This is a genomic window from Tetragenococcus solitarius NBRC 100494, assembly GCF_001544195.1.
Classification (GTDB): domain Bacteria; phylum Bacillota; class Bacilli; order Lactobacillales; family Enterococcaceae; genus Tetragenococcus; species Tetragenococcus solitarius.
In genome coordinates this window covers 1-91,498 of sequence record NZ_BCPY01000005.1, presented here as the reverse complement: position 1 = coordinate 91,498, position 91,498 = coordinate 1, and the positions used below count along the sequence as shown (strand labels likewise).

Genomic DNA, 91,498 nt, shown 5'->3' with positions numbered 1-91,498 from the left:
GTGACGTTCCAATAGTAAAGTATAAGGCATTAAAAAACGTCGACTAAGTGAAATATAACCATAAAAATACACATTGTTTAATATTTTTTAATAATAAAATACAGAATAAAGTAAATTGCGGAAAGATTATTTTTTCTGATGTTTTTTGAAAGGGCTTTGTGATGAAATTTTTTGAGTGGAGAAGTTGGCTGTTCCTTTTATTGGCCTTTGTCTTCCTAGTTTTTATATTTCAAGACTGGCCAGACTTATGGAGCGTGGCCAAAGACATTATAGGTGTAGTTTTAAACCTGTTTGTTTTTATAGGGATGAGAAATGATAAGAAAACGCCAGTTAATGAACATCAGAGTATTGGAGAAGAAAAAACAGATGAAAAGATTGTAATGAAATCAGATCAAAAAACATTAAAATGGCTGTATCGTTTGCTAATATTCATATTTCTGACATTTATTATCCTGTATTATGTATATGACAAAAATACTATTTTAGCAGCGATTTCTTTAGTATCGCTTTTCTACTGGAGCATCTCCAACCTAATAAATATTATTTTTGGGTATATATATACAAAAAAGTATAAGTAATGACTTCTTAAATTAAAATTGCGTTAACCTATTTTTTAAGTTTTATGAATACATTATATTGCGTGATTTAAAAAAGTAGTGTCACACAAATACGTTATGTATTGCTTTCGGCATTTTTACTGAAACACAATCACATCTTTGCGTATAATGACTCACTAGTTTTGTAATTATTTTTAATCATTATTTATGATTTTTTATGTAGGAGCGATTGTAGGGCAATGTTTTTATCTTAATTTAAGACTTTTGCCGTTTGAATAAATTGTAAACGCTAGTAATTAAATTATTTTAGTCTTATTTCGTCTGTTTGCTTGTTGTGATTACTACTGCTAATAATTTCGAACGGAAGGTTGTTTTATAATGAACAACTGGTTATCAAAGTTTGCAGCCAAATTTACAGATAACTGGATATTGAAAAACTTAATTGAGTGTATCATTATATTTCCGATATTTTTTGTGGCTTCTTTATTAGCTAATTTTTCAGAACCTCATATTTTTATTCACTCATTATTTTTGTCGTTAATTTGTTGTACAGTAGCATTTTTAGTCACAACAGTTTATTCATTGATTCGGAAGAAATAAGTTTTTAACAGTGTCTCTCTTAAGATGGCGGTACTGATAGCGAGCAGTTTTTCCTTTTTACCGATAGTAGAATTGTAATGTGTATTCCTATTGAATTGTTACGCACATAGTATAAGGTTTCTTCAAGAAAAAGAATAAATAGAAGGCCTTGGATTTATTCTTTTTTATCTGTTGAAAAATCCATGTTTTGCGGATAAAGAGAGATTTGTATAGTTACTTAAGTCGGTAAAGTTGTTATTAGATTTTTCAGGACGGTTACTTTTAATTTATTTTGCAATTACAAACGAAGGAAGAACAGTTAATAAGGATGATCGCTTTGTTAAAAAAATTACGTAAATTAGAAAATGAACATCCGTATTTAATGATTATAATAGGAGCTATCATTGGAAGCATTATAGGGATAGTGTTGGAATATATAATCAATCGCGACTTTCAAATAAATGGAATATGGGGAATACTCTCAGTAGTAGCTACTATGTGTTTAATAGAAAGACACAGGCGTAAATAACATAGCCATCGTTCAACAGAGATTCTTACATTTGTTGCAAACTTTATATCAATAGGATGATATCAACATGCAGAACTTATTAAGAAAATATCAAAGGTTTGAAAAAAACCGTCCTTACCTTTCAGCAATAGTGGAAACATCTATAGTTATCATGATTGGTTTCATAGGTTGGTACTTTGCTACAGGGAAATTTAAGTTACCAGGTTTATTTATTATTTTAGGTGCTCTACTTGCCGAGTTATCTGAGATCCATCGAAGAAAAAAATAGTAGAAAAAGAAAATCTAAGCAGTGTATATAATAAAGCGCCCCCCGAAGAGTTAGACAAAAAATCTAACATTTGGGGACCGCTATTTTTATGGCAAATTATCGTTTAGAATTGAAAGTAAGAACATAAACCTAACAATTAAGAAGCTGATTACCAAATTAAATTTTAGTTTTATTGGATTTTTTTGTTCTCTGTAGATGAAATTTCTTGTTGGAAGATTTTTATTTTAAGTATCGCATAAGATGCCTTCTATGTGTAAGTGGTCATCGGTTTAAAGATTAAATAATGAAAAATAGAAATCATAATAAATCTAAATCGCTATTCTTCTTTTCCTAAAGGTGAAAATTTTGCTCCTATCCCGGCTAAAGTACGGATTATTCCTGCTAAAAGAATAACAACGAGCATTGATTGACCATGATTTAATAATAGTCCACCAAACCACGAGCCTACTGGAATAGATGCGTAAGACACCATACGTGTTACAGATACTACACGCCCTAACATTTCTTTAGGTACAGTTCTTTGACGCAACGTAAAATAAGTAATTACATTAATATTTCCAAAAAAGCTTATAAGTCCTAATACAATACCGATATAAACGTAATTTGTGCTAAGTAATAATAACAGTGTGCTAATACCAGCCAAAACAGTACTTGACGATAGTAAGAAACCTGCTCTAAATTGATTGACAACTTTCCCGCCAATAATACCGGCAAATAATGCTCCAACTCCCCCAATAGACATAGCGATCGTTGCGTCAATCACCGGATAATGAAGAGATTGTGTCATATAGAAAATGAAATTCGCTTCAAACATGTTAAGTGCAAAATTGGTAAATAAAAACATCATAGAACCACTAAAAATCACTCGTTGCTGAAAGCTATACTGTGCACCTTCTACAATATCTTTACATAACTTTTTTAACATTTGGGCCATAGGTTGTTGTTTTGTACTACTCTTTGGAAGACCCAATAGAATAACTGCCGCAAGAAAATACGACCCTACATCAAGCCACAAGGCATTGCTACCGCCTAACAAGGTAACAATAGACCCTCCCATAAGTGGACCCAAAATTGATAATGTATTATCAATCGTTTGAATCGTTGCATTTGCATTGGCAAATCGATCAGATGTTATAACCTCAGGAATAACGCTTTGAAAGCTAGGGTGAATTAATGGGTCAACGGACGCTAAGACAAATACAGCAACATATAATAAACTAAAATTTATCGTTCCATTCATGACAATAAAAATTAAAAATAAGCCTGCTAATGAGGCAAAGAGGTTCCCTATGATTAAAATTCTTTTCTTCGCGTAATTATCTGCCAAACTCCCCCCAAGTAGTGAAAAAAGAACCCAAGGAATAAAGAACACGCCAAAAGTTGTAGCTGCATGATAAGCCGATCCAGTTTTTTCAAGGATAATAATAGGTATGGCTAATTTATATAGCCAATCGCCAATTGACGAGACTAAAAAACTGAGCCAAAGATATCTAAACTTTGAATGATTAATGTGCAAATTCTTTCCCTCCTAAATATGAGTTGGACTCATTTAATAGCTTTTATATTAGAACAGATGTAAAATAAAAGATAAAAAATTTGCATATAGGTGAAAAAAATGGAAATAGGTTATATATTTAAAGAATTTAGAACCAGTAAACGCATTACGCTACAAGAGGCAAGCCAAGGGATTGTTTCTGTTCCTTTTTTGTCTTGTTTTGAACGAGGACTAACAGACATTTCATTTACTCATTTGTTGGAATTGCTGAGTCGAATTAATGTCCAACTATCTGAGTTCGAATTTTTGTATCAAATGAGAAATGATGATGATAACGATCTGTTGCCCAACTTTCAACGTGCTTATCAGAATGGAGATATTAAGCAACTTCAAAATTATCTAACGATTTGGGAAAACAAATCAGGAAAATTTGCCACATTACAAACGATTCAATTAAAAATGATGTTGACTACTTTAGGAGCCGCTACGATTACAAATGAAGAACGAACCATACTTGAAGATTATTTTCAAAAAATTGAAAATTGGACTTTTTTTTGAATTATATTTATTTGGTCATGCGATTCAGTTTTTAGACAAAACTTTTATGGCTAACTTGTTTAAAGAATTACAAAAAAAGCAAATTCTTTATGATACTTTCAGAAATGATAATTTTTCTATGCTTTTTTATATCTACAACAATATTATTTTGTTTTTACTTGATGAATATTACCTTGATGAGGCTAAACAATTGATCAATCAATTAGAAAGCTATTTTAATGACCGAGATAAAGATTATTATCATCGTGCTAGGATTTTTAATTTGAAAGGTTTATTTCTTTATCTAAGTGGAGAAAAAGAAGAAGGTTTGGTATTGATTAAAAAAGCGAATCTTATGGCTTTTTTAACAAAACAAAATTCTAATTTTCTGATGAATGAAAAAAATTATCTTTCAAAATACTTAACTCCTCAAGAATTAAACTTCAGTTTCGATTTTCATTCAATTGATGATTCTTTATTTTCTTTTTCCTTATGAAACAAACTAAAACGATAAAAAAGGAGCTGGGCGAAACTTTAGCAAAAAGAAGAAACCTTATGAAATATGTTTTAAAAACATTAATTTCATAAGGTTTTTCAACTTTGATTATAGGATAAAATGATGGCTTTTTGTCTAGCTTCTTTACAGTATCTTTCCTAGGGGGATTATTTTTTGGCACTATACAATTTATATTAGAATTTACTTTTTCTCTTCTAAGTGGCTATTGGGCCAAGCATGTTCTTTGATAAATAATTTGTCTTTTTTAACTGCTTTTAACAAGCTTGGAAATATGAATAAGCCAAAAATAATACATAAGAGTCCGTTTCCTATAAAAATGTAGGAGCCAAACTGTATATTATCAAATAAAAAAGTATAAGCTAAAGAACCGACGGGCAAAAGCGCTCTATTTGCTGTGGTAAGAATGGACATTACACGACCAAGAATTGCTGTTGCAATTGTTTTTTGTAAATAAACCATGTTATTCACTTCTATGATTGCTAATGAGAAACCTATAAAAAAGGAAGTTGCACTTCCATATAAGGTAATTAGAAAAGACTTATCAATGTTTTGAAAAAGAGCTCCTAGTAAAGATATTTCTACTCCCAAAGAAAATACTGGAAGGATTATTTTTAAAAAGGTGCCTCTTTTTGCCGGTAAAAAATTCATAAATAGACTTCCTAATAACAAACCAATAGCATCAGATGTGTTCAAATATCCAATGGGGCTCGTACCAATATTTAATTCAGCTTCAATCATATAAGGAATGCCAATATTCATAGACGAAAAAATAAAGTTGAGAAACATGGATATAAGGATAATATCTGTAATTAGCTTACGCTTTTTTATATAATTTATACCTTCTTTAAAGCTCTGTAATTGAGAAAAACTCTCTTCTTTTACGTCATTTGAGTTTTCTTCTGTTTGATAATGGAATTTTAGAGATAATATTAACAAAAAAGCCAGAGAGGAGCTGATAATTCCAATAAAAATAAAAATATCAAAACCGAATAGAGCATATAAACTAACACCAAGGACCGGAGCAAAAATATTAGAAAATGAATTGGCTGCACTGGTTAGTGAACTGAGACGTTGTATCTTTTTTGAATGAACGAGTTCATGAACGGATGCAGAATAGGTAACGGTTGAAATATTAGAACACAGAGCACTCACTGCAACAAAAGGAACCACGGGAATCATTTTGTATAACCCATTAAAATGGTCAATCGATAGGATGAAGAATATTAGAAATAAGATTTTTATTAGTGAGCTGCCGATGAGCAAGCTTTTGTGTTTATATTTATCCACAAGATTGCCAATAGGAATGACAAAAAGAACACCAACTACAGGAGCAATGATCATTTCTATACCAAAACTAATAGCAGAATTTGTTTGTCTTAAAAGCATTAAGCCCAGGCCATAGGAAAGCATATTGTTACTTAAAGAGTTGATGATATTGCTCAGAGTACTTTTAACAATTTGAATGTTTGATTCTTTGGTTTTTATAATAATTCTTCACCTCTTGTTTCTATTACCCTTGTTTTATAGAACTTTAACAAAATAATCGTTACGTAAATTTTTAATATGTTGCATAAATGCTACATACTTACTTTTCTTTGTTTTAATGAAAGATTATTATAAAGTTAATAATGAATCATTTTGGTAAAAGATAAGAGAAATTATTTTTAATTGCTTAAGAAGTTGCATAAATAAATGATTGTGAAAAAGGAGAAGTTTTCTATGGAACAAGTAGGGGTTACAATACGAAAAATTCGTCGGATTAAAGGGATTTCACAAAAACAGGTTTACAGTGGCATTGTCTCGCGTTCTTTTGCTACTCGATTTGAACGAGGAGATAGTGATATTCAATCAGGAAAATTATTTAAGATTTTAAATAACTTGGCAGTAACCCCTAACGAGTTTCAGTTTATAAATAATAATTACCAATCTCCTCTGATGGATTCTTTATTAGCTGAGATATATGAAATGTATGATAATCATTCTTTTAGTAAGTTGTCTCAATGGATAAAAGACCATAAGGGGAGGAACCGCTCAGAAGAAAAGTATGCGGTCGCCTATGCTGAAATTCTGATGTTTACTTTTGACCATTCGTCAATGCCTGTTACGGACAATACATATGCTTTATTCATTCATTTAATAGAAGAAAAAACATGGACACTTCAGGAATTAAAAATAGTAAAAATTATTTTACCTTTGGTTGTAAAAAATTCGAATATTTCTGTTAACATTGAAGACTTAACACTTAAATTTGAAAAAAACTGTCAAAATTACTTGGTAAAAGAAGACCCTTACTATGTTTTAAATGAATTAATTTCGTTTTATTCCATTGTATTTCAAATTTATTTAAATATTCGAAATTACACGCTCGCTGAGAATATGAAATCTAAGTTTTTAGAAATAAATGAAGGTCAACTTAACTTAGAGGGAAAAATTACGCTTAAATTTTGGTTAGCTATCTATGAGCTTTATTTTGGCGATTTTGCAAACGGAGAAAAAATGATCGAACAATTAGAATTTGTACAAGACTTATTTTCTGATAAGGGAAGATTAAATATAAGAACTATTTATGGAATTCGTAGAAAAGATGCATTAAATTATAGAACTATAAGTGATTAGGGAGTAGAAGTTTCATTTATACAATATACAAAAACAACTTAGACAAATTGTTTGAACTAGGTTTTGACAATAAAGGGCAGATATCTTAAGGGAGAAGGAAAAAAGTAATTTTCAGCTTTTTGATCATGCAGCGATGCTTTAACTTTAATCAACTCTTAAAATAAAAAACATCAGCTTTTTTTAAATAATTCATAGAAAAACAACTTGCATTTTTTATATCAGGGTGGTAGGATAATAAAGTGTTAAATGAACACCTGATAACTATTATTTCGGGCTGTTAGCTCAGTTGGCAGAGCAACTGACTCTTAATCAGTGGGTCGAGGGTTCGAGCCCCCCACAGCCCATTAGATGTCAAAACCATGAGGAGAAGAATGTTGGTGCAAAAGCACTTCAAAAACATTTCTTGCTCCTTTTTTTGTTTAAAATGATTTAGCTAAAAACTAGAGAATCATCCTATTGCCGGTGCTGTACTTTTTTATATTTTAATTGAATGAGGAATGGTTTTAGAATTTATTCCCCAATTGTTGCTGAACGAACACTACTTGAGCATTGGAATGTTCATTCAGAGGTTGAGCGAATACTACTTGAGCGTTGGAATGTTCATTCAGAGGTTGAGCGAACACTATTTAAGCGTCATAATGTTCATTCAATAACCGAATGAACATTATTTTCTTGCACTTTTGTTCATTCTATTGTTATAACTATAGAATCAAAAAAGAAAAATTCCCTTAGTAAAAACCGTTTCGACTATGTTAAAATTATAAAGAAAAAACGGAGGTGCTTTTTATGCATACTGGAGTAGAAATTGACATTGTCGTAAGTGATGCACTAAAAGCTTTTGCAACTTATCAAGAAATCTTTGAGACAGAATTAATCGAGAAAACAGACTTCCCCAAGGGACAAAATGAAGTAGTATTTACTATTTACGGAACACGCATTCATTTACTTGATGAAAATCCTGAAGCGGGGATGCAAGCGCCACAAGAAACAATTGTGCCTATTTGGTTAAATATCATGGTTCCTGATATTAAAGCGATTTTTCAACGAGCGAAGGATCACAGTTGGCAAGAACTAATGCCCTTAACGGACATGGCTGATTTCGGTGTAACCAATGCTGTAGTAGCGGACACATTTGGATATCAATGGATGCTGCATCAAATTCATAAAGAAGTTTCTTTTGAAGAACGCAAAGCGATGTTTGAACAACAAATGGATGATTAATTTTTCAGTCAAAAAAGAAGTCACTTTTTTAATTGAGATTAATTTCACAATAGAAAAATTTTTAAACTCTCTTCCTCGTTTTTATCGTAAAAAAGAGTGCGCAAACTCCTCATTTAGCAGTAAAAGACTTTTAAAAAATTGTGGATGAAACACAACAATTAGTGCTTTGACCATTCACAAACACAAGATATGGTATTTTATTGTTGACTTTTGCTGATCACTCATTATATGATAGACACAGTTAAAAAAACACGACATCGAGGAGGAAACTAGTATGAATATCACACTATTTTCTAAAAATAATTGTATGCAATGTAAAATGACAAAACGCTTTTTAGCTGAAAATAATATTAACTTTGAAGAAATTAATATCGATAATGAACCCGATGCACTTGGCTGGTTAAAAGAACAAGGATTTCAAAGTGTTCCGGTTATCACTTCGGATGCAACGACAGTTGTTGGCTTCCGTCCCGATCAATTACGTCAATTAGCAAGTTAATTCGTTCTTTGAACAAATTAAAAAAAGGCTTGGATTTGTCCGTCTCTTTTGACTTACAAGTCCTTCTTTTTTGTTTAACCCCATTATTTTTATAGATAGGTTGTGTACGCATGAGTTTAAAAACATTAAAAGACGTGAGCTACTTTAAACTAAATAATGAAATTAATCGCCCAGTCAATGGACAAATTCCATTAAATAAGGATAAGGAAGCATTGGATGCTTTCTTTAAAGAAAATGTTGAACCGAATACAATGAAGTTTGATTCTGCTATGGATAAGCTCAATTATCTAGTAGACAATGAATTTTTAGATGAAACATTTATTAAAAAGTATACACCAGAATTTTTAGAGAGGTTTTATGTCTTTTTAAAAGAACAAAATTTTCATTTTGATTCATTTATGGCTGCTTATAAATTTTATTCGCAATATGCTTTAAAAACCAATGATGGTAGTCAGTATTTGGAAAATTACGAAGATCGTGTAGCGATTAATGCACTGTATTTTGCGGATGGGAATGAAGAGCTGGCTCTTGATTTGGCGGATGAAATGATTCATCGCCGCTACCAACCTGCAACACCTTCGTTTTTAAATGCTGGAAGAAAACGGGGCGGAGAACTTGTTTCTTGCTTTTTGGTACAGTTGACTGATGATATGAACTCCATCGGACGAGGAATTAATTCAGCTTTACAACTTTCGCGTATTGGCGGCGGTGTAGGGATTACCTTGTCAAACCTGCGTGAAGCTGGAGCTCCTATTAAAGGTTATGAAGGGGCTGCTAGTGGTGTAGTACCTGTGATGAAGTTGTTTGAAGATAGCTTTAGCTATTCCAATCAATTAGGTCAACGCCAAGGTGCTGGGGTGGTTTATTTAAATGTGTTCCATCCAGATATTATCAGTTTTTTATCGGCTAAAAAAGAAAATGCGGATGAGAAAGTTCGTGTTAAAACACTCTCCTTAGGTGCGCTGGTACCAGATAAATTTTACGAACTAGCAAGAAATAATGAAGATATGTATCTATTTAGCCCTTACAGCGTAGAAAAAGAATACGGCGTGCCATTTTCTTATGTAGATATTACAGAAGAATACGATCGTTTGGTGCATAACCCTAATATTCGCAAGACGAAGATTCGGGCACGTGAATTGGAAAATGAAATTTCTAAGTTGCAGCAAGAATCAGGTTACCCTTATATTATCAACATTGATACAGCTAATCGTGCCAATCCGATTGATGGAAAGATTATTATGAGTAATTTATGCTCAGAAATTTTACAAGTACAAAAACCCTCTGTTATTAACGGCAAGCAGGATTATGAAGTACTTGGTACAGATATCAGCTGTAACTTAGGCTCAACGAATATTGGCAACTTAATGGATAGTCCTAACTTTGGCAAATCGGTTCAAACAATGACTCGTGCACTCACTTTTGTGACGGATTCATCTGATATTGATGTTGTACCAACCATTCAAAATGGGAATAAACTAAACCATACGATCGGATTAGGCGCAATGGGACTTCACAGTTATTTTGCTAAGAACCATATGGAGTACGGTTCGCCAGAATCTATTGAGTTTACAGATCTTTATTTTATGTTGTTAAACTATTGGACTTTAGTTGAAAGTAACAATATTGCTAAAGAGCGAGGGGTTACTTTCCATAACTTTGAAAACTCTGATTATGCAGATGGTAGCTATTTTGCTTCATATATTGCAGATGCACCGCAACCTCAGTCGGATAAAGTGAAATCTTTATTTGAAGATGTGTTTATTCCAAGTGCAGAAGACTGGCAAGAGCTTCGCGACGAAGTACAAAAATATGGATTGTATCATCAAAATCGTCTAGCAGTTGCGCCAACGGGTTCAATTTCTTATATTAATGATACAAGTGCTAGTATTCATCCAATTACTCGTTTAATTGAAGAACGACAAGAAAAGAAAATTGGGAAAATTTATTACCCAGCTGCTCATTTAGATAATGATACAATTGGTTATTACACTTCAGCTTATGATACAGATATGCGTAAAGTGATCGATATTTATGCGGCAGCGCAAAAACATGTAGATCAAGGCATGAGTCTGACACTGTTCTTACGTTCGGAAATTCCAGAAGGACTTTACGAATGGAAGACAGATACGAATAAACAAACCACACGTGATTTGAATATTTTAAGAAACTATGCTTTTCATAAGGGCATTAAATCCATTTATTATGTACGTACATTTACTGAAGATGAAGAAGAAATCGGCAGCAACCAATGCGAAAGCTGTGTCATCTAAACGTTGTAGTCAAGGAGGCGTAAAAAATGGCAAATACTTATTACGAAGCCATTAATTGGAATGAAATCGAAGATGTTATCGATAAATCAACATGGGAAAAATTAACCGAGCAATTTTGGCTGGATACGCGGATTCCTCTGTCAAACGACTTAGACGACTGGCGTAGCTTGAGCGAAGAAGAAAAACAACTGGTAGGATATGTATTCGGCGGATTGACTCTTTTAGATACTGTCCAATCAGAAAGCGGGATGGAGCGTCTTAGAGAAGACGCTCGTACGCCCCATGAAGAAGCAGTTTTAAATAATATTCAATTTATGGAATCTGTTCATGCGAAGAGTTATTCTTCCATTTTTAGTACGTTAAATACCAAAGCGGAGATTGACGATATTTTTGAATGGACCAATACAAACGTGTATTTACAAAAAAAAGCGGAACGCATCAATGAAATCTATAAAAATGGAACACCTTTAGAGAAAAAGGTAGCCAGTGTCTTCTTAGAAACTTTCTTATTTTATTCAGGTTTTTATACACCTTTGTATTATTTGGGAAATAACAAATTGGCAAATGTGGCTGAAATCATTAAGCTGATTATCCGCGATGAATCTGTTCATGGTACTTATATTGGTTATAAGTTCCAATTAGGATTTAACGAACTTTCAGAAGAAGAACAAGAAAAAATGAAGAATTGGATGTATGATCTTCTTTATGAACTATATGAAAATGAAGAACGTTATACGGAGCAACTTTATGATGAGATTGGCTGGACTGAAGAAGTCAAAATTTTCTTACGTTATAATGCCAATAAAGCTTTGATGAATATGGGACAAGATCCGCTATTTCCGGATGGCGCTAACGATGTAAATCCAATTGTGATGAATGGTATTTCTACAGGTACTAGTAATCACGATTTCTTCTCACAAGTCGGAAATGGCTATCTGTTAGGTAATGTTGAAGCAATGAGCGACGACGATTACTTGATTGGTTTAGAATAAATGTTTAAGAGACTTCCTAATATCGGAAGCCTCTTTTTTTATATTAGAGATAGGCTTCTTAATAAGGGCGTGTTAAAATAAAGAAGTGTTTTTATAGTCATATTGCAAAGGTCAGCCAAAAGTTTTTAATTTTTAGCTATGGGCAAAAGAACAGAATACTAATGTCCAGTTTTAGAATACTGGACAGAAGTCTAACTTTTTTATGTCCTACTTAGCAAGATCGGACAAAAGTAATGGGAATGAATGTCCTATAAGAGCAGATATTAAAGCGAAAGTTTTTAAGGAGAAGATATGCTAAACAACAGAACGGCGATTAAACAAGATGAGCAACAAATTATTGAATTATGGGATCGTAGCGTGACTGCGACGCATGATTTTTTATTACAGGAAGATAAGCAGGCAATGCGAGGGGAGATTCCTAGTTTTCTCCCATTTGTAGATGTTCAACTTTGGCATGATGAAGATAAGCTAGTTGGTTTTAGCGGGCGAAAAGAAAACTCCTTGGAGATGCTTTTTATTGAACCTAAGTATATGGGGCAAGGCTATGGAACAGCTATTTTGCAAGAATTGGTTTTAAACCATGGTGTTACACTATTGGACGTAAATGAACAAAACGCAGCAGCTAAAAAGTTTTATTTTAAAAACGGTTTTCGTATATATAGTCATTCCAAGCTAGATGGTCAAAATAGGCCTTATCCTATATTACACCTATCCAATCAATCAATCAGCCAATAGCTTCTTTTAGCTTAGATTTTATCGATCAAAATTTTGCTAAAAGAACAACCTTTTTTTACGATGGGCCAGGCTTAAGGCAAATCAAAGGGAAAAGCAGGCGATGATCTATTGCTAGCTAAGTGCAATCGTTTTTCAATATTTCTTTTAAGTGGCGTTTCAAAAAGCAAAAAAAATCCTTCGTTATGAATAAAAGCGAAGGATTTTTTATTTGATGATAGGTTAACTGAAATATTGGTTGTGTTTTTTTATAGATACGCCATTGACAGATACCGTAGATGACTAGTAGTCCGATTGTTAGCATGTTTTGTTGGAAGTAGAGACCCAATTTAAAGAAAGTATTCAATTCTGGGAAAAAGGAAGCACGTGAGACCATGTAAAGAGAATACGCGAAAGAAACCAAAGGTAATAATAATCCTAACCACCATTGTTTTCTTGTAGAAAGCCATATCTGAAGGCCAACGCCTCCGACAACTGTAATAAAGACCAGCGCTAATTCTGTCATTGTTAAAGGCATGATTTTTCCACTCCTTTCGTTATTTAACGATTTTATAGTAAGTTCTAGCAGTAACACGATAAATACCTAGATAGACGACGAAAAAAATCAGAAAGGCAATTAAAAGACTGATAGGAAACAAGTGAACTTGGTTTAGCATAACCAAAACCATCGCTTTTCTCATTAATGGCAGCATCACAATAACATGCATGCCCGTTATAAAAACGGGTAGGAAAAAGACACTTAAAATTTGTGAACGAATGGCTTGTTTAATTTCAGTATCGCTTAGCCCGACATTTTGCATGATTTTAAACCCTTTTTTATCATCATAAGCTTCAGAAATTTGTTTGTAATAAATGATCAATACTGTCATCATTAACAATAATAAAGCTAGATTAAGAACAAGAAATAACACACCGCCTCTAAGAGCGACAAATTTCCCTTGAGCTTCAACTTTTGTATCAACATTACGAATTTTTAAATTGTTATTGTCTAACTGATTTCTATAACTGTCTGAAAATGTCATTATTTCTTGGCTAGAAGCATTTTCTAAATCAAATTGCGTAAAAATACTAATTTCAGCTGCTAAATTTTTGAGTATATCTTGTTGCTTTTGTTCAATTTGGTTAAGAATTTCTGGAGAACTAACGATAATATAATAACTATCATTGACTGCACTGGTTGTTTCATCTCCGATAGCAAACTCATCAATAGGCTGTTGCGATTGTACTGAAAAATTTTCGCCTAAAATCGATAGTGTATTTTTAGTATATTCTTTGACTGTCCCATGAACGGCTACTTGGTTCTCCGCTAAATCAAGTTTATCACCAGAAATTGCTTGGTAGTTTTCTTGATCAATTAAATAAAGATTTGCGGGTCTTTGATTAGATTGGGAAGCATATACATCTTTTGTGACTTGAAATTCTTCACCATTTAATAAAGCGGGAAAATTTAAATAAGCATAAGATAGGGACTTGTTTACCGTGACATTTGTTTGTGCAGCCGCTTGTTGAATCGACTGGTTTATTTTCTCTTTGGTTGTTCTTTCGTTTTGGCGATTGCTATTTTCTATAGGAATCTCTGAAATGACATCACTTGGATATTGTGCAGCTGCGGAATTATCGGTTGTCAGATACAAAGAAGTTGCAATCGATAGTAATAAAATAACACCCACGGACAAAATTGAAATATTAGCCAGACCTACAGCATTTTTCTTCATACGATAAAGCATTCCCGATACTGGGATAAAATGTTTTGTTTGGTAATAGTAATTTTTGTTATTTTTTAATAGTTTTAAAAAAGTAATAGTGCCGGTCGTAAATAATAAATAGGTGGCAGCAATTACAATTAAAATAGCCAAAAAGACAAGGCTCATGCCCATAATAGGCGACTGAATTGTCAAAGCAAGATAATAGCCAATCCCCAGAAGAATTAAGCCAAAAAGGCTCCATATGATTTTTGCTTTGGGTTCTTTTTCGCCCGTATCACTTGCTTTTAATAATTCGATCGGATTCGCTAGGCGGATTTGGTAAATATTGGCAAATAAAATGGCTAGGAAAATAAAGAAAAAGAAACATAAAGTCCATAAAATAGCTGAACTTGAAAGCTCGAAACCAAAAGAGATTGAAGCTCCCAACATTCGCCGAACTAAAAGAGTAGAAAGTTTATTTAATAAAATACCAGCAACTAAACCAATAAATAGACTCACACAACAAATAACTGTCATTTCATAAGCTAGTATTTTGGTAATATGTTTTTTATCCATTCCTAAGATATTGTAAATTCCAAATTCTCGCTTTCGATTTTTCATAAGAAAGCTATTCATATAAAAAAGAAAAATAGTTGAAAACAAAAGCAATACAATATAGCCTAAACCTAGGATCGTTTGTAAGTTACTTCCTCCGGGAATTTGCGCAAGCCCACTATTGGTAGATAAAGCTAGAATGACAAAGGTCATCATGATGGTTGTTATGCTTGATATGATGAACGGATAATAAAGTTGGCGATTTTTCTGGATACTTTGTACAGCCAGTTTGAAATAAAACCCTCTATGCATAATGATCCTCTCCCGAACTCAATACGGTGAGCGTATGAGAAATTTTTTGAAACATCTGCTCGTTACTTTCGTCTCCTTTATAGAGCTCGTGGAACACATTACCATCTTTAATAAATAAAACTCGTTTGGCATGGCTAGCAGCTTGGATACTATGAGTAACCATCAGAACAGTCTGTCCTTCTTTATTTATCTGATCAAATAAAGTGAGCAATTCACTGGTTGATTTTGAATCAAGTGCCCCAGTTGGCTCGTCGGCTAAAATAAGTGCCGGATGCGTTATTAAGGCTCTTGCAACAGCTGCTCGTTGTTTTTGCCCGCCTGAAACTTCATAAGGAAACTTATCTAAGAGCGAAGCGATGCCTAATTTTTTAGCAATTGGTTTTAACTTGCTTTCCATTTCAGGATATTTTTTGCCTGATAATACTAAAGGAAGAAAAATATTGTCTTTGAGCGAAAAAGTGTCTAACAAATTAAATTCTTGGAAAACAAAACCTAAGTGTTCGCGACGAAACTTAGCAATATTTTTTTCACTTATTTGTCCAATATCTTGGTCATTTAATAACACTTTGCCATTTGTGGGCTGGTCAATGGCCGCAAGAATGTTTAGCAGTGTCGTTTTTCCTGAACCAGATTCGCCCATAATCGCAATATAATCCCCTGATTCTACGGAAAAAGAAATTTTAGATAAGGCTTCTGCTTTATTTCCTCCAAAACGGTTGGTGTACACTTTTTTTAATTGCTGTACTTGTAAAAGTGGCATGGTCATTTCTCCTTCCTAACTTATTATCTATAGCTTAGCAAAAAAGAGAAATGCCTTTCTACAGTTTTATCTGGCATTTCTCTTTGATATCTAACAATTTTGTTAGATTGATTTATTTAGTTAAAATTTCCTCTTCGTCAAAATGAATAAAAACCTGCGTCCCTTTTTTCGGTTCAGAGGACAGTGTGATATGATGGCCTAACTTTTGTAAAATTTGTTTGGAAAGGTAAAAGCCAATGCCCGTCGCACTTTTATGTTGACGGCCAGTAAAGCCGGTGAAATTACGCTCGCCGATGCGCGGCAGGTCTTCAGCTAAAATCCCGATCCCTGTATCTTCAATCACTAGCGCTTGATTTTTTAAATAAATAGAGATGCTTCCCTGATCCGTGTATTTTAAAGCATTAGACAGCAGCTGCTCAATGACAAAACTAAGCCATTTTGGGTCGCTCACAATATGAAAATTTATAGGATCGTATTGTAGTGCCAAATTTTTTCGTATAAAAGAAGGAGCATACTTTTTAATATTTTCTCGTATCAAGTCATCTAAATTAACTTCTTGAAAATGATAGTCAGTTGAAGAACTTCCTAAGCGTACATACTGTAAGATAAGATTCACATACTGATCAATTTTAAATAATTGTTCATCCAATTCATCAGAAATTTCCTCCTTTTGATCTTGCAAGATAAGATGTAGTGCTGAAATAGGCACTTTGATTTGATGAACCCAGGTTGTGAAGTAATCCAGTATTTCTTGTTCTGATTGTAAGGAATTATTTTCTAACTGCTGCAAGTGGTCGTACATTTTTTGTATAATTTTTTGATAGTCTTTTTCAATCAAACCTCTATTTTTTGGCAAAGCGCTGGGCTCAAAATTTTCTTGTTTAAAAAGTAGTTTTAGTTTTGTATGTGTTTGATAAAAATGATAAAAATCAAAAATACTGACAATAATTGTGACAAAACCACTCATCGCAATGGTCAATAGTGCTCTTTCTAGAGGCAGTTGGTAGACATAGCCAACAATGATATCGACAATTGTAAAAAAACTACCAAGCAGTAAAAGGATTCTTCGACGATACAGATATTGAATCAATATATGATTTTTAAGTTTCAATAAGATAACCTTCTCCTTTTTTCGTTTTAATTAAATCTTGTAATTTTATTTGTTCCAGTTTGTTTCTTAAACGATTAATATTGGTATAAAGGGCACTGTCGTCAACATAACTATCAGATTCCCATAAAGAAAGCATCAATTTTTTACGCGTAACAATTTTTCCTTTATTTTCCATTAACTTTTGCAAGATTTTTGCTTCATTTTTTGTTAATTCGATTGTCTGGTCTTGATAAAAAATGGTGAAATTATCATTATTAAAAATTAAACCATGATGTTCAAATAAGTGATTATCATCGCTAAAATCATAAGTTCGACGAAGAATGGCTTGAATTTTTGCGATAAGGATTTCTAAGTCAAAGGGCTTAGTAATATAATCATCTGCCCCTAATTCAATTGCTCGCAAAATATTCATATTCTCCATAGCAGAGGAAATAAAAATAATGGGAACGTTGGTTAACTTGCGGATTTCACGACACCAATAGTAACCATCAAAAAAAGGTAGGGTAATATCAATTAAGACAAGTTGTGGGTCAGCAGCAATTACTTCTGTTAGTACATTCTGAAAATCTTTTACAGTGATACCCTCGTAATTCCACTGATTCAAATGCTGTTTGATTTTATCTGCAATTACCTGATCATCTTCAATAATAAATATCTTCATTCATAAACACCACCTGTGGGAAATAACTTGCTTTTAGTATGCCTTAATAAGGGAGTTCTGTCTAATGATTGTCAGTAGGTTTCAATTGTCTTTCCGAAGTTTAAAAATTGTCAGTTGATAGTTTGGTAACATAATAAGCGATGTGCCACCAATAAATAAAATATCGGGGGCACAATGAAGGAGTTGCCACCAATAAATAAAATATTGGGGGCACATTAAAGAAATTGCCACCGATAACTGCAATAACGGCAAAGGGTAGGAATCAAAGAGAGTAGTAGTGTACGAACTTCATGGGATAATTGGAAACATTTTAACTGACTTTTTGTTAGTCATTAGCTATACTTAAATCAAATAAACAATTAAATGAATGAAGGGATGTTTTTTATGAAAGCAATCCAAGTTGTAAATTACGGTGGTCCAGAAGTGGCAAAAGTTCAAACTGCGGATGTGCCAAGTCGCAATCCAAAAGAAGTATTGGTCCGAGTCGTTGCTTCTTCTATCAACCCTGTAGATATCAAACATATGACACCTAATACGATTCAAAAGATTGATCATTTCCCTAAAGTGTTAGGTTGGGATGTCACAGGAGTTGTCATGGAAGCTGACCAAGATTCTGATTTTAAAGCCGGAGACCGGGTTACAGCTATGCATCCGCAAGGTAGTTGGCAACAGATTCTTGCCATCGCGGAAAATGAATTAGTAAAATTACCTGATGCAATAAATTTTGCCGCTGGTGCAAGTATTCCATTAGCAGCTGTCACTGCTTTGCAGGCTTTAGAAAAATTACAGTTAAAACAAGATGAAACATTACTCGTCACAGGTGCTACAGGTTCTGTAGGCGGATATGCAGTTCAGATTGCCAAACAAAAAGGCTTTTCTGTAGCTGGACTTGTCCGAAGCACAGCTCAGAAAGAAATTGTACAACAGTGGTCAGTAGATGAAGTTTATACCAACGAAGAAAAGATACCAGTTTTTGATGCTGTATTTGATACTGCAGGCTTTTTAGAACGGACCGATTTTATCAAGCAAGGGGGAAAATTGATCACTGTAAGCGATGATGCGATTAGCCGTAAGTTAGAAAAACATAGTTTGTTTGCTGAACATAATTATGTCTCTATTAATCAAAGTGATTTACAACAGGCGGTTGACTTCACTTTAGCAGGAAAATTACAAACAAGAGTTACAGCGATTTATTCGATGAATGAAATCCAAACAGCTTTGAAACATGCTAGTTAAAGCGGTAATAATGGAAAGATCGTGATTGTCTTTTGAGTAAAATAACCCCAGCTTTTGTCATTGAGTTCTCACAAAAGCTGGGGATTTTCCTAGCTAAAAATATTTCTCGGCTAAACGATTAATCTACGCGGTTTATTGGTTCTCCCTTAGCAAAGGCTTGGATATTATCTCGGATTAAAGAAACTAAACGTTTTCTAGTTTCCAAACCGCGCCAACCCATATGTGGGGTAATAATGACTTCATCCATATCATATAATGGGCTATCGTCAGCTAACGGTTCTTTTTCTTGGACGTCTAAACCAGCGCCGACAATCGCGCCATCTTGAATCGCTTGAATGAGTGCTTTTTCATCCACTAAACCGCCACGAGCAGTATTAATTAAATAAGCGGTGGGTTTCATCATGGCAAGTGTTTCTTTATTTACGGTATGTTTGGTTTCTTCATTTAAAGGACAGTTTAAGGAAACGAAGTCGCTTTGTTTAAAGAGATCTTCTTTGGTAGTAAAATGAATGCCGTTTTGATCTTTTCGAGGCGTGCGAGTAGATACTAAAATTTTCATCCCTAAAGCTTGCGCAATTTTAATAATTTCTTGCCCGACATTCCCGTAACCAATCACGCCTAATGTTTTGCCATTGACTTCCATGTGGTTTACCATTAAATGCTTTTGGAAGTTATCATGGTTTCCTTCTTCTAACATACGAATTTGTTTTTGCATGGAGCTGGCTAAATTTAAAATGAACATGACCGCAGTATGAGCGACTCTTTGTGTGCTATAAGCCGGAATGTTGCATAAAGCAATTCCTTTTTCATGTACTGCGTCCATATCTATATTATTGTAGCCAGTACCCGCTTCACAAATCATTTTCACACTATCAGGAAATTGGCGAATAATATCACCGGATACAGGCATTTCTTTAGTGACGACAATATTAAATCCATCCACACGTTCTAAAATTTTGTCTTCAGGTGTTTGGTCATAGACCACAACATCAGATGCAATACTTGAGTAATCAACGTTCCCATCGTAATTTACGACGCTACCATTTAGTACCACTGTTTTGTCATTCATCATTTGACCTCCATTAGAATATAATTATTTTCTACACTTTTATTCTATTCGTTTCAATGAATAATTACAAACAAAGCCCCTGTTCGAAGAAGTACTTGACTTGCTTTTTTATACAAGCTTATAATATATTTTCATATAAGAATAAAGAAGGTGCCTATGGTTGTTAATAAAAGAAATATCGTATGGTTCAAAAAACTATCAGCAAACAATAAAATTGCGAGATAAAGTGATGAAAGTTCCTTTAAACCGGAGTATTTACGATGAAGAACTTTTTAAAGAAAAAGAGGCCTATATCCTTGGTGCTTTTGCTAATGAGCAATTACTAGCTACGGCTGTTTTGTCTCAAACAGAACGAGAAGATCTACTTAAATTAGATTATTTATGTGTTGATACAGATATTCAAAACAAGCATGTTGGAACAAAATTATTACAGACTATTGAAGAATATACTTTATCTATTGGGAAAAATTCTATTGTACTCGAAGCAAGAATGACAGCAATGCCTTTTTATAAAAAGCAAAATTACATCCCTTTTGGCGAGACTTTTACGAAAGTAAATGCACCAGTTGAACATATATTAATGAATAAACAATTAATTGGAGAAGCTGGGAACCTATTTTGAAGATAAACAATGCTATGGTAAGATGAAAAGTGAATAACATCACTAGTATCAGCATACGTTAAAATGGCTATGAAGAATGTTTTTTTGTTGATTTTTCCTTGAAAGGAGGAGAAGTCAATGGGTGAGGAAGATTTTACTTTATTGAAACTTGTAATCATGGGAATATTGGTAAGTGTTCAGTACACTTTGGGCTATTTAATAAAAAAATGGGGAAATTTCTTAACATTGCTTACATTTATTGGCATAATTGTTTTATTTATTACTCACACTTTTGAATTTTTTTCTAAAAATTTCCCAATTCTTTTCTTAGGACCAGCAGTAATAGAAATAGTTTGGGAAAGTGGCGAAAAATCTAGACGTAAATTAGAAAAGGCAAGTAAAACAAAGTTAAATGGAAGAAAGCTATTATTTTATACAGGGGGATGCAGATGATTAAAGCCATTGCAGTTGATATGGACGGTACATTCTTAAATTCTGATAACGACTATAACAGAGAGCGTTTTGCTAAAATTTACTCGAAAATGCAAAGTCGTAATATAAAATTTATTGTCGCTAGTGGAAATCAATATGCTCAATTGCGTTCATTTTTTCCCGATCAAGAACAAGAGGTAACCTTTGTATCTGAAAATGGAGCCTTAGCTTTCATAAACAACCAACTTGTTCATAAAGCAGTATTTGACCAAACCACGGTACAAACTGTTTTAGATTTGTTAACGAACTTCCCCTTTAAAGTGGGCACGATTTTATGTGGTGTTTCGAAAGCTTATCTATTACAAAATGAAACAAAAGAATTTAAAAATATTGCGCAAAAATATTATTATCAATTAGCTGAAGTAGCATCGTTTTCTTTCTTACCAGAAGATGAATTTGTCAAGTTTGCTTTAGAAGTACCTAATGAACAAGTATCCGAAGTGGTTGACTTTATTAATCAACAATATGCTAGCAAAGTTGTGGCAGTTTCGAGCGGTCATAGCAGCGTGGATTTGATTATTCCGAATATGCACAAAGGAAAGGCGCTGCAATTGTTATTAGAGAACTGGGGGATTGCTCCTAGTGAATTACTAGCTTTTGGTGATGGGAACAATGACTTAGAGATGCTTACTTTAGCAGGATACAGTTATGCTATGAAAAATGGCAGCAAAGATGCTATTGAAACGGCGCATTACATTGCACCTTCAAGTGATGAAGATGGGGTATTAACTGTTATTGAGTCTTTACTCGCAAAAGATGAAATCAAAACAAGGTCTAAGGAATTGTGAACGTTCATTTATTCAATTAAACAAATCATCTTTTAATTGAAGGACTCATCTGCTTATGTTACTATGATAGCTACCTTAAGAAAAGGAGAGTGTCGGTAATGAAAAAGAAAATGTTAGTATTTCTAGCTTTCGGTTACGGATACTCGACTGCTGTTTTTTTCTAGAATTTAATTTTAGGTGGAGAAGTGTGTCCAAAAATAACTAGAATAAAACAAGAGAGGTTCTTTCAATGAATAAAATAACTCGAAGTAATCCAAAAAATATGCCGTCTCCGGTGGGAAATTATAGCCATGTGACTAAAGTGCCTAGGAACGCGGAGCTGATTGTCTTTTCTGGACAGGTTGGTGTGGATTCTTTAGGCGCGATTCCGGAGAATTTTAATAAACAAGTGAAAAACACTTTTGAAAATATCAAAAAAGCACTTTTTTCAGAAGATTTAGAAGCAAGTAATATTATAAAAGTAAATATTTGGTCCGTTGAACCCATTGATTGGGATTATTTTTATGAAGTATGGGAAAGCTTATTTGTAAATAAAGATTATCCTTCTATGACAATTGGCTACATTCAAGCATTAGGATTGCCTGAGATTAAAATAGAAATCGAAATATGGGCAGCAAAATAAAAAGTAATGATAAACAAATAGAGGGCGTTTCTTATCGCTCTCTATTTATTTATCAATTTTTTGCTTAGGGACCTCAATGAAGAAAATAACAATCTAGGAGAACAAAGTAATGAATAAAAAAGAGGACTTACAAAAGAGGTGGAAAAATTATGAACAAGAAACGTCTTTTAACTCTTCGGTTTTTGCTGATTTTTTAACACTTCATGGACAAAAAATAAAGTGTAAGCCAGGCGATATTTTGGTAGAAGGAGGAGATTTTCCTTCGAATATTTATTTTATTACAGAAGGAATCGGCATAGGAAAGAGATCTTATGAAGATGGAGATGAGTATGTTTATTTTCAAGTGGATCAAACGAATGGCAATATTGGATTGTTAGAAGTATTGGCACGCAAAGAATCCTACATTTCCACTGTAACTTGTTTAACAGATGTTGTTGCTATAAAAATTCCGTCTCATCTAATTTATGAAAAAATTATGAGGAGTCAGTCATTGCTACGTAGGTGTTCGGTTTTATTAGCACAAGACTTGTACCGAAGATCTGGTAGTGAGGGTCTTTTGTACAGATTCAAAGGTGTAGATCGAATGCGATATTTCCTCATTAAGTATTACGAGGAAAACTGCGATAGTCATTCAATTGTTAAGCTTCAAAAAAAATATCAAGATATTTCATTTGAATTGGGAATTAGTCTTCGAACCGTTGGAAGGAGTATAAAGAAATTAAAAGAACAGGGCGAAATTATAAGTAATAATAGAAAAATATTTATAGATAAATCACATTATCAAATATTGATGCACCAATTAAATAGTCATTAGAAAAAATCTCGCATTTCGATAGATATTTCTTTTTGAACGGACAGATGACCTTTCATTTTGAAATAAATCAATATAGTTTAAAGATGTAAAACGAATTTGTAAAAAAATGATAACGTTTTCTATTTGCCTGGATTTTTATAAAAACTTTAGGAGGTAGGCGAAATGAAAAGAGGTTTGAGATATGATTTTTCACTTTTAGCTCTTTTGTTAATTCCAGTTGGCGTCTCTTTGAACGTAGTTGGCTATCAATTGTCAACAATTTTGAAGCTACCTGTAATCATCGACCAGATCGGAACTATGCTAGTATCAATGATTGCCGGTCCGTGGGTTGGAATGCTTACTGGCTTACTAGGAAATGTAGTGAGCGGAATGATTAACCCTATCGCGATTGCTTATGGCTTTGTTTCTATGAGTATAGGCTTTGTGTCTGGCTTTTTCTCCAGATGGAAAATGTACAATAATATTATTGGAATACTTGTTGCAATTTTCCTACTAACGATTGTTTCCGCTTTTACAGCAGCGATTGTAACTGTTTTCTTGTTTGGTGGGGTAACAGGTGCCGGAACCGACCTGGTTACAGCAGCATTTTTAGCAACGGGACGAGAATTATGGAACTCAGTTATATCAACGAATCTTATTTCTGGAACCATTAATACGGTGATAAATTTAGTTGTTGGAGTATTAATTGTACGTAGAATTCCAGATCGCTTCTTAGTGAAACTAAACTATGGAGAGCAATATATCAAGAAAGGGGCTTTAGCGAAATGAATCATTTTATCGGCAAGCTGTACCCTTCAACAAAATTTGTCATAGTGCTTTTGGTTATTATTCTTAGTATGTTCACATCTAGTCCCACTTTTCAATTAGGTCTATTTACGGGTGTTTTAATATTGAATCTCTTGTCTAAGTTTTTTTTGAATTTTTTAAAAACGTTTTTTAAATCTATTTTTGTATTGGTTTTGTTCATATTTGTTATTCAAGTATTTATTATTAACAACCCAGATTCTCAACAAATTTGGGGATTTATCAGTTTTTCTCAAATGGGTTTAACTACGAGTATCGATATGTCTTCACGGATAATTGCAGTTAGTTCTGTTATTATTTGGTTTTTCCAAGTGACAAGTGTGAAAGACATTATTCATGCTTTAGAGTTAGCGAAAGTTTCAAAAAAAGTTACCTTTGTCATTGCTTCGACTATTCAATTAATTCCCCAAATGTTTAAACTATCGCAAACAATTACGGATGCTCAAAAGTCGCGAGGAATTGAAACTGAAGGTAATTTATTGGTTCGCGTAAAGGCCTTTATGCCGATGCTAGGTCCACTTGTTTTATCATCCATTCAACAGATAGAAGAAAGAGTGCTGTCTTTAGAGTCAAGAGGTTTTTCTTCTACAATTAGGAAAACTTCTGTGTATACCATCAAAAAAAGTAAATTAGACTATCTGATTTCGCTCGGATGTCTGGTTATTTTTATCTTATATATTATTTGGAGGAACAGAATATGAGTATTTTATCGCTTAAAAATATTAATTATTGTTATCCTTTAGAAAACGAACCAGTGATTCAAGATGTTTCTTTTGCTTTAGAAAAAGGTAAGGTATACGGAGTCATTGGAGAAAATGAATCGGGCAAAACAACTTTATGTAATATTATGCGGGGATTCATACCCAACCTCTATAAAGGAACATTAAGAGGTGAAGTGACATTCAAAGACAAAAGTATCTCTGAATACAACATTGGTGAGTTGGCTGCCCATATTGGATATTCATTTCAAAATCCTTTTACACAAATTTCAGGTGTGAAAGATACTGTTTATGAAGAAATTGCTTACGGAATGGAAAATTTAGGAATACCAAGAGATAAAATGACTCAGCGAGTGGATGAGTTAATTGTTCTGTTTCAATTAGAGAAGTTAAAAGATCAGAACCCGTTCGAATTATCAGGAGGACAAAAACAATTAGTTGCCTTAGCGTCTGTTGTAGCATTAGATCCAGAAATAATTATTTTAGACGAACCAACTTCTCAGCTAGATCCTAAAAGTACAGAGGACATTTTTCAAATTGTAGAATATTTAAAAAAAGCGGGAAAGACCATATTTTTGGTGGAACACAAAGTAGATTTGTTAGCCGAATATTGTGATGAGATTTTCTTATTATATGATGGAAGACTAGTAATGCAAGGTAAAACTGCGGAAGTTTTATCTGATGAATCAATTTTACAATATAGAGTCCAACTACCACAGGTTACTTTATTTTATCTAAAGTTAGTAGGTAAAAAGGGGAAAGTACCTTTAACCGTGGCTGAGACTTTTAAGGCTTTGAAGGGAAGTGGAGAATAATGCCATATTTATCATTGAAAAACGTTGATTACACTTATCCAAACGGTCATGAAGCGGTACACAATGTAAATTTGGATTTTGATACGGGTGAATCAGTTGCTATTATTGGACAAAACGGTGCAGGGAAAACGACAACTGTAAAGTTATTGAATGGTTTACTAAGACCTACCAATGGGCAAGTTTTACTAAACGGAAGCAAGACGGAAAAATTGACTACGGCAGAAATTTCCCAATACGTAGGCTATGTTTTCCAGAATCCCGATGAACAAATCTTCCAGGCTAGTATTTATAATGAAATTGCTTTTGGACCGAAAAATCAAAAATTAAGTAAGGAAAAAGTGGATCAGCGTGTTCAGAATGCAGCAGAACTTTGTGGATTACAAGATTCATTGCAAGAGCATCCATATAATCTGCCATATTCTAAGCGAAAATTCATAACAATTGCTGCAGTCATCGCGATGGATCCTCAAGTAATTATTTTAGATGAACCAACTGCCGGACAAGACCGAAAGTCAATAGAATTATTGGGAAAAATAATTCTTCAGTTAACTCAAGAGAATAAAACAATAATAACAATTACTCATGATATGGAATTTGTTGCTTCTCAATTTAAACGTGTTATTGTTTTTGCCGAAAAAGAGCAACGTAAAGGTGGAACACCAAAAGAAATTTTTTGGGATGAAGAATTATTATCTTTTAGCCATTTAAAACAGCCGTATATTTGTCAGCTAGCAAAACTGCTAGGTTATACCGGGGTTCTAACTATTGAGGATTTATTGGAGGCGACACAAAATGAAACAATTATGGATTGATTGTGATCCCGGCCATGATGATGCTATGGCCTTGTTAACTACGATTGCACATTTTGAACAAGCGAATATTCTGGGAATTTCAACAATTGGAGGAAATCAAACTCTAGAAAAAGTGACAAAAAATGCGCAAAATATCCTCTCATTTGTTAACTCGGAAATTCCTCTAGTAAAAGGAAAAGAAGGACCTTTAATAAAATCATTGCATACCGCGCCGGAAGCTCACGGTAATACTGGGATGGATGGCTCTTTTTTTAAGGAGAATCATTATCCATTAGTATCAGAAAACTTTCTCCAATATATCTATCAAACGATTACTTCAGTTGAAGATAAGGTTATAATCGTAGGTTTAGGGCCGCTGACCAATATTGCATTGTTACTAGAAGTTTTTCCCGATGTGAAAGAAAAAATAGAATATATTAGTATCATGGGAGGTGGCATTTCTCATGGAAATGTGACACCTTTAGCCGAATTTAATATATACGTGGATCCTGAAGCTGCCCAAATAATATTTCAATCAGGTGTATCTGTTGTCATGGCTGGATTAGATGTGACAGAAAATGCAGAAATCACGGTTCAGGAAATACAAAATTTAGAAGGAAAAGGGAAAGCTTCTCACTTAGCATATGAATTATTAAATTTTTATAATCAGTCAGGACGTCAATTTGGTTTTTTGAATAGCCCAATTCATGATTTATGCGCAGTGGCCTATGTCTTGAATCCTACTATTTTCGAAGGTGAGTATCATCATGTAGAAGTAGTTACTGATAGCGGTACTGCTAGAGGTTTGACATTTATCGATAAAAGAAAAAATTCAAAAGTTCCTGAAAATACCTTCGTTTTAAAAGAAGTAAATAGAAACAAATTTGTCGGGCTGCTTGTCCACTCGTTAGAAAAATTAGATTTGTATTTTGAAAAGAACAGCTTATAGTGTTGGGCAATAGAAATTAGAGGATTAAATAGGCAACTCAGCTTCTTCAACTGAAATGTGAGTTGTCTTCTCCAAAACTCACACATTTTGGTAATCAGCTTTGTTTGGACAGGTTTGTTTGTTGTACATATTATTGGTTAACACTTCTTAGAGTTTACCTTTTCCTAATTTTTGTATTGTGCTTTCAATTTTTATTACTTGAATTAAGTAGTCTTTTTCTAAAATCTGACAATAACAATTTTAGATTGTTTTCAATTTATTTGTAGAACTTATTTTTTAAGAATGGTCGTAAAAAAACATCATTTTTATTCGTCACACTTATAGTACTATAGTAAGTGTGTAGTTGATTACTTTTATTAGTAATTGAGTTTACAACGACTTTCATGTCTATTTCTGATATTTTCATAATATCTTGTAATTTCTTTTCTATCTCTTCTCAAAATATTTTTCGGTTATTGTTTACGCACAGGAAGTATGTAAGATACTTCAGAACTTTGACTACAGTATAACGTTTTATAATAATAAGTTAAAAAAGAAGGAGATAGATAGCAGTTTTAATTAGTACTTTTTCCCATTAAAAAGTTCAATTTAACCTTGAAAATCAAATATTATGTGATTATTTGCTCATGTGTTAGTTTAAATATAGATGGATTTATATTGCTTTATATTTATTTTTATGAGAGAAGGAAGATCGTATGCCTAAAAATGAAGTTGAACAATTTTTAGATGAAGAAAACATCAATTATCAGTCTTATAAATTTTCTTCGGAAAAAATTGATACAGAGGAAACGCCGATTTTTAAGACATTAGTACTTAAAGGAAACAAAACCGGTCCAACGATTGCTTTAGTGCCTTTAAACTCTCGGCTTGATTATAAAAAAGCTGCTTCCATATCCAAAAATCGAAAAGTCGGTTTGCCCCCTATGGACTATGTGATGAAAACCACCGGCTATCCGCACGGTGCCAATACGCCTATTGGTATTTATCTTCATCATCCAGAATACCCCATGTTTTTTGATCAGAAAATAAATAATTATCAAAAGGTTGTCGTTTCAGCAGGCGAGTTAGATAAGAGTGTAATTATTGCGATCAATGATTTAATTGCGTTAATCCAGCCAACTGTAGCTGATTTATTGGTTGATAAAAGTTAGTCGATGATACATATCTTCTATTGTGTCTTTCTTATGACAATGATTTCGGAAAAACTGAATATTTCAGCTCCATCTAATCTTTAATCTTTTTTTATTCGTAGAAAGTTATATAAGATTAGCACTGAGAATTAAGTCTCCAATGGCAGATAGTAATACTGCAACAGCTTATTGATCATTTTAAGCTGATAATCAGCTGTCCATTATTATTTTAGTTAATAAATGGAGATAAAAACTTTTACAAGCCTTCAAAGCATGGCCCCTTGCATAAAAAGTAATGGTTATATCTAATAAAAAGCTGTAACATGAACTTATAGAATAAGTCAGTTACAGCTTTTTTGAGGTGAAGAGATTGTCTAAAATGGTCTATTTTTCTAGAAAACATGAGAATTTGGTGCATGAGAAAATTGTTGAATTATCTCCAGATAAAAAATATCCTAGACGTTACTTAGAGATGGTTGAGAAAGAGCATGAGATGCAAAATAGACCGACATTTAATACTCTTTTTCAAGAGATAGAAAAAAGAACCTGTGCTTTTTTTCGGTTTTCTTAATTGGCATGGGGGATGCCGAGGTCGTCATCCATTTTTTGGAACTTATGATGTGACGGAAAAAAATCATGGTTGCTTTAGCTGTACACAACTCTAAAGTCTATAAAACAGATGAAGCTATTAATCATTGGCTTATTCAATATGGAAACATGGAGGGAAAACCAAATGGTAAAAAATGAAGAAGTAAAAGATGGGATTATCTTTTCAAGCGGAGAAAAAAATGATGCATTTGCTCAATATTTTATCGGGCAAAGTTATATGAATACACTAGTAGCTGATCCAGATGTAAATGTAGGCGTGGGAAATGTTACTTTTGAACCAGGTTGTCGTAATAACTGGCATATTCACCATGACGGTTACCAAATTTTACTTGTCACAGGCGGTGAAGGCTGGTATCAAGAAGATGGTGAGAAAGCTCAATTCTTACAAGCTGGTGATGTTGTGGTGACTCATGATGGAATCAAACATTGGCATGGCGCAACCAAAGATAGCTGGTTTGAACATATTGCGATTACAGCAGGAACGCCAGAATGGCTAGAACCAGTTAGCGAGGATATTTATGACCAATTAGGAAAATAAATAAGGAGAGATTTATTATGGCAAAACAAACAGCAGGACGCGACAGCCTAGGTGATTTTGCCCCACAATTTGCAGCATTAAATGATGATGTTCTATTTGGTGAAGTGTGGGATAGAGAAAAACAGTTGTCACCACGGGATCGTAGCTTAATTACTGTGGCAAGTTTATTAACGCAAGGTGTCCCGCAGTTAGAAGCACATTTAAATATGGCCAAACAAAATGGCGTGACCAAAGAAGAAATTGTTGAAGTCATTACTCATTTAGCATTTTATACGGGATGGCCTAAAGCGTGGTCGGCATTTAATTTGGCTAAAGAAATTTTTGATGAAGATGAATAATTTTGTAGAAAATTATTTTACCAGCAAGACCTAGTAAAAATAAGGTTAAGGATATGTATCTGAGACTTCGTTTCTTTTCAAAATCCTAGATAAAAGAAAGCATTCAAGAAGCCATAAGGTTGGTGTTACACCGGACACAGTTGCAAGAGCTGTATTATTTATCATTTCAGAAATACAGAATGTTGGGATGAACGAAATAGCAGTTATCTCGATGACACAAGCGCAATAAAAATTATGCTTTCATGTATTTGGATATTAGTAAAATGAATTCTTTAATAGTCGCAATATAAACTTATAATCTAAAGCAGTAATTTCATAAAGCCTTTAAGTGGCAGTGAAATTACTGTTTTTTTAATAACTATATTGTAAATAGAACAAAAATATTTTATTTTAGTATTGACAATTGTAAACGTAAAGTGTAGGTTATAGATAGTTAGTTGATTACACATGTAAACAAAAAATTAGAAATTAAGAAATGAGTTATCTATCATAATAGACGGAGTGAATAGTTTTACTAACCTATGTAGCTACAGTGGAATATGAGGTAGGCTCGTTTAAAATTAAAAATTTTTGGAGGAATCTTTTATGAATACAAATATTTACTTAGTACCTGATATGTCTTGTGCACATTGCAAAGCAAAAATTGAAACTGAGGTTAATAAATTAACTGGTGTTCAAGAGGCTAAGGCTAATGTGGAAGATAAACATTTATCTGTTATATTTGATCCAGATGTGGTTGAGAATACAGCAATTGTAAATGCAGTGAGCAAAGCAGGTTATACTGCAGAACAAGCGTAAAACAGTGAATAATGAAGGATGATTTTTTCTCCTTCAATCGTGTATTTTTTAGGAGGAGAGGCAATTTGATAAAAGATACCTATAACATCGAAGGGATGACTTGTGCCTCCTGTGTGCAAGCCGTCGAAAAAAGTGTGGGAAAATTAGCTGGTGTGGATGATGTTTCAGTGAATTTAGCCACAGAAAAGATGGAAGTTTCCTATGATTCATCAACTGTTGCTGGGGATGACATCGAAAGTGCAGTGGAGAGCGCAGGTTATAAAGCACTCAAAAATATCGCTACACAGACCTTTGCAATTGAAGGGATGACCTGTGCTTCTTGTGTGCAAGCCATTGAAAAGAGTGTAGGAAAAGTAGACGGTGTCCAAGAAGTTACAGTGAATTTAGCGACAGAAAAAATGAATGTCAGCTATGATGAGGATGCAGTAACGACCGGGAATATTATTCAAGCGGTCCAAGATGCAGGTTATAAAGCAACCGTTGAAGCTCCAACAAATGATGCTGCTGATGATAATGATAAGAAACAAAAACAAATGAAAAATCTCTGGATTCGCTTTATTTGGTCAGCCATTTTTACTTTGCCGCTTCTATATATTGCAATGGGTCCCATGCTTCCATTTGGCGGACTGCCGCTGCCAGAGTTTCTTGACCCGATGCAGCATATGATCGCCTTTGCAGCTACCCAATTAGCACTAACTTTGCCTGTCATTTATTTAGGCCGTTCTTTTTATACGGTCGGTTTCAAATCGCTTTTTAAAGGACATCCGAATATGGACTCTTTAATTGCGATTGGGACAACAGCTGCCCTTTTACAAGGAATCGTTATGACTGCTCTTTTGGCCATGGGTCGTGTTGAAGTTCATCATGGCCATCCAGATCTATACTTTGAATCCGCAGCGGTTATTTTGACCTTAATTACGTTAGGTAAATACTTAGAAGCTGTTTCCAAAGGAAAAACTTCTGATGCGATTAAAAAACTAATGGGGTTAGCGCCTAAAACTGCACGTGTTATCCGTAATAATGAAGAGGTCGAAATTTCGATTGATGAAGTCACCACAGACGATATCGTGGTGGTGCGTCCCGGAGACAAAATTCCAGTCGATGGTGTATTAGTTGAAGGAAGCTCTGCGGTGGATGAATCGATGATTACCGGAGAAAGTATTCCAATTGAAAAGAAAACCGGCGACAATGTCGTTGGCGCAAGTATCAACAAAAATGGCTCTTTCCGTTTTAAAGCCACAAAAGTCGGCAAAGATACGACCTTATCGCAAATTATCAAACTAGTGGAAGATGCCCAAGGATCAAAAGCACCGATTGCCAAATTAGCTGATAAAGTTTCCGGCGTTTTTGTTCCAATTGTCATTGGTTTGGCTGTTCTTTCTGGACTTGCTTGGTTCTTCTTAGGTCAAGAATCTTGGGTCTTTGCTTTAACTATCACCATCTCAGTCTTAGTGATTGCTTGTCCTTGTGCGCTAGGTTTGGCAACACCGACTGCCATTATGGTAGGGACCGGAAAGGGTGCTGAAAATGGCGTGTTGATTAAAAGCGGCGACGCCTTGGAAGAAATGCAAAAAGTGCAAACCATTGTCTTTGATAAAACCGGAACAATTACCGAAGGCAAACCAGTTGTGACTGACATTGTTAATTATGGCGGGTATGAAAAAGATACTGTCCTTGCACTTGCGGCTGCCGCTGAAACAGGCTCTGAACACCCATTGGGTGAAGCAATTGTGGAAAGTGCTAAAAATCGCGATTTAGCTTTGCAAACCGTAAATGATTTTCAATCGATTCCCGGCCAAGGAATCCAAGTAATCGTAGATGAAAAAACGATTTTATTAGGTAACAAGAAGTTAATCATAGAAAATAACATTGCGATGTTAGATGCTCAAGAAGTTTCTGATCGTTTAGCCAATGAAGGAAAAACGCCGATGTTTATGGCCGCAGACCATCGTTTAATTGGGATTATCGCTGTTGCAGATACGGTCAAAGAAAATAGTATTGCCGCCATTGATAAATTACACAGTATGGGCTTGCAAGTAGCTATGATTACAGGAGATAATGCCAAAACAGCCCAAGCTATTGCCAAACAGGTGGGCATTGACCGCGTCTTTAGTGAGGTCTTACCAGAAGATAAAGCCAATGAAGTGCAAAAATTACAAAATGAAGGCTTGCAGGTAGCCATGGTTGGTGATGGTATCAACGATGCACCAGCCTTAGCCCAAGCCAACGTAGGAGTGGCCATTGGTTCGGGTACTGATGTAGCAATCGAATCAGCCGATGTTGTATTGATGCGTAGCGACTTGATGGATGTACCCACAGCGGTTGAATTAAGTCGAGCTACGATTAAAAATATTAAACAAAATCTATTCTGGGCCTTTGCTTATAATACGATTGGCATTCCAATTGCGATGGGAATCTTACATCTATTTGGCGGTCCACTACTCAATCCGATGTTTGCCGGTGCTGCGATGAGTTTGAGTTCGGTTTCTGTACTGTTAAATGCGTTACGTTTGAAAGGATTTAAACCAGTTAAAATGAAAGAAACAAAGACACAAACAAGTGAAGTGAAAAAAGCAGTCGCTTAACTGAAAAGTTTGATGAAGCTATTCTATCAAGAAAGTACAAAAATTATCTTGGTGGAATAGCTTTATTTTGTTTAGGTTAAACGTATCTCTTATCAATAGTGTATTGGCAAAAATTTGACGTATTTATGAAAAAAGACTAGGATTTAGTTATAAAAAAACGGAAGGGAAGGATCACGTGTCTAAAGAGGTTTTACTAAATGATCAAGAATCGACAATAGTCGTTCAAGCAATTAACAAGCTTTATCCAAAATTAGGAACAGATTTAAAGCACGAAACAAACTTTCAATTGTTATGTGCCGTTCTTTTAAGTGCGCAAACAACAGATGTGTCTGTTAACAAAGTGACTCCTAAATTATTTGAAAAATTTCCAACACCTGAAGCAATGGCATCCGCCTCTTTAGAGGAAATTGAAGAAAATATTCGAAGTATTGGACTTTATAAGAATAAATCAAAGTACTTAAAAAATATGAGTGCGATGTTACTTGAAAAATTTGATGGGCAAGTTCCAGATAACCGGGAAGATTTAACTACCTTACCTGGTGTTGGTAGAAAGACGGCAAATGTTGTTTTGACCAATGGTTTTGAGATTCCCGCTTTTGCTGTAGACACTCATATTAAACGCGTGACAAGGAAATTGCATTTTGTTCCACAAGATGCTTCTGTCCAAAAAGTAGAGCAAATGATGTCGGATAAACTTCCTGAAGAAATGTGGTACCCAGCTCATCATTCGATACTGCTATTTGGTCGTCATCAGTGTGTTGCACGTAAACATGACCATAGGCAATGTTTAGAGCGTATAAAAGAAAAGTTGCCAGAAAATGAAATCGCTAAGAGTGCTTTAAAAAAAATGGCTGCACAAGAAAATACTTGAGATTTCATGCTAAACTTATAATAAGGTTAAACTAAGAAGGAACGGACATTTCTCCTTAGTTTTTTATTTTAACAAGTTAACTTTTTTCATCGTCATTACAAAATAGTATTATTTTCTTTAAAAAAATCGACCGGCTATCCACTAGGTTTCTTTTAACTTAAAACAAGAAAATGAATGAACCAAAGCTTGACTGTAAAAACCCAGAGTGGATTGCTAGGAAACGACTTTAGTGGCGTTATTTTTTTGCTTGTTTCATTATTTAATTAAATAGAAACTTATAGGATAGGTTGGAAGACAAGAACAGTTGGAGGAAAACCAATGGAAATAAGAGTACTCAGATATTTTTTGGCTGTTGCTGAAGAACAAAGTATCGCCAAAGCAGCGCAGACATTACATATTACTCAGCCAACATTAAGTAGACAAATCAAAGGTCTGGAAGAGGACTTGGATACGGACCTTTTTACAAGAACCCATCGTAAAATGTTTTTAACTGAATCCGGCTTGTTTTTGAAAAAAAGAGCGGAGGATATTTTATATCTTAATGATAAAACTGAAAAAGAATTTGATGATCGCAAACAGGAATTGCTCAGCGGACATATCAGTATAGGTTGTGTAGAGGCAGATAATTCTGATACGCTAGCGTTAATCTTAGAGGAGTTTGTGGGTGAACACCCGCAAGTTACTTTTTCTATTTTTAGTGGCACAAGTGATGATATCGTCGATAGGTTAGATAAAGGACTGTTAGACCTGGCTATTTTGCTTGAACCCATCTCAACTCAGAAATATCATAAATTAGTTTTACCAAGACAAGAAAAGTGGGGCTTGATGGTTTCTAGCCAATCTTATTTAGCAGGTAAAGAGAAGATTCAAATAGAAGAATTATCTGGGATTCCTTTACTTTGTTCTCCTCGAGAAGAAATTCAGCAAATGATTAAATCCTGGGATTCTTTGCAAAATAAAGAATTAAATATTGTTGGAACATATAATTTAATCTTTAATGTTTTTTCATTAGTGGAAAATCACGTAGGTTCAGCTTTAACGATTAAAGGGGCAATGGCTAATAAAGACACTTCAAAGGTCAAATTTTTACCCATTGTTCCTGAAATAACGACTCATTGTGTGTTAGTTTGGAAGAAGAATATCTTATTATCTCCTTCTGCTAATAAGTTAGTAGAAAAATTTGTGCAAACTTTTTAGGTGTAAACGCCCTTATAAAAAGTAATGACAATGTATAGTAACTCGCTGTAATAGACCTACAAAAAGAGTCCATTACAGTTTTTATGAGAGTAGTAGCTTGTGAAAGGCGCTAAATAGAGATATAGTTATTGTAATATTGAAAATTTTCTGTTTTTGATGGGATAAAAGAAGGTGTTTACTTATGAAAGTGCGGCAGATCACGTTTCTTATGACTTCACTTGTTGTATTTTTAATAGGCTTACTCGGAAAATATGCACGAAAAAAACCGAATAAGGTAGAAAGCTCCCAACGAGTTCTTATGCCTAAATTCTTTTTAATCTTAGCGAATATTTTCATTTCTGTTGGCTTACTTTTACTTTTTTTGGTTGGCAGCCTTTTTATGACGGGACAGACTGCTAGTTCGGCAGGGGTGGGTTTGGGTTTAATTGCAATAGGGATTATGCTTTTTGGCTGGCTTCTTCGTCATATTTATCAAAGCTTTTATATCGAATTTCAGGAAAACTATGTTAAACAACGTACAGCTTTTTTGAGAAAAGAAAAAATCATTCGTTATGCTGATATCACCTATTACGAATACTATGAAGAAAGTGGACACCAATACATTCATATTGTGGATAAGAAAAATAAGAAAATGGATATTGATACTACATTTTTTACTATTGATCGTTTACTTGAAAAAATTGCACTAATCGAAGAGAAATCGCCTAGACACAGGATCTCTTGATCGGTAAGAGTGCTTATTTATTTGCTGAAAACGGACTTCTTTTTTTACAAGTGAGCAAATTGTAAGTGTGGTAAAATAGAATAAATCTACTGAAAGGTTCTGAAAGAAGGAAAAAAATGAACAATCCTTACGATAAACCAGAATTTTTTGAGGCTTATGCAAATATGGATCGCTCAAAATATGGTCTGGATGCAGCAGGAGAGTGGCATGAATTAAAAGCCATTTTACCCAATTTTACTCAAAAAAAGGTATTAGATTTAGGCTGTGGTTATGGCTGGCATTGTCGCTATGCAGCAAACCATGGAGCACAGCAAGTTATTGGTATTGACCGTTCACAAAAGATGATTGAACAAGCCCAATTAATGACAGAAGAGGAAAATATAGAATATAAAATTATGGACATGACTGATTTGTCCCAGCTTGCTATGAAATTTGATGTAATTATTAGTTCATTGGCAATTCATTATATTGAGGATTACGCAAGTTTGATTAAAAAGATTTATGCGCAGTTGTCACACGGTGGCAGCTTTATTATGAGCGTGGAGCACCCTATTTTTACTGCTTACGGTTCTGAACAATGGATAACAGATAGCAAGGGAAAAATTAGTCATTGGCCAGTGGATCGTTATTTTTCAGAAGGAGCAAGAGAGACTGAATTTTTAGAGTTTACTGTAACCAAATATCATCGGACAATGACAACCTATATTCAAACGCTGTTACAACAAGATTTTGTTCTTGATCAAGTGATTGAACCAACGCCAACGCAAGAAATGCTTGATACAAACAAAGAGATGCAAGATGAATTACGACGTCCCATGATGTTATTAGTATCTGCACATAAAAAAGGATGAAATCTGATAAGGAAAAGTTCGCCTATTGAAATAATTCTTCTCAATAGGCGAACTTTTTTTGCTAGACTTTGATTTTAGTGACCACTAGTTATTTTAATCCCAACGATACCGATTAAAAGCAAAATAATAAAAACCCAAGTAATCGGTGGAATATAATCTTTAAATAAAAAAACACCTACTAAAATGGAACCAACAGCACCAATCCCTGTCCATATTGGATAGGCAATACTTAAAGGCAATTGCTTGGTGGCTAAGGAAAGAAAGTAAAAACTTAATATCATACCTACTATAGTTAAAATAGAAAAAGAGACTTTACTGAATCCCTCGCTTAACTTTAAAGTTGTTGCCCAAAAAACTTCAAATAAGGCGGCAATAATTAATTGCGTCCAAGTCATAAACATTCCTCCTCACAAAAAAATAACCACTCCTCTCGCAAAGGCCTAAGAGAGTGAGTGCTTATTTTGTATCCGGCGATACATTAATTTTATTTATCTAAAGAAATTCTAGCACTAATTACTTGAAACTGCAAATCAGGATATTGGAGGCAAGTTTTCAGATGAGCCTCCAATCCTAAAAATATTGGAGGGAACTTTTCAGATGAGTCTCCGATCCTAAAAATATTGGAGGGAACTTTTCAAATGAGCCTCCAATCTCAAAAATATTGGAGGCAACTTCTTTAAGGTGCCTCCAATAACTATAGATGAAACAACTTTAATCGAAGTCTTCTAACACAATTTTGCCAATTGTGGTATCCGATTCTAATTGTTTGTGTGCTTTTCTTAAATTTTCAGCATTAATGGAACCGTAATGATAATTAGCCGTGGCGTGGATTTCGTTATTATCAACCATCTGAGCAATTGTGTCTAGATATTCGTGCTGCGTAATCATATTCGTCGTTTGATAAGAAGATTTGGTAAACATGAATTCCCAGCTGAAAGTTGCACTTTTATTTTTCAATAGTCCTAAATCAACAGCTTTATCGGTTTCTACAATAGAACAGATTTTTCCTAAAGGAGCGATTACTTCTGCCATCGCTGACCAATGCATTTGGGTAGAATGCAAACAAAGGATATAATCAACATTTGTAATGTTTTCTTCTTGTAATTGAGAAGAAAAATCATGGTGATGATTAATGACAATATCTGCCCCTTGTTTTTTTACCCAATTATAGGTTTCTTGACGAGAAGCAGTAGCGATAACTGTTAAACCAACGTTTTTCGCCAGTTGAATAGCGACAGAGCCGACACCGCCAGCACCGTTAATAATCAGTATTTTTTTGCCAACATTACTACTTTTATTATGGCTGACAGTTAAATGCTCAAATAATGCTTCATAAGCTGTTAAAGAAGTTAAAGGCAAAGAAGCAGCTGAAGCAAAATCTAAGGAATTTGGTTTTTTCCCGACAATTCGTTCATCCACTAAGTGAAACTGACTATTTGCACCTTGGCGAGTCGAATCGCCTGCATAAAAAACTTCATCTCCAACTTGAAACAACGTACAATCTTCCCCCGTTTGTTCAACAACTCCTGCTACATCCCAACCTAAAATTTTTGGTTTTTCTTCGATTTGTTCTTTAGGCGCACGTATTTTCGTATCAACCGGGTTAACCGAAATAGCTTTAACACGAACAAGTAAATCTCGTCCTTTCGCTTGGGGTGTGGGCACATCTAAGTCCAATAAACTATTAGGATCATCAATGGGCAAGTAACGATAAAGACCTACAGCTTTCATAGTGTTTTCCATAGAGAAATCCTCCTTATTTTTTAACTTTTTTAAACATAGAGAAGAGTTTTAAGATTTGTTATCCATTTTTAGAAATTTGAATAACAAATCGCCTAACCATCATTCAATTTTTCAATTATAGATAGTTGATTTACAGAACAGTATTCATTTTTGAACTTTCTTAGTTATCACTTCATTTTTTTAAAGGATTGTTTTCTACATTATAACATTTTTAGCTCATACAAAAGAAATCCTCTGCTTTTACTGATTTATTGCAAAATCTTTACACGAAAACAGTCTTTTTTTCATAATTTGTTCATAATTAAAGGTTACTATACAGTCATACCAACAAAATGTCTTTTATAAGACAACCCTAACACTTTTTCATTTTTACTCCTTGCCTGTCGATGACTTATCGGCAGGCCTCTTTTTGTTTATTATACCTTTTTTCTAAACGCAATGGCTAAAGCTAAATGAATCTATTTTTAAATAGGTTTGACCCTGTTATAAAAGAGCTACTTGTGTTTTAATGAAACTAAAGACAAAATCATGTATAATAGAAACGACTCGAAAAAAAACAAGTTTAATTGAGGTGAACTTTTTTGAAAAAAATATTAGTTGTTGATGATGAAAAGCCGATCACTGATATTGTTAAATTTAATTTAACAAAAGAAGGCTATGAAGTTTATACAGCTTCTGACGGCGAAGAAGCACTTACACAAGTAGAAGAAGTACAACCTGATTTAGTTCTACTTGATCTAATGCTGCCTAAAGTGGATGGTTTAGAAGTGGCTCGTGAGATTCGTAAGACACATGAAATGCCGATTATTATGGTAACTGCCAAAGACGCAGAAATTGATAAAGTTCTTGGATTAGAATTAGGCGCCGATGATTATGTTACTAAGCCATTTTCTAATCGAGAATTAGTTGCTCGTGTGAAAGCCAATTTACGCCGTGGCTCTGTTAGTGGTAAGGGCGCTGATCAACCAGCAAATGTAGAAATTACGATTAACGATATTACGATTCATCCAGATGCTTACATGGTAACAAAAAACGATGAAGAGATTGAATTGACGCATCGCGAGTTTGAACTGCTTCATTATTTGGCTCAACATATTGGACAAGTGATGACGCGTGAACATTTGTTACAAACCGTATGGGGTTATGATTATTTTGGCGACGTACGGACAGTGGATGTGACAGTGCGACGTTTACGCGAAAAGATTGAAGACAACGCCAGTCATCCCGGCTATTTAGTTACCCGCCGGGGTGTAGGTTATTATTTACGTAATCCAGAACAGGAGTAACGATATATGAAAAAGAAGGTTCGCTTTTTTCGATCAGTGAACTTTAAGTTCGCCCTGACGTTTATCTTGATTTTACTTATTTCAATCGAGATTATCGGGGCGTATTTTATTCGCGGGTTGGAACGTTCAACAATCGAAAATTTTAAAACGAGCATGGATACACAGGCTGAAACTTTGACGAGCACGCTGGGGAACCACTTAGGAAACCAAGATGACGAGGTCAACAGTCAGCAAGCAAATGAAATTCAACGTGTACTTGATAATAATGATTCACCTGATGTTTTAGAGATGAAAGTAGTAGACGAAAAAAATAATATTCGGGCTACAACCAGTGTTTCAGAGCGTAATATGGTCGGTAAAAAAAATGATGATCCTTATATTGATGACTTTTCCACAAAAAGCTTAGTAGCCATTGATGAAGCGACTTCTGATCGTGTCCAAATTAATGTCCAGCCGATTCAATCAGCTGGAGATACTGTCGTAGGCGCTTTATATGTCAAAAGTGACTTAGAAGAACAGTATCGTGAGATTAATAAAATTGCTTTAATTTTTATTACTGCTTCTATTATTGCGGTCTTTATTTCGATGATTGTGGCAGTTTTAGTCGCACGTTCGATCACGCAGCCGATTGGAGAAATGCGGGAACAAGCTTTACGGATTGCTAAAGGAGACTATAGCCGGAAGGTTCAAGTGAAAGGAAAAGATGAACTAGGGGAGCTGGCGAATACATTTAACCAATTAGGAGAACGAATTGCAGAGACACAAGAGGCAATGGAGTCAGAACGTAACCGGTTAAATAGTGTGCTCTCTCATATGACAGATGGCGTTGTAGCAACAGATCGTCGTGGTAAAGTAATCATCATTAACGAAATGGCTTTATCTTTACTTAATGTTGAAAAAGAAAATGCGGTAGGTCGTTCGATATTGGCATTGTTTGATATAGAAGAAGAGTATACCTTACGCAAGCTTTTGGAAAATCCAGATGAAATCTTGATTGAACGGCCTTCTGCGGATAAAAATCTGGATAATGTTCTTTTACGAATTGATTTTTCCATGATTCGACGGGAGTCTGGTTTTATTTCTGGTCTAGTTGCGGTGTTACATGATGTCACCGAGCAAGAAAAAACAGAACAAGAGCGTCGTGAATTTGTTTCTAATGTTTCTCATGAGTTACGTACACCTTTAACAAGTACTCGTAGCTATATTGAAGCTTTAGCTGAAGGTGCTTGGCAAGATAAAGAAATTGCGCCGAAGTTCTTAGAGGTGACATTAAATGAAACAGACCGAATGATTCGCATGATTAACGACCTATTAAACCTGTCTCGGATGGATAGCGGAAATTATCAACTGCAATTAGAATATATTAATTTTAAGGAAATGGTTAATTTTGTGTTGGATCGTTTTGATATGATGGTGGATGAACACGAAAAAAAATACCGCATCCAACGAGAGTTTACTAAGCGAGAATTATGGGTTGAAGTAGATACAGACCGAATGATTCAAGTGATCGATAATTTGATGAATAATGCAGTTAAATATTCTCCAGATGGCGGTGTCATCAAAGTTCGTTTAATGGAAACTCATAATAATATAATATTAAGCATTACCGATCAAGGCTTAGGCATACCACCTAACGATCTTAACAAGATTTTTGATCGTTTTTATCGAGTAGATAAGGCGCGAGCACGTAAGCAAGGAGGTACAGGCTTAGGGCTTGCCATCTCTAAAGAAGTACTAAAAGCACACGGTGGTAATATCTGGGTTGAAAGCCGCGAACATGTTGGCTCAACCTTTTTCGTTAGTTTGCCTTACGAACCTTATGAGGAGGATTGGTGGGAATGAAATTTTCAAAATACTTTCTTTGGGTTGGCTTGGTTTTGATGATTGCCTTAAGTTTCTACCTTTCTTATCTAATATGGGCGAGCCCGGCAAGCGAAGATCAAACCTTAGTGGAAGAAACAGAAGATACTGAAGCAACACAAGAGCAAGGAGACTATGTAGACGCTGATGAGATTTTTCTGCCAACCAAGGTAGTACATGTAACAGATAGTGGCGCTAAGGCCAGTAATACTGAGCCTTTGTTAGAAGATCTGCAAAAAGATATCTCGCAAGCTTCTTTTAATTCTTTAACGATTCAATCCTATGATTCATCTGCACAATTAGCTCAACATACAGCGTTAACAGATGGGATTGAGATGGACTATGCTTCTTTGTTTCCTTTAAAAAATTATATTGACTTTTTTGATATAGATTTGCCTTTTGAAGAAGACGGCGAAGAGGGCTCGTTTAAGTTTCAAATCGTTCAAATTGATTTTTCAGAGAAAAAAATCTGTTTTATCAATAAAGAAGAGCAGCTTTCAGCAGAAGCCAAGCTCACAAGTTCCCTAAGTAACATCAATGATACTCTACAAAAAGAATCAATTGACTGGTACGATGTCGTTAAAGATGAAGCTCTAGATTTTTTTGAGTATTTTAATGAAGAACCAGTTAAGTTGAAAAAATTTAGTTATATTGCTTCTTCACGTCCTTATACCATTTTCCGTGATGCATTTTTTACAGATCCTAAAAATTTGCGGAGTAATGAGGATACGGAAGATTTAAATATTTATGATGGCTCAGAATCGATGGTCATCGAGCCTGATGATCAGCGCGTTGATTTCCAAGGGGTTGCTTCTGGAGAAGACTTCGACCAATATAAAGATAGCTATCAATATGTACGTGAACTGGGGACAAGTTACGGTTCAGTTCGCTTTTTAGACAACATAAAAAATAGATTGGACTATCATATCTTTGTAGAAGGATTCCCAGTCTTTAGTGATGACGACGAAGGTAAATTTTCTGTTGCATTTTCTAATTCTGGACAAGAAGGTCAGCGCAGTGTGGAAGTTCGGGCCAATTTAAATACAATTCAAGTGCCAATCCCATCTGACAGCGAAGTAGAAGTTCCTTCGGGAAAAGTCGTTTTAGAAAACTTGTATTATGCAGGAGCAGATCCTGAAAAAATGCACAGCTTAGTCGTTGGTTACAATTGGAAAAATATTGAAGATACGGGCGTTGTTGATTTAGAACCAGGATGGTATGTACAATATGACGATAAATGGTACAATTCAGAAGATTTAATGCAGCAGTTGCAAGAAAGCGAGGAATAAATAAATGGATTTTAAAAAAATCGGTTGGATTTTTTTCTTTGCCTTTCTATGTTTAAATGTGTTTTTGTTTAGCATTTATAAAGAAGCAGATGGTCAAGATGATGTAGTGTATCGCACGGATCAAAAAGTGCCAATTGAAGATCGTTTGTCCTCAGAAAATATTTCCTATAGTGGAAAATTTTCCAAAAAACATCCACAAGGCTATTATCTTAGCGGAAAACCTACGGATATGAATGATGCGCTTGAAACAGAGCGCGATCGTCTTGATAATCCTAACCTTTTGAGTGAACAAACGTCAACAGACGGTCAGACACTTACTCATAACGTTGAAGGAGAAAATGCCATTACCGATACTTCTAAGACAGCTAAAGTGTTAAAACATTTTCTGCAACAAGAAGACCAAGTATTATTTGGTAAAGAATACGAGTACCTTGAAAATATTTCAACGCTCCATGGCGAATATCCCACATTGGTTGCAGCGCAAAGTTATGAGGGGATTCCAATTGATGATAGTTCTAGTCGTATAGAAATTGAACTATCTGATGAAGACGATAAGTGGGTTTTTAATAATTATACACAAACGCATATGTCTGATTTAATTCCTTTGCGCGAAGCTTTTTCATTATATTCAGAAGAGGAAATTATTAACACTTTATACGTGAATAATAAAATTCCTAATGATTCTAAAATTAAATGGCGTCATTTAGCCTATACTTTAACATTGAAAGTAAGAGGACAAAATGTGTATGTGCCTGCATGGTTTGTGGCTATAGAAGATGAAGATGGTCAAACGCAGATTGAAAGAGTCAATGCCTTAACTAATCGAGTGATTACAAATAGCACAGTTCAAACGGTAGAAAATTCCTAAAAAGGCATGTATAATAGAATCAGCTTTTATGTTAGAGAGGAAGTCACACGCAGTGGAGAAAGAAAATGCATTTCAAATTAGTGTCTTAGCCAGTGGAAGTACCGGAAACTCGTTATATATCGAAACACCTAAAAAGAAAATTTTGGTAGATGCTGGACTAAGTGGGAAAAAAATTACTTCGTTACTTAATGAAGTGGATCGAAAACCAGACGATTTAGATGCGATTTTTGTCACGCATGAGCATCGTGATCATGTCCATGGCGTTGGTGTATTGTCTCGCAAATATAATTTGGATATCTATGCTAATAATAAAACATGGCAAGCAATGTCTCCTTTAATTGGGAATATTGCACTTGATCATAAACATACTTTTGAGATGGGAAAAGTGTTAACTTTTGGTGATTTAGATATTGAAAGTTTTGGTGTCTCTCATGATGCAGCGGCTCCACAATTCTATCGCTTTCACAAAGATGGCAAGTCTTTTGTTGTGTTAACAGATACTGGCTATTGCAGCGATCATTTGCGAGGGATTGTGCGGGGAGCAGATGCTTATTTGATTGAAAATAACCATGACTTAGAGATGTTGCGCTCAGGTAAGTACCCTTGGAGCTTAAAACAACGGATTTTAGGTGATCGTGGACATTTGTCTAATGAAGATGGTGCACTTATGATGAGTGATGTCTTAACTGACCAAACAAAACGTATTTATTTGGGACATTTAAGTAAAGAAAATAATTTAAAAGAGTTAGCTCATTTAACAATGGAAAATACCTTAAAAGAGTATGACCTGGGCCCAGGCGAAGCTTTTCAGATTTGTGATACAGATCCAGAACAAGCAACGAGTCTATTTGCCTTATAAATAAAAAAGTATCCGAAATCAAATCGGATACTTTTTTTGCGTACAAATCATTACGATTTAGCGGTCAGAGGGAGCTAAGAGCAGGTCCTTCAAGAGCTTAGCGGGCTATGCCGCTTAGCACTTGCTGAGAACAAAGCGCAAGCGAAGAAACGAACAGTGCGAGGAAGATGTAAGAAAACGAGAATTCAATGTTTTTAATTACTTGCAGCTAAAATTAAATTAACAATAATCACTAGACTGTTCATACCGACATGGCTGATCATTGATGTCCATATTTTGCCAGTCTTTTTATAAAGTAGGCAAAAGAAAAATCCAAGCATAAAATATAAAAGAAGATGTCCGTCTTGATGAACAAGGGCAAATACCAAAGAACTAAAGATAATACCAAACCAAGTGTAAGAATAAGAGTCAAAGAAGCCGATGAAAGCCCGGCGAAAAACAAATTCTTCCATAATGGGTCCGCCAATCATGGCTGCCAGTGCAAATAAAGGATGACGTAAAACAAGATGAATAATGTTTTGCGTATTTTGCGATTCAATCGGTTGCCCTAAGAATTGTTCAATCTGCATCATAATTGTTTGCAAAAAGATGGCTAGGAAAATTCCTATAATTCCCCAAAATAAAGTTAGAAAAAAAGCACTCTCTTTTCTTTCAAAAGTGAGTTTATTGGTTTGCCTCAGATATAAAAGAATCATCAAGCATGCGCCTAAAAGATAAGTAACGGTCGTTGTAGTGGTACTTGCTTGACGAGTGGGCGCAAAGACTGGAGCAAAAAAAGCAACGATATAAATTAAAATGGTAACCAAGCTATATTTTCTAAGAGACATTAGAAACTCCTTTTTTCTGCACAATTTTTATTAATTCATTTATTATACAAAAACAAGTGCAAGTTGACAATTGCCAACTTGCACTTGAAATTTTAACTAGTAAATAAGACTGACTTTTTTTGACTTTTATAAAAAAATTTAGTCTAACTACTTGCAATATTAGATAAAAATGATAATATTGAAATTGTGAGTTAGCACTCTATATTCCAGAGTGCTAACGACAGAAAGTTAAATGAAAAATTTTATTTGGAGGGATTTCTCGTGTTAAAACCATTAGGTGATCGCGTAATGATCGAAGTTTCGCAAGAAGAAGAAAAAACAGTCGGAGGGATTGTTTTAGCGTCCACTGCTCAAAAAAAACCACAAACAGGTAAGGTTGTAGCTGTTGGTGACGGACGTACCCTGGATAACGGCGAGGTAGTAAAAGTTCCCGTAAATGTCGGAGATACGGTTTTATTTGAAAAATACGCCGGCTCTGAAGTGAAATACGAAGGTAAAGAGTACATGATCTTTTCAGCAAAAGACATTGTAGCAATTGTAGAATAAAAAAACTTTATTTTTGAGGTGAAAAATTATGGCAAAAGATATTAAATTTTCAGAAGACGCACGTCGTTCAATGCTTAATGGTGTAAGCAAATTAGCAGATACAGTCAAAGTAACATTAGGCCCTAAAGGACGTAATGTGGTATTAGAAAAATCTTATGGTTCTCCTTTAATTACGAATGATGGTGTAACCATTGCAAAAGAAATCGAATTAGACGACCATTTTGAAAATATGGGCGCTCAATTAGTTTCAGAAGTGGCTTCTAAAACGAATGATATTGCTGGTGACGGTACCACAACTGCCACAGTTTTAGCGCAATCCATTGTAAGTGAAGGCTTAAAAAACGTTACTTCCGGTGCTAATCCTTTAGGCATTCGTCGTGGTATTGAACAAGCAACTCAAAAAGCTGTAGAAGAATTAAAAAATATCTCTACTCCAGTTGCATCAAAAGAAGCGATTGTACAAGTTGGTGAAGTTTCTTCTGGAAGCAAAAAAGTTGGTGACTACATTGCAGATGCAATGGATAAAGTTGGTAACGACGGTGTTATTACCATTGAAGATTCTCAAGGAATTGATACAGAATTAGATGTTGTTGAAGGAATGCAATTTGACCGTGGTTACTTATCACAATACATGGTTACTGATAACGAAAAAATGGAAGCAGATTTAGATAATCCATATATCTTGATTACCGATAAGAAAATTTCTAACATTCAAGATATCCTTCCATTGTTAGAACAAGTGGTACAACAATCAAAACCATTATTGATTATTGCAGACGATATTGACGGAGAAGCACTACCAACACTTGTTTTGAATAAAATCCGTGGAACCTTTAATGTAGTGGCTGTAAAAGCTCCTGGCTTTGGTGATCGTCGTAAAGCGATGTTAGAAGATATCGCAGTTTTAACAGGCGCTACTGTTCTTACTGAAGATTTAGGACTTGATCTAAAGGATGCTACAATGGATTCTCTTGGTAAAGCAAATAAAGTTACCGTTGATAAAGATAATACAACCATTGTAGAAGGTGCGGGTGACTCAACAGCTATCGAAGAACGTGTTCAATTACTTAAAAATCAAGTAAATGAAACAACTTCTGATTTTGATCGCGAAAAATTGCAAGAACGTCTTGCTAAATTAGCTGGCGGTGTTGCAGTCATTAAAGTAGGGGCACCAACTGAAACGGAACAAAAAGAATTAAAACTACGTATTGAAGATGCCTTGAATGCCACTCGCGCAGCCGTTGAAGAAGGAATGGTACCTGGTGGTGGAACGGCACTTGTAAATGTAATAAACAAAGTAGCGGAATTAGATGCTCCTGATGACGCAAAAACAGGAATTAATATTGTTGTTCGTGCATTAGAAGAACCAGTCCGCCAAATTGCTAAAAATGCTGGTTTTGAACCTTCAGTTATTATCGAAAAATTAAAAGGTGAAGAATTAGGCACTGGGTTCAACGCAGCAACTGGCGAATGGGTAAATATGGTTGATGCAGGAATTGTTGACCCAACAAAAGTTGTTCGTTCTGCTTTACAAAATGCAGCTTCAATTTCCGCTTTACTGTTATCTACAGAAGCAGTCGTTGCTGATCATCCAGAACCAGAATCAAATAGTGGTGCTGGCGCCGGCGCTCAAGGAATGGATCCATCAATGATGGGCGGTATGATGTAATATTATTCAAAAAAGCCTTGGACAGAAGATCAATGTCCAAGGCTTTTTTTGTGGTTTGAGATGGTGTCTCAACTACAAAAATGAATGTTTTATGAGAGGGAAATCGGTCAAAAGGTACATTAGAACGTTGGTTTTTTAATGAAATCTTTGAAATTTATGATTTAGAAAAGCTTCGGTATGTTAATTTCAATTATTGAGCTGTATTTTAAGTGGTTATTTTCATGGAAAGTGCAATATTTTTTCTTTTTTAAGTGATATTGTTACATGGACTTTATTATCTTTGTTATAATGGAAGGGAGAAAATTTGAGGGGGCTTGAATGTGATGAATAAAACGTATAAAGACGATAGTTTAGCACTGCATACAGATCTTTACCAAATTAATATGATGAAAACTTACTGGGAACTTGGTCGTGCAGACTTGCATGCTGTTTTCGAATGTTTTTTTCGTGAAATGCCGTTTAAAAATGGTTACGCGGTATTTGCCGGCTTAGAGCGTTTAGTTGATTATTTAAAACATTTGGAATTCACCGAAACAGATATCGAATACTTACGTTCAGTGGAAAACTATCCAGAGGAATTTTTGAATTATTTAAGAGATTTTACTTTTACTTGTACCGTACGTTCTGCTAAAGAGGGGGATTTAGTTTTTGCTAATGAACCAATCATTCAGGTAGAAGGCCCTTTAGCTCAGGCACAATTAGTGGAAACGGCGATTTTAAATATGGTCAACTTTCAAACTCTAATTGCAACTAAAGCCGCACGTATCAAAACGGTAATTGGTGAAGATCCGTTACTAGAATTTGGCTCCCGACGCGCACAAGAGTTGGACGCAGCTGTATGGGGTGCTCGAGCGGCTTATGTAGGCGGAGCGGACGCTACTAGTAATGTACGAGCAGGCAAAATATTTGGCATTCCAGATGCTGGCACACATGCACATTCGCTTATTCAGTCTTACGGTAACGATTATGATGGTTTTATGGCTTATGCCAAAACACATAAGGACTGTGTTTTTTTAGTTGACACTTATGATACCTTAAAACTAGGTGTACCTAACGCCATTCGAGTAGCCAAAGAATTAGGAGATAAAATTAACTTTTTAGGTGTGCGTATTGACAGTGGAGATATGGCATATATTTCTAAAAAAGTGAGAGCTCAACTAGATGAAGCAGGTTTTCCTAATGCTAAAATTTATGCGTCTAACGACCTTGATGAAAATACGATTCTAAATTTGAAAATGCAAAAAGCTAAAATCGATGTTTGGGGTGTAGGCACTAACTTGATTACAGCTTACGATCAGCCTGCTTTAGGTGCGGTATATAAGCTAGTTTCGATTGAAAATGAAAAAGGCGAAATGGTTGATACGATCAAACTTTCTAGTAATGCTGAGAAAGTAACGACACCTGGCAAAAAACAGGTATGGCGTATCACACGTAACTCTGATGAAAAATCACAAGGAGATTACGTCACTTTATGGGATGAAAAACCTAACGAACAAGACAGTATCTATATGTTTCATCCGGTGCATACTTATATCAATAAAACAGTAACTGATTTTACCGCTCGTATTCTTTTGCATGACATTTTCGTAAGCGGTAAGCTAGTATATGATATGCCTAGTCTAGAAGATATTAAAACATACTCTAAAGAATGTTTAGCTTCTTTATGGGAAGAATATAAACGTGAATTAAATCCACAGCCTTATCCTGTTGATTTATCAACAGACTGTTATGATCATAAGATGAGACTTTTGAATAAGGTAAGACAAGAAGTAGAAGAGTTAAGCAGTTAACTACTATAGAGGTAGGAGGAATTACTTTGAGTTTACAAACAAAAATTATTGCTGAAACAGGAGTACAGCCCGTTATTGACCCTGAAGAAGAAATACGAAAAAGTATTGATTTTTTGAAGGAATATTTGTATAAAAATACTTTTTTAAAGACATTTGTATTAGGTATTAGCGGAGGACAAGATTCTTCTTTAGCTGGACGACTTACACAGATGGCTATGGAAGAAATGCGTCAGGAAACTAAAAATTCAGATTATCATTTTATTGCTGTTCGGCTACCTTATGGGACACAGGCAGATGAAGAAGATGCCAAACGTGCGATCGAATTTATCCAACCAGATACTCAAATTGAAGTAGACATTAAACCGGCAGTAGACGCGCAAGTTGCTGCATTAAGAGCCGTAGGTATGTCTATTTCGGATTTTAATAAGGGAAATATTAAAGCACGTCAACGTATGGTTGCACAGTATGCCATTGCTGGCGAATTCTCTGGCGCAGTTATTGGAACAGACCATGCAGCTGAAAATATCACAGGCTTTTTTACAAAATACGGTGATGGGGCTGCGGATATTTTACCGATCTTTCGTTTAAATAAGCGTCAAGGGAAATTATTATTACAAGCTTTAGGAGCACCAGAAGAGCTCTATGTTAAGGTACCTACCGCAGACTTAGAAGAAGATAAGCCACTTATAAGCGATGAGGCTGCTTTAGGGATCACCTATCAAGAGATTGATGATTATCTTGAAGGAAAATCTATTTCTAGCAAGGCTCAGACAATTATTGAAAATTTATGGAAGAAAACACAACATAAGCGTCATCAGCCGATCACTTTATTTGATGATTATTGGAAGTAAATTATTATACGTTTGGTCGTTTGAAAATGTTAGAAGAAAATGAGTGAACAATAGGAAAGGGGAAACATCTGTGTTCCTCTTTTTTAATTGAGTAAGGTGTTTGAAAAATGTTTAAAAAACTACGATATGTAACCATAGGATTATTGGTGGTCTGTGGCATTCTTTTTAGTAACCTTTTTTTACAATGGTGTCAAAACGATTTGTCCGTTGATTTAGCCGTTAAATTTGCATTTTTTTGGCATACGGAAAAGTTCTTTTTAGCCAGTGTTGTTTTACTCGTACTGTTCTTATTTTTAGTCAGCCTAGCTGGTTCTTTGCTAGTGGGAACTAGTATTTATAGTCTTTTTATTGCAGTAATTGGTTTTGCTACATATATGAAGATGTCATTTCGACAAGAACCGATTTATCCTGACGATTTGAAAATGGCCACGCAATTCGGTTTTTTTAAAGAAGTATTAGGTACAGGTCCTTTTCTACTGCTTTTTGCATTAATCATTGGCGTTACGGGTTTGTTTGTCTATCAATTCTATCGAAGTTTCTTTTTATCGAAAAATAAACAAATTCTACGAATTGTCATGCTTTGCATTAGTACCTTAGGCTTGCTGTATATTAGCCATTTTAACGATGAAACAAATTTGTTGAGAAGAGCGTATAATAAAACGGCGCTATGGATTCCTTATTCACAGCAAATGAATTATTATAATACAGGCTTTGTCGGAGGCTTTTTATACAATTTACGTGTTGATGCTATGGACGAACCTTCTGGCTATTCTAAAAAAGCCATTGAAGAAATTACTAAGAAGTATCAGAAAAAAACACAAGCTGCTAAAAGCCAAGAGCAGCCTAATATTGTCTATGTTATGAGCGAAAGTTTTTCAAATCCAGACCATTTACAAGGGCTGTCGGTGACCGGCAATCCGTTAAAAGAATATAATGAAGTGGCCAATCAAACATATAGCGGTAAAATGCTTTCGCAAAACTATGGAGGCGGTACGGCAAATATTGAATTTGAAGCTTTAACGGGTTTTTCAATGGAATTATTAAACCCGCAGATGACCACTCCTTATACTATGCTGGTGCCTAAAATAGACCAGTTGCCTTCTCTAGTTTCATTAACAAAACAACGAGGATATGATGCAAGGGCTATCCATCCTTATGATACTTCGATGTATAAGCGTCAGGATGTTTATTCTACTTTAGGGTTTGATCAATTTATTGATCAAGATAGCATCGATCATACTCAGACAATTGAAAATAATCCTTATATATCTGATAAGGCTGCTTACCAGCAAGTACTTGATTTACTGAAAGAGGAACAAAATCCTCAGTTTATCCACCTAGTTACTATGCAGACCCATATGCCTTATGAAGGAAAATACAATGATATAAATTATCAAGTGACAGGTGACGAAAATAAAGCAAGTGTTGAAAATTATTTACAGGATATCAACTATAGTAGCCAAGCTTTGCAAGATTTTACGCAAGAACTCGCTGACTTGCCAGAACGAACTTTAGTTGTTTTTTGGGGAGATCATTTACCGGGAATTTACTCTGATCAGCTACAAGAAAAAAATACGGCAGCCGATTTGCACCAAACAGAATTTTTAATGGCCGATTCAAAAGGGAAGATAAAGGCTGAAAAGAAGCCGGTAACGAGTCCGTTTTATTTTGCGCCAGACTTATTTCAGCGGGCAGGGCTAAAAACCACGCCTTTTTACGAATTGTTGTTAGACTTAGAAAAAATAGTACCCGCGTTTGAACCGAGGATGTATGTAGATAACGATAATCAATGGCACAAAGATTTAATGTTAAATAAAAGCCAACAGAAAATTTATAATGATTATCGTTTGATCCAATATGATATTTTGCAAGGTGAACAGTATAGTTTGCAAAGCGATTTCTTTGAGTAAGTTGTTTCACGGATAAAATTTGTTTATAAATTCTAGGTAGTTTAAAACAAGAAAACACGCATTTTAATTCTATCTTAGAAACATTTTTTGTGAAACTATTATAGGAGTTGTGGAGATATTTGAGATGAAAATTGTGGATAAAAAAACTGCCTATTGGAAATTTTTCCGATAGGCAGTTTTTTAGAAAAGTTTGTCTTTATGCGATAATTGTTCTTGGATAAAGGAAGAAATTTTTCCTAATTTTTCTGATACAACTTTTTTGCGTGTTAAAAAATAAAGATTTCGCTGGCTAAAAGTGTCTGTATCTAATTGTTGGTAGGGAAATGTTTGATCTAAAGCTAACCTAGAAATAATAGTTTTTCCTACATGATTTTTTAATAGCGCCAGCACCATTTCGTGGTTGTACGTTCGGATAATCTTAGGTGAAAGATTATTATATTTTAAATAATTTTCATTGACAAAACCTAAAGGAGAATCTGTTTCAGGAAGCAGCCAGTAGTCAGATTCAGGATCGCCTGCTAACACTAATTCGTCTTTAGTGGCGATATAGCGCTCCACTAATTCACTCTGTTCTGGCGTTTCGATGAGACCAAAATCCACTTTAGCTTTCTCTAATTCTTGTACGATTTCTTTGCCTGACATTACTGGAAAGCTGAAATTAACCATCGGAAATTGTTTAACCAGAATAGGAACGATTTTTGGAAGAAGATAAGCCCCACAAGTTTGTGAACTGGCTAAAACGCATTTTTCACGGTAATTTTTTTGCGTATTTACATGGGTGACGGCGTCGTTCCACTCTTCAATAATTTTTAAAATCCGCGGATATAAAAAATCAGCTTCTTTTGTAGGAAGGATTTCTTGTTTTCCATTGCGAATAAATAAGGACACATTTAGATAGTCCTCTAATTTGCGAATCTGAGCAGAAACAGTGGGCTGGGTCAGATAAAGACTGTTTGCTGTTTTCGTAAAATTATGTGTTTCATATACAGATAAAAAAGCTTTTAATAAATGAAACAAAGCTTCACCCCGTTTGTCAAAAAGTTTTCATTAGTTAGCAGCCGCTGGCCATTTTTCACAAAGCAACTGATAAATGTTATAGATCTCATTGTTTGTACCCCGTAATTCAAAATCGGCTAAAAAAGGAATATCAAACTGTTGTGCATATTGTTTGGCAGTTAAACAATATTGCTCATTGAAATTTTTATTTCCACTACCAATTACACCTAAACAAAGCTTGGGATTATCTTTGAAGTCAATATAATCGCGTAAACTTTCTGTTAAGATTTCTTGGTCTCCATTATCGATTCCATTGCCGCCTTCTAGATAGGTTGGAACAAAAGCAAAGAAAGGTTCTGTTTCTTCCTCTTCTGGCGTATTGTCGTCAATTTCTTTTGTGTGTATAATAGGTTTATTCGAATCTTTTTCATGTTCTTCTTCGGCAAGACGATGGAGACGTTGAATAAAAGAACGTGTATTGCCGGAGATGGATATATAACGTACATTCATTTCATATTCCCTCCTAAAGGTAGTATAGCAAAAATAAGTGAAGGTTGGAAAATAAATATATAAGAAAGAGGTAGTTTCATGATACGTTTTGCGGAAAAAAAGGATCGATCTGAAATTGCCAGGCTGATATTGGTAGTTTTGAAAGATATGGAACTTCCTTTGGTAAAAAAAATTGGCGATATAAAGACGCTTCAAATACTAGAAGAAGCTATGGAGGACCCTTATTATCGCTATGGACGACAGCATGGTATGGTTTGCGAGATTGATGAGAAAGTAGTAGGCATTGCTTTTGGTTATCTTGCCAGCGAAGAAGAGAAAGTAGATGAGAGTTTAAACAAAGTTCTTGAAAAGCACCACTTAACAGATCAAACTTTATTTACCGAACATGAATCCTTTGCCGGCGAGTGGTATTTAGATCTGCTTTGTGTGGATGACACTTATCGTGGACAGGGAATTGGTTCAGAACTTTTAGCATCTGCAGATCAAATGGCAAAAGAGGCAGGTGCAACAGTTATAGGACTTTGCGTGGACTATGCTAACAAAAATGCTCAACGTTTATATGAAGAAAAAGGGTTTGAAATTGTCGGAGAGCAAATGATTAATAATCATCCATATCATCATATGCAAAAAGGAATTACGGTATAAGAAAGACGATCCGAAGAATAATTCATGAGATTTGCTCAGTAAGGAGGTTCGCTAGTGAATCACCGCAAGAGCTGACTCTTTTCGTTCGGATCGTTTCTTATGCTTTAATTTTTAATCAAAACTGTTTGATAAAGCACGGTCAAAGCAAATAGTTGCTTTCTTTTTACGATTGCGATTATACAGCCAATAATCCATAATAGCGGCTACACAAATACAAACAGGTGCGTTTGCTGGATCGGGAATCTCTAACATGTAATAATCGCCTGTTAAAAAAGCGGCTTTTTTCATTTGCATAATTTCTTTATTAAAGTGATGGATTTTGTAATAATGATGATAGATATCCCCGTGTACACTCCAATTTAATTGTTTAATATAGTAGAAGTCACCTGGCCAATTAAAAATTTTTTGTAAAGTACCCACTTTTACATAGTTCTCATAGATTTCAAAGCGGTTGCCAAAAGTTAAGCTGATTTGCTTGATACTAGCAATTAGACTTCCGTTCATTCGATATAAAGAAAGGGCATCTCCTTTTGTTCCCCAACGTCCGACAAGCAAGAATTGAGAGTGACCGCGCGCATCTGTTACAACTGTGCGTGTAATGTTACTTAATTGTTTGTCTTGAATGTAAAACTCTGACACGATCCTCACCTCCTTAAAGTACAAAACGAAGGGTTACAAATTTTCTTCAATCGAGCGATAGATTGCTTGTCCAACACCTGCAGCGACGTTGGTATCTGTAATATATTTTGCATATTCTTTCACTTCAGGTAAGCCATTTCCCATGGCAAAACTAACGCCAGTGGTTTGGATCATACTGACATCATTTAAATTATCACCAATTGTCATCACTTCGTCTAAAGTAATTCCTCGTTCTTTGGCAATATGAGCAACCGCAATTCCTTTCTGTGCTGAGCGATGATTAATTTCTAAGTTGTTTTGACCTGAAGATGTGACAAATAAATTTTCAAAACTTTCATCAATGTTGCGAGCAGCCGGCCCTAAAAATGCAGCTCCATCTCTATGAAAACAAATAATTTTTAAAACGACAATATCTTCTTGCTGCATTACTTCGCGAATACTGTCAACAAAGCGAATTGGCAAAAATTCAAGTCGTGCTGTCGACATAGCAATCGCCATTTTATGGGTTAAATGGGGCATTGCTTCAGCTACCATTGTGGCGAAATTTTCAATTCGTCGTTCTTTGCTTTGCGAAAAAGTCCCTTTGTTGGTAGAAATTTCATAGTAAATATCTTCATTTTCTAAAAGATCTAACACTTTTTCTGCTGTTTCCAATTCAATTGGCTCCATAAACATGGAATTTCCTTTTTTATCAAAGACCTGAGCGCCGTTAAGAGTAATCATCGCACATTCAATTCCTGCTTCTTTTAAAGAAGGGAGTGCCTCAAGACGGTTACGTCCAGTTGCGACCATGAATTCAACCCCTTGTGATTGGGCATATTTAATCGCTGCTACATTTTTTTCAGGAATTTGCATATTAGCATCTAATAACGTTCCATCCATGTCTGAAGCAATTAGCTTAATCATATGTGGTTTCCTTTCGTTTCAAGCAGCTTAAAATCATACAACAGTCTTTTTTTTAAGCTGCCTTTCTTCTTTTTATACAAACTTAGTTTACCATATTTTCAAAGGGATTTCTTATTAGTAAAAAGTTTTTTAGTAAAAATTCGTAGAGCGTCTTGTAGTTCATCGTTTTCTGAGATATGCTTAAAAATAAGGAGGGTTTGATTTACATGAAGACGATCATTCATAATAGTTGGCAGGATATTTTAGCCGATGAATTTCAAAAACCATACTATCAAGACTTACGTGAATTTTTAAAGCAAGAATATGCGACTCAAAAAATTCATCCAGATATGTACCATATTTTTGAGGCATTACAAATTACGCCCTACGAAAAAGTAAAGATCGTTATCTTAGGACAAGATCCTTATCATGGACCTAACCAAGCACATGGCCTGTCTTTTTCTGTGCAGCCGGGAGTTAAAGTACCCCCTTCTTTACAAAATATCTATAAAGAACTGCAAAATGATTTAGGCATACCCCCTGTAAATCATGGGTATTTAGTTCCTTGGGCCAAACAAGGCGTGTTATTATTAAACACTGTGTTAACTGTACGTCAGGGTCAGGCTTATTCCCATCAAGGAAAAGGATGGGAACGGTTAACGGATAAAGTAATTGAAAAATTAAATGAACGACAAGATCCGGTAGTGTTTATCCTATGGGGAAAACCTGCACAAAAGAAATTTTCGATGATTGATACAAGTAAGCACGTAATTATCAAATCTGTTCATCCAAGCCCTTTGTCAGCCAACCGTGGTTTTTTTGGCTCAAGACCCTTTTCCAAGGCTAACAATGCACTTGTGGCTTTAGGAAAAACACCAATTGATTGGCAATTGCCAGCAAAAGTATAACAGTTTGCTGGCAGTAATATAGCAGTTTAGCTTTTCAAATTAGGTAAATGTTTAAAAGTTGTTTTTTTCAATTAATACAGAAAAAATCCCTGTTTTTTTTCCCTGTTATAGTGTATGATAAAGAGGTATAAAAAATCTGGAGGTAACATATTTATGGAATTATTTGATAGTCTGAAATTTAAAATTGTTCGTCGTGGAATCAAAATCGCTTTTCCGGAAGCATCAGACACTCGTATTTTAAGTGCGGTCGCTCGTTTGAGAGGGGAAGAATTAATTGAGCCTGTCTTGATTGGTAAACAAAAAGAAATCGAAGAAGCTGCTTCAACTCGGGGAATTAATATTTCCAATATGACGATTTATGATCCTGACAATTGTAAGCGCTGGGAACAAATTGTTGAAGCTTTTCTAGAGCGTCGTAAAGGAAAAGCTACAAGAGAACAAGCCGAAGAAATTTTAAAGGATGAAAATTATTTTGGCACGATGTTAACTTACATGGGAATTACAGATGGCTTAGTTTCTGGGGCAATCCATGCCACAGGTGATACTGTCCGTCCTGCTTTACAAATTATAAAAACAAAACCTGGTGTCAGCCGAACAAGTGGCGCATTTTTGATGATGCGTGGGAATGAACAAGAAAAATATATATTTTCAGATTGTGCCATAAATATCGCTCCCGAACCTAAGGAATTAGCAGAAATTGCGATTGAGTCGGCTAAAACTGCAGAAATGTTTGATATAGATCCTAAGGTAGCTATGCTAAGCTTTTCAACCAAAGGTTCTGCTAAAGCCCCTCAATCAGAAGCTACTATTGAAGCAACTAAAATAGCCAAAGAGCTTGCGCCTGATTTACCTCTTGATGGTGAACTGCAATTTGATTCAGCTTATATTCAAACTGTGGCACAATTAAAAGCGCCTGAATCAGAAGTAGCTGGTAAAGCCAATGTCTTTGTCTTTCCAGATTTACAATCGGGCAATATCGGTTATAAAATTGCTCAACGTTTAGGAAATTTTGAAGCGATTGGTCCTATTTTACAAGGGTTGAATAAACCTGTTTCTGATTTATCTCGTGGATGTAATGAAGAAGATGTTTACAAACTAGCCATCATTACTGCTGGACAATCTTTAATGGATTAACGATATTTATATTGCTGAAAAAGTAGGTTGAACTTGGCTTGCTTTTTCAGCTTTTTTGTAAGTTGGTAATAAAAATTTTGCTATTTTTTATTAAAGCAGCTATACTGACGTTTGATTGAAAGGAAGTGAGGCGATTGTTCACTTTACAAGATTTATCAGCAACAGAAAATTTCGCTAGAGTGATCGGCAAAGTGGCAAAACCAGGGGATAACTTAGTTTTAACAGGTGAGTTAGGAGCTGGGAAAACTACTTTAACCAAGGGCATCGCCCAAGGTCTAGGGATCCAAGAGATGGTGAAAAGCCCAACTTATACTATTATACAAGAATATATGAGTGGACGTCTTCCACTCTACCATATGGATGTATATCGGATTGAAACGGGAGCCTGGGATTTGGGCTTAGACGAATATTTTGAAGGTGAAGGACTGTGTGTGATTGAATGGGGAAAGCAGTTGCAAGAAGCTTTACCTTTGGATTACTTGGAATTGGTTATTGAAAAAGATCCAGTGAATCAAAATAAACGCGAACTAACTTTAAGAGCGTTTGGTAGGCAAGCTGAAGCCTTTAAAGACAGTATAAAAAAAGGGTGGGAGCAACAAAATGTCTGAAGATATAGATGTGACTATACGAGAAGCTCTACCAGAAGATGCTCAACAAATAGTACAAGTTTCGCAAACAATCGGCAAGCAAACGGAATTTCTAGTGATGGACGAATTTGGAATGAATTTGCCAGTAGGTTTATTGGAAAACCAGCTAGAAACCATTTATAATAGCCAAGCGCAGTTGCTTTTAGTTGCAGTTGTTGAAGCAGAAATCGTAGGAACGGCCTCAGTAAGAACAAGTGAAGAAAAACGTATTGATCATATTGGCGAAGTAGGCATTTCGCTTTTAAAAGATTACTGGGGAATGGGACTAGGTAGTACTTTATTGGAAGAATTAATTGATTGGGCGCAACAGACGAATCAAATTAGACGTTTAGAATTAACTGTACAAAAACAAAATAAGCGGGCAATTCATCTATATAAAAAGTACGGTTTTCAAACAGAAGCAGTGATGAAGCGAGGCGCTAGAGGTGATGACGGCCGTTTTCTAGACGTATTATTGATGAGTAAAATGATTGATGAGTAAATAGGACAGGAAACTTAAATAAGGCTAAAAAATCTAGCAGCACTGTTTTCTAAGGCTTGGCAAATGATAAAAATAAAGAGGAAGGTCTCTTCGTTTAGGAGCCTTCCTCTTTACTTGGCTGTGACTAATTGCTTAAAGGGTTCAGTGCCAAAATATTGTTCTTCTTTAAGTAAAATATTTGCACAAGCACGACTATCAGCTAAAGCGTCGTGGTGATGATCCAAAGGAATATTTAAAAAATCACACATCGTATTCAACTTATGGTTGTCAATTTCAGGATAAAGTTTACGACTTGTTTTAACTGTACATAATGACAAAAAACGAGCGGGTTCTAAATGATAATAGTTTAAACACCCTGCTAATACGCTATTATCGAAACTGGCATTGTGGGCTACAACCAAGCGATTTTCTTGAAAGTAAGGTTGAATGGTCGGCCATATTTCTGGAAACTTTGGGGCGTCTGCCACATCTTGCGGACGAATGCCATGAATTTGGATGTTTTTCCAGAAAAATTTTGTTTCTGGTTTAATTAACGTATAATACTCGTCTACAATTTGACTATTTTTTACCATAACTAACGCCAAAGAACAAGCGCTGTGTCTTTGATAATTTGCTGTTTCAAAATCCATTGCAACAAAATTCATTGATGGGCATCTCCTAATTAAAGAGCTGAATCAGCTTTTTTAAGAGCTTTCTCTTTATAATCTCCGTAGGTATTGTAGCACCAAATATTTTTTTCTTCAAATGTTCTAGCAGGTATTATATAGGTGCGGTTAAAAGTTTTATCAATAACTAAATTTTTATTTTCTTAAAAAATACGGTACCATAGAAGTAAATTGGTATATAAGGAGCATAGAGGATGAAAGTTGGCGTTTTAGGATTAGGAAATATTGCGCAAAAAGCTTATTTACCTATTTATGTACAGATGCAAGGACAAGCCGAATTTTACTTTGCAACAAGAAATAAACAGGTACAAGAAAACCTACAAAGTAGTTACCATTTGCAGCACATGAAAAATAATCTAGATGAATTATTAGAAGAAGGAATACAGGCTTGCTTTATTCATTCAGCAACGAAGACCTATTATGAGCTAGTAAAAAAATGTTTAGAAAATTACTTAGATGTGTTTGTGGATAAACCTTTAAGTGAAAATATGGCAGAAGTAGAAGAGCTATTTACTTTGGCTAAAGAAAAAAAACTTATTTTAATGGTAGGATTCAATCGGCGTTTTGCTCCGATGGTAGAAAAATTAAAAGAAAAAGACAATAAACGTTTATTATTTTTACAAAAGAATCAAATCGCTAATAAGCAAGCAACTACTTTTGAAATATTCGATGTATTTTTACATTTAGTTGATACGGCGGTCTACCTTTTAGATGAACCGATACAAACTTTTTTAAGTGACATTTCTGAAACAAAGCAAAATTTATTAGAAACGGCTTTGCTTAAAATAAAGACCAAACAAACAACTGCGCTTTTAAGTATGGATGCAAAAAGTGGATCTAAACAGGAAAGTTACCAATTGACAACTGAAAATGGCAGTTATTATTTAAGAAATTTAACGCAATTTACCAGTCAAAAAGGGACTCAGGAACAAGCAGAAGCATTCGATGACTGGGAAAACACGCTTTTTAAAAGAGGATTTTATCCGATGGTACAAGCTTTTCTCCAATCTTTACAAACTCGGTCAGTGAACAACCTGCGTCAAGAAAACATTTATAACAGTCATAAAATTTGTGCTGAAATGTTACAACAAATTGAAAAAAATAAAATGAACTAAACAATCAGTGGTCAGTTTATAAAGAACGTGATAGAATGGGTGAGACGTTTGGACAAAGGAGAAGTTTTTGGTGGATAAAGAAAAAATAGTACAACAATTTCCAACAGTTAATTTACTAATTGATGAACCATTAAAACACTATACATTTACAAAGACCGGTGGTCCGGCTGATGTGTTAGCCTTTCCTGAGACCGAAGAAGAAGCTGAAGAACTCGTTTTGTACTGTCGTAATCAAGATATTCCTTGGCTGGTTTTAGGGAATGCTAGTAATTTAATTGTACGAGATGGCGGTATTCGCGGCGTTGTCATTATGCTTTTGGCGATGAACCAAATTAAAGTGACAGATAATGTGGTTGAAGTACAAGCGGGCGCTCGCTTAATCGACACTAGCTATGCAGCACTTGATGCGTCTTTAAGCGGTTTAGAGTTTGCTTGTGGGATCCCTGGAAGTGTCGGTGGAGCTGTATTTATGAATGCTGGTGCCTATGATGGGGAAATCAAAGATGTATTTACTTCTTGTGACGTTTTAATGCCTGATGGTTCTGTCGAAACGCTTTCTAACCAAGATATGGCTTTTAGCTATCGACATAGCGCGATTCAAGTGCAACATGGGATCATTTTGAATGCTCGCTTTACTTTAAAAGAGGGACAGTATCATTTCATCAAAGAACGAATGGATGAGTTAACTTACTTGCGTGAATCAAAACAACCGTTAGAATATCCTTCGTGTGGGAGTGTATTTAAACGGCCACCTGGACATTTTACAGGGCAATTGATTCAACAAGCAGGCTTACAAGGGCTGCAATGGGGCGGTGCACAAATTTCTAATAAGCATGCTGGCTTTATTATTAATGTAGACGGTGCAACGGCTACTGACTATGTAGAACTGATTGCTCATATACAAAAAGTTATCAAGGAAAAATTTGACGTCAATTTGCAAACAGAAGTTCGTATTATCGGTGAAGAAGTCAATGCGACATTGATTGACAAAAGTAACCGGACGTAAAAAGAACATTCTTTTAGGGATAATAAAAGAGATTGCCAAAATAGAAGTGTTCCTTAGAAGTTAGAATTTAGTCTTAACTTTTTTGAGGTCACTTTCTCTTGGCAATCTCTTTTTTAGACGCGTTTTTTTAAAAAGCGTAACAAAACTGTGGCAACTCCGGCTGTAGCAATACCAGCAACAATAGCTTCAGGAATCCCTTGAGCAAATATAATGGAAAGTATAGCTACATAAACGGCATTTCCTGCCTCGCCAATTACTTGAGCATATTCGCCTTGAAATAGGAAATAAATCATATTCATAACCAAAATTGTATTTACAATTCCCCCTAATAGACCAGCTAAAAAAAGACCTAGACCGTGTTTACGATCTTTCATCCGTTTTTCAAACCAGCGGTAGAAATAATAAGGCACAATTCCGATTAAAATTCGTGGAATGAATGTGATCAATAAAGCTTTCCAACTACCATAACCACTTGCTCCTAAAGGTGCAATAAAAGGCGAGAAGACAAAGGATAGAGGCGTTACAATAATCGTAGAACGAATCATACTAATCAGACCAAAGCTTGCGCCTAAAAATGCTCCCAAGCGTGGTCCTAAAACGATGGAAGCAATAATAACGGGAATATGCAATGTTGTTGCGTTTAAAGGACCAATTGGAATAAAGCCAAGAAAAGGTACCGAGGCAAGTAAAATTAATATCGCCAGAAAAAAAGCGGTCAAAACCAGCTGAAAAGTTTTTTGTTTCTGCTTCATAACTTTTAGGCCTCCTTGCCTTCGAGTATTTTTACGACTCTTTCAACAATAACATCAGCTGTAGCTAGTGCACCTGAACCGTAATCACCACAAGCCAGTAAGGATTCTCGCGGTTCAATTTCTTTGTAGCCAATGTCTTTTAAGGTATCTAAATTTTTTTGCACAAGCGGGTGGGTGTACATGTTTGTATTCATGGCCGGTGCAATCAATTTTGTCCGGTCGCTAGGCAATGCAAGTGCAACGGTACTAATTAAATCATCTGCCAGACCATTGGCCAATTTTCCAATGATGTTGGCCGTTGCTGGTGCAACTAAGAATAAATCGGCAGGTTTGGTTAATTCGATATGATTAATCTTACTGGGGTTTGGTTCGTTCATAACATCAGTATGTACCATCCGTTTGGTTAATGACTGTAAGGTCAATGGTGTAATAAATTCTTGGGCGCTGTTTGTCATAAGAACATCTAATAAGTAGCCCTTTTTCGTCAGTTCATTGGCGATATCTGCGGATTTATAGGCAGAGATGCTACCAGTGACTCCTAATAAAATATGTTTTGTCATTTTAACTCCTCCCATAAAATTATACGTTATGGTTAATAACTGTTTGAGCAATTAATCTTGCAATCGCTTCTTTTGTTTGTTCTTCTCCGATAAGTTGACCGCTTTTATCTATAAGGTAACCAATATGCTGGTTGTCTTTAATCTTTGCTAGGTCGTTAGCTAATACATAATCGGCTTGATTTTTTTCAAAACTAGCTTTTGCCGTAGCTACTAATGTCTGTTTTGAAACATCAACTAGTAATTTAAATCCTATTAATAAAGTTGTTGGTTGGATTCGTTTAATCAATTGGATAACTTTTGGCGTTTTTTCTAAAACCAAATAAAGCTGGTCAGTATCAGAGGAAATTTTCTTTTCCGTTGTCGGGCTAGCCTGAGTGAGCTGTTTAAGGTCGCTTTTAACTAAAGGGCCTTTTTTTTCTTGAATCAGGTGATTGATTTTTTCTAAGAAATTTTCCTGGGAAAAACTTTGAGCGGGTGCAAAGTCGCTAACAGCCATACTATGAATTACAGCATCATAGTTTGTTTTTTTCAGCAAAGTTTGTAATAAGTCGGCCAAATCTTGTGTACCGTCGATTTCGTAAAATTTTAAATTTTTATTTTTTGTCGGATGTTGGGCTGAAGCAGTGGTTACATAATCGACTGTCACTTGCTTTTTTAAAAATTCTTCTGCCATCAAACAACCTAAACGCCCAGAGGAATGATTTGTAATAGAGCGGACACTATCGATTTTTTCAGAAGTACCGCCTGCCGTAATGAGAACTTTCACTGTTTTTCACCTACCTCAACAATGGTACGGCCCATGTGCGTGCCGTTTAACAAGGATTCAATCGTTTCATCTAAGTCAGTCAAAGTGACTTTTTGGAAAGGTAACTGTTCTAGTATTATTTTATTTTGAGCTAAAAATTGCCAAATTTCTTTTCTTTTCGTGGATTCGACATTTACTGAATCAATCCCAATCATTTTAATGCTGCGCAAGATAAAAGGCAAGACTGTGGTATCTAAAGTGATTCCACCGGCGTTGCCGCATAAGACTGCACAGCCCCCGTATTGAATTAAGGGAAGTAAGTTTGCTAGAATTTCACCGCCTACAGTATCGATAACAGCTGCAAACCTTTGTTTTCCCAGAGGTTTTTTCTTTTCCGGTAAAATTTCGGCAGGTGATTGGATATCAGTAGCTCCTAGTTCTGATAGCCAACTGGCTTGCTCTTTTTTTGAAGTCATGGCAACGATATTTATGTAACCCAATTGATGCAAAAGTGAGATAGTAATAGTAGACACACCACCTGTTGCGCCTGTCACAAGAATGGGTGCATTTTTATCAGCGGTTTCTTTAACTAAATTTTGTACAGCCAAGGCGGCGGTAAAACCAGCCGTACCAAATTTCATCGCTTCTTTTGTTGTTAAACTTTGTGGGATTTTAACTAGCCACTGGGCGGGTACATCTTGAATTTGGCTAAAACCACCATCTACACTTGTGCCCAATCCATAACCTGTAGCAAGAACTTTTTGTCCGTTTGTCCATTCTGGGGCATTTGATTCAATCACTGTTCCTGCTAGGTCAATGCCAATCACTTTAGGATATTCTGCAACTACGCCCTTGTTTTTACTTGCAGCTAAGGCATCTTTATAGTTAATATCAGAATACTCTACTTGAACACGGACATAATTTTTTTTAAGTGTTCCACTTTGTTTTCTAACAATCCCTCGAGAAAAGACATTTTCGGTCTGGGTCACTTCAAAAGCTAAAAAGTTTTCCATTTCAATTCTCCTTTTGCTAAAAAGTTTTCTTTTCGTACTTTTTTAGGTTTTATTGATTTTATCATAACACAACTTTTATTTCTCTTGATAGCTTTTAAGCTAAGTTCGAAGTATAAGAAAATTTAAGCAAAACTTCTTGCGTTTATACTAAGAAAAAAGTTATTCTTGTACAGGCTAATAAACTAAAAGAGAGAACTTTTACTCAAAGGAGGGAGATAAGTGAGCCAAACTATTATTTCATTTAACCATATTGTCAAAAAGTTTGCCGATGAAACGATTTTAAAAGATATTTCTTTTGATATTGAAGAAGGAAAATTTTATACACTTTTGGGCCCATCAGGATGTGGGAAAACAATGATTTTAAGAACAATTGCTGGCTTTACTGATGCTGACAAAGGAGATATTTTTTTTGCCAGCAAAAGAATTAATGATATTCCTGCAAATAAGCGTCAAGTGAATACCGTATTTCAAGACTATGCTTTATTTCCCCATATGAACGTTTTTGACAACGTAGCCTTTGGATTAAAAATAAAGAAAATAACGAAAAGCAAAATAAAAGAAAAAGTGTATGAAGCTTTGCGTTCTGTACAATTAACTGGTTACGAAAAGCGAGAAATCAGTGAGATGTCAGGTGGGCAAAGACAAAGAGTAGCCATTGCTCGAGCAATCGTCAACAAACCTAAAGTATTGTTACTAGATGAACCATTATCGGCACTAGATTTAAAGTTAAGAACAGATATGCAGTATGAATTGCGTGATTTACAAAAGCGTTTGGGGATTACTTTTATTTTTGTTACACATGATCAGGAAGAGGCCCTGGCGATGAGTGACGAAATCTTTGTTATGAACCAAGGGGAAATTGTGCAAAAAGGAACGCCGGTTGCTATTTACGATGAACCAATTAACCACTTTGTAGCCGACTTTGTTGGCGAAAGTAATATTATAGATGGAATTATGCTAGAAGATAAGTTAGTACAGATAGGAAACCAACGTTTTGCTTGCGTGGATAGTGGGATGCGAGAAAATGAAGCGGTTGAAGTGGTGATACGTCCAGAAGACCTACAACTGACTTCAGTTGAAAAGGGAAAGTTAGTTGTAAAAGTGGATACGCAACTATTTCGTGGTGTGCATTATGAGATCATCGGTAGTGATAAACAAGGAAATAAGTGGATGGTCCATTCTACAAAAAAGGCAATTGAAGGGAATTATGTTGGCTTGTATTTTGAACCCGAAGATATTCACATTATGCGTTTTAACGAAACTGAAAAAGATTTTGGTAGACGGTTAAAAAATTATGAGTAAAGTAGGTGAGTAAATGCTAAAAACGCAACGATTTTATATACTGCCATATTTTATCTGGTTATTTTTATTTGTCATTGCTCCTCTGGCTTTGATTATATATCAGTCATTTTTTGATATGTCCGGGGTTTTTACTTTTAAAAATTATCAGACCTATTTTACTTCAGGAAAATATTTGATGATGACACTTAACTCCATCTGGTATGCCTGTTTAGTTACTTTATTCACGCTAGTTATTAGTTATCCCACAGCTTATTTTTTAACGAAATTAAAGTATAAAGACCTGTGGTTGTTATTCATTATTTTACCCACGTGGATAAATTTACTTTTAAAAGCATACGCATTTATTGGTATTTTTGGGATCGATGGCAGTATGAATCATTTCTTAGCTTTTTTTGGACTTGGGCCGACACAAATCTTATTTACAGACACTAGCTTTTTAGTGGTCGCAAGCTACATTGAAATACCCTTTATGATTATGCCCATTTATAATGCTTTAGAAGAAATTGACTCTTCTTTAATCAGTGCCAGCCGTGATCTGGGTGCTGATAGTTACCAGACCTTTATTCATGTCATTTTTCCGCTGTCTTTAAATGGTGTTAAAAGTGGTGTACAAGCGGTATTTATTCCATCGCTTTCATTATTTATGTTGACACGTTTAATTGGCGGTAATCGAGTGATTACATTAGGAACTGCGATTGAACAGCATTTTTTAATCACTCAAAATTGGGGAATGGGTTCTACCATTGGTGTAATTTTAATTCTAGCAATGTTTGTTGTGATGCTGCTGACACAAGAAAAGAAAAAGGGAGGTTAGGTTAAATCATGAGAAAATTTCGCTGGTCCTATGTTTATTTAACTGCTGTTTTTGTGATTCTTTATCTACCCATTTTCTATTTAATTTTTTACTCCTTTAACGCAGGAGAGACTATGAATCAATTTAGCGGCTTTTCGCTGGTGCATTTCCGGGCTTTATTCTCGGATTCACGATTATTAGTGATTGTATTAAATACTTTTTTATTGGCCTTTTTATCTGCTTTGATTGCAACCATTATTGGTGTTTTAGGTGCTATTGGGATCTATTATAGTAAAAAAAGCTGGTTTAAAAATACTTTGCTTAGTTTTAATAATATTTTATTGGTTTCACCAGACGTTATTATTGGGGCAAGTTTTTTGATTTTCTTTACTATGTTAGGTGGTTTATTGCAAAGTTTTCACTTAGGTTTTACTAGCGTTCTTCTGTCTCATTGTGCGTTTAGTGTGCCAATTGTTGTATTGATGGTATTGCCGAAATTACAAGAAATGAAAGACTCTATGGTTGACGCTGCTAGAGATTTAGGAGCTAACAGCTGGCAAGTATTAAAAGATATTATTTTGCCGTTTTTAACTCCAGGGGTGATCGCGGGTTATTTCATGGCTTTTACTTATTCTTTAGATGATTTTGCCGTGACCTTTTTTGTTACGGGCAATGGGTTTACGACGTTGTCTGTCGAAATTTATTCTAGAGCCAGACAAGGAATCAATTTAGAAATTAATGCTTTAAGTACGCTTGTTTTTCTATTTTCTTTACTACTTGTTATAGGTTATTATTTTATCAGTAAAGAAAATCGCTTGCCACGTTTGCGTAAAAATCGCCTAGCCAGGAAGAAGGCTGATTTGACATGAAAAAGTTGCAGACGCTTTTTATAGGAATTTGTCTGATTTTATTATTGCTATTTTTTGGCGTTCATACTTTGGAAAAAACAAGCGGAAGAACAGGGACAAAAGTAGTTAATATTTATAATTGGGGAGATTATATTGACCCCACATTAATTGATCAATTTGAAAAAGAGAGTGGTTATAATGTGAATTATGACACCTTTGACTCTAATGAAGCCATGTTTACTAAAATTGAACAAGGCGGCACTGCTTATGATATCGCGATTCCTAGTGAATACATGATCCAAAAAATGATTTCACAAAATTTAGTCTTACCCTTAGATAAAGCTAAAATAAAAGGGTTAGATAATATTAATCCGCAATTTTTAGATCAAAGTTTTGACCCAGGAAATCGTTATTCTGTTCCTTATTTTTGGGGAACTTTAGGAATTGCTTACAACGACAAAATGGTGGAAGAAGGAACGATTACTTCCTGGGAAGATTTATGGAATCCTGGGTTGAAAAATAATGTGATGTTAATTGATGGTGCGCGGGAAGTGATGGGCTTAGGGTTAAATAGCTTAGGTTATTCACTTAATAGTAAAGATAACACTCAACTACAAGAGGCTACTTCTAAATTAAGAAAGTTAACGCCTAACGTTAAGGCAATTGTTGCTGATGAAATCAAAATGTATATGGAAAATGAAGAAAGTGCAGTGGCAGTAACATTTTCCGGGGAAGCAGCGGATATGATGGTAGAAAATGAGCACATTCATTACGTTATTCCCGAAGAAGGTTCCAACCTGTGGTTTGATAATCTGGTGATTCCTAAAACGGCACAAAATAAAAAGGGAGCCTATGCTTTTATCAATTTTATGTTAAAGCCGGAACATGCAGCCCAAAATGCCGAATATATCGGCTATTCCACACCGAATAAAGCAGCGATGAAATTACTACCTAAAAAAGTAACAGAAGATAAACAATTTTATCCATCTGATAAACAACTCTCACGACTAGAGGTTTATCAGGACCTCGGTCCAAAATATTTAGGCATCTACAATGATTTGTTTTTGGAATTGAAGATGTATCGGAATTGATAGGAGAAGTAATATGCTGCTTATTTAGTAAATTATAAAATATATCTAACACTCCCAAATATGTATTATTTTTGGTAAGATAAAGGAAACGATTCGAGGAGGATTTTAAGAAGATTGAGCATATTGCGATTTGGGTCAAAGATCTTGAAAAAATGAAGACCTTTTACGAAAAGTATTTTAACGTGGAAAGTACGGAGTTATATCATAACAAAAAAACTGGGTTTTGCTCTTACTTTTTAAGCTTTGAAGAAGGAAGTCGCATTGAGCTAACAAACAAACAACATTTATCCAATCGTATAGCCGAAAGCTTAGGCTATGCACATATAGCGATTGCAGTAGGAAATAAAAAAGCCGTCGATGTTTTTGCTGAAAGATTTGTTGAAGATGGCTTTCCTTTATTAAGCGGTCCACGAACGACGGGTGATGGTTATTACGAAGCTGTAATACAAGATCCAGAAGGAAATTTGATAGAGTTGACGACAGATTAAGGATAAAGTACAAAGGATTGAGGTATAAGTCCTTTGTTTACTTCTTAATCTGGGAATAATTCCTAATGATAAAATTTGGCCTTATCTCTCATTGTAGCTAATGATTGGGCAGTGTCTCAACGGACTTTTGCCCGTTCATTATGCGTTTTTATTGAGACGACTACTTTTTTAATCAACGTTCAATCAAGCCATAAAAATGGACTTATGGTATAAGTCTTTTTAACAATAAAATATCCAAACTATATTTGATGAGATTCGCTACTCATTGCGGTTTTGCGATGAGAAATTGCAACAATCATCTCTTTATAGTTTGGATATCTTTGTCTTTACTTATGTTACCGTCTCTTTTAAATCATTATAGATTATAGTAGATCGCTTAATGGTGTGTGTTGAATACTTAAATCCTGAGCAACGGCTTCATGTACTAACTGTCCTTTGTAGGTATTCACGCCACGGTACAATGCTGATTCATTTTGTAAAACTTCTTCGATAGGACCTCCAACGATTTTCTTAGCAAAAGGCAGGGTAGAATTGCTTAAAGCAATGGTTGCTGTTTGAGCAACTGCCCCTGGCATGTTGGCTACTGCATAGTGAGTGACGCCTTCTTCTACATAAGTTGGGTCATCATGAGTGGTTGTTCTTGTTTCTGTTTCGAAAATTCCACCTTGGTCAATTGCGATATCAACAATCACAGAATGATCTGGCATATTTTTTACCATTTCTCTTGTAACGAGTGTCGGAGCCTTACGTCCAGGTAATAAAACGGCACCTACAACAAGATCAGCTGTTTTTAATTGTTCTTCGATATTAAAACTATTAGACATTAATGTTTGTACTTGTCCGTTAAATTCAGTATCTAATTCTTTTAGTCGATCAATATTTACGTCTAAAATTGTAACGTTTGCGCCAAGTCCATAAGCAATTTTGGCTGCATTTGTACCAGCAACACCGCCGCCAATCACAACCACATTTCCTTTACGAACACCAGGAACACCAGCTAATACAATTCCCTTACCGCCTTTGGGGCCTTCTAAAAATTCAGCTCCAATTTGAGCGGCCATTCTTCCAGCAATTTCACTCATAGGAGATAATAGCGGTAGTGTTCCATTGTCTAATTGTACATTTTCATAAGCAATTGAAGTGACATTGGCTTTTTGTAAAGCTTGAGCAACAGGCTTATTTGCCGCTAAATGGAGATATGTAAATAAAATGAGTCCATCACGGAAATATTTATATTCTTCTTCTAATGGTTCTTTGACTTTCATTACCATGTCTTGTGCCCAGACCTCTTCAGGAGTATCAACGATTTTTGCGCCTACGTTTTCGTATGCCTCGTCTTTAAACGCTGAGCCGTATCCTGCGTTTGTCTCCACTAGGACCGCATGTCCTGCTTGGATCAATTCATAAACACCTGATGGAGGCAAAGCCACACGATTTTCATTGTTTTTTATTTCTTTCGGTATTCCGATTTTCATAAAACCACTCCATTATATTGAATTACTTTAATTATACAGAAAAATTACACTTCATACAAAAATTTTTTATTTCCTTCTTAATTTTTTTCTGCAATAACAAAAAAGAACTTATGCATAAGTTCTTTTTTAATAAAATATCTGAATGAGAGAGTTTTATGGTTACTTATCCCAACTGGCAAATAAGATTTGGACATTTTTTACTTGTGTCACAGTCTTTTACTAACATTGGTAAAATTTTTATGTTTCAGATTCGAATTCTTCTAACTGTAAACTAAGCTCTTCCCATTGTTCCATTAGCTCGTCTTGTTTTTTTTGTGTGTTTTGCAATGATTGGTCTAGCTCGGCTAATCTTACATGGTCGTCTAAGTTTTCTGGTAAAGTCATTTCTTCTTTAAGCTGACTGATTGTTTCATCCATAGAATTGAGTTCATCTTCAATCTGGGTGACTTTTCTCTGAAGGGATCGTATTTGTTTTTGCTGCTGTTTTGACTGCACAAAATTCTGCTTGCCAGTAGACACAGTCTTTTCTTGCGGAGTGTCTGCTTTTTCGTATTCTGCTAGTTGTTGTTCTTCTTGTTTTTTTTCTAAATAATAATCATAGTCGCCCAAATAAAGTCGAGAACCCTCTTTTGAAAGTTCAATGACTTTTGTTGCGATACGATTAATAAAATAGCGATCGTGAGATACAAAAAAGAGTGTGCCTTCATAGTCAATTAAGGCATTTTCTAGGACTTCTTTATTATCAATGTCTAGGTGGTTGGTTGGTTCGTCCAAAATTAGAAAGTTTTTTTGTTCCATGGCTAATTTTGCTAGTGCGACTCGTGCTTTTTCGCCTCCACTTAATAAAGCGATGGGTTTGTCAACATCATCTCCTGAAAATAAGAAGCTGCCTAACACTCTACGAATATCAACTTCAGGAGTTGTGGGGTGTTCATCCCACACTTCTTGTAGGATCGTTTTGGTTTGATTTAAGTCAGCCTGCCCTTGGTCATAATAGCCGATACTCACATTCGTACCATACCGCTTTTCCCCTTTAATAAAAGGAATCTGTCCAATCATTGATTTTAATAAAGTCGATTTGCCAATGCCATTAGGACCCACTAAAGCGATCGCGTCCTGTCGTTTAATGTCTAATTGAATAGGCTCAGAAACAATTTGATGATCGTAACCAATCGCGCCATCTTCTAGCTGAAAAACAATATTTCCCGAAGTTTTAGCGATATGGAAAAGAAAATTGGCTGACTTTTCTTTTCCTTGTGGGCGTTCCATTTTTTCCATTTTTTCTAGTTTTTTTCTGCGACTTTGTGCTCGCTTAGTCGTAGAAGCACGAACAATATTTTTGGCAACAAAGTCTTCTAACTTGCTAATTTCAGCTTGTTGTTTTTCGTAAGCCTTCCAATCGCTGGCTAGTTGTTGGCTTTTTAAGTCCAAGTAACGACTATAGTTTCCTTTGTAATGGCGCATTCGGCTACGACTAATTTCATAAATTTCAGTGACAACTTTATCTAAGAAGTAGCGGTCATGAGATACGATCAGTAACGCACCGCGATAATTTTGTAAATAACCCTCTAACCAACTGAGCGTTTCAATGTCTAAATGATTCGTCGGTTCATCTAAGATTAAAATATCAGGACTTTGTAAAAGCATCTTAGCTAAGGCTAAACGTGTTTTTTGTCCCCCAGAAAGTGTTTGAATCGATTTGTCATAAAAAGATTCATCAAATTGGAAGCCATGCAAAACGGCACGCATTTCATTTTCGTAGCCGTAGCCGTTTTTTTCGGTAAATTCTTCTTGTAATCGGTCATATTGGTTAAGAATTGCTTCATAGTTTTGATCTTCAGGAGATGTCTGGCTGATTTTTACTTCTAATTCGTGCATTCGTTTTTCTGTTTTCTGGACATCAGCGAAGGCTTCAAGCATTTCTTCCCAGACTGTTTTATCAGAGTCTAAGCCAGTGTCTTGGGCCAAGTAGCCTAAAGAAACATTTTTATTTTTAGAAATCGTTCCTTTATCAGGTTCATTTATTCCTGCAAGGATTTTTAGTAATGTTGATTTACCAGCACCGTTGCGCCCTACAAGTCCAATCCGCGCTTGGCTACTGATTTCTAATTGAATATTTTCAAATAAAGTATCTGCACCAAATTGGCGCGCAATTTGGTTTGCTTGTAGTAAAATCATAATATCCTCACTTTAATTTTTCTTGATTTTATGTACTCGTAAATGCTAGTTTATCACAATTTATTTATCTTAGAAAGACAAGACAAAAGACACTTACTGCTGTTTGTGTAAAATTTTGCAGTAATTTGAGCAATCAAATTGCTTTTTTTAGTTTTTATCTGTTATGATACTACATGTTATAAGTGAATTTTTCACAATGGAGGTTTAGAAAGTGAAAGAAAATAGTATTCCCAAAGCGACTGCTAAGCGGTTGCCTTTATATTATCGCTATTTGCGAATTTTAAATGATGCAGGAAAGACAAAAGTCTCCTCAACAGAATTAAGTGAAGCTGTTCAAGTGGATAGCGCCACTATTCGACGCGATTTTTCTTATTTTGGAGAATTAGGAAAACGAGGTTACGGCTATGATGTAGAAAGTTTAATGCAATTTTTTGCTAAAACCTTAAGCGATGATGAAATGACCAACGTTGCCTTAGTTGGTGTGGGGAATCTGGGTAGTGCATTATTAAAATATAAATTTCACCAAAGCAATAGTATTCGTGTGAGTGCGGCTTTTGATGTTAATCCTGATATCGTGGGACGTATTGTAGATGGAATTCCTGTCTATCCAATGTCTGATATGGTAGAACAAATAGAAATTCAACGAATTGAAATTGCTATTTTGACTGTGCCTGCATCGACAGCTCAAGATGCTGTAAATAATTTAGTCGAATCAGGAATTAAAGGAATCCTTAACTTTACTCCTGCGCGTATTTCAGCGCCAGCTAACGTTTTAATTCAAAATGTTGATCTAACAAATGAATTGCAGACACTGATTTACTTTTTACACAGTAATGATCGTTTAAACTTACCATCTGAAGAAGAATAAACAGGAGTCTTGATCTTTTCTTTGCTTGTGCTATTGCATCAGTAGAAAAAAATCAAGACTTTTTTCAATCGAAAATGATGGTAAAAAAGTACGCAGAATTCACAAAATAGTCATAGTTTTTCGGTACACTTTTTTGTAAGTGGATATATATGTTTGTAGTTTCCTGGTTTGTTTAGTACAATGTAAAAAAGAATAAGTGAACATTTAGGAGAAAGAGGTGTCAAGTGAATGGGGCATAAAGACGAAACGGTACGTTTTGATTTTGATGACAGTCGTAAAAAAGAAGTTAGCGAAACTCTTGCGATCGTATACCGTGCGCTTGAGGAAAAAGGGTACAATCCAATTAACCAAATCGTAGGGTACTTGTTGTCAGGTGATCCGGCGTACATACCGCGTTATCGCGATGCGCGTAATTTAATTCGTCGCCATGAACGAGATGAAGTATTAGAAGTTTTAATACGTTTTTATTTAGAAAACCATGGAGTCAACTTATAATGCGTACGATGGGTTTAGATGTTGGTTCAAAAACAGTCGGTGTAGCTATAAGTGATCCGCTAGGGTGGACAGCCCAAGGAATCGAAATTATTCCAATCAATGAAGAAGAAGGCGAATTTGGTTTGGCCCGTCTAAAAGAATTGGTTGAACAATATGAAGTTGAACAATTTGTGGTTGGTTTGCCCAAGAATATGAATAACTCAATCGGACCAAGAGCCCAAGCATCGATGAATTATGGGAAAAAATTAGAAGAGTATTATCAATTACCGGTTGTCTACCAGGATGAACGCTTATCGACGGTTCAAGCAGAAAGAATGTTAGTCGAACAAGCAGATACGTCTCGTAAAAAAAGAAAAAAAGTGATTGATAAATTAGCAGCAGTGGTTATTTTACAAAATTATCTAGATGCTGCAATGAATTAAACGGATTTTTTTAAAGGGGAGAATGAAATCAATGGCAGAACATACACATGATCATGAGCATGATCACGATGAGCACGAACATATTACCTTAGTTGACGAAGACGGTAATGAAACTTTATATGAAGTGTTGCTTACCATCGATGGCCAGGAAGAATTTGGCCGCAATTACGTTTTATTATATCCGGCAGGAGCTGACGAGGATGAGGAAGTTGAATTACAAGCTTATGCCTATATTGAAAACGAAGAAGGTACTGAAGGTAACTTAGAACAAATCGAAACTGATAAAGAATGGGACATGATTGAAGAAGTATTCAATACTTTCATGGCCGAAGAAGACGAAGAATAATAGCAAGCTAAACTCTTGTACGAGGGTTTGGCTTTTTTATTTGAAATAAAAGACCAATCTATTTTCTAGGTTATTTTTACTACTTACTGTATACTTTTAACTAATAAATAAAAGTAGGTGGTAATATGCGTTGGATCGTAAGGCCAGAAGACTTAGAACGAATAAATAAAGAATATGGCAATGAAAAAAGCATTGTAGGTTTAGCTGAAAAAAAATACACTAGATATTCAATCCCCAAACTTTATGCTGTTCTGCTAGATAAAAAAGAAATAAGACTGATACAGTTAGATTTGAATTTACAAAAAAAGAATATTGATGTAATTTCTTTAAAAGGTATTGAGGAGTTAGAGGTAAAAGGTTCCATTTCAAAAACAGTTATAATAAAAACAATCGATAAAACATATCGCTTAATTTTTCGAGACAAGACAGCAGCTAAATCGATCAAATCTCAACAAACAGCAATTTTAGCCAAGCTGGAAGAATTAAAATATAGTTTTGAGTATAAAAATTAATTAAAATTATAAAAGTAAGCAGCCGAACAAGCCAATGCTGTAAGTGAGTGTGCGTCCTTAAAATTCAGTTGTTTTAGTTCAGTCTAATTTGTACTATTTAGTTTTAATTTAGACAGCAGATTTTGTTAATGAGGATGATTTAATTGTAGAAAGTTTTTTAAAGTTAAATCATCTTGACAAATTGTATTTTCTAGTGTAAATTACAGTAAATAAAATTACATGAGAATTCCGTTGATGAGAAGAGTAGTTTCTTATTTCTATTTTAGAGAGATCTTGTTGGGTGGAAAAGATTATAGAAAAGAAATGAAAATGGTCTCTGAGGATAAATCGCCGATAAGTAGGTAGGTGGTTTCGAAAGGTTCAATCGTTAACTTGAATACCATTTCTGTAAATTTGAGATGGGCTAAGAGAAGTGCAGACTTCCAAAATAAGGTGGTACCGCGAAAAATTCGCCCTTTTATCAGTAATGCTGATGAGAGGGCTTTTTTATTTGGTTACAATTGAACTTTTTGTTCGAATGAAAAATGGAGGAGATTGAAAATGAAGAAAAGTTTGAAAAAAACATTATACGCTGGTGTACTCGGTTTGACTGCTTTAGGTTTAGCTGCTTGTTCGGGTGGTGGCGACCAAGACGCAGATTCAAAAGAGAATGAAACAATCAAGGTAGGAGCGAGTGCTACCCCTCATGCGGAAATTTTAGAGCAGGTAAAAGATGATTTAGCGGATGAAGGATATGACCTAGAAGTTGAAGTTTTTGATGATTATGTATTACCGGACCAAGCGTTGGCTGATGGGGATCTTGACGCTAATTTCTTTCAACATAAACCTTATTTAGATAATTTTAATAAAGAAAATGATACAGATTTGGTTGCAGCAGACCAAGTTCATTATGAGCCATTAGGCTTGTATCCTGGCAAAACTGATACAGTAGATGATGTAAAAAATGGAGCAGAAATTGCCATCCCAAATGATGCAACAAATGGTGCTCGCGCCTTATTATTACTGCAAGAAGCGGGGTTAATCAAGTTAAAAGATGATAGTGATACTACTACAGCAACAACTAAAGATATTGAAGAAAATCCGAAAAATATAAAAATAACTGAACTGGATGCTTCACAGATTGCTCGGACTGTTCAAGATGTAGATTTAGCTGTGATTAATGGAAATTATGCAGTGGAAGCTGGCTTTGATGTACAAGATGATGCCTTAGAAATTGAAGATAAAGATTCTAAAGCTGCTCAAACTTACGCTAATATTATAGCTGTTCGAAAAGGGGACGAGGATGAACCAGCCATCAAAGCTTTAGAAAAAGCCTTGCATAGTGATAAGGCAAAAGAATTTATGGAAGATGAATACAAAGGAGCGGTTATTCCGTTATCTTAAGAGTTGGATGGAGCTGAGCCATAAGTTTCTTTAATAATAAAATATCCGAACTATAAAAGAAATTGATCCTGCGGTTACTCGTCGCAAATTCATAGCAATTAGCAAATTTCAGGAAATATAGTTCGGATATTTTTGCCGTATCTTTACTTATGTCGCATTTTTTTATATTTTATTTTAGTATCCATCTACAAGGAATAAAAAGGAGTAGCTAATGCAAGATTTACAAGAATATATTGCGACAATCGAAAAAGATGAACACAGGGTAAAATTTACTGAGCTTATCAAAAATATTCATGAACAATTTCCCCAATTGCAATTGGTTTTTAAATGGAATCAACCAATGTTTATTTGTAAAGGAACATTTATTATTTCTTTTAATAAAAGCCAAAAGCATATTAGTGTCTCGCCAGAAGTTGCAGCTATAAAAAAGTTTAGTGAAGAAATCACTGCTTCTGGCTACCAACAAACAAAAGGAACTTTTCGTATTAGATGGGAGGATACGATTTCTTATCCGCTTCTTTTTCGGATTGTCTCCTTTAACCTTAACGAGAAAAGGAATTATCCTCCTTTTTGGCGTAAAACAAGTGGATAGAAAAATTAAATAAAACAGGCAGGCCCACCATTCGTAAGGAATGGTGGGCCTGCCTGTTTTTAAAAAGGATGTTTCTGAATGTAAGTATCTAACGGTTTTTGATAATCTTTGTCAGGCCACCTTCCGGTATTAAAGTAGTTGGCTAATAAATAACCAATGTAAGGACCGGTAGTTAAACCTGAAGAACCTAAACCACTAGCCACAAAAAGAGAAGGGTCATCAATTAAAGCACCAAAAAATGGGGCAAAGTCTGAAGTGTAAGCTCGTGTACCCACTCGATAATCAAAAGAATTTTTTAAAAGACTTTCAGGAGCTTGTAAAAAATCTTTGCTCTTATTTGTCAGTTGGTCAAAGGCTGTAGATGTTGGCTGAAGGTCCCACCGGGCGTTATCTTCATGGGTTGCACCAATGATAATTTGTCCGTTATTGGCAGGAATTAAATCCGCTTCATTATCTAGCATGGCAACTGGCCATTGTTTACTTTGTACTTGATTGGTTTTAAAGACAAGTAGTTGCCCTTTTTGCGGGCGAAGATCCACTTGATAATCAAGAGATTCTAACAATGTCTTGCAATTTGGACCGGCTGCTAGTATAACTTTATCTGCCAAAATCTGCTGATTTTTTGTATATACTTCCCAATGATCATTTTGTCTTTTTAATTTTGCCTTTTCATGAATCACACGAATCTGTTTTTGTATTGCTAGTTTTTTCATATGTTCTAAATACAATGCACCATCTAGTCTAGCGCCTCCAGTGATAAACAAAGATTCTTGCGGGGCTAATAAGGGCAGTTTATCGGCGGTTTTCCTTGCAGAAAGTAGATGGATTTCACCAATTTCAGGAGCATCTTTTTTTCGTTCTTTGGCTAAAGCAGCTAATGATTCAAGTCCATTCTTTCTTAAGAGAATCGTTCCGTTTTTGGCAAATATCTCATTTGAAAGACTCATATCCTTTGCTAGTTTTTCAAAAAAAGCAGCGCCATCTTTAGCTAATCGATACCATCTTTTGTTTCTACGCTTAGACAACCAAGGAGAGATGATTCCAGCGCTGGCTTTAGTTGCCTGACCCGTCTGATCATCTACTAAAGTAACAGTGTATTTGGTTGTATCTAAATAATTCGCAAGTGTGATACCGATAATTCCGCCGCCGATAATGACTATTTTTTCCATAATGAATATGTATCTCCTTATTTTTTTGATAATTTTATATTCTTTATATGATAGGAAAAAGCTTGGTAATCTGTTCGTATTTTGCATGACAGAAAAAACTTTTTTATTTATATTTTCAATTAGAAATCTCGCTTTTATCCTTTTTCTTATCTCGCTCTTTCTTATATTCAGCTTGTATATAATTATCAATTAACTATCATTTTTTTTCAATCATTTCTTTATATAAAAATATGAGCCCGGTTTTATTTTTAGCTTTTATTATGGTACCATCATTAAAAGGTCAGTAAATTTTGCAAGAAATGTCTTAATGAAAACAACTAAGTAAATTGTTCTCTTTTTTTTGACAAAGTGCCAATAGGATGTTACTCTAGTATGGTCACTTTTTTCGTGAGAGTTTTCTGAAAAAATAAAAAAGTAAGGAGTGAGTACTTTTGAGTAAAAAAGTTCGAATAGAACATTTAACCAAAGTATTTGGTCGAAGAACTCAACAAGCACTTGAACTGGTTAGAAAAGGAAAAACCAAACAAGAGATCGTGGAAGAAACCGGCGCAACGGTCGGGGTACATGATGTTAGTTTCGACGTAGAAGAAGGGGAAGTTTTTGTTATTATGGGACTTTCAGGAAGTGGGAAATCCACTTTGGTACGGATGATTAATCGGTTGATTGATCCAACTTCCGGAGAAGTCTATATTGACGATGCGGATGTTGCTAAAATGTCCAAAGAAGACTTGCGTGAAGTTCGTCGAAACAAAGTGAACATGGTTTTCCAAAATTTCGGACTTTTTCCCCAACGGACCGTTTTAGAAAATACGGAGTATGGTTTAGAAGTACGCGGCGTGCCTAAAGAAGAACGCCAGAAAAAAGCCGAAGAAGCTTTGGATAATTCCGGTTTGCTGTCTTTTAAGGACCAATATCCCAATCAATTATCTGGTGGGATGCAACAACGGGTTGGCTTAGCTCGGGCACTTGCCAATGATCCAGAAGTCTTGTTAATGGACGAAGCATTCTCTGCTTTAGACCCATTAATTCGCCGCGATATGCAGGATGATTTGTTAGATTTGCAAGAACGCGTACAAAAAACCATTATCTTTATTACCCACGATTTAAACGAAGCCTTAAGAATCGGGGATCGGATTGCGTTAATGCGTGATGGGGAAATTATGCAAATTGGTACTGGAGAAGAAATCTTGACTCATCCAGCCAATGATTTTGTTCGAGAGTTTGTGGAAGATGTCGACCGTTCGAAAGTGTTGACGGCAGAAAATATTATGGAACCTGCGTTAACGATTAATGCAGAGACCGACGGCCCTAACGTTGCTTTACAACGGATGCGCAAAGAAGAGATCAGCATGTTAATCGCTGTCGATCGCAAACGTTACTTAAAGGGAAGTTTGACGGCAGAAGCCGCCTTGGATGCGCGCAAGAATGAAAAAACACTGAAAGAAGTGTTGGATAAAAACGTACAAAAAGTTCAAAAAGATACTTTAGTGACGGACATTTTTGATATGATCTACAATTCACCAGCTCCATTGGCAGTGGTCGATGATGAGGACCGTGTAGTTGGTGTCGTTGTTCGTGGTAGTGTCATCGGTGCCATGACAGATACCGAAAAAGAAGAAGATAAGAGTGAAGACGGTAAAGAAAACACTGAAACAGTAGACCAGAAAGGAGTGAGCGCAGATGCTTGATTTTCTACAAAATGAAATTCCTATGTCGGATTGGGTTGACACAGGCGTTGATTGGCTAACGGAAAACTGGTCCGCGTTTTTCTCATTCTTGCAATCATTAGGACAATCCATAATGGATACAATGACCAATGGCTTGACTATGATTCACCCCTTGTTATTTATTGTTATTGTAACGGTAGCAGCATTTTTCTTAGGTGGGAAAAAGTGGCAATTGCCGACATTTACCCTACTTGGTTTGTTGCTTATTTATAACCAAGATTTATGGTCTGATTTAATGAGTACACTTACTTTAGTAATTATTTCAAGTTTGATTTCAGTGATTATTGGAGTTCCACTGGGTGTATTAATGTCTAAAAGTGAAATTGCAAGAAATATTATTACGCCTGTTCTTGACTTTATGCAGACGATGCCAGGTTTTGTATATTTAATTCCGGCTGTAGCTTTCTTTGGTATCGGAATGGTGCCTGGGGTGTTTGCTTCTGTCATCTTTTCTCTGCCACCAACCGTACGGATGACGAACTTAGGGATTCGTCAAGTACCAACAGAATTAGTGGAAGCGTCCGATTCTTTCGGTGGAACTGCTTGGCAAAAATTATTTAAATTAGAAATGCCTCTAGCTAAAGGAAATATCTTTGCCGGTATCAACCAAACTATGATGTTAGCATTATCGATGGTTGTGATTGCTTCAATGATCGGTGCCCCTGGATTAGGACAAGGCGTTCTATCTGCGGTACAACGTTCCCAAGTAGGAAATGGTTTTGTTTACGGCTTGGCCATTGTTATCTTAGCAATTATTATGGACCGCTTTACACAAAACCTAAATACGAGTGGGAATAGCTCAAACGAGAATTAAGAAAACGTTGAGTATTTCTAATTATAGCAACTAACTTTGTGCGCAAAAAAAGATTGAAACTATTATTTTAAATAGTAAAAAGCGTTAGAAGTTGGATAAAAATAGGATAAGATAAGCTTAAGATTCGGTAAGGCAAAAGCTTCTGCCCATCTTGCCTGTCTTTTTTGAAATCAGTTAATAAAAATTGTTATACAATTTTTAAAAATTTTGGAAAGGATGTTTTATTTTGAAGAAGAAGTTAGTAGGTATGTTAGCATTAAGTTCAGTATTTTTGTTGGCTGCATGTAGTAATGGTGGAGGAGATAACGACGCTGAAGGCGGCGGCAATGGTAATGGTGAAACTGTTGAGCTATCCTATGTGGAATGGGATACAGAAGTCGCTTCAACAAATGTTGTAGCTCAAGTATTAGAAGACATGGGTTATGAAGTAAATACTACTCCTCTAGATAATTCTGTAATGTGGGAAGCTGTAGCTAATGGCGAATCCGATGGTATGGTTGCTGGTTGGTTGCCGGTAACGCATAAGGCCCAATATGAAAAATTTGGTGATCAAGTGGAAGACTTAGGTCCAAATTTGCCAGATGCAGCGAAATTAGGACTTGTTGTGCCTGAATATATGGATGTAGATTCGATTGAAGATCTAGATGATCAAGTACCAAATAAGGAAATTATCGGTATTGAACCAGGTGCTGGAGTAGTTTCTGCTGCAGAAGATACTGTGGATACTTATGATAACTTATCTGATTGGAAAGTAACTCCATCTTCTAGTGGGGCAATGACTTCACAATTGGCAAGTGCGATCAAAAACGAAGATCCTATTGTTATCACAGGTTGGTCTCCACACTGGATGTTTGAAAGATATGATCTTAAATATCTAGATGATCCAGAAGGAACGATGGGTGATGCTGAAAGTATCCATACAATGGTTCGTGAAGGATTAGAAGATGACATGCCAGAAGTTTATAGTGTATTAGATAACTTCGAATGGACTGAAGATGATATGAACACTGTCATGTTAGATATTGAAGATGGTACTGATCCAGAGGATGCTGCTAAAAACTGGATTGAAGACAACCAAGATAAAGTCGATGAATGGACAAAAGACGCAGAATAAACTCTATTCATCTATAAAAGTAAAAAAATGGAAGCTAGTTGAAACTAGCTTCCATTTTTTTGTGGTGCAATAAAGACGTCAAAGTGATTCGGAAGGTGGAGTATTTAAAGCCTCTTATTTCAAACATGGAGAATTTTTTGGCACTTCCTTGTCTAATTTATTTATTAAGAAATTTTTCTATGAATATCAGTACTACGTATGACAAAAAAATTCAAAAAAAAAACGTTGTTTTACCAACGTTTCAAAACATAAGCGGGTGACGAGAATCGAACTCGCGACGGAAGCTTGGGAAGCTTCTGTTTTACCACTAAACTACACCCGCATAACACAAACTATTATAATCCAAAATAGCAAAATAGACAATAGTTACTTGAAGTGAAAACCGCTAGAAAATTAAAATTCACCTATTTTTGATATTGCGTATATGGATTTCTCTACTGATCATAATTAATGGCCTTATTAAAAGTTGAAAGCTACCGATGAGAAACAAAATCGATCCATAAAAACTAGTGGATTCCTTGAAAAACAAGAGACTTCCAGCGATAAAAAATAAGGCTAAGATGATGTCATTCATTTGATATAGCATATTGTAGAAGGCATCAATTTTTATGTCATGCTTGAATAAAGTAAAAGTTAATTCCTTTGGTCTATTATTATTCATACTAACCACCTCTCATAATATTTTACAAATAAATAATAAAAGATAAAAGTAATTCAAATTATTCAGTTTTTACGCCTGTTTTCAATTTAACAACTCTTCATTTAACAAAGTAAGTCATTTAATGAAAAAGATTTGTTATTCTACTTGGTATTTTCTGGTTTTGTTATTACCTTAATGGTAAGATGACAATTGATAACCATTAGGTAATTCGAAAACTTTTAATAGCATGGTTTATTTTAAAGGAGGAGGATCATGAACATATTTGTCGATTTATTTTTTACCTTTAGCCGAATTGGGGCGTTAACTTTTGGTGGTGGCTACGCTATGCTACCGATTTTACAAAGGGAAGTTGTAAAGAATAAAAAATGGGCAACGGATGAAGAACTTGTTGATTATTTTGCTATAGGCCAAACGACACCAGGAATTATTGCTATCAATACTGCAACTTTCATCGGTCAGAAACAACGTGGCGCAATAGGTGGGATTGTAGCGCCCCTTGGATTTGTTTTTCCTTCATACATTATCATTACACTGATCTCTATGTTTATGAGAAATTTTTCTGAGTTGCCGATTATTCAAAATGCATTTGCCGGTATTCGTGTAAGTGTGTATATTTTGATTTTAAACGCAGTTTTAAATCTTTGGAAAAATTCCGTTGTAGATAAAGTTGGAATTTTAATCTTTGCACTTGTTTTTACATTCTCTGTCTTTACTAGTTTGTCTCCGGTATTATTTATTATTTTAGCTGGGGTTATCGGAGTTGCGGCTAAATTGTTTGAAAGGAGGCAGCAACAAAAATGATTTATTTACAGCTTTTTTATGAGTTTTTTAAAACAGGCTTATTTTCTGTAGGTGGTGGACTTGCTACCTTGCCTTTCTTATATGATATTTCTGATCGTACAGCTTGGTTTACTCATGATCAGTTAGCGGATATGATTGCTATTTCTGAGTCATCGCCAGGCGCCATTGGGATTAATATGGCGACATATACAGGACATCTAACAGCGGGTCCTTTGGGCGGTATTATTGCGACTTTAGGCCTTGTTTCACCAGCGATTATCATTATTTTACTGATTGGCGGATTAATAATGAAATTTCGTAAAAGTTTCTATGTAGAGGCTGTATTTTATGGGTTAAGACCTGCTTCGACCGCACTTATCGCTGCTGCTGGGTTTGCTGTGGTATGGTCGGATTTATTTGATTTCTCAAGTCTTAATAATGCTGGAGGCTGGTTAGGGGTTATTAATTGGAAATCACTTGTGTTGGCTATTCTATTGTTTTTTATTATGCGTCATAAATTATTTAAAAATTTACATCCGGTGATTTTTATTGCTTTATCAGCTTTGGTCGGTATTGTTTTTCAATTTGCTTAATGCAAAAAGAATCTTCTGTTTGGCTCTTGGGTTGGTGGCCACACTGAAGATTCTTTTTTTTAATGAAGTGAGTGGAAGTCGCTTTGTTCATTCCTCTTTGCGATTTTCTGTGCTTTTTCAGTATTTTTAAAATGAAGTTTGGCGTAATGTCCTAATAATTCGACACCGCCTTTTGTAATGATTTCTGCTGCTTTTTTATCTGATTGTGCTCCTGCCCCTGAAGGAAGTTTTATACCGATTTCCTGGGATTGTCTTTTTAATATATCCAAAAATTCGGCGCGGCAAATAATAGAAGCTGCCGCCACAGCTAAGTGATACTGTTCTCCTTTAGTAATGAAATAAAGGTTTTGTGTGACTGGATTTTCCTCAGTTTTTAGGTATTTTCGATAGGTAGATTCTTGCGCAAATTGATCAATTAAAATAGCTTCGGGTTGTTGCGGACTTATCTTTTCTAATAACAGACCAATACAATGATTATGCAGAGCTACTTTCATATGAACAGCATTATACTTCGGCTGTATTTCATTGTATTTTTTTGGCATAACTGTTAATTTTTGATAATAAATCAGCTTTTTTAGCTTGGGAGCAAGTGCTAAAATTTGCTGATCACTTAGCTTTTTGGAATCTTTTACTCCTAGTTTTTTTAGCTCGTCTAAGTGTGTTTTATCAACATAAGCTGCACAGACCACTAAGGGACCAAAATAACTGCCATTACCCACTTCGTCACTTCCAATGATACTTTTTTTGGAAAAACCTGCAGGCAAACTTCCTGACGTTTTGCTTTTTTGAATCGGCGAATTTTCCCATAATGCAGCTTCTTGGTCTTCATTTTCTCCTTGAAACATCACTTTGCCAGAAGGATAAGCAGTAATAGTAACGCCCTTTTTTTTCGCAAAAAAAGCGGCATGCGGGATTTTACGAGATGTTATGTAATCTTTGTAGTATTGTTCGGCTTTTTTTAATTGTTGAGGAGATAACTTAATAACAGTTGTTGCCATAGAGTCTTTCCTTCTCTCTAATAGGATTGTTTTATTTTAGCATAATGCATATTTAAATGAAATATAGTAAAATAAATGAATGCATGGAAAAATTTAAAGTTTTCCTTTATAATGGTAAGGTGTTTTCAAGAAAAACATTGAGAGTGTTATAATAATAAATACCGATAGGTTTGGGAGGCTGAGCAAGGTGGCAAAGCAGAAAAGTCGATTTAAAGCGGTAATTGAAAATCAGAATTACACCATCATCAGTAATGAAAATCCTAAGCATATGAAAATGGTAACTGAACTTGTTAACGATCAGCTTAAAGAAATTAAAAAAATGTCTGCAGGACTAGATAGCGAGCAAGCAGCCATCTTACTTGCTATTAATACGGTATCTGATCAATTAAAAAAACAAGAGGAATTGTTAAAATTAGAAAAAGAGAACAAGGCTTTACAGGAAAGAGCCGATGAAGCCGCAGAACTTAAAAACCGTATTCAACGTATTGAAAAAGTGGAACAAGAAGCAAAGAAAGCCTTAAAAAAACAGGGAAACAACAATATAAGAGTGAATAACCATGTACAAGCGCAACAAATTTTAAATGAAAAACGCAAGCAGAGTATTCAACAAAAAGTAACTCAAAGCTAGCAGAAAGGAAGACTGAATGATTGGTTTTATAATCTTTTTACTATTATTATTTTCTTTTTATAATGGTGCAAGACGAGCAACAGCTTTGCAGTTGGTATATACTGTAGGTTGTATCTTATCCTTTTTTCTTGCAATGAGCCTTTATCAAAGTTGGGGTCAAAAGATCGAGCTATATGTCCCTTATTTATCTGTAACACCAGATGCCAAAATGGTTTATTACAGCCAAGCTTTATCTTTTGATTTAGATAAGGCTTATTACGCAGCTGTTGCCTTTATGGGATGGTTAATTTTTGGCTGGCTGCTTACCAAATTCGTCATGATTTTTCTCAAGAACCTCCGATTCAAACGGATCTTAGAAGATGACTGGCTGGTAGCAGGGATTTTAAATACGATATTAATGTACTTGACGATTTTATTCTTTTTAAAAGTTTTAACCATGGTACCAATCAATGCAATCCAGAATATTTTTTCTCGAAGTTTTACTGCTGATTTTATTGTGGATAAGACGCCTTTTTTATCTAGTATGCTAGATAAATTATGGATAACCGATATTATCTAATAGGTAGAGCAGTCTTTTGCAAATGTATGCAAAACTGCTCTATTTTAACGCTAAAAAGAAAGGAAGAAAGTAGGTGAAAAAATGGCGGAATTAAATCAGGCTATTTTAGCTACTCTTGAGTTTGATCAAGTGAAAACGCAGATTGCGCAATATTTGGTTACAGAGCAAGGTAAGGAAGAATTACAAGCTTTAATGCCGGTTAAAGAAATTTCCAAAATTACATCTTATTTGGAAGAAACAGATGATGCGATGAAAGTCCTTCGACTGCGCGGGGGAATCCCAATTCCAAAAATTGAAAATATTCAGCCGCATATGAAAAGGATTGAAATTGGTGCTGACTTAAACGGTGTTGAATTATCCCAGATCTCTCGTATTTTATCGACTACAGCAGAAGTGGATCGTTTTTTGGAAGAATTTAAAGAAGATGAAATACAGTTTTACCGTTTATATGGTTGGCAAGAACAATTGACAGCATTGCCTTCTTTAAGACGACGATTGAAGACGGCGATTGACGAAGAGGGTCGCGTGACAGATGAAGCCTCTGAAGCGATTAGAACCATCCGCCGTAACATTACACGTACAGAACAAAGCATTCGGGAAAATTTAGATGGAATTGTTCACGGAAAACAGGCCCGTTACCTTAATGATACTCTTATTACTATGCGCAATGAGCGCTATGTCATTCCGGTTAAACAGGAAAATCGAAATGTATTTGGCGGTGTTGTGCATGATCAAAGTTCTTCAGGTCAAACACTTTTCATTGAGCCTGGGCAAGTGGTGGAACTAAATAACCGTTTACGTCAATATCAGATTGCTGAAAGAGATGAAATTGCTCGTATTTTATCTGAACTGTCAGCAGAATTAGTTCCTAACCGTAAAGAAATTTTGCATAATGCTTATGTGATTGGAAAATTTGATTTTATGAATGCCAAAGCTCGTTATGCTAAGGATTTAAAAGCTGTGGTTCCTCTTATTAATCAAAAAAATCATGTTTATTTTAAACAAGCAAGACATCCTCTTTTGGATCAAACCAAAGTGGTCGCTAATGACATTATGATTGGCGAAGACTACCAAGCTGTCGTTATTACTGGACCTAATACGGGGGGAAAGACAATCACACTAAAAACGCTGGGGTTATTACAGCTAATGGGACAAGCCGGCTTGCCGATTCCCGCTGGTGAAGATAGTCAGATGGGAATTTTCAATGAAATTTTTGCGGATATTGGTGACGAACAATCGATTGAACAAAATTTATCGACTTTTTCATCTCATATGACCACTATCGTTGAAGTCTTAGAAAAAGTTGATGAGAATAGTTTAGTCTTATTTGACGAGTTAGGAGCAGGCACTGATCCTCAAGAAGGTGCTGCTTTAGCCATCGCGATTTTAGATGATTTAGCTGCTAAACAAGCTTATGTTATGGCCACAACTCACTATCCTGAGTTAAAAGTTTATGGTTATAATCGTCCTAAAACAGTGAATGCCTCTATGGAGTTTGATGTCGATACACTCAGTCCGACTTATAAGTTACTAATTGGCGTTCCAGGGCGCAGTAATGCTTTTGAAATTTCACGGCGTTTGGGATTAAATCATTCCCTGATTGAATCTGCTAAACAGATTATGGACGGTGAAAGTCAGGATCTAAATGAAATGATTACAGACTTAGAAAATCGCCGTAAGATGGCTGAAACTGAGTACTTGGAGTTACGTCATTATGTGAGTGAGTCTGAACAATTGCATAAAGAACTAGAAGAAGCTTATCAATATTTTTATGAGCAAAGAGAAAATGAATTAGCCAAAGCCCGCGAAAAGGCTAATGAAATTGTTCAACAGGCCAAAGAAAAATCAGATGAAATCATTTCTGACCTACGAAAAATGCAACAACAAAGCGGACAGAAAAACGTAAAAGAAAACGAATTGATTCAAGCTAAAGGTCAATTAAATCAACTACAGCAGCCAGAAGATGCTCTGAAGAAAAATAAAGTCTTACAGAAAGCAAAAAAACAAAAGCAATTTAAAGCGGGCGATGAAGTTTTAGTAATTCCTTATAATCAACGAGGCGAATTGTTAGACAAAGTAGGTAAAAACCAATGGCAAGTCCAATTGGGAATTTTAAAGATGGATGTAGATGAACAGGATTTACAGGCAGTTGCAGCTAAAGAACCAGCTACACCTAAACGTCATGTATCTACATTAAATTCCTCTGGTCCCCATGTTTCCAATCAGTTGGATTTAAGAGGAAAACACTATGAAGATGCCTTAAATGAACTTGACCAATATTTAGATGCTGCGATTTTAGCAGGTTATCCGCAAGTGACCATTGTTCATGGAAAAGGCACGGGGGCTTTAAGAAAAGGTGTCTTCAATTATTTGAAAAAACATCGTAGTGTAAAAGATTTTGATTTTGCGCCTGCCAATCAAGGTGGTAATGGAGCAACGATTGTCAATTTTAAATAGGAAAAGAGCTTTAAGCAAGTTAATTTGCAAGTGTGGATGAAGGTGCTATACTTTATCTATTGAATTGGAGGTTACAAAAAATGGCACAAGCAGTAACAGACAAAAATTTTAATGTAGAAACAGAAAATGGTTTAGTCTTAATTGATTTTTGGGCAACTTGGTGTGGCCCTTGCAGAATGCAAGCACCTATTTTAGAACAAATCGAATCAGAGTATGATGAAGATGAGTTCCGAGTAGTAAAAATTGATGTGGACGAAAACCCAGAAGTACCTGCTAGTTTTGGTATTATGAGTATCCCAACATTAATTCTGAAAAAAGACGGAGAAGTTGTCGATAAAGCAATTGGTGTACAAACAAAAGACCAATTAGAAACGATGATTACTTCTCACATGTAAAATTTTATTAGCTAAAAGATTCCAGACGATTGACTTCGTTTGGAATTTTTTTATATAAAGGAATAAAATTTGATAAACGGTAACCAATAGATGTACTTTTCTTGATATTGGTCAAAAAAAAGACAAACTTCATATATTTTCTTTTTTTAGAAACACAAGGCGGTTTGAAAAGCTTCTTTTATATTTACATCATTAATATTAAGTGGGTGGTAATAAAAGAGAATCGTTTTTTGTTATTAAAATTACGCTCTATAGAAAGAATCGATTGTGTTATAATTAAGCGTAACAAAGATTGGTATATTATGGTAATAGTGAAAGGAGGAAGAGGAGATTTGAAAAAGAACAAGTTTCTTTTTAGTAGTTTTATTGGTTTAGCTGGCTACTTTTTATTTAGAAACCAGCCGGAAAACATCACTTTAAAAGTCGCTCTACCAGAAAGGGTAGAAGAAGCTGTTTCAGAAAAGTTCACTCAAGAAGATATTTATTTAATCGCTAGTGATGGTTTGCCACTAGCACTTACAATATTTCAACCAAAAAAACAGCCGGTAAAAGCTGCAATACAAGTTATTCATGGACTATTAGAACATCGGCTGCGTTATAGCCATTTGGCAGCTTTTTTAGCCAAAAATGGTTTTGCAGTTATTTTGAGTGATAATCGTGGTCATGGAGAGTCTATAGATAAAAAGAATCCTTTAGGCCAGATGCCTGGTATCAAGCGCATGCTTAATGATCAGCTTAAGATTCCCCAATTTATTAATGAACGTTTTGCCGATCTAGATGTTTATTTTTATGGTCATTCTTTTGGTTCAGTTCTAGCACGTTTATATTTACAAAAAAATGATCAAATGATTGCTAAACTATTAATGACAGGGACCGTCCAGTACGAGAAAAAAGCCAAATATGGCGTTATTCTTGCACTTTTTTCCGATCTATTAGCAGGTAAAAAAAGTTATTCTTGGGTTATAAAAAAATTAACTCGCTTTGGTTCGACGGATAAAAGGTGGCTAACGAACGATCAAATACAAGTAGAAAAGGCCTTGCGTGATCCACGTATGCTGCCTGGATATAATAATTTGGGAGTTACAACCATTTGGGAAGGAGTCCGTCGTCTGAAAGAGACGCACTTATTTACCTGTCAGAATTCTGATTTACCTATTTTGAGTATTACTGGGTCAGAAGATGTTACTATTACAGGTGGTGTAAAAGGTTTATCCGATACGAAAAAGACTCTACGCAAAATTGGCTATACGAATGTAAAAATGCTTAATTTTCCTGATATGAAACACGAAGTTATCAATGAAGTTGATCAAGAATCTGTCTACCAAACAATTTTAGATTTTTTCGCTAAGTAAAAAGTTCGACAGTATATAT

At 35.2% G+C, this 91,498-nt stretch carries 92 protein-coding genes, 2 tRNA genes, 1 pseudogene and 1 other annotated feature; of the genes and pseudogenes, 69 read left to right on the top strand and 26 right to left on the bottom strand.

Annotated features, from left to right (window positions below; translation table 11 throughout):
• Nucleotides 1–161: 161 nt before the first annotated feature.
• Both TS1_RS03120 and TS1_RS03110 read left to right on the top strand, forming a co-directional pair.
• Nucleotides 162–578, top strand: a complete 417-nt coding sequence (locus TS1_RS03120; RefSeq protein ID WP_068707732.1) for a hypothetical protein — start codon at nt 162–164, stop codon at nt 576–578.
• 1,154 nt (nt 579–1,732) lie between these two features.
• Entirely contained in the window at nt 1,733–1,933 is a 201-nt protein-coding gene (locus TS1_RS03110; protein ID WP_068707728.1) for a hypothetical protein, read from the top strand.
• Nucleotides 1,934–2,249: 316 nt separating this feature from the next.
• Here the strand turns inward: TS1_RS03110 and TS1_RS03105 are convergent, their stop codons facing one another.
• Complete coding sequence (locus tag TS1_RS03105) at nt 2,250–3,449, bottom strand: MFS transporter (RefSeq protein ID WP_083498233.1); 1,200 nt, start codon at nt 3,447–3,449, stop codon at nt 2,250–2,252.
• A 99-nt stretch (nt 3,450–3,548) separates the two neighbouring features.
• Here TS1_RS03105 and TS1_RS12695 point away from each other — a divergent pair, with 99 nt between their 5' ends.
• Together TS1_RS12695 and TS1_RS12690 are read left to right on the top strand one after the other, a co-directional pair.
• Complete coding sequence (locus TS1_RS12695; RefSeq protein ID WP_245610099.1) at nt 3,549–3,986, top strand: hypothetical protein; 438 nt, start codon at nt 3,549–3,551, stop codon at nt 3,984–3,986.
• The gene (locus TS1_RS12690) at nt 3,964–4,461 is read left to right on the top strand and encodes an Rgg family transcriptional regulator (RefSeq protein ID WP_245610098.1); all 498 of its coding nucleotides are present in this window, start codon (nt 3,964–3,966) and stop codon (nt 4,459–4,461) included. The genes TS1_RS12695 and TS1_RS12690 overlap by 23 nt, the downstream gene beginning before the upstream one ends.
• A gap of 201 nt (nt 4,462–4,662) precedes the next feature.
• Here TS1_RS12690 and TS1_RS03095 read toward each other — a convergent pair whose 3' ends face one another.
• Nucleotides 4,663–5,913, bottom strand: coding sequence for an MFS transporter (locus TS1_RS03095; RefSeq protein WP_281177356.1), 1,251 nt, complete (start codon nt 5,911–5,913; stop codon nt 4,663–4,665).
• 288 nt (nt 5,914–6,201) lie between these two features.
• On the opposite strand from TS1_RS03095, the gene TS1_RS03090 reads away from it, so the two are divergent.
• The 7 genes from TS1_RS03090 to TS1_RS03060 all read left to right on the top strand — a co-directional run bounded on the left by TS1_RS03090 (nt 6,202) and on the right by TS1_RS03060 (nt 12,818).
• Nucleotides 6,202–7,098 (top strand): helix-turn-helix domain-containing protein, encoded by an 897-nt coding sequence (locus TS1_RS03090; protein WP_068707725.1) that lies wholly within the window; start codon nt 6,202–6,204, stop codon nt 7,096–7,098.
• 271 nt (nt 7,099–7,369) lie between these two features.
• Nucleotides 7,370–7,442 (top strand) — tRNA-Lys (locus tag TS1_RS03085).
• A gap of 442 nt (nt 7,443–7,884) precedes the next feature.
• Nucleotides 7,885–8,319, top strand: a complete 435-nt coding sequence (locus tag TS1_RS03080; protein ID WP_068707723.1) for a VOC family protein — start codon at nt 7,885–7,887, stop codon at nt 8,317–8,319.
• A 274-nt stretch (nt 8,320–8,593) separates the two neighbouring features.
• Nucleotides 8,594–8,818 carry a glutaredoxin-like protein NrdH gene (gene nrdH / locus TS1_RS03075; protein ID WP_068707722.1) on the top strand — a complete coding sequence of 75 codons (225 nt, stop codon included), beginning with the start codon at nt 8,594–8,596 and terminating at the stop codon, nt 8,816–8,818.
• Nucleotides 8,819–8,928: 110 nt separating this feature from the next.
• Nucleotides 8,929–11,091: a class 1b ribonucleoside-diphosphate reductase subunit alpha gene (nrdE, locus tag TS1_RS03070; RefSeq protein WP_068707720.1), complete on the top strand. Its 2,163-nt coding sequence runs from the start codon at nt 8,929–8,931 to the stop codon at nt 11,089–11,091.
• Nucleotides 11,092–11,117: 26 nt separating this feature from the next.
• Complete coding sequence (gene nrdF, locus TS1_RS03065; RefSeq protein ID WP_068707717.1) at nt 11,118–12,083, top strand: class 1b ribonucleoside-diphosphate reductase subunit beta; 966 nt, start codon at nt 11,118–11,120, stop codon at nt 12,081–12,083.
• Between the two features lie 291 nt (nt 12,084–12,374).
• On the top strand, nt 12,375–12,818 hold the full coding sequence (locus TS1_RS03060) for a GNAT family N-acetyltransferase (protein WP_068707716.1): 444 nt from the start codon (nt 12,375–12,377) through the stop codon (nt 12,816–12,818).
• Between the two features lie 115 nt (nt 12,819–12,933).
• Here the strand turns inward: TS1_RS03060 and TS1_RS03055 are convergent, their stop codons facing one another.
• The 5 genes from TS1_RS03055 to TS1_RS03035 all read right to left on the bottom strand — a co-directional run bounded on the left by TS1_RS03055 (nt 12,934) and on the right by TS1_RS03035 (nt 17,899).
• Entirely contained in the window at nt 12,934–13,332 is a 399-nt protein-coding gene (locus TS1_RS03055) for a hypothetical protein (protein WP_068707712.1), read from the bottom strand.
• A gap of 19 nt (nt 13,333–13,351) precedes the next feature.
• Nucleotides 13,352–15,367: an ABC transporter permease gene (locus tag TS1_RS03050; RefSeq protein WP_068707710.1), complete on the bottom strand. Its 2,016-nt coding sequence runs from the start codon at nt 15,365–15,367 to the stop codon at nt 13,352–13,354.
• A complete protein-coding gene (locus TS1_RS03045; protein WP_068707708.1) occupies nt 15,360–16,127 on the bottom strand; it encodes an ABC transporter ATP-binding protein in 768 nt (255 codons plus the stop codon). Before TS1_RS03045 ends, TS1_RS03050 begins: the two co-directional genes overlap by 8 nt.
• A gap of 112 nt (nt 16,128–16,239) precedes the next feature.
• Nucleotides 16,240–17,238, bottom strand: coding sequence for a sensor histidine kinase (locus TS1_RS03040; protein ID WP_068707706.1), 999 nt, complete (start codon nt 17,236–17,238; stop codon nt 16,240–16,242).
• On the bottom strand, nt 17,228–17,899 hold the full coding sequence (locus tag TS1_RS03035) for a response regulator transcription factor (protein WP_068707704.1): 672 nt from the start codon (nt 17,897–17,899) through the stop codon (nt 17,228–17,230). Before TS1_RS03035 ends, TS1_RS03040 begins: the two co-directional genes overlap by 11 nt.
• A 384-nt stretch (nt 17,900–18,283) precedes the next feature.
• Here TS1_RS03035 and TS1_RS03030 point away from each other — a divergent pair, with 384 nt between their 5' ends.
• Nucleotides 18,284–19,135 carry an NADP-dependent oxidoreductase gene (locus TS1_RS03030; protein WP_068707702.1) on the top strand — a complete coding sequence of 284 codons (852 nt, stop codon included), beginning with the start codon at nt 18,284–18,286 and terminating at the stop codon, nt 19,133–19,135.
• Nucleotides 19,136–19,253: 118 nt separating this feature from the next.
• On the opposite strand, the gene TS1_RS03025 is transcribed toward TS1_RS03030, so the two are convergent.
• The gene (locus tag TS1_RS03025) at nt 19,254–20,204 is read right to left on the bottom strand and encodes a 2-hydroxyacid dehydrogenase (RefSeq protein WP_068707700.1); all 951 of its coding nucleotides are present in this window, start codon (nt 20,202–20,204) and stop codon (nt 19,254–19,256) included.
• Nucleotides 20,205–20,364: 160 nt separating this feature from the next.
• Here TS1_RS03025 and TS1_RS03020 point away from each other — a divergent pair, with 160 nt between their 5' ends.
• The 19 genes from TS1_RS03020 to TS1_RS02925 all read left to right on the top strand — a co-directional run bounded on the left by TS1_RS03020 (nt 20,365) and on the right by TS1_RS02925 (nt 37,240).
• On the top strand, nt 20,365–20,826 hold the full coding sequence (locus TS1_RS03020) for a GNAT family N-acetyltransferase (protein WP_068707698.1): 462 nt from the start codon (nt 20,365–20,367) through the stop codon (nt 20,824–20,826).
• 117 nt (nt 20,827–20,943) lie between these two features.
• Nucleotides 20,944–21,258: a hypothetical protein gene (locus tag TS1_RS03015; RefSeq protein WP_068707696.1), complete on the top strand. Its 315-nt coding sequence runs from the start codon at nt 20,944–20,946 to the stop codon at nt 21,256–21,258.
• Nucleotides 21,255–22,085, top strand: a complete 831-nt coding sequence (locus TS1_RS03010; protein ID WP_068707694.1) for a Cof-type HAD-IIB family hydrolase — start codon at nt 21,255–21,257, stop codon at nt 22,083–22,085. The genes TS1_RS03015 and TS1_RS03010 overlap by 4 nt, the downstream gene beginning before the upstream one ends.
• A 229-nt stretch (nt 22,086–22,314) precedes the next feature.
• On the top strand, nt 22,315–22,707 hold the full coding sequence (locus tag TS1_RS03005; RefSeq protein ID WP_068707692.1) for a RidA family protein: 393 nt from the start codon (nt 22,315–22,317) through the stop codon (nt 22,705–22,707).
• A 109-nt stretch (nt 22,708–22,816) separates the two neighbouring features.
• Nucleotides 22,817–23,521: a Crp/Fnr family transcriptional regulator gene (locus tag TS1_RS03000; protein ID WP_068707690.1), complete on the top strand. Its 705-nt coding sequence runs from the start codon at nt 22,817–22,819 to the stop codon at nt 23,519–23,521.
• A gap of 162 nt (nt 23,522–23,683) precedes the next feature.
• On the top strand, nt 23,684–24,289 hold the full coding sequence (locus TS1_RS02995; RefSeq protein WP_068707688.1) for a histidine kinase: 606 nt from the start codon (nt 23,684–23,686) through the stop codon (nt 24,287–24,289).
• A complete protein-coding gene (locus TS1_RS02990; protein WP_068707686.1) occupies nt 24,286–25,026 on the top strand; it encodes an energy-coupling factor transporter transmembrane component T in 741 nt (246 codons plus the stop codon). The genes TS1_RS02995 and TS1_RS02990 overlap by 4 nt, the downstream gene beginning before the upstream one ends.
• On the top strand, nt 25,023–25,859 hold the full coding sequence (locus TS1_RS02985; protein WP_068707684.1) for an energy-coupling factor ABC transporter ATP-binding protein: 837 nt from the start codon (nt 25,023–25,025) through the stop codon (nt 25,857–25,859). The genes TS1_RS02990 and TS1_RS02985 overlap by 4 nt, the downstream gene beginning before the upstream one ends.
• A complete protein-coding gene (locus TS1_RS02980) occupies nt 25,859–26,671 on the top strand; it encodes an energy-coupling factor ABC transporter ATP-binding protein (RefSeq protein ID WP_068707683.1) in 813 nt (270 codons plus the stop codon). The genes TS1_RS02985 and TS1_RS02980 overlap by 1 nt, the downstream gene beginning before the upstream one ends.
• A complete protein-coding gene (locus TS1_RS02975) occupies nt 26,652–27,599 on the top strand; it encodes a nucleoside hydrolase (RefSeq protein WP_068707681.1) in 948 nt (315 codons plus the stop codon). Before TS1_RS02980 ends, TS1_RS02975 begins: the two co-directional genes overlap by 20 nt.
• Before the next feature lie 695 nt (nt 27,600–28,294).
• Complete coding sequence (locus TS1_RS02970; RefSeq protein ID WP_068707679.1) at nt 28,295–28,750, top strand: YbaK/EbsC family protein; 456 nt, start codon at nt 28,295–28,297, stop codon at nt 28,748–28,750.
• A 712-nt stretch (nt 28,751–29,462) separates the two neighbouring features.
• A complete protein-coding gene (locus TS1_RS02960) occupies nt 29,463–29,876 on the top strand; it encodes a cupin domain-containing protein (protein WP_068707675.1) in 414 nt (137 codons plus the stop codon).
• 17 nt (nt 29,877–29,893) lie between these two features.
• On the top strand, nt 29,894–30,214 hold the full coding sequence (locus tag TS1_RS02955) for a carboxymuconolactone decarboxylase family protein (RefSeq protein WP_068707673.1): 321 nt from the start codon (nt 29,894–29,896) through the stop codon (nt 30,212–30,214).
• 585 nt (nt 30,215–30,799) lie between these two features.
• Entirely contained in the window at nt 30,800–31,012 is a 213-nt protein-coding gene (locus tag TS1_RS02950; RefSeq protein ID WP_068707671.1) for a heavy-metal-associated domain-containing protein, read from the top strand.
• A gap of 65 nt (nt 31,013–31,077) precedes the next feature.
• Nucleotides 31,078–33,597, top strand: coding sequence for a heavy metal translocating P-type ATPase (locus TS1_RS02945; RefSeq protein ID WP_157061631.1), 2,520 nt, complete (start codon nt 31,078–31,080; stop codon nt 33,595–33,597).
• 175 nt (nt 33,598–33,772) lie between these two features.
• Entirely contained in the window at nt 33,773–34,468 is a 696-nt protein-coding gene (gene nth / locus TS1_RS02940) for an endonuclease III (RefSeq protein WP_068707669.1), read from the top strand.
• A gap of 318 nt (nt 34,469–34,786) precedes the next feature.
• Entirely contained in the window at nt 34,787–35,665 is an 879-nt protein-coding gene (locus TS1_RS02935; protein WP_068707667.1) for a LysR family transcriptional regulator, read from the top strand.
• A gap of 181 nt (nt 35,666–35,846) precedes the next feature.
• A complete protein-coding gene (locus TS1_RS02930; RefSeq protein WP_068707665.1) occupies nt 35,847–36,389 on the top strand; it encodes a hypothetical protein in 543 nt (180 codons plus the stop codon).
• A 116-nt stretch (nt 36,390–36,505) separates the two neighbouring features.
• Nucleotides 36,506–37,240 carry a class I SAM-dependent methyltransferase gene (locus tag TS1_RS02925; RefSeq protein WP_068707663.1) on the top strand — a complete coding sequence of 245 codons (735 nt, stop codon included), beginning with the start codon at nt 36,506–36,508 and terminating at the stop codon, nt 37,238–37,240.
• Nucleotides 37,241–37,314: 74 nt separating this feature from the next.
• Here TS1_RS02925 and TS1_RS02920 read toward each other — a convergent pair whose 3' ends face one another.
• Nucleotides 37,315–37,635, bottom strand: coding sequence for a DMT family transporter (locus TS1_RS02920; protein ID WP_068707661.1), 321 nt, complete (start codon nt 37,633–37,635; stop codon nt 37,315–37,317).
• 316 nt (nt 37,636–37,951) lie between these two features.
• Nucleotides 37,952–38,971 (bottom strand): zinc-binding alcohol dehydrogenase family protein, encoded by a 1,020-nt coding sequence (locus TS1_RS02915; protein ID WP_157061633.1) that lies wholly within the window; start codon nt 38,969–38,971, stop codon nt 37,952–37,954.
• Between the two features lie 593 nt (nt 38,972–39,564).
• On the opposite strand from TS1_RS02915, the gene yycF reads away from it, so the two are divergent.
• The 5 genes from yycF to TS1_RS02890 are packed head-to-tail and all read left to right on the top strand — an operon-like array spanning nt 39,565 to nt 45,145.
• A complete protein-coding gene (gene yycF, locus TS1_RS02910; RefSeq protein WP_068707657.1) occupies nt 39,565–40,269 on the top strand; it encodes a response regulator YycF in 705 nt (234 codons plus the stop codon).
• Nucleotides 40,270–40,275: 6 nt separating this feature from the next.
• Nucleotides 40,276–42,111 carry a cell wall metabolism sensor histidine kinase WalK gene (gene walK / locus TS1_RS02905; protein ID WP_068707655.1) on the top strand — a complete coding sequence of 612 codons (1,836 nt, stop codon included), beginning with the start codon at nt 40,276–40,278 and terminating at the stop codon, nt 42,109–42,111.
• Nucleotides 42,108–43,418 carry a YycH family regulatory protein gene (locus TS1_RS02900; protein WP_068707653.1) on the top strand — a complete coding sequence of 437 codons (1,311 nt, stop codon included), beginning with the start codon at nt 42,108–42,110 and terminating at the stop codon, nt 43,416–43,418. The genes walK and TS1_RS02900 overlap by 4 nt, the downstream gene beginning before the upstream one ends.
• 4 nt (nt 43,419–43,422) lie before the next feature.
• Nucleotides 43,423–44,286, top strand: coding sequence for a two-component system regulatory protein YycI (locus TS1_RS02895; RefSeq protein WP_068707651.1), 864 nt, complete (start codon nt 43,423–43,425; stop codon nt 44,284–44,286).
• A gap of 52 nt (nt 44,287–44,338) precedes the next feature.
• The gene (locus TS1_RS02890; protein ID WP_068707649.1) at nt 44,339–45,145 is read left to right on the top strand and encodes an MBL fold metallo-hydrolase; all 807 of its coding nucleotides are present in this window, start codon (nt 44,339–44,341) and stop codon (nt 45,143–45,145) included.
• A gap of 194 nt (nt 45,146–45,339) precedes the next feature.
• Here TS1_RS02890 and TS1_RS02885 read toward each other — a convergent pair whose 3' ends face one another.
• The gene (locus TS1_RS02885) at nt 45,340–45,972 is read right to left on the bottom strand and encodes a CPBP family intramembrane glutamic endopeptidase (protein WP_068707647.1); all 633 of its coding nucleotides are present in this window, start codon (nt 45,970–45,972) and stop codon (nt 45,340–45,342) included.
• Between the two features lie 261 nt (nt 45,973–46,233).
• Here TS1_RS02885 and groES point away from each other — a divergent pair, with 261 nt between their 5' ends.
• The 5 genes from groES (at nt 46,234) to TS1_RS02860 (ending at nt 52,738) form a co-directional block, all read left to right on the top strand.
• Nucleotides 46,234–46,518 carry a co-chaperone GroES gene (gene groES, locus TS1_RS02880; RefSeq protein ID WP_068707645.1) on the top strand — a complete coding sequence of 95 codons (285 nt, stop codon included), beginning with the start codon at nt 46,234–46,236 and terminating at the stop codon, nt 46,516–46,518.
• 28 nt (nt 46,519–46,546) lie between these two features.
• On the top strand, nt 46,547–48,187 hold the full coding sequence (gene groL / locus TS1_RS02875; protein ID WP_068707643.1) for a chaperonin GroEL: 1,641 nt from the start codon (nt 46,547–46,549) through the stop codon (nt 48,185–48,187).
• A gap of 323 nt (nt 48,188–48,510) precedes the next feature.
• On the top strand, nt 48,511–49,977 hold the full coding sequence (locus tag TS1_RS02870) for a nicotinate phosphoribosyltransferase (protein WP_068707641.1): 1,467 nt from the start codon (nt 48,511–48,513) through the stop codon (nt 49,975–49,977).
• Nucleotides 49,978–50,003: 26 nt separating this feature from the next.
• Entirely contained in the window at nt 50,004–50,828 is an 825-nt protein-coding gene (gene nadE, locus TS1_RS02865; protein WP_068707639.1) for an ammonia-dependent NAD(+) synthetase, read from the top strand.
• A 107-nt stretch (nt 50,829–50,935) separates the two neighbouring features.
• Nucleotides 50,936–52,738, top strand: coding sequence for an LTA synthase family protein (locus TS1_RS02860; protein ID WP_068707636.1), 1,803 nt, complete (start codon nt 50,936–50,938; stop codon nt 52,736–52,738).
• Nucleotides 52,739–52,918: 180 nt separating this feature from the next.
• Here the strand turns inward: TS1_RS02860 and TS1_RS02855 are convergent, their stop codons facing one another.
• Complete coding sequence (locus tag TS1_RS02855; RefSeq protein ID WP_068707634.1) at nt 52,919–53,755, bottom strand: LysR family transcriptional regulator; 837 nt, start codon at nt 53,753–53,755, stop codon at nt 52,919–52,921.
• Between the two features lie 30 nt (nt 53,756–53,785).
• Nucleotides 53,786–54,244 (bottom strand): class Ib ribonucleoside-diphosphate reductase assembly flavoprotein NrdI, encoded by a 459-nt coding sequence (gene nrdI / locus TS1_RS02850; protein WP_068707632.1) that lies wholly within the window; start codon nt 54,242–54,244, stop codon nt 53,786–53,788.
• 78 nt (nt 54,245–54,322) lie between these two features.
• Between nrdI and TS1_RS02845 the strand changes: the two genes are divergently transcribed.
• Complete coding sequence (locus TS1_RS02845; protein ID WP_068707630.1) at nt 54,323–54,889, top strand: GNAT family N-acetyltransferase; 567 nt, start codon at nt 54,323–54,325, stop codon at nt 54,887–54,889.
• Between the two features lie 111 nt (nt 54,890–55,000).
• On the opposite strand, the gene TS1_RS02840 is transcribed toward TS1_RS02845, so the two are convergent.
• Together TS1_RS02840 and TS1_RS02835 are read right to left on the bottom strand one after the other, a co-directional pair.
• Complete coding sequence (locus TS1_RS02840) at nt 55,001–55,528, bottom strand: LURP-one-related/scramblase family protein (protein ID WP_068707628.1); 528 nt, start codon at nt 55,526–55,528, stop codon at nt 55,001–55,003.
• Nucleotides 55,529–55,561: 33 nt separating this feature from the next.
• A complete protein-coding gene (locus TS1_RS02835; RefSeq protein WP_068707626.1) occupies nt 55,562–56,434 on the bottom strand; it encodes a Cof-type HAD-IIB family hydrolase in 873 nt (290 codons plus the stop codon).
• Between the two features lie 206 nt (nt 56,435–56,640).
• Between TS1_RS02835 and TS1_RS02830 the strand changes: the two genes are divergently transcribed.
• The 4 genes from TS1_RS02830 to TS1_RS02815 all read left to right on the top strand — a co-directional run bounded on the left by TS1_RS02830 (nt 56,641) and on the right by TS1_RS02815 (nt 59,583).
• Nucleotides 56,641–57,321 carry a uracil-DNA glycosylase gene (locus TS1_RS02830; protein ID WP_068707624.1) on the top strand — a complete coding sequence of 227 codons (681 nt, stop codon included), beginning with the start codon at nt 56,641–56,643 and terminating at the stop codon, nt 57,319–57,321.
• A gap of 153 nt (nt 57,322–57,474) precedes the next feature.
• A complete protein-coding gene (gene pta, locus TS1_RS02825) occupies nt 57,475–58,455 on the top strand; it encodes a phosphate acetyltransferase (RefSeq protein WP_068707622.1) in 981 nt (326 codons plus the stop codon).
• Nucleotides 58,456–58,589: 134 nt separating this feature from the next.
• Nucleotides 58,590–59,063, top strand: a complete 474-nt coding sequence (gene tsaE, locus TS1_RS02820) for a tRNA (adenosine(37)-N6)-threonylcarbamoyltransferase complex ATPase subunit type 1 TsaE (RefSeq protein ID WP_068707620.1) — start codon at nt 58,590–58,592, stop codon at nt 59,061–59,063.
• Nucleotides 59,056–59,583: a GNAT family N-acetyltransferase gene (locus TS1_RS02815; RefSeq protein WP_068707618.1), complete on the top strand. Its 528-nt coding sequence runs from the start codon at nt 59,056–59,058 to the stop codon at nt 59,581–59,583. The genes tsaE and TS1_RS02815 overlap by 8 nt, the downstream gene beginning before the upstream one ends.
• 110 nt (nt 59,584–59,693) lie before the next feature.
• On the opposite strand, the gene TS1_RS02810 is transcribed toward TS1_RS02815, so the two are convergent.
• Nucleotides 59,694–60,227 carry an exonuclease domain-containing protein gene (locus TS1_RS02810; RefSeq protein WP_068707616.1) on the bottom strand — a complete coding sequence of 178 codons (534 nt, stop codon included), beginning with the start codon at nt 60,225–60,227 and terminating at the stop codon, nt 59,694–59,696.
• Nucleotides 60,228–60,442: 215 nt separating this feature from the next.
• Between TS1_RS02810 and TS1_RS02805 the strand changes: the two genes are divergently transcribed.
• Both TS1_RS02805 and murB read left to right on the top strand, forming a co-directional pair.
• Nucleotides 60,443–61,363, top strand: coding sequence for a Gfo/Idh/MocA family protein (locus tag TS1_RS02805; protein ID WP_068707614.1), 921 nt, complete (start codon nt 60,443–60,445; stop codon nt 61,361–61,363).
• Between the two features lie 70 nt (nt 61,364–61,433).
• Nucleotides 61,434–62,369, top strand: coding sequence for a UDP-N-acetylmuramate dehydrogenase (gene murB, locus TS1_RS02800; protein WP_068707612.1), 936 nt, complete (start codon nt 61,434–61,436; stop codon nt 62,367–62,369).
• Nucleotides 62,370–62,482: 113 nt separating this feature from the next.
• Here the strand turns inward: murB and TS1_RS02795 are convergent, their stop codons facing one another.
• The 4 genes from TS1_RS02795 to TS1_RS02780 are packed head-to-tail and all read right to left on the bottom strand — an operon-like array spanning nt 62,483 to nt 65,439.
• The gene (locus tag TS1_RS02795; RefSeq protein ID WP_068707610.1) at nt 62,483–63,121 is read right to left on the bottom strand and encodes an ECF transporter S component; all 639 of its coding nucleotides are present in this window, start codon (nt 63,119–63,121) and stop codon (nt 62,483–62,485) included.
• 5 nt (nt 63,122–63,126) lie between these two features.
• On the bottom strand, nt 63,127–63,681 hold the full coding sequence (gene coaC / locus TS1_RS02790; protein WP_068707608.1) for a phosphopantothenoylcysteine decarboxylase: 555 nt from the start codon (nt 63,679–63,681) through the stop codon (nt 63,127–63,129).
• Nucleotides 63,682–63,700: 19 nt separating this feature from the next.
• Nucleotides 63,701–64,447, bottom strand: a complete 747-nt coding sequence (locus TS1_RS02785) for a phosphopantothenate--cysteine ligase (protein WP_068707606.1) — start codon at nt 64,445–64,447, stop codon at nt 63,701–63,703.
• Nucleotides 64,444–65,439, bottom strand: coding sequence for a YhdH/YhfP family quinone oxidoreductase (locus TS1_RS02780; protein ID WP_068707603.1), 996 nt, complete (start codon nt 65,437–65,439; stop codon nt 64,444–64,446). Before TS1_RS02780 ends, TS1_RS02785 begins: the two co-directional genes overlap by 4 nt.
• Nucleotides 65,440–65,658: 219 nt before the next feature.
• Here TS1_RS02780 and TS1_RS02775 point away from each other — a divergent pair, with 219 nt between their 5' ends.
• From TS1_RS02775 to TS1_RS02755, 5 genes are all read left to right on the top strand, one after another.
• The gene (locus TS1_RS02775; RefSeq protein WP_068707601.1) at nt 65,659–66,741 is read left to right on the top strand and encodes an ABC transporter ATP-binding protein; all 1,083 of its coding nucleotides are present in this window, start codon (nt 65,659–65,661) and stop codon (nt 66,739–66,741) included.
• A 13-nt stretch (nt 66,742–66,754) separates the two neighbouring features.
• Entirely contained in the window at nt 66,755–67,555 is an 801-nt protein-coding gene (locus tag TS1_RS02770) for an ABC transporter permease (protein ID WP_068707598.1), read from the top strand.
• A gap of 8 nt (nt 67,556–67,563) precedes the next feature.
• A complete protein-coding gene (locus TS1_RS02765) occupies nt 67,564–68,403 on the top strand; it encodes an ABC transporter permease (RefSeq protein ID WP_068707596.1) in 840 nt (279 codons plus the stop codon).
• The gene (locus tag TS1_RS02760; RefSeq protein WP_068707594.1) at nt 68,400–69,473 is read left to right on the top strand and encodes an ABC transporter substrate-binding protein; all 1,074 of its coding nucleotides are present in this window, start codon (nt 68,400–68,402) and stop codon (nt 69,471–69,473) included. The genes TS1_RS02765 and TS1_RS02760 overlap by 4 nt, the downstream gene beginning before the upstream one ends.
• Before the next feature lie 113 nt (nt 69,474–69,586).
• Nucleotides 69,587–69,961, top strand: a complete 375-nt coding sequence (locus TS1_RS02755) for a VOC family protein (protein WP_281177354.1) — start codon at nt 69,587–69,589, stop codon at nt 69,959–69,961.
• Nucleotides 69,962–70,323: 362 nt separating this feature from the next.
• Here TS1_RS02755 and ald read toward each other — a convergent pair whose 3' ends face one another.
• Nucleotides 70,324–71,436, bottom strand: coding sequence for an alanine dehydrogenase (gene ald / locus TS1_RS02750; RefSeq protein WP_068707589.1), 1,113 nt, complete (start codon nt 71,434–71,436; stop codon nt 70,324–70,326).
• 237 nt (nt 71,437–71,673) lie between these two features.
• Nucleotides 71,674–73,614: an ABC transporter ATP-binding protein gene (locus tag TS1_RS02745; protein WP_068707587.1), complete on the bottom strand. Its 1,941-nt coding sequence runs from the start codon at nt 73,612–73,614 to the stop codon at nt 71,674–71,676.
• A gap of 211 nt (nt 73,615–73,825) precedes the next feature.
• Here TS1_RS02745 and TS1_RS02740 point away from each other — a divergent pair, with 211 nt between their 5' ends.
• From TS1_RS02740 to TS1_RS02710, 7 genes are all read left to right on the top strand, one after another.
• On the top strand, nt 73,826–74,482 hold the full coding sequence (locus TS1_RS02740) for a redox-sensing transcriptional repressor Rex (protein ID WP_068707586.1): 657 nt from the start codon (nt 73,826–73,828) through the stop codon (nt 74,480–74,482).
• A 228-nt stretch (nt 74,483–74,710) separates the two neighbouring features.
• The gene (locus TS1_RS02735; RefSeq protein WP_068707585.1) at nt 74,711–74,977 is read left to right on the top strand and encodes an IreB family regulatory phosphoprotein; all 267 of its coding nucleotides are present in this window, start codon (nt 74,711–74,713) and stop codon (nt 74,975–74,977) included.
• Nucleotides 74,977–75,399 (top strand): Holliday junction resolvase RuvX, encoded by a 423-nt coding sequence (gene ruvX / locus TS1_RS02730; protein WP_068707584.1) that lies wholly within the window; start codon nt 74,977–74,979, stop codon nt 75,397–75,399. The genes TS1_RS02735 and ruvX overlap by 1 nt, the downstream gene beginning before the upstream one ends.
• A 31-nt stretch (nt 75,400–75,430) precedes the next feature.
• The gene (locus TS1_RS02725; protein WP_068707582.1) at nt 75,431–75,745 is read left to right on the top strand and encodes a DUF1292 domain-containing protein; all 315 of its coding nucleotides are present in this window, start codon (nt 75,431–75,433) and stop codon (nt 75,743–75,745) included.
• Nucleotides 75,746–75,870: 125 nt separating this feature from the next.
• Nucleotides 75,871–76,257 (top strand): hypothetical protein, encoded by a 387-nt coding sequence (locus TS1_RS02720; protein ID WP_068707580.1) that lies wholly within the window; start codon nt 75,871–75,873, stop codon nt 76,255–76,257.
• Nucleotides 76,258–76,479: 222 nt separating this feature from the next.
• Nucleotides 76,480–76,717, top strand: a binding site (T-box leader).
• 92 nt (nt 76,718–76,809) lie between these two features.
• Nucleotides 76,810–77,640, top strand: coding sequence for a MetQ/NlpA family ABC transporter substrate-binding protein (locus TS1_RS02715; RefSeq protein ID WP_245610101.1), 831 nt, complete (start codon nt 76,810–76,812; stop codon nt 77,638–77,640).
• 211 nt (nt 77,641–77,851) lie between these two features.
• Nucleotides 77,852–78,232: an iron chaperone gene (locus TS1_RS02710; protein ID WP_068707576.1), complete on the top strand. Its 381-nt coding sequence runs from the start codon at nt 77,852–77,854 to the stop codon at nt 78,230–78,232.
• Nucleotides 78,233–78,291: 59 nt separating this feature from the next.
• On the opposite strand, the gene TS1_RS02705 is transcribed toward TS1_RS02710, so the two are convergent.
• Nucleotides 78,292–79,401, bottom strand: coding sequence for an NAD(P)/FAD-dependent oxidoreductase (locus TS1_RS02705; RefSeq protein WP_068707574.1), 1,110 nt, complete (start codon nt 79,399–79,401; stop codon nt 78,292–78,294).
• A 431-nt stretch (nt 79,402–79,832) separates the two neighbouring features.
• On the opposite strand from TS1_RS02705, the gene TS1_RS02700 reads away from it, so the two are divergent.
• Entirely contained in the window at nt 79,833–81,089 is a 1,257-nt protein-coding gene (locus TS1_RS02700) for a quaternary amine ABC transporter ATP-binding protein (protein WP_068707572.1), read from the top strand.
• Nucleotides 81,082–83,056: pseudogene (locus TS1_RS12835) on the top strand (ABC transporter permease/substrate binding protein). Before TS1_RS02700 ends, TS1_RS12835 begins: the two are co-directional and overlap by 8 nt.
• Nucleotides 83,057–83,307: 251 nt before the next feature.
• On the opposite strand, the gene TS1_RS02685 reads toward TS1_RS12835, so the two are convergent.
• A tRNA-Gly gene (locus tag TS1_RS02685) sits at nt 83,308–83,378 on the bottom strand.
• Nucleotides 83,379–83,456: 78 nt separating this feature from the next.
• Complete coding sequence (locus TS1_RS02680; protein ID WP_281177353.1) at nt 83,457–83,642, bottom strand: YrhK family protein; 186 nt, start codon at nt 83,640–83,642, stop codon at nt 83,457–83,459.
• Nucleotides 83,643–83,969: 327 nt separating this feature from the next.
• Here TS1_RS02680 and TS1_RS02675 point away from each other — a divergent pair, with 327 nt between their 5' ends.
• Both TS1_RS02675 and TS1_RS02670 read left to right on the top strand, forming a co-directional pair.
• Nucleotides 83,970–84,518: a chromate transporter gene (locus TS1_RS02675; RefSeq protein ID WP_068707564.1), complete on the top strand. Its 549-nt coding sequence runs from the start codon at nt 83,970–83,972 to the stop codon at nt 84,516–84,518.
• Entirely contained in the window at nt 84,515–85,090 is a 576-nt protein-coding gene (locus TS1_RS02670) for a chromate transporter (protein ID WP_068707563.1), read from the top strand. The genes TS1_RS02675 and TS1_RS02670 overlap by 4 nt, the downstream gene beginning before the upstream one ends.
• A 59-nt stretch (nt 85,091–85,149) precedes the next feature.
• Here the strand turns inward: TS1_RS02670 and rnhC are convergent, their stop codons facing one another.
• Nucleotides 85,150–86,088, bottom strand: a complete 939-nt coding sequence (rnhC, locus tag TS1_RS02665; protein ID WP_068707560.1) for a ribonuclease HIII — start codon at nt 86,086–86,088, stop codon at nt 85,150–85,152.
• Between the two features lie 187 nt (nt 86,089–86,275).
• On the opposite strand from rnhC, the gene zapA reads away from it, so the two are divergent.
• From zapA to TS1_RS02640, 5 genes are all read left to right on the top strand, one after another.
• The gene (gene zapA / locus TS1_RS02660; RefSeq protein ID WP_068707559.1) at nt 86,276–86,716 is read left to right on the top strand and encodes a cell division protein ZapA; all 441 of its coding nucleotides are present in this window, start codon (nt 86,276–86,278) and stop codon (nt 86,714–86,716) included.
• Between the two features lie 16 nt (nt 86,717–86,732).
• Nucleotides 86,733–87,275, top strand: coding sequence for a CvpA family protein (locus tag TS1_RS02655; RefSeq protein ID WP_068707557.1), 543 nt, complete (start codon nt 86,733–86,735; stop codon nt 87,273–87,275).
• Between the two features lie 81 nt (nt 87,276–87,356).
• The gene (locus tag TS1_RS02650; RefSeq protein ID WP_068707555.1) at nt 87,357–89,732 is read left to right on the top strand and encodes an endonuclease MutS2; all 2,376 of its coding nucleotides are present in this window, start codon (nt 87,357–87,359) and stop codon (nt 89,730–89,732) included.
• Nucleotides 89,733–89,812: 80 nt separating this feature from the next.
• Nucleotides 89,813–90,127, top strand: coding sequence for a thioredoxin (trxA, locus tag TS1_RS02645; RefSeq protein WP_068707553.1), 315 nt, complete (start codon nt 89,813–89,815; stop codon nt 90,125–90,127).
• 332 nt (nt 90,128–90,459) lie between these two features.
• Nucleotides 90,460–91,479 (top strand): alpha/beta hydrolase, encoded by a 1,020-nt coding sequence (locus TS1_RS02640; protein WP_245610097.1) that lies wholly within the window; start codon nt 90,460–90,462, stop codon nt 91,477–91,479.
• Nucleotides 91,480–91,498 lie beyond the last annotated feature (19 nt).

Coding starts and splice junctions, on each gene's coding strand:
- walK (WP_068707655.1), top strand. CDS start 40,276: ATGAAAAAGAAGGTTCGCTTTTTTCGATCAGTGAACTTTAAGTTCGCC.
- TS1_RS03005 (WP_068707692.1), top strand. CDS start 22,315: ATGAATAAAATAACTCGAAGTAATCCAAAAAATATGCCGTCTCCGGTG.
- TS1_RS02780 (WP_068707603.1), bottom strand. CDS start 65,439: ATGGAAAACTTTTTAGCTTTTGAAGTGACCCAGACCGAAAATGTCTTT.
- TS1_RS03030 (WP_068707702.1), top strand. CDS start 18,284: ATGAAAGCAATCCAAGTTGTAAATTACGGTGGTCCAGAAGTGGCAAAA.
- TS1_RS02725 (WP_068707582.1), top strand. CDS start 75,431: ATGGCAGAACATACACATGATCATGAGCATGATCACGATGAGCACGAA.
- TS1_RS02670 (WP_068707563.1), top strand. CDS start 84,515: ATGATTTATTTACAGCTTTTTTATGAGTTTTTTAAAACAGGCTTATTT.
- TS1_RS02720 (WP_068707580.1), top strand. CDS start 75,871: ATGCGTTGGATCGTAAGGCCAGAAGACTTAGAACGAATAAATAAAGAA.
- TS1_RS02675 (WP_068707564.1), top strand. CDS start 83,970: ATGAACATATTTGTCGATTTATTTTTTACCTTTAGCCGAATTGGGGCG.
- rnhC (WP_068707560.1), bottom strand. CDS start 86,088: ATGGCAACAACTGTTATTAAGTTATCTCCTCAACAATTAAAAAAAGCC.
- ald (WP_068707589.1), bottom strand. CDS start 71,436: ATGAAAATCGGAATACCGAAAGAAATAAAAAACAATGAAAATCGTGTG.
- nrdE (WP_068707720.1), top strand. CDS start 8,929: ATGAGTTTAAAAACATTAAAAGACGTGAGCTACTTTAAACTAAATAAT.
- TS1_RS02745 (WP_068707587.1), bottom strand. CDS start 73,614: ATGATTTTACTACAAGCAAACCAAATTGCGCGCCAATTTGGTGCAGAT.
- TS1_RS03120 (WP_068707732.1), top strand. CDS start 162: ATGAAATTTTTTGAGTGGAGAAGTTGGCTGTTCCTTTTATTGGCCTTT.
- TS1_RS02915 (WP_157061633.1), bottom strand. CDS start 38,971: ATGAAAGCTGTAGGTCTTTATCGTTACTTGCCCATTGATGATCCTAAT.
- TS1_RS02970 (WP_068707679.1), top strand. CDS start 28,295: ATGCCTAAAAATGAAGTTGAACAATTTTTAGATGAAGAAAACATCAAT.
- pta (WP_068707622.1), top strand. CDS start 57,475: ATGGAATTATTTGATAGTCTGAAATTTAAAATTGTTCGTCGTGGAATC.
- trxA (WP_068707553.1), top strand. CDS start 89,813: ATGGCACAAGCAGTAACAGACAAAAATTTTAATGTAGAAACAGAAAAT.
- TS1_RS02765 (WP_068707596.1), top strand. CDS start 67,564: ATGAGAAAATTTCGCTGGTCCTATGTTTATTTAACTGCTGTTTTTGTG.
- TS1_RS02650 (WP_068707555.1), top strand. CDS start 87,357: ATGGCGGAATTAAATCAGGCTATTTTAGCTACTCTTGAGTTTGATCAA.
- TS1_RS02705 (WP_068707574.1), bottom strand. CDS start 79,401: ATGGAAAAAATAGTCATTATCGGCGGCGGAATTATCGGTATCACACTT.
- TS1_RS02900 (WP_068707653.1), top strand. CDS start 42,108: ATGAAATTTTCAAAATACTTTCTTTGGGTTGGCTTGGTTTTGATGATT.
- TS1_RS02885 (WP_068707647.1), bottom strand. CDS start 45,972: ATGTCTCTTAGAAAATATAGCTTGGTTACCATTTTAATTTATATCGTT.
- TS1_RS02960 (WP_068707675.1), top strand. CDS start 29,463: ATGGTAAAAAATGAAGAAGTAAAAGATGGGATTATCTTTTCAAGCGGA.
- TS1_RS03060 (WP_068707716.1), top strand. CDS start 12,375: ATGCTAAACAACAGAACGGCGATTAAACAAGATGAGCAACAAATTATT.
- TS1_RS02680 (WP_281177353.1), bottom strand. CDS start 83,642: ATGCTATATCAAATGAATGACATCATCTTAGCCTTATTTTTTATCGCT.
- TS1_RS03015 (WP_068707696.1), top strand. CDS start 20,944: ATGGGTGAGGAAGATTTTACTTTATTGAAACTTGTAATCATGGGAATA.
- nrdH (WP_068707722.1), top strand. CDS start 8,594: ATGAATATCACACTATTTTCTAAAAATAATTGTATGCAATGTAAAATG.
- TS1_RS12695 (WP_245610099.1), top strand. CDS start 3,549: ATGGAAATAGGTTATATATTTAAAGAATTTAGAACCAGTAAACGCATT.
- TS1_RS02760 (WP_068707594.1), top strand. CDS start 68,400: ATGAAAAAGTTGCAGACGCTTTTTATAGGAATTTGTCTGATTTTATTA.
- TS1_RS02710 (WP_068707576.1), top strand. CDS start 77,852: ATGCAAGATTTACAAGAATATATTGCGACAATCGAAAAAGATGAACAC.
- TS1_RS02735 (WP_068707585.1), top strand. CDS start 74,711: ATGGGGCATAAAGACGAAACGGTACGTTTTGATTTTGATGACAGTCGT.
- TS1_RS03080 (WP_068707723.1), top strand. CDS start 7,885: ATGCATACTGGAGTAGAAATTGACATTGTCGTAAGTGATGCACTAAAA.
- ruvX (WP_068707584.1), top strand. CDS start 74,977: ATGCGTACGATGGGTTTAGATGTTGGTTCAAAAACAGTCGGTGTAGCT.
- TS1_RS03110 (WP_068707728.1), top strand. CDS start 1,733: ATGCAGAACTTATTAAGAAAATATCAAAGGTTTGAAAAAAACCGTCCT.
- TS1_RS02810 (WP_068707616.1), bottom strand. CDS start 60,227: ATGAATTTTGTTGCAATGGATTTTGAAACAGCAAATTATCAAAGACAC.
- TS1_RS03035 (WP_068707704.1), bottom strand. CDS start 17,899: ATGAAGATATTTATTATTGAAGATGATCAGGTAATTGCAGATAAAATC.
- TS1_RS03045 (WP_068707708.1), bottom strand. CDS start 16,127: ATGCCACTTTTACAAGTACAGCAATTAAAAAAAGTGTACACCAACCGT.
- TS1_RS02990 (WP_068707686.1), top strand. CDS start 24,286: ATGAATCATTTTATCGGCAAGCTGTACCCTTCAACAAAATTTGTCATA.
- TS1_RS02935 (WP_068707667.1), top strand. CDS start 34,787: ATGGAAATAAGAGTACTCAGATATTTTTTGGCTGTTGCTGAAGAACAA.
- TS1_RS02830 (WP_068707624.1), top strand. CDS start 56,641: ATGAAGACGATCATTCATAATAGTTGGCAGGATATTTTAGCCGATGAA.
- TS1_RS03010 (WP_068707694.1), top strand. CDS start 21,255: ATGATTAAAGCCATTGCAGTTGATATGGACGGTACATTCTTAAATTCT.
- TS1_RS02950 (WP_068707671.1), top strand. CDS start 30,800: ATGAATACAAATATTTACTTAGTACCTGATATGTCTTGTGCACATTGC.
- TS1_RS02975 (WP_068707681.1), top strand. CDS start 26,652: ATGAAACAATTATGGATTGATTGTGATCCCGGCCATGATGATGCTATG.
- TS1_RS02805 (WP_068707614.1), top strand. CDS start 60,443: ATGAAAGTTGGCGTTTTAGGATTAGGAAATATTGCGCAAAAAGCTTAT.
- nrdI (WP_068707632.1), bottom strand. CDS start 54,244: ATGAATGTACGTTATATATCCATCTCCGGCAATACACGTTCTTTTATT.
- TS1_RS03055 (WP_068707712.1), bottom strand. CDS start 13,332: ATGCCTTTAACAATGACAGAATTAGCGCTGGTCTTTATTACAGTTGTC.
- TS1_RS02925 (WP_068707663.1), top strand. CDS start 36,506: ATGAACAATCCTTACGATAAACCAGAATTTTTTGAGGCTTATGCAAAT.
- TS1_RS02770 (WP_068707598.1), top strand. CDS start 66,755: ATGCTAAAAACGCAACGATTTTATATACTGCCATATTTTATCTGGTTA.
- TS1_RS03050 (WP_068707710.1), bottom strand. CDS start 15,367: ATGCATAGAGGGTTTTATTTCAAACTGGCTGTACAAAGTATCCAGAAA.
- TS1_RS03090 (WP_068707725.1), top strand. CDS start 6,202: ATGGAACAAGTAGGGGTTACAATACGAAAAATTCGTCGGATTAAAGGG.
- TS1_RS02995 (WP_068707688.1), top strand. CDS start 23,684: ATGAAAAGAGGTTTGAGATATGATTTTTCACTTTTAGCTCTTTTGTTA.
- TS1_RS02795 (WP_068707610.1), bottom strand. CDS start 63,121: ATGAAGCAGAAACAAAAAACTTTTCAGCTGGTTTTGACCGCTTTTTTT.
- TS1_RS02815 (WP_068707618.1), top strand. CDS start 59,056: ATGTCTGAAGATATAGATGTGACTATACGAGAAGCTCTACCAGAAGAT.
- TS1_RS02955 (WP_068707673.1), top strand. CDS start 29,894: ATGGCAAAACAAACAGCAGGACGCGACAGCCTAGGTGATTTTGCCCCA.
- TS1_RS02655 (WP_068707557.1), top strand. CDS start 86,733: ATGATTGGTTTTATAATCTTTTTACTATTATTATTTTCTTTTTATAAT.
- TS1_RS03025 (WP_068707700.1), bottom strand. CDS start 20,204: ATGAATGACAAAACAGTGGTACTAAATGGTAGCGTCGTAAATTACGAT.
- TS1_RS02920 (WP_068707661.1), bottom strand. CDS start 37,635: ATGACTTGGACGCAATTAATTATTGCCGCCTTATTTGAAGTTTTTTGG.
- TS1_RS02985 (WP_068707684.1), top strand. CDS start 25,023: ATGAGTATTTTATCGCTTAAAAATATTAATTATTGTTATCCTTTAGAA.
- nrdF (WP_068707717.1), top strand. CDS start 11,118: ATGGCAAATACTTATTACGAAGCCATTAATTGGAATGAAATCGAAGAT.
- TS1_RS02860 (WP_068707636.1), top strand. CDS start 50,936: ATGTTTAAAAAACTACGATATGTAACCATAGGATTATTGGTGGTCTGT.
- groL (WP_068707643.1), top strand. CDS start 46,547: ATGGCAAAAGATATTAAATTTTCAGAAGACGCACGTCGTTCAATGCTT.
- coaC (WP_068707608.1), bottom strand. CDS start 63,681: ATGACAAAACATATTTTATTAGGAGTCACTGGTAGCATCTCTGCCTAT.
- TS1_RS03000 (WP_068707690.1), top strand. CDS start 22,817: ATGAATAAAAAAGAGGACTTACAAAAGAGGTGGAAAAATTATGAACAA.
- TS1_RS02930 (WP_068707665.1), top strand. CDS start 35,847: ATGAAAGTGCGGCAGATCACGTTTCTTATGACTTCACTTGTTGTATTT.
- TS1_RS02980 (WP_068707683.1), top strand. CDS start 25,859: ATGCCATATTTATCATTGAAAAACGTTGATTACACTTATCCAAACGGT.
- TS1_RS02895 (WP_068707651.1), top strand. CDS start 43,423: ATGGATTTTAAAAAAATCGGTTGGATTTTTTTCTTTGCCTTTCTATGT.
- TS1_RS02835 (WP_068707626.1), bottom strand. CDS start 56,434: ATGATTAAGCTAATTGCTTCAGACATGGATGGAACGTTATTAGATGCT.
- TS1_RS02870 (WP_068707641.1), top strand. CDS start 48,511: ATGAATAAAACGTATAAAGACGATAGTTTAGCACTGCATACAGATCTT.
- TS1_RS02845 (WP_068707630.1), top strand. CDS start 54,323: ATGATACGTTTTGCGGAAAAAAAGGATCGATCTGAAATTGCCAGGCTG.